This window comes from Streptomyces sp. AK010 (genome assembly GCF_014207295.1).
In the GTDB taxonomy this organism is placed as follows: Bacteria; Actinomycetota; Actinomycetes; order Streptomycetales; family Streptomycetaceae; genus Streptomyces; species Streptomyces massasporeus.
This window is the reverse complement of record NZ_JACHCX010000013.1, coordinates 148,349-240,988: the sequence shown is the minus strand read 5'-3', so window position 1 is coordinate 240,988 and position 92,640 is coordinate 148,349. Positions and strand designations below refer to the sequence as shown.

The window sequence follows — 92,640 nt, the reverse complement described above, 5'->3', positions numbered from 1 at the left end:
AAGACACAGCACCCCTGACGGCCGAAAGGAAGCGACAGGGAGATTCTGCCCAACTCCAGCAACCAGAACGACACTTAGCCGCGACGATCTACTAGCGGGGTGCTTTGCGGAGGGCATGGGACCCATGGTCGCCCACCGGGGCCTTGCCGGGGCGGCGGCCGTCGGGCAGGAACAGGACGGAGTTGACGTAGCGCGGGCCGCGCAGGAGCGGGGAGGGCAGGACGCGGCGGAGCAGGCCGTGGGAGACGACGTGGGACGCGCGGGCCTGGTGGTTTTCCAGCGGGAACTTCGCCAGCGGCACCCAGGTGTCGCCGGGCAGCACCCAGCCGTCGTAGCCCAGCAGCGACAGGTAGGTCACCACCGGCGCGATCGGCTGGATCCTCGACTCCAGTTCCACGAACAGGGCCGGCCGGTCACGGGCCAGCAGGCCCGTCGCGCCGCGCAGCACCGCGGGCTCGTTGCCGTCCACGTCGATCTTGACGAAGCCGACGTCGCGCAGGCCCAGCTCGTCCAGCGTGACGCAGGGGACGTCCAGCGCGCGGGCGTGGATGTCGCGCCGCACCAGCGAGGACACGCCCCGGTCGCCCGAGTCGTCCGACGGCAGCCACAGGCGGGCGATGCCCGGCCGGTCCGAGGCCGCCGCCCGGACCACCCGGACGTTCGGCGGGGCGGCGGCGCTCAGCAGCCGCGCCAGATGGGGCACCGGCTCCACCGTCACGACCTGCTCGGCGAGGGCGGACAGGCGGTGCGTCCAGGGCCCGTACCAGCCCCCGACGTCCACCGCCGTACCGCAGCCCGGCGGGCACAGTTCGGCGAGCCGGGCCAGCTCCGGTTCGAACCGGGGGTACAGCGCCCGGGCCGTCGCGGCCACCAGCCGGGTGGGCAGCAGAGGGGCGACCCGGGCCGCCAGGCTGGTCACGGCGCCATCCTCCTCAGGAGTTCCTCGTGTTCGTCGTCCGGCACCTGCTCGCCCGAGGACGGCAGCAGCTGCGGAATGCCGTCGGTGATCGGGTAACGGCGCTGCAGACGCGGGTTGTACAGCGCCTCCTCCCGCCCGGCCTCCTCGACGAGCAGATGCAGCGGCCCCTTGTCGAGCGGGCACGCCAGGATCTTCAGCAGCGGGTCGTCGGGCTTCATGGGGATGCCAGCTCCTTGGCGGGTGGGGAGGGTTGGGGAGCGGTGTCGTGCTTGGGCATGGTCAGCAGCACGGCCACCGCCAGGGCCGTGCCCGCCACCCTCAGCGCGAGCCGCAGCGGCTCGTCCGGCAGGGCCTCGCCGAACGACAGCGTGCCGAGCACCGCCGTGAACAGGCTCGTCACGGTCGTGCACACCGGCACGATCAGCGAGGCCCGGCAGCGCTGCAGCGCCGCCTGCGACATCACCAGGCCGAACACACCGGTGAACAGCAGCAGATACGGATAGGGGGAGCTCAGCAGGGCCGGCGCCGCGCCGCCGGTCCCGTGGGTCGTCAGCCGGCTGGAGACGCCCTTGATGGCCAGCGAGCTGACCCCGTAGAGCAGGCCCACGGCCACGCCGTACTCGACGCCGGTCGTCGGCCGGCGGTGCCGGTTGCGGGTGCGCCGCTCGGCCGAGGCGTACAGCCACACCCCGGCCGCCAGCGACGGCACGCACACCAGCAGGATCAGCGGGTAGGGCGCGTCCTGGCCGACGGTGTCCGACCCTTCCCGCAGCGACAGCACCACCATCAGCAGCGCCAGCAGGATCGCGCCCAGCGCGTACCGCTCCCGGCCGGAGGTCTCCTCCCCGAGCAGCCGCGCCGACAGCAGCACCAGCAGCACCAGGCCGGAGACGAAGATGCCCTGGGCGGCGGCGATCGGCAGGGTGCGGTAGACGACGAGCTGCGCGGCGAAACCGGCCGCGAGGGCGAGGGACCCGCCGATCCACAGGGGGCTGCCGAGGACCAGGCGCAGCAGTCGGGCCGGCTGCCGGATCGTCACCTCGGGCAGGGAGGTGAGGGCACGTTTCTCCAGCACGAAGCCCAGGCTGTAGAGGGTGTTCGCCAGCAGGGCCGCGGCCACTCCCCACCACATGGGCTACGTCCTCCTGGCGTGCAGCAGCAGGATCGACGCGAGCTGCGGCCGGGCGCAGGCCAGCCGGTCCAGCGGGCGCAGCGGGCGCGGCACGCCGTGGAAGGGAGCCCCTTCGAGTCGTACGACGTCGAATCCGGACGCGGCGACGAACTCCTTCAGCGCGCGGGCGGTGTAGAGCCGCAGATGTCCCACGACCTCCTTGCCCGGGCGGCCGTGGATGCCGCGCAGGCTGACCTCCGAGAACACCGGCTGCACACCGGCCAGCAGCAGGCCGCGGTTGTACCAGGCGGCCAGGTTCGGCGTGGACAGCATCAGATGGCCGCCGGGGCGCAGGATGCGCCGGATCTCGTCGAGCGCGGCGTCCGGGTCGACGAGGTGCTCGACGACCTCGCCGAACAGCACGGCGTCGGCCGACCCGGAGGCGAACGGCAGCCCGCCGCCGGTGAGTTCGCCGCGCACCGCGTACGGGATGCGGGTGCGGGCGCGGCGCAGGGCGTCCTGGGACCAGTCGACGCCGATGACGCGGTGGCCGGGCAGGAGTGGGGCGGCGGTGGCGGCGGCTGTGCCGTCCCCGCAGCCGATGTCGATGATCGTCCGCGGGCTCGTGGTCGCCGGGCCGCTCAGGGCCCGGGCCAGCATGCGGGCCTGGCGGAGGCTGCGCGGGGTGCCGGAGGCGACCGGCACGGCGGGGTTCTCGTAGAAGTCGCGCAGGTCGCGGGGCGGGGGCCCGGTGGCGGCCGGTGCGGTCACGGGGTCACCTCCGTGGTGTGCAGGTAGTGCTCGAAGAGGTCGCGGAGGTGGGCGCCGTCGCCGTGGCTGAGCAGGGCCTTCGACCAGCGCAGGGCCAGATGGAGACGGCCGGCCGTGGAGGCGGTGGTGACGGTCAGGCCGCGTGGCATCCGGGCCGGTGCCGAGAACCAGACCGCGTGCGCGCGGCCCGCCTCCTCGCCGAAGTCCAGGGGGTAGGGGATGCGGCCGATGTTGCTGAGCAGGGTCGTCGACGTCCAGGGCGCGGCGGCCCGGCGCAGGGTGCGGGTGAGGGCGGCGCGGGCGGCGACGGGCGCCCAGGGGGCGGTCAGGAGGGCCGCGCCGTGGCCGAGTTGGGGGCGCGGGAGGGACTTCAGGGCGCGGGTCCGCTCCGCGGTCCGGCGCAGCAGGGCAGGCATGTCGGTGACGTCCAGCTCCCGCGGCGCGTACGGGACTTCCACCAGGCGGGTGCCGTTGCCGATGGGCATCGTGGTGTCGCGGGGGCGGTCGTCCACGGGCATGGTGATGCGCAGGGGGCGGGGGCGGGCGCCGTGCTCCCTGTTCCAGTGGGCGATGGTCAGGGCGGTGGTGACCATGAGCTGGTCGTTGACGGTGTACGGGGAACCCTCGGGGCGGTGCGGGAGGGGGAGCTCGGTGACGAGCAGGCCGTTGCCGGGGGAGGGCTCGGGGGTGCCGTGCGCCACCCGCGCGGGGGGTGACCAGGGGCCCGGGGTGTCCGGAACCTCCTGCCGGGGTTCGGCGGGGCGGGCCGGGGGCGCCGCCGGGGCGTTGTCCCGGCCCCCGTACAGCTCGGCGGCCGTGGCGAGCACGCGCAGGCACGCCGGGCCGTCCAGGGCGGTGTGGTTGATGGTGAGCAGCAGGACCGAGTCCACCACCTCCAGCCGGATCGGCGGGGACGTCGACAGCGGCGGGGCGTTGGTGAGGGCCCGGGTCCGGGCGTCGTGCAGGGCGCGTGGGCCCGGCGGGGCGAAGGTCACCACCTCCACGTCGGGCTCCGGCGTCAGCTCCCACTCGTAACTCCGCCGGTACCAGGGCCCCCGCGCCTCCCGCATCAGGATCCGCGGATGCCGGTGCAGGGCCTCCACGAACGCCTTGCGCAGCCGCGCGTGGTCGAGGGGGCCCGGGAGGTGGACCTCGATGTGGACCGTCTCCGGTTCCGCCTCCTGGAGGCAGTGCCGGGACACCTCGTCCACCACCGGGAACGGGATGCGTACCGGTGCCGTCATACGGGTTCGTCCTCCCCGGTCTTGGTTCTCGGCAGCTGTTGCGTCGGCGCCTCCGGGGGCGGCTCCTCGCGCAGGCTCACCAGTCCCGCGAACAGGAGGCAGTGCCGGGACATGTCGTCCACCACCGGGAACGGGATGCGTACCGGTGCCGTCATACGGGTTCGTCCTCCCCGGTCTTGGTCCTCGGCAGCTGTTGCGTCGGCGCCTCCGGGGGCGGCTCCTCGCGCAGGCTCACCAGTCCCGCGAACAGGCCGATCAGCGCCAGAAGTTGGGCCAGGTGCCCGAACGCCCCCTCGCCCGCGCCCACCGGCTCCCCGGCCCCGGACGCCGCGACGATCCCGGCTCCGGCCAGGGCGGCGAAGGCGATCGGCACCAGCAGGGTGTGCCGCCGCGCGGCGAGCAGCGCCAGCGCCGGGACCAGCAGCGCGAACCAGCCCGCGATCACCACCCCGACCAGCGTCAGCGCCACCGTGCCGAGCCACAGCCCGGGCAGCGGCGGGACCGGCTGCGGAGCGTCGGGGTTGGGGGCGCGGCGGCGCCACAGCGCCAGGCCCAGCAGGACCGCGATCCCGGCGCCACTGCCGATCAGGGCGGCGTCGTACGTCGTGGCCGGCTCGTAGGACAGCGTCACGTCGCCGCCCGACCCTGCCGGGACCCGCCAGCCCTGCTGCCAGCCGTCCAGCCGCACCGGGGTCAGCTCCTTGCCGTTCAGGGTGGCCTTCCAGCCGTCGTTGAAGTTCTCGTACGTCGTGAGGTACGAGGCCGCGCCCGAACCGACCGTCACCGCGCGCCGGTCGCCCAGCCAGTCCCGGATCCGCAGGTCGCGCCCGGCCGCGGAGGCCTCGGACACCGTGCCGCGGGTCAGGGTCACGTCGGTCAGCGCGAGCGGGCCGGCGTCCGCGCCCTCCAGCCGGTGGTCGCCGGAGGAGAGCCGCACCTCGGTGTCGTCCCGGCCGTCCTGGCAGAGGGTCACCTCCACGCCCCGGCGCTCCACCAGGTCCCGGACGGTGCCCTTCGCGCTCGTCTGGTACAGCCCGCCGTCCAGCGCCACGTCCGGGCCCTTGCCGCACGGGAGGGAGAACTTCCGGGTGCCGTCCGGCTGCGGGGTGCGGTACTGGTCGAGGGAGGGCAGGTAGGCCTCCGTGAGGCCCACCGGGAGGCGCAGGTCCTCGTCGGCGACCGGGTTGTGCAGGGTCAGCGGGGCCGTCTCGGTGATCGTGATGTCGAGCCGGTCGGTGGTGATCGGAGGGAAGCGGACCCAGCCGTTCTCGTCGACGCCGGCGATGGCCGCGCCGTCCGGGGAGCTGATGTGCACCTCGGAGGCCCGGGCGGACAGGCCGCCCGCGGGGGCCAGGACCAGTTCGCCGACCGGCTGCTTGCCCTCCCAGCGCAGGTGGATGGTCGGCCGGTCGCCCGCGACCCACGCCGTCGTCAGGTCGCCGTCGGTGAGATTGCGTGCCGTGAGGCCCGCGCCGAGGCTCGCCGTGGAGTCGGCGGTGGCGACGATCCGGGCCTGCTGTTCGGGCGCGACCTCGTAGAGCAGCTCGTCGAATTCCTCGCCCGGCACCGGCACCGCGCTCGCCTTCACCTCGTACGTCCCGGCGGCCGGGGTCGTGAAGCGGCGGTGCAGTCCGGCCTCGGTGCCGGTCGCGGACAGACCCGTCGGGTCGGAGGCGCGGTGCAGGGAGACGACGGTCGCGGCCGGTGTGGCGTCCTCGGCGTCGGCCGGGAGCCGCAGCAGGCGCGTCACCTGCACGTCCGGCAGATCGATCTCGGAGAAGCCGGCGCCGGTCAGACCGGCCCGGCGCTCCACGGAGTCCACGATCGTCAGCTTCATCCAGCCCGTCGCGCCCTCGGGAGCCTTGATCCGCTGGGTCATGCCGTTCGGCCGGAGGAAGCTGGTCCGCTCGCCCTTCTCGGTCTCCACCCGGACCTTGGTCGCGGCGGCGCGCACGCTCTCCTGCGGCAGCGGCGTGACCTTGAACGAGGACGGCATGTCGTAGGAGCCGGTGAAGCCGATGCGCAGCCACTGCCCGTCCGGTGTGTCCGGCGCGCCCTCCGCCCACGCGGTGTCCGGGTCGCCGTCGAAGGCGTTCACCGGGTCGTACTGCGGCAGGTGGAACAGCCAGTTGCCGTACGAGGACGCCGACACCGAGCGGGCGCCGCGCAGTTCGGCCACCGTCTGGTGACCGGTGCCCTCAGCGGGCAGGATCTGGCGCGGTTTCTCGCCCGGGTCCTGGAGCGCGTCCGGCGCGTTGCGCTCGTCGCGCGTGTACGTGTACGAGGTGCCGGCGTTGACCAGCCCGAACCGGGTGTCCGCCCGCCGCAGCCCGTCGCCCACCACCTGGAGAGCAGGGGTGCCGAGCCCCGGGTGGTTGTCGCCGGTCAGGACGGCCGCCCGCCCGCGCAGCCGCTCCGCCAGCGGCAGCAGCGCCTCCGGTCCGCCGGACACCACGGCCGTGTCGGCGACCGGGGCGAGCCCGGCCTGCCCGGGCCGGAGCACATCCTGACCCGTGGGCCGGTAGATCTCCACGGCCCGCTGCCGCGGGTAGAGCCCCTCCACCTGGAGCGGCGCGTCCTGCGCGATCCGGCCGCCGGTCATCACCGGCCCGAGTCCCGTCACCCGCTCGTACCCCGACTGTTCGAGGGTGCGCTTGACGGTCGTGGTGGGCACGTAACCGATCTGGTCGGGGTCGAGGTCGTTGCGGACGACGACGTAGTACAGCCCGGCCCGGCTCAAGTAGTCGGCGAGGCCCGGTACGTGGGCGCCGGACAGCAGCGCCTGCTCGACGGCGTCCATCGCGCGCCGGTTGCCGGGCGTGCCGAACGGCACGTAGTCGCGCTGCGCCCACCGCGACTCGGCGAGCACGTCGAGCGGCTGGTCGATGGGGGAGCCCCAGGAGTAGACGCCGTGCGCGGTCGCCGGGACGACCAGGGCACGCGAGTCGGGCGAGTACTTCTCCAGCCAGTCGGCCGTGGCCTGCCAGTAGGCGGGGAGCTTCTGGAACGAACCCGGGTTGAGGATCGAGCCGTTGAGGTAGGGCCACAGCAGTCCGGGCACGATCAGCACGGCCGCGATCAGCGGGGCGAAGCGCCGGCCGCGCACCCGCCGGGCCCCGTGCGGTTCGGCGGCCACACCGACCAGATGGGCCAGACCCAGTGCGAGCGCCAGCGCCACACCGGTCTGGAACTTGTAGATGTTCCGGAACGGCGACAGCCACCCGTCCAGCCAGCCCTGCACGACCCCGTGGAACGGCGCCCCGAACGCGCCGCCGTACCCGGCGAGCAGCACCAGCGCCGCCACGAGCACCGTCAGCACCAGCCACCGCCGCTCGGGCATGTCCCGCCGGGCGAGTCCGGCGAGTCCGAGTCCGGCCGCGAGGGCCGAGCAGAGGATGACGACCACGGAGGAGGCCACGGCCCAGCCGGCCGGCAGCCACGCCTCACCGAGGTGCAGATAGGCGACCCAGTTCCCGGCGCCGCGCAGTGCCTCGGTCGCCGACATGGTGTCCGTGGTCGTCTGCGCCGTCTCTATATAGGGGAGGAAGTTCTCGCCGTAGACCCCGAGCAGCAGCAGCGGCACCCACCACCAGGCGGTCACCACGATCACGGCCGGGGCCCACCAGGCGATCAGCTTGCGCTGCCGGGGCCCGGGCGGCCGGGACAGCAGATACAGCCCGGCCGGCAGCAGGGAGGCCAGGGTCGCCGACGCGTTGACCCCGCCCATGAACGGCACGAGCAGCGCCGACCGCAGGGCCGCGACCCGGGCCGCGTACCGCTCGTTCGTCAGCGGCAGCAGCACCCACGGCAGGATGGCGCCGGGCAGCGCCGCGGCGGACGTCGACCCGATGACGGTGGTGAACACCGGCCAGAGCGCGTAGGCCACCGCGCCCAGCAGCCGGGACGCCCCGCTGCCCACCCGCAGCCGTTCCGCCAGCCGCAACGCCCCCCAGTAGGCGACGGACACGATCAGTGACAGCCACAGCCGCTCCGCCAGCCACACCGGCAGCCGCAGCAGGTCGCACAGCCAGTAGAACGGCAGCATCGGCCACAGATAGCCGACGTACTGGTCCTGGATCCCGCCGAACCCGGCCCGGTCGTGCCACAACTGGCCGAGATCGGCGAGGAACTGCCCCGGATCGACCGTGACACCGAGCTTGGTGTCGAAGGTCTGCCGCCCCGGCCGCACCGCGACGAACAGCACGAACGCCACGGCCCAGAAGGCCGCCAGCCAGCGTCGCGACCGCGGGCCGTCGGGCGGGCCCGCGGTGGTCGCGGTGGTGGGGACGGCTGCCGGGGGAGGAGCCTGGACCGTGGTCGTCATGGGGGACACCGCCGCAGTATGAGGAGGAGGTTCCAGGTGGCGAACTCGCGGATGCCGGGCGCCTTGACGACGGTCTCCGCGAGGAAGGGCCAGTAGCGGGAGCGCGCCGAGACGACCGTGACGTCGTCCCGGGCGCGCACCTGCCGCAGGGTGGAGCCGATGTGCACCGCGAACAGGTTCTCGCCGAGCGTGTGCTTGGCGGGCGTGCCGGTGCGCCGCAGGTAGCGGGCCCGGGCCCGCTCCGCACCGAAGTAGTGCCAGGGGGCCCATTCGTGCCCGCCCCACGGCGACAGCCAGTTGGTGAACGACACGTAGATCAGCCCGCCGGGCCGCGTCACCCGGGCGAGCTCGCTGAGGAACGTCTCCGGATCGGCCACGTGTTCCAGCACGTTGGAGGAGAAGGTGACGTCCGCGACGCCGTCCCGCAGGGGCAGCAGGTACCCGTCGGCGACGACCGTGCCGTCGGGTGGCTTCTCGCCCAGTTCGGCCATGTCCGGTTCGAGCAGATGGGCATGGGCACCGCGGCGCCGGAACTCCTCGGTGAAGTAGCCGCTGCCGCCGCCGATGTCCAGGACGGTACGCCCGGCGACAGGACCGTCGTAGGCCTCGACCTGGTCCACGGCGTCGCGCGCCAGCAACGCGTAACAGCTCTCGGGATCGTCCTGTTCGTGGAGGAAGGCACGGAACAGGGCCAGAGATCTCCGGAACGAGGGGTCGCGATGAGAGGGGCGCGGGGCTGCACCGTGCGCGGCTGCGCCCCGTGGGCGCGGCAGGCCTCGGACCAGCGCACGCCGCCTCAAGGCCCCCAGCCCCTCACCGCCTCCGCGGCGACGACCCGAAACGCCCGCACAGTCCGGTCCCACCGGAACTGCGCCGCGCGCTCGCGCGCCGCCTTCCCCATCAACTCCCTCTCCCGCCCGGCCAGGGCAAGCGCACACCAGGCCGCGGCGAACGACGACTCGCCGCGGGCCAGAACGCCGGTCTCGCCGTCCACCACGGAGTCCTTCAGACCCGGCACGTCGAAGGCCACGCTCGGCGTCTCGCGGGCCGCGGCCTCCGTCACGACCAGGCCCCACCCCTCCACGGCGGAGGGGTGCAGCAACAGCCAGGCCGCGCACAGCAGCCGGTGCTTCTCGGCTTCCGTCACATACCCGGTGAACTCCACACCGGGACCGGCGAGCCGTTCGAGACGGTCCCGTTCGGGCCCGTCTCCGACGATCACCAGCCGGCCGCCGGTCACCGGCCGCACCCGCTCCCAGAGCCGCAGCAGCAGATCGATGCGCTTGTACTCGACCAGCCGCCCGACGGCGACGAACAGCGGCTCGGCCGAGCGGTCGGCCCGCGGGCCCGGCTCCTCGACCCCGTTGTGCACGACTCTGATCCGGTCCCGCTCGACCCCGATCGCGCGCAGCGCGTGGGCGGTCGAGGAGGACACGGCGACGAGCAGGTTCCGCTGCTGCGCCCCGGCCAGGGCCCAGTGCTCGAGTCTCCGGCCGATCCGTGCCGCCGGTGCCAGCGGCCCGCCGAAGCGCATCTTCCACAGGTCCGTGTGGACGTGGTTGACCAGGGTCAGCGTGGGCCCCTGGTGCCACAACGGCGCCAGGTACGGCATGCCGTTGCACACCTCGACCAGCAGGTCGCAGTCGCCGACCCGGCGGGTGAAGGCCGACCGTGCGCGCAGGTAGTGCCCGTACGGGCCGCCCGCCGACACGACCCGGTAGTCGCGGAAGGCCGCGGGCCCCCCGCACAGCAGGGTCACCTGGTGGCCCAGGCGGGTCAGGCCGTCGGCGAGCTTGTCGACCAGCAGCTCGGAGCCGCCGGCGGACGGGTTGTCCAGATCACGATGGGCGAGGAAGACGATCCGGCGCGGGTGTGGGGGGAGCGCCGGGGGGTGCTGCGCGTTGGGGGACGCGGCGCGTTGGGGGACCCCCCGCTCGAGCGCAGCCGAGAGTGGGGGAGTGGACGGTACGTGCTGGGGCATGGGTGCTCCAACTCGTCTCGGGGTGCGGAACTCAGCGTGGGGAAAACGTGGGGGTGTGGTCGTCACGGAGGGGTCGGCTCGTGGGGAGCCCGAGTTCTTCCTGGGAGCGGAGTGTGGACGGGATGTGCTGGGGTGGGGTTGGACAGTTTTCGCCCGGACGTTCGCCACGGCTACTCACCGACGTGACAATTTCGGGCTTTGTTGGAGCTGACGTCACATCACTTCGTGAGAGTGGGCTGGGGCGTTCCGGACGTATCGGCCGGAACGGGGTTCTCCGGCTCCTTCCGCCCGCGCGCCACGAGAACGCCACCCACCACCGCGAGCACGAGGCCGCCCACCGCCGCCCCGACCGGCAGTGTCGTGCCCACCATCCGAAGCTGCCCGCCGTCCCGCTTCGCCTGCCGCACGGCCTCCTTCTGGGTCGCGGTCGTGAACGAGACCTTCGGGCTGTCCAGCAGCACCGCCGCGTCCTTCTTGCCGCCCGGCGCCCGCAGGGTCCGCCTCGGGCCGGTCTGCGCGTAGATCACCCGGCCCGTCGCCTGGTCCACGACCAGCTCGAAGCCGTGGTTGGAGTACCACTCCTCGGCCAGCACCTGCGGCCGCTTCGGCTGGTCGACGAGGCTGCCGGGGACCATGCGCGTGCCGGTCCTGGTCGGCGGCACGGAGCCGGTGAACTTGTAGCCGGTGTGGCCCTGGACCTTCGCGGTGCCTCGGTAGCGCAGCACCACCGTGTCGCCGAGGGTGTTGTCCCACCACTGGTACGAGCGTTTCTGCACGTCGAAGGGGAACTTCAGATACGCCTCGCCCTCGATGTACGGCTTCTCCTCGCAGCAGTGCACCGGCCGCGTGGTCTTCCGGTCCATCACCCAGCGGTGCGGCACGAAGTCCAGCGCGTCGTGCGGATCGGCGGCCGGCAGCGACTTGTCGGTGTCGACCGTGGTCGTCACGTCCCAGATCGCGTTGCCGCTGCGTTCGCTGTCCTCGACGTTGCCCCGCACCCGCTGGGTCACGGTGATCGTCCGGTCGGGCACCGTCTCGATCCGGTCAGTGTCGAAGACGCTGCCCCGGCCGGTGTAGACGGCGGTGGTGTCGATGTCGATCGGGTTCACCGCGGCACGCGGCTCCACGTACCAGGCGAGCAGGGGCGCCAGTACCAGCAGGAACGTGCCGAGACCCAGCAGGACCAGCGAAAAGGGAGAGGTTGTACGGCGCATCCGGGCACTCCAGTGGCTTGGGACGGCTCGACGTACGAGAGGGCCGACACGGCGGAGGAAACAGCGCGTGCGGTTGGGCCGGGAACCGTAGGCCGCTCTTGACGGGGTGTCAATGCTTGTCGAGACTGGGCGCGACAGGCAGGGACGGGATGCCGGGGTGGGGAAACCGCCGGATGTTCTCCGGACGAATCCGGACAGAGAGGCTGACCCTGCGATGTCCAGACTGCTCGCTGCCGCGCTGACCGTCGCGCTCGGCGCCGCCCTCGCCGTGGGCGCCGCCCTCGGCGTGGTCGCGCTGCTCGAAGCCACACCCGACCAGCCGAACACCCCCCTGATCACGTACGAGCAAGACGGTCAGGGGAGTTGACGGTGACGGCCGCCCGCACCGCAGCCGTCACGACCCGCTCGGCCTGGCACGACGTGCCGCGCTTCCAGGTGCGCCGGTTCGCCGCGATCGCCATGGCCGAGGCACCCGCGCTCGCCGAGGAGATCCTCTGCGAGATCCAGCGCGAGTACCCGCATCTGCCCGTCGTCCTCGACGACTCCGGCGAGCCGATGGCCCTGGTCGGCATCCGCCGCGCCATCGAGGTGTTCGTGCAGCACCTGGAGCACTCGGAGGGCCGCCCGACCGTCCCGCCCGGCGTCTTCCAGGACTTCGGCCGCGGCGAGGGCAGAGACGGCCGCTCCCTCGACTCCCTCCAGGCCATCTACCGCATGGGCGTACGCCTGGCCTGGCGCCGCTTCGCCGACATCGGCCAGCGCGTGGAGATCCCGCCCCCGGCGATGTACGAACTCGTCGACGCGGGCTACGAGTACCTGGACGGACTGGTCGACCAGTCCGTACGCGGCTACGCCGAGGCCGCGGCCCGCCAGGCCGGCGAACGCCTGCGTCTGCAACGCCGCCTGATGGAGCTGCTGCTCGCCGAGCACCATCGCGGCGACCCGGCCGAGGCCCTCACCGAACGCGCCGCCCGCATCGGCTGGCCCTTACCGGCGAAGGTCGCGGTGGGCGTGCTGCTCCGCCCGGCCCGTGAGGCGATGGCCCCCGCGGTCGGCCAGGGCGTCCTGCTCGACATGGAGTACGAGCAGCCCCGCATGGTCGTGCCCGAGCCGGACGCGGCGGGCCGCCCCGAGCTCGTCTACCGGGCCCTGGCCGGCTGGTCCGGCGCGATCGGCCCGCCGGTCCCGCTCACCGACGCGGCGAAGTCCCTGCGCTGGGCGGAGGCGGCGGTCCGCCTGATGGAACGCGGCCTCCTCCCCTCCGGCGAGGTCCTCTACTGCACCGAGCACACCGAGGCCCTGGTCCTCCTCCAGCCCGAGGAACTGATCGACGACCTGGCCCTCAGGTGCCTGGCCCCCCTGACCCACTGCGGCCCCACTCACGGCCGCCGCCTCGCCGAAACCCTCCTGGCCTGGCTGGAGACCCGCGGCGGCGCCCCCGAGGTCGCCACCCGCCTCGGCGTCCACCCCCAGACCGTCCGCTACCGCCTGCGCCAGATCCGCGAACTGTGGGGCGACGAGATCGACGACCCCGACCGCCGCTTCGAACTGGAACTGGTGCTGCGGGCCCAGCGGTTACGCGGCGAGCTGGGATTGACGCGGGAGCGGCGTGCCGGCGTCGCCCTCCCCGGTCAGGTCGGACCAGCCCAGACTCACGATCGCGGAGCCGATGTTCTCGCTCAGGGCAGCTGAGGACACGTTCGAGCCCATGGTCATGTCACGCACAGAAATCCCCCCGCCTCTGCGACACCTGTGACGTGTCGCACACACGGCACTTTGATGTGCACACCACGCGCACGTGGCGTGCTCGGGGGTTTCCGCCCACGGGGCTCTGCCCATTGCCCGGGCATTCCTCTGTGGCTAGCCTGTGTTCGTCATGCCGATCGCCTGTTGAAATCTCGAACACAGGCGCCTGAGACATTTAGGGAGGGTGCCGGTCGTGGGACGCCTCGTACCAGCTGTGACCCGGGCTCTCGACATTCTCGAGCTCTTTCTCGACGGGGACGGGACGCTCTCCGCCCCCGACATCGTGCGCCGGCTCCAGCTGCCGCGCACCACCGTGCACGAGCTGGTGACCACGCTCGCCGCCCGGAAGTACATCGTTCCGATGCCCGGCCAGCCCGGACGCTACCGGCTCGGCGTGCGCCCGTACCAGCTCGGTGCGCGCTACTCCGAGCAGCTCGACCTCGCGGCCGAGGGCCAGCAGGTCGCCCGGGCCGTCGCCGAGACCTGCGACGAGACCGTGCACGTGGCGATCCTCGAGGACACGGACGTCATCTACATCGCCAAGGTCGACTCCACGCACGCCGTGCGGATGGTGTCGGCGGCCGGCCGCAGGCTGCCCGCCCACTGCACGTCCGTCGGCAAGATGCTGCTGGCCTCCCTTCCCGAGCCGGAGCTCACCGCGCGCATCCCCGACGGCGCCGAGCTGGTCGCGATGACCCCCAACAGCATCACCGACCCGGCCGCCCTGCGCGAGGCCCTGGCCGAGATCCGTGAGCGGGGCCTCGCCGTGGAGAACCGCGAGTCCAACCCGGACGTGTCCTGCGTGGCCGCGCCGGTCCGCGACCGCACCGGGCAGGTCGTCGCCGCCCTGTCGATCTCGGTGCCCATGATCCGCTGGAGCGAGGAGCGCCGGGCCGAGCTGGAGCAGCTCGCCGCCAAGGGGGCCGCCGAGCTCTCCGAGCGCCTCGGGCACCGGGGCGTGGCATGACGACGTCGTACGAGGTCGCGGTGCGTGCCGAGGCCGAGCTCGGCGAGGGACCCACCTGGGACGCGGCGACCGGCCGTCTCCTGTGGATCGACATCCTGGGCTCCCGCCTGCACACCTACGACCCGGCCACCGGTCGCCGCTCCGTGCGCCGCACGGAACAGCACATCGGCGCCGTCAAGCCGCGCGCCGGCGGCGGGCTGGTGCTGAACCTGCGCGACGGGATCGGCCTCCTCGACCCCGACGGCGGCTTTCGCTGGCTCCACCACGAGCCGGTCCCCGGCCGCCGCGCCAACGACGCCGCCGTCGCACCCGACGGCACGCTGTGGACGGGCACGATGCGCTACGACGAGGCACCGGGGGGCGGGACGCTGTCCCGCGTCACCGGGGACGGCTCGGTCGACGTGGTGCTCGACGACGTGGCCGTCAGCAACGGCACGGGGTGGAGCCCCGACGGGCGCCTCATGTACTACGTCGACTCCCCGACCCGGCGGGTCGACGTCTTCGACCACGAGGACGGGCGGATCACCGGGCGGCGGACCCTCGCCGAGGTCGAGGAGAGCGCGGGCTTCCCGGACGGGCTGACCGTGGACGCCGAGGGGTGCGTGTGGGTCTCCCTGTGGCAGGGGTCGGCGGTGCGGCGGTACACCCCCGACGGTGTGCTGGACCGGGTGGTCGAGCTGCCGGTGCCCCTGGTCACGGCCTGCGCCTTCGGCGGGGCCGACCTGAGCGATCTGTACATCACCACGGCGCGCGTGGGGCTCACCGAGCCGTCCGCGCTCGCGGGATCCCTGTTCGTGGTGCCCGGGGCGGGGAGGGGACTGGCGCACCCGCCGTTCGCGGGCTGATGTGAGGCGGGCGGGGGCGGCCGGGTCCCCGGGGCGCCCGCAGGCGCGTACGCCGACGGAGCGCGGACCCCGGACGGACCCGCCGGCCCCAGCCCCGGTCCCGGCCTCAGCGTCCCGTGTGGTCCAGCCGCCGCAGGACCGTCCGCTCGTCCTCCGTCAGCGGCGCCCCCACCGCCGCCGGCAGCGGCGGCCCGCTCAGCGTCGCCAGCACGGTCGAGGGCCGTAGCAGCCGCGTCGGCCCCGTCGTCATGCTCATCACGTCCCAGAGCGCCGACGCCGCCGGGTACGAGCCGGTCGCCGTGCGGATCATGCGGCGGGTGTAGGCGGTGACCAGGCGGTCGGCGACCCCGGGCGAGCCCCCGCGCGTCCCGGGGTACCAGACGTCCTGGCTCACCGCCATCGTCCACGCGGCCTCCACCGGTCCGGCCGCCCGCCGCTGCACACGCCTTGCGAGCCCGGGCTCGCCGAGTCCGGACCGCCGCAGCTCGCGGTCCAGTTCCAGGGCGCCCAGCGCGGCCACCGACATGCCCTGTCCGTAGGCGGGGTTGAACGTGGCCAGCGCGTCACCGAGGACGACGAGGCGGTCGGGCCAGGAGCGGACCTTCTCCAGGTACCGGCGGTGATTGCTGGTGCTGCGGCTGACGTGGACCTCGGTGAGCGGTTCCGCGCCGGAGATCAGACGGCCCACGATGGGGTCGGGCAGCTCCAGCGTGTACCGCAGGAACGCGTCCGGGTCGGACGGCGGTTCGCCGCCGCCCCGCGTGCCGGCGAGGCTGACCATCCAGCGGTCCCCCTCGATCGGCAGCACCATGCCGCTGCGGCCGGGCCGTCCCCGATACGGATCGGCCTGCACCATGGTCAGCGGGAAGCGCCCGGCCCCCTCGGGAGTGCGGTAGAGACGGGTGGCGTTCACCAGGCCGGCGTCCACCGTCCTCTCGCGCACGTCGTCGACGCCCAGCCGCGCCAGCCAGTGCACGATCCGGGAGCCGCGTCCGCTCGCGTCCACCACGAAGTCGGCGGCGAGGTCCTCCTCCCCCGCGGCGGTCGACAGGCGCACTCCGGTCACCCGCTGCCGCGACCCCGTCAGCTCCAGCACCCGCGCCTTGCGGATCACCACCGCCGTGCTGTCCAGCACAGCCCCCCGCACCGCCCAGTCGAGCAGGGCCCGGGTGCAGGTCAGCATCCGAGGCCCGGGGTGACGCCAGCGCCGCAACCAGCCCTCGGGCGTGAGGGCGACCATGCCCGAGCCGAGCGGTATCTCGTGCGCACCCGCGGCGAGCAGATGCTTGCGCATGCTCACGCCCGGCACCAGCTCCTCCATGGGGGCCAGTCCGCCCGCCATGAGGAGATGCGCGTGACGTCCCTGCGGCAGGCCCTTGCGGTGCTCCGGCCCCTCGGGCAGATCGTCGCGGTCGAGCACGATCACCTCGTCCGCGACGGCGGACAGGGCCGCCGAGGCCAGCATTCCGGCCAGACCCGCACCGATGACGACTGCTCTACGCGACATGCGACTCCTCGCACTCAGCCATGAAGGCTCCTTGTGCCCTGCGGGCATTCCCCGTCGTCCGGCCACAGCCGCGCAGCGCACAACACCCTCCGCCGGCAACGGTTTCGAGCCATGCGGGGCCCCGCCCCGGACGGCTCTCACCGTACCTTCACGTACCGTGCCCGCGGCCCCCCTGTGCGGTTCAGCCGGTGAGCGACCTGCCGTCCGTGGTGTCACGCGCCAGGACGCGGATCGCCCGGAGGTCCTCCGGGCGGCGCAGCACCCGGGACACGGCGCCGATCTCGCGCAGCAGGTCCGTGGTGTCGCGGGCACCGGTGCCGTCGTCCTCCCCGGTCCGGTTCCTGGTGTCGATCGCGTCCAGGATCGCCGCGGTGGCGGCGAGTGCCTTCGCCAGGTCGGGCGGGTGGCCGAGGGCGAGGGCGGCGTTGTGGAACCGTTCGCGCCGGTCCTCGTCGATGTGCCGGGCGAGCGGCAGCAGCACGTCGCGGATGAACGTCTCCCGGCGCACCAGCCGCAGCTCCGGCGTCGCGCGCAGCAGGAACGGGACCCCTGCGCCGTTGACCGTCTTCATCAGCAGGTACAGCGGCCGCAGTTCGTGCAGGGCGAGCCGGACGTGCCAGCGGCCGTGCAGGTACTGCCCGGCGTGCGGGAGGATGAAGCCGACCGCGATGAGCACGGCGGACAGGCAGGCGAGCGGCGGGGCGACGGCCGTGCTCAGCCAGTCCACGTTCCGCCCGGCCCAACGGGCCACCACCGCACTGATCTTGGCGGCGTCGAAGAACAGCTGCGCCGCGTAGCCCACGCCGAGGAACTTCAGCCCCCAGCGCAGCAGCGAGTCGAGCCCGTCCGTGCGGACCCAGTTCCAGATCAGCCCGTTGGTGACCAGTGCGGCCAGGGTGTGCGCGAGCAGGTAGAGCACGATCATCTCGCGCATGTACGGGGTGTTCGCGTAGTACGTGTCGAGATCCCGCAGCCGCTCCTCCGGTACGTCCGCGAGGGCGAACAGCACCCACATCGCGACGATCACACTCGCATAGACCACCACGACCCCCCGCATCGCGCGCCGGGTGTGGTCCGAGCGGTCGGACAGGCCGTTGCGCCAGGAGAGGATCAGCAGCAGGCAGGAGGCGCAGAACGCGGTGAGCAGCGAGTAGACCCAGGGGCCGGAGAAGTTCGCGACCCCGGTGAGCCGGTTGACCCGGGCGATCGTCGACGGCGCCACGAAGACGAACACCGCGCAGGCGAGCAGCAGCAGCCCGCCGACCGCGCGCAGCAGCGGGTCCCTCCAGAGCCGGATGATGCTCGGGAGCTTGATGGCCAGGGCGGCGGCGAGGACCCCCGCGGGGATCCACCAGAAGTTCGGATAGAACTGGTTGACGAACTCGGCCGGGGTGAGCGCCACCGTCGTCACGGGGCCGCACCTCCTCGCGGTCCCCGGTAGCCCAGCGACCGCTGCAGGGGTTCGAGGGGTACGTCCGGTCCGCGCCCGCCCGGCAGCAGTGCCCGGCAGCGCGCCGCCAGTTGATGTCCGAAGGCGTCGGCCTCGGACTCGTCCCGTTCCCGGGAGCCGTTGCGGGCGGCCACGGTCAGCGCGAAGTCCTTCCACCCCGGCCGGTCGGAGAACGCGTCGGCCGCCGCCGCACCCGCCCCCGGGTGATGGCGGTGCCCCGCGTGCAGATGCCACAGCTCGTGCCCGAGGATGACCAGTTGCTGCACGGCCTCGGCCCGTTCCTCGACGATGACGAGGTCGAAATCCTGGAACTCCACCCACAGGCCGGTCACTTCGATCTCGTCCGGGAAGCGCTCGAAGCGGAGCTCGACGGGCCGTCCACCGCGCCGGGTGCTCATCTCCTCGCACAGTGCCCGGCACAGCGACCGTACGTCGGCGGGGTAGTGGGGTCTCGCCCCCACCGCGGTGGCGAGTTCGGCGGCCAGGCCGCGCATGGCTGAGCCACTGCGTGGGCGCCTGAGCGCGGCGGTGACTCGGGCGGCCCTGATCCGCGCGCCCGCGATGTCCATCGCTCCCCCTTCTCACCGCCGGCCCGTCGACCGACGACGGCCCTGCCGGCGCGTCCGAGACTACGCGCCCGGAAGTGTGCGCGTCATGCGATCCGACGTCCGATGTTCAACGGAGAACGACCGTTCCTGCCCGGAACGTCCTGTCCGAAATCCGGCCGGACCATTGACGCGCAAGCGCTTCGAATTTACGGTCCCGTTCGAAGTAGCGAGCGCTATCCGAAATACCGAACGGTTTCTGATCATCGATCGTAAGGGCAGGGCATGGGACGACCTGACCTGAACCGCAGGCGGCTTCTCGGCGGGCTCGGCCGCCGTCGGCGTCTTCACCTTCATCGCCTCGTGGAACAACTTCCTCTGGCCGTACATGGTGACCGACAACCCCGACCTGATGACCATGCCGAACGGCATCGCGACGGTCATGAACTCCTACGCCATCCCATGGGCCCAGCTCATGGCCGGTGGCCTGATGGCGGGCCTGCCGCTGATCATCGTCTTCGTCCTCTTCCAGAGGCAGATCGTGGCGCGTAGCGCACACAGGCCTGGCAGGCCAGTAATCAGACGAAACTGAACCCCGAAAGGCAAAGCATGCACACCGCCCGCTTCACCCTCGACCCCGCATTCACCGTCGGCGAGGTCAACCCCCGCCTCTTCGGCAGCTTCGTGGAACACCTCGGCCGCTGCGTCTACACCGGCATCTTCGAACCCGGTCACCCCTCCGCGGACGCGGATGGCCTTCGCCAGGACGTCCTGGACCTCGTGAGGGAACTCGGCGTCACCGCCATCCGCTACCCCGGCGGCAACTTCGTCTCCGGCTACAAGTGGGAGGACTCGGTCGGCCCGGTCGAGGACCGCCCCCGCCGACTCGACCTCGCCTGGCGCTCCACCGAGACCAACCGCTTCGGCCTTTCCGAGTACATCGCCTTCCTGAAGAAGATCGGCCCCCAGGCCGAGCCCATGATGGCCCTCAACCTCGGCACCCGGGGTGTCGCCGAGGCCCTCGAACTCCAGGAGTACGCCAACCACCCGGCCGGCACGGCCCTGTCCGACCTCCGTGCCGCGCACGGCGACAAGGACCCCTTCGGCATCACCCTCTGGTGCCTGGGCAACGAGATGGACGGCCCCTGGCAGACCGGCCACAAGACCGCCCAGGAGTACGGCCGGACCGCCGCCGAGACCGCCCGCGCGATGCGCCAGATCGATCCGGGCGTCGAACTCGTCGCCTGCGGCTCCTCCAGCCAGTCCATGCCGACGTTCGCCGCGTGGGAGGCGACGGTCCTGGAGGAGACGTACGACCTCGTCGACCACATCTCCCTGCACGCCTACTACCAGCCCGAGGACGGCGACCTCGACTCCTTCCTGGCCTCCGCCGTCGACATGGAGTCCTTCATCGAGAACGTGGTCGCCACCGCCGACCACATCGGGGCGAAGCTGAAGTCGAAGAAGAAGATCAGCCTCTCCTTCGACGAGTGGAACGTCTGGTACATGTCGGAGTGGCACGAGATCGAGAACTCCGGCGCGCGGGACTGGGCCGAGGCCCCGCGCCTCCTGGAGGACAACTACAGCGTCATGGACGCGGTCGTCTGCGGCTCGCTCCTCATCGCCCTGCTCCGGCACGCCGACCGCGTCACGATCGCCTGCCTCGCCCAGCTCGTCAACGTCATCGCGCCGATCATGACCGAGCCGGGCGGCCCCGCCTGGCGCCAGACCACGTTCTTCCCGTTCGCGCAGGCGAGCAGGTACGGCCGCGGCCAAGTCCTCGACGTCCGCGTGGACTCGCCGAAGCACGAGACGAAGAAGTACGGCGAGACCGACCTGCTGCACGCCACCGCCGTGCGCGCCGAGGACGGCACCGTCACCGTCTTCGCCGTCAACCGCAGCCGCACCGACGCCCTGCCCCTCGACGTCGCCCTGAGCGGCCTCGACCTCACACGGGTCGTCGAGCACAGCGCCCTCGCGGACGCCGACCCCGACGCCCGCAACACCCTCGACGCCCCCGAGCGGGTCGCCCCGCACACGGTCGACGGCACGGCCCTGAAGGACGGCACGCTCAGCGCCGTCCTGGAGCCGCTGTCCTGGAACGTGATCCGGCTGGCGTGACGGGCCCGGTCAGCGTTCGATGTGCGGCAGGGCGGTCGAGGACGCCGAGGCCGGGGTCGTCCCGGCCGCCCGGTAGCCGTCCGAGCCCGGCACCTTCGCCAGGGCGTTCATGACGACGGGGGTCGTGGCCACCGGCCCCCGCTCGCTCACCCAGGCCGTGCCGTCCCAGCGCAGGTGGTGGGCCCGGGGCTGGTCCCAGAAGTCCCAGCCGGCGATCCGGCCGGGCCGTCCCCGCGCGTCGGCGACGATCCCGTTGAGCATGCCGGCACCGAACGGCTCCGTCACGCCCTGCCAGGTGCTGCCGTGGCCGTGCAGGAGCAGCACTCCCGGCGGCTTGCCGATCGGCCGCCGTCCCACACCAGAGCCAGGGGCGAGCCGAGGGTGCTTCCGCTGCGGCCCTCCTCGCCCACGGCCCCCGCCAGGCCGGCCCCCCGCGCCGGTGACGTCCCGCAGCTGGGCGGCCGGTGCGCCGTCCGGTACCGGCACGGCCTGCCACACCCGGGGCGCCCCGGTTGCCCGTGCGGGCGCCGCCGCGGCCCGCCCTCCGGCCACCGGGGCGAGTCCCAGACCCGCCCCGGCACCGGCTATTCCGCTGATGAACCGCCGTCTTCGCGCAGAAGTCCGCTCCCTGTCGCAGCCCGAAGGCACAACACGGTGAACCAGCGTGCCGGAGAAGGCAATGCACGCGGACGGCCCGATCCGGTCACACCGGATTCACGGGCACTCCTCCGGCCGCCGCGCCCAGCAGGGTCAGCCGCGCCTCTCCGGGCCCGGCCGGTGTGGTCCCGTCGGACAACACCGCCAGCGCCAGTGTGTTGGCACCCCGTGTGCGCAGGATCCCGTTGGGCAGCACGAAGGTGTGCTGCGGGCCCACGTCGTTGATGTACTGGCCCATGTTCCAGCCGTTGAGGAAGATCTGGACGCGGTAGGCCCGGCCCGGGTCGTCGTCGAGGACGAGCCCGATCGAGGCGTCGACACCCGGGGCGACGTCCAGCCGGAAGTCCGTCCGGTACCAGGTGACGCCCTGCCGCCGCTCGGCCCGGGGGAGTTCGGCGTCCTTCCAGTCCCCGTCGTCGTACTCGGGCAGATGCCAGCCCTCGCGCTCCCCGTGCAGCCCGCCGGTGTTCATCGGCCCGCGCACGGGATCGGGCGTGGAAGCGCCCTGGATCCGCCACGTCACCTCGGGGGAGCCGCCCTCGAAGGTGACGGCGGTCAGACCCCGCGCGGCCTTGTGCGTGTCGAGGGCCTTGCCGTCCATGTCGTGCTGCATCCGCCGCACGAGCACGGAGAGCACATGCCGGTCACGCTTCCCGTCCCGCGCCTCACGCAACCTCTCCCGCAGCTTCTCCGGCAGGTCGAAGCCCGCCTTCGCGGTCCACGTCCCCTGCCGCGCCCGCTCCTTGTCGGGGACCGGCATGCGGTGCGTGCCCAGCGGCTCGCCGTCCAGCCAGGCCATGAGCAGGCCCTGGGTGCCCGTGCTGTAGGCGAGGGACACGGACTCGATGCCGTTCTCGTCGTTCCACTCGCCCCGGTACCAGACGTCGCCGTAGTGGAAGCCGTAGTCGTCCGCGAACAGGACGGGCTGCCCGTCGGGCACGGGCGTGGTGCTGAAGGTCGTCTCCTTGTCGGCCGTCGTCCAGTCCGAGTCGTCGAAGTCCGGCTCGGACTCCGGGTTCCCGGCCCGGCGCCGCCAGCCGTCGAGGGCGGGCAGGGACGGCCGGGCCACCCCGGGCAGCGGCCGCAGCGCCAGCAGGCTGCCGGAGGCGCTGATCCGGGTCGCGACCGGGCGCCCGTTCCAGGTGACGTGGGTGATCCCGCGCGGCCCCCACACCTCCAGGCCGGTCTGCCCGGTGGTGTCGCCGGTGAGGTGGACCGTGGAGTCGCGCAGCTCGGCCGAGCGCAGCAGGGCGGGGCCGTAGACGAGGAGCGGGCCGGACGGGGTCTCGTAGGGCCACAGCCGCAGGGCGGTGGCGTCGTCGGCGAACAGCACCAGCATCGGGGTGTCCACCCCGTCGCCCTCGACCCGCACCCGGCTCAGCCCGCCCGCGCCGAGCGGGGCCGTGATGTTCAGCTTGCCGAGGTTGTACGCCCAGGCGGGCTCCGCGTCCAGCCGCATGGGCGTCGGCTCGTCCGCGCACTCCAGGACGACCTGCGCCATCTCGCCCCGTCGGCCCGCGAACACGGCGATGTCCTGCCGCCCGGCGGTCAGGCTCAGCATGGGCTGCACGGTGGAGTGCACCAGCGTCCGGTGCCCGAGCCGCAGACCGGCGGCGATCAGCTTGGCGTCCCGGGCCGGGACGGTGACCGGCACGTCGATCCCGGCCTCCGGCAGCGTCGAGGAGACCGCCTCGCCGGTGTCGTTGCGCAGGACGTAGAAGTGGGCCCCGGTGTCGGGGTTGGTCAGGTGGTAGACCTTGATCCGCTCGTCACTCGCGCGCACCGACTTCGCCCGGTGCAGCTTGGCGAGGTCGGGCACGAACCGCAGCAACTGCCCGGTCTGGTGCATCGGCGCGAGCTTCGGGGTGGCGTTGCGGGCCTCGTCGAACGCGGCGCCGTAGTCGTACGAGGTGTACACGGCCGGCGCGGGCAGCCAGCCCCAGGAGGTGCCGCCGAAGGTCATGTAGACGTTGTGCAGGGTGATGCCGTTGGCGAGGTTGGTGAGGTGGAAGCGCCGCTCGTACGCAGCGTCCCGGGTCCGGCGCGCCTCGGCGTACCCCTTGCCGTCGAACGCCGACCCGCCCCACGGATCGAACCAGCCCCCGCCGAACTCGGGCACGAACCCGGGCGTCTTGGGACTGGCCGTGGCCCCGCCCGTCGCGCCGCCGCTCCCGAAGAGCCCCCAGTCGGGCGGCACCCGGTCCGGCTCCGGGTATCCGTCGAACCCGTACAGCCAGCGCCCCTTCTCCCCGCCGGTGCCGAACGACCCCGGGGTCCAGTGGCCGCCCGGCCCCTTGTCGTTGTGGAACAGCGGTACGTCGATGCCGTCGGCGCGGACCTTCTCGTACAGGTACGACATGTAGGCGCGCCCGGACGGCTCGTCGACGTGCGCGTCGTACTCGTTCTCGATCTGGTAGAGCAGGACCGTGCCCGTGCCCCGCGTGAACAGGCGTTTGGCGACGACGGCGTTGACGGCGGTCAGCCACTCGTCGACATAGCGCAGATACGTCGGGTCGGAGGTCCGGGCCCGGCCCTCGGTGGCGGTCAGCCAGCCCGGGAAGCCGCCGGCGTCGACCTCGGCGTTGATGTACGGCCCGGGCCGCAGGATCACGTACAGCCCCGCCTCGGCGGCCGTCCGCAGGAACAGGTCCAGGTCGCGCACGCCGGTGAAGTCGTAGCGGCCGGGGGCGGGGGAGTGGTGATTCCAGGCGACGTACACGCTGACGGCGTTGTAGCCGTGGGCCCGCATCTTCTCCAGCACGTCCCGCCACAGCGACGGGCTCGGCAGCCGGAAGGGGTGCATCTCGCCCGACCAGAGCACCAGGCGGCGGCCGTCGACCAGCAGCGAGTAGTGGTCGAAGCCGATCTCGTGCGGCCGGCCGTCCGCGCTCGGCACCGGTGGCGGCGGGCCGGTGGGCGCGGTGCGTGCCGGGTTGGCGGAGGTGGGCGACCCGCTGCCGGTCAGCGCGAAGCCGAGCGCCGCCGTGCCGGCCAGAGCGTGGAAGGTACGCCTGCTGAGCTCCAAGGGAGCGCCTCCTGTTGTGCCTTGCGATACGTGGTGCGTGGTGCGTGTGGTCGTCGTGCGGGGGTGCGTGTGCTCGCTGTGGTGCGCGGTGCGTGTGCTCAATGTCTACAGGGTCACGGGGACAATGGTCCTATGGGGATCTCGGCACGAGCGGACTACGCGGTACGAGCGGTCGTGGAGCTGGCCGTCCGGCAGGGGGAGGGGCCGGTCAAGGCGGAGGCCGTCGCCACAGCGCAGGACATCCCCCACAAGTTCCTGGAGGGGATCCTCGGGGATCTGCGGCGTGGCGGGGTCGTCGACAGCCGGCGTGGCGGGGGCGGCGGCTACCGGCCGGCCCGGGAGGCCGCGGAGATCACGGTCGCGGACGTGATCCGGGCCGTCGACGGGCCGATCGTCTCGGTGCGCGGCGAACGGCCGACCGGTCTCGTCTACTCCGGCACCGCCGAGCCGCTGCTGCCGCTGTGGATCGCCCTGCGGGCCAATGTGCGCAGGATCCTGGAGGGCGTGACGATCGCCGACCTCGCGGCCGGGGCGCTGCCAAAGCCGGTGGAGCGGCTGGCGGCGGAACCGGCGGCCTGGGAGAACCCCTGAGGGGCTGCGGCCGTGCGCGGCGCTGTGCGTGATCCTCATTCCGTCCTCGGGATGTCCTCGGTCTGACGCACTGGTGCAACGCACCCTATGTGCCTGCCGGTATCCCAGTGAATTCCCGCCAGTGTGAATGGCCGGAGAGCGACCTGGCCCGCTCCCGTCGCGCTGCGTACGATGCGACCGCTCCCGCTCTTCACATCACCTTCATGGAATGGTCACAGGTCGGGGGTGCGTGCGGCTGTCGCTTTGACATGCCCATGCTCTGTTCCTGTCACGATCCACCCCCCACGTACGGATGGGAGAACCATGGCCGGTGGCCTGCTCCTGAGCGGTGCGGTAGCCGCGCTCCTCACCAGCGCACTTCCCGCACAAAGCCCGTCCTCCGGGTTCGACGACCCGCCCCCGGACAAGATCATCATCCAGGTCGCCACGGTGAACGGCTCCGGCTGCCCGCAGGGCACGGCAGCGGTCGCCGTCTCCGAGGACAACACCGCCTTCACGGTGACCTACAGCGACTACCTCGCCCAGGCCGGCGGAAGCTCCGACCCGACCGCGTTCCGCAGGAACTGCCAGCTCAACCTGAGGGTCCACGTCCCCGGCGGCTTCACCTACGCCATCGCGAGCGCGGACTACCGGGGATTCGCCTCACTCCAGCGGGGCGCGAGCGCCACCCAGCGGGCCTCGTACTACTTCCAGGGCTCGCCCAGCACGGTGTACAGGAACCACCCCTTCAGCGGCCCCCTCAACGACAACTGGCAGGCCACCGACGAGACCGACTGGGCCCAGCTGGTCTACGCACCCTGCGGAGTCCAGCGCAACTTCAACATCAACACCGAGATCCGCGTCAACGCCGGCACCCAGTCGGCCGACAAGGTCAGCTTCATGACGATGGACTCCACGGACGGGGACATCAGCACGGTGTACCACCTGGCGTGGAAGGAGTGCCCGAAGAAGTCGTGACGGTGTGAACGGGGGCGGCCCTCACCGGGCCGGTGGTCCGGTGAGGGCCGCCCCTCGTGTTCCCGCGTGGACGCTGCGGCGAGGGCCGGTCAGCCCCGGGGTGTCAGCGCCGCCGCGGTGGCCTGCGCGAAGGCCTCCGCGTTGTCCAGCATGATGTTGTGACCGCAGTCGGGGATCGCGACGACGGACACGCCCGCCTCGCCGAGGGCGTCGGAGCCCGGGAGCGGCCCGTCCGCCTCGGGAAGCAGGAAGGTGCGGGGAATCCTCAGATCCAGCAACAGCTCCCGCATCGTGGGGTCCGTGCCGCGCGTCAGATGGAACGCGCTGCGGTGCAGGGCCTCGCGGCCGGCCAGGCGCATCGTGGACCACCAGTGGGCGCCGACCCGGTCGCGGACCTCCTCCCAGCCGCCGCCCGTCACGAACTCCTCCTCGGAGTAGGCGGCGATGCCGCTGCTGCCCGAGGAGCCGCGCGTGCGCGGGATCGGGTCGAGGTTGGCGTCGACGAGCACCAGCCGGGAGACCAGGTGGGGATGGCGGGCCGCCAGGACGATCGCCACCGAGCCGCCCATGCTGTGCGCGATCACCTCGGCACCCGAAACCCCCGCTGCGGTCAGGGCGTCGGCGAGCGCGTCGGCGTGCGATTCGAGCGTGTAGTCGAAGGCCGTCGGACGGTCGCTGATCCCGTGGCCCAGCAGGTCGATCAGCAGCGACCGGCGCCCGGCCAGCAGCGGATGGACCGCGGCCCGGGTGAAGTAGGCGGGCGATGTGGCGCCCAGTCCGTGCACGTAGACGCGCGGCGGCTCCTGCCCCGGCAGTTCGACCCAGCGGATCCGGTCGCCCTCGGGTGTTACGGCGGCGCTGCGCACGGTCTGCTCTCCTGTGGTCACGACGACGGGAGACACGAGAGTAGCCACTGAGGTTGGATGAGCCATGGAATTCTTCTGCCACCACCGTGACCGGCCCGGCTCCCTGCCGCTGCGGGAGGAGCTGGGGGAGGCGCACTGGGCCTATATGGACCGGTACGAGGCGGAGTTGATCGCCCGGGGGCCGACCTTCGCCGAGGACGGGGAGACCCCCACCGGCAGTGTGCACATAGTCGACCTGCCGGATCCCGCCGCCGCGCGGGCGTTCGCCTTCGACGAGCCCAACTACCAAGCCGGGGTGTACCGGGACGTCCTGCTGCGGCGCTGGCGCAATCTGCTGGGGCGGACGATGTGGGAGTTTCCGGGCGGGCGGACGGGCGGAGAGCGCCATCTGGTCCTCGGACTCGGGCCCTTGAGCGGAACCGCCCTCGATGTGCCGTCCGACCGCGACGAGCTGATCGCCTACGGGCCCCTGCTGTCCGACGACGGTGAGGGCTGGGTGGGCACGGCCGCACTGGTCCGGGCCACGGACCCGGAGGCGGCGCGTGCCGTGCTGCCCCCGGGGCGGTACGCGGGCGTCGAGGTGCACGCGTGGGAGTTCGGCGGGCGACGGTGACGCGAGCTCCCGGAGCCCACCGCGGCGCGTGGGCTCCGGGCCGTGGGCCGTGTCAGCCCTGCTCCACACCCAGGGTCAGCGCACCCGCGTAGCCCGCCGACGTCGTGCTGCCGAGGGGCGTGAGGGTGAGGAGGCCCGAGGCCGCGCCGCCCTCGTCGTAGATGGAGTCCTGGGCGAGTGTGGTGCGCGGGACCGTGTTGACCTTGTACGCCGGGAGTGCGGCGACCCTGGTCGTGATCGCCTCGGCGAAGAAGAGCTGGCCGGTGTGGAGTTCCTCGCCGCCGGTGAAGGATCCGTCGGGGGTCAGGGTCACGTCCGTGTGGACCTTGATGTGGATGTGCACGCAGCGACCCCGGTACCAGCCCGGGTAGACCGTCGTGATCGCCGCGACGCCGCGCGCGTCGGTGAGGACGCCACCGCGCAGGAACGTGCCGTTGTCGGGTTCGTCGTGGCCGTTGTTGCCGACGAAGCCGGAGTACTCGCCGAGGGCGTCACAGTGCCAGATCTCCACCAGGGCGTTGTTCAGGGGAGCGCAGGTGTCGTCGTCGACGACCGTGAGCGTCAGCTTCAGCGGGATGCCGGTCTTGTCCTCCCGGATGTCGGAGCGGACGTACTGCCCGTCGAGGTAGTAGGGGCCTTCGGTCATCTCCTTGGTCAGGGTGCACACGGCTGCGGCGGCGACCGGGGCGGTCGCGGCACGGCCGGCAGGGGTCTCGGTGCCGGGGGCCGCCGCGCCCACGGCCAGGGCGGCCGCGGTGGCGCCGGTGGCCAGCAGGACGGTGCGGCGGCCGAGGGACGTGTCGGGGCGGTCCTTCGAGGTGTCTGTCATGAACACGGCACTCTAGGGAGGCTTTCTGTCGGGGAGCTGTGGATCCGGCAAAGTGACGGTGCGTCAAGTAGATTGTGAGACGGTCGTGAAATGCCTTGGCGGGCACGGGTGTTGAGCTTGGCATGACGCAGAATCCGGGGCCCCGTCCCCTGTCCGACGCAGCCCTCTGCGACCTGCTCGGCAAGCAGCAGTTCGGCACGTTCGCCACCGTCAAGCGCAGTGGCCACCCGCATCTCACCACCATGCTGTACAGCTGGGACGCCGAGTCCCGCACGGTGCGCTTCTCGACCACCGCCGACCGTGTCAAGGTCAAGCACCTGCGCCGTGAACCGCGTGCGGCGCTGCACGTGCAGGGCGGGGACGTCTGGTCGTTCGCCGTCGCCGAGGGCGACGCCGAGGTCTCCGAAGTCACCACGGTCCCCGGCGACACGGTCGGCCGGGAACTGCTCGCGATGATCCCGGCGGGCGCCCGACCGGACGACGAGGGCGCCTTCCTCCGGCAACTGGTCGACGAGCGGCGCCTCGTCATCCGGCTGAGGGTGGACCGGCTGTACGGGACCGCGCTCGACATCGCGTAAGGGGAATGCGGCACGACGAGCACCGCGAGCCCAGGGGCCGCGCCCTCGCGGAGATGCTCGTGGCGACGGCCAGGGCGGCGGGGTGACCGAGCCGGCCGGTCTGATCGTCGGCGGTGAGGCCGAGTGCGTGGACGTCTACCACGTCAGGTACTACGGCCTGGGCCTGCCCACCGGCTGACCTTCAGCGGCCCCAGCCGGTTCCTCGGCTCATCACCCATCCCTCATCCCCATCCCCCATCCCCCGTCTCCCGTCTCCCAATGGTCCGCGCAGCTGTTGCTGCGCGGACCATTGACGCGCAAGGGGTTCGATTCTACGGTCCGTTCGAACTTGCGATCATCTTTCGAAATATCGAGCAGCTCTTCACCCTCACCGCGAGGAGAGGACCCGCATGAGCCGCAGTCCCCGCACCCTCCGCAGGCGAACCGCCCTGTTCGCCCTCCCCGCCGTCGCGCTGCTGGCCCTGGTCCCGGGCCCCGCGTCCGCGTACCCCGGCCCCGGCCGGGTCACCGGCGACGTCGTCACCCACGACCCTTCGATGATCCGCACCTTGTCCGGGCAGTACCTGCTGTACGCCACCGGCGGCGGCATCGCGAGCAAGACCTCCGGCGACCGCACCGCCTTCCGCAACAGAAGCGACGCCTTCACCAGCAGGCCGAGCTGGTGGAAGAACTACTCGTCCGTCCCGGAGGCCTGGGCGCCGGACATCTCGTACCACGGCGGCAAGTACCTGATGTACTACTCCGTCTCGAAGTTCGGCTCGAACACCTCCGCCATCGGCCTCGCCACCTCCAGCACCGGCCAACCGGGCAGCTGGACCGACCAGGGCACGGTCCACACCTCGAACTCCGCCGCCGACTTCAACGCCATCGACCCGAACCTCTTCGTGAACGACGACGGCACGTGGTGGCTGTCGTTCGGAAGTTGGTGGACCGGGATCAAGATGATCCGGATCGATCCGTCCTCCGGGAAGCAGCTCTCCTCCCACACCACCCGCTACTCGCTGGCCTCCCGCCCCACCGGGACCAAGGCCGTCGAGGCGCCCTTCATCGTCAAGCGGGGCGGCTCCTACTACCTCTTCGCCTCGTACGACACCTGCTGCGCGGGCACCGGCTCGACGTACAAGGTGAAGGTCGGGCGCGCCTCCAGCGTCATCGGGCCGTACCGCGACAAGAACGGCGTCGACCTGGTGAACAACGGCGGCACACCCGTCCTGGAGTCGCACGGCAGCGTCATCGGCCCCGGCGGCCAGTCGATCCTGAACGACGCCGACGGCGACCTGATCGTCTACCACTACTACGACGGCAACGCGAACGGCACACCCAAGCTCGGCATCAACCTCCTGAACTGGAGCAGCGGTTGGCCCGTCGCCTACTGACGCCCCAGGGGCGCGGGGCCGTGCTCGATGTGCGGCTCCGCCGCGTGGGCGCCCACAGCCACGAAGGGCCCGCACCCGCACGGTCGCAGCAACCACCTACGGCGGGAGGGCGCTACCCGGCCTGCCCCATCCCCGCCGCGTTCGGCCAGCTCTGCGCGGCGGGCCACCCCGTGGCCGGCGCCGGAGTCAGCCCGTTCGTCCCCCGCACCTGCGCCGCCGTCAGGCCCCCACGGGCCGGAACACCGGGCGGCGTGGGCCCGGTGAACGGAGCGGCCATGGGTGACGGCGCCGGAGCCGGGGCCGGAGCAGGGACCGGCGCCGGAGCGGGCATGGGGGCCTGAGCCACGGGCGCCAGGGGCGGCGCCGGGGCGGCCACCGGCTGGGGAGCGGGCTGCGGCACCGCCTGCGGCATCTGCGGCTGCGGCATCTGCGCCGCGGCCGGCATCGGCATCCCGCCGCCCGTATCCGCCGGCACGGCGGACGCGGCGGCGGGGAGCGGCATGCCGATGCCGGTGGCCGGAGCGGGAGCCGGGGCGGTGGCCGCCGCGGCGGGAGCGAACCCCACCCCACCCGTGCTCGCGGCCGCCGGGGCGAGCCCCGGCCCCCCGACCCCCGTGGTCGCGGCGGCCGGCGCGGCGGCCATCCCCACCGCCTGCGCTGCGAGCCCCCGCATGCCCGACCCGTTCGTCTCGCTCACCAGACGGTCCACGGCCGCCGTACCCGAGCTGTAGCTGGTCCCATTGCCCAGCTCGGGTACGGCGGCTCCCCTCCTGGACGTCCCGTAGAGCACCTGTTCCAGGCCGGACACCAGGCGACGCACGTCCACCTGGGGGCGCACCACGAGACGCAGGAAGCGACTGGACGAACCGATCTTGTTGCCGCACTCGCGGACCAGGATCCGGTGCTCGGTGAGCATCCGGTCCCGGACCACGGTGCCCTCGGCGCCCACGGGGAGGCGCACGAAGAGGAAGTTGCCCTGCGAGGGGTAGACCGTGAGCCCGGGCAGGGAGGAGAGCTGGCCGGCCATGTCGAGACGGTCGCGGCGCACCTGCTGGAGGCTCTGCATGTACTCGGCGCCGTGCTCCTTCAGCATGAAGACGACGTGCTCGGCGAAGGAGTTGAGGTTCCACTTCGGCAGCATCGAGCGGACCCGGCCCGCGAGCGCCGGGTTGGCGACGAGGTAGCCGAAGCGGATGCCGTGCAGGCCGAAGTTCTTGCCGAGGCTGCGCAGTACGACGACGTTGGGCCGCAGCATGGCCTCCTGGACGACCGACGGCTCGGCCTCGGCGTCCGCGAACTCCAGGAACGACTCGTCGATGACGATCAGGTCGAGGTCGGCCATGGCGTCCATGAACTGCACGATGGCGTGCTTGTGCAGGAAGCCGCCGTCGGGGTTGTTGGGGTTGCAGATCACCGCGACGCGGGTGCCGCGGGCCCGGATGAACTCGGCGTACTGCGCGAGGTCGAGGGCGAAGCCGCTGGACTCCTGGAGCGGGAACATGTCGACCCGCTTGCCGGTCTCCATGGGCTGGTCGGTCCAGCGGCCGAAGGTGGGGACGGGGACCGCGAGCGACTCACGGACCAGCAGGTGGTCGATCCAGGTGATGAGCTCGGTCGAGCCGTTGCCCATGGCCACGCACTGCGGGGGCAGCTGGAGCAGGCTGCACAGCTCGGCGGTGATCGTGTCGGCGCTGCTCGGGTAGTACGTGATGATGTCGCGCAGCCGGCCCGCCATGTCCTCGAACATGGCCGGGGTCGGGAAGTACGGGTTGCAGGGGATACAGAAGTCCACGGGGCCGGCTCCCTCGCCGCCCTCACGTGTCAGAGCCGCCATCGACGGGCTGTGTGCCGCGGTACTGCGGAACAGCGACGTGACGTTGTCGGCCATGGAACCTCCGTATGGGGCGGGTCCGTTGGGGACGGACGGACCCGACGTTTGAGGGCGGCCCGCGCGGGGGAGCGCGGGCCGCCCTTTCATACGGAGGTCACGGGGACACTGTTCAACCGTCATGAAAACGGTCGGAACATGTGCCCATCGTGTGAAGGCCTGTCAGTGGCCTCAGCAGCCGAACGTGTGGATCGTGGTCGTGCGGTACGTCTGCCCCGGTCGCAGCACCGTGGAGGGGAACTTCGGCTTGTTCGGCGAGTCCGGGAAGTGCTGCGTCTCCAGGCAGAGCGCGTCGCCCTGCCGGTAGGTGCGGCCGGACGGGCCCGTCAGCGTGCCGTCGAGGAAGTTGCCGGAGTAGAACTGCAGGCCCGGCTCGTTCGTGGCGATCTTCAAGGACCGGCCGGAGGCCGGGTCGCGCAGGGTCGCGACGTGCTCGGGCCGGGCGGTGATGCCCTTGTCGAGGACCCAGTTGTGGTCGAAGCCCTTGGCGGTGACCAGCTGCGGGTGCGAGGTGCGGATGTCCCGGCCGATCGGCTTGGCACGGCTGAAGTCGAAGGGCGTGCCCGCGACCTTGGCCAGCTCGCCCGTGGGGATCAGGCCCGCGTCGGTGGGCGTGTAACGGGACGCGGCGATGTGCAGCTCGTGGTCCTCGATGGTGCCGCTGCCCTCGCCGGCCAGGTTCCAGTAGACGTGGCTGGTGAGGTTGACGACGGTGGCCTTGTCGGTGGTGGCCTCGTAGTCGATGCGCCAGTCGCCGTGCCGGGTGAGCGTGTACGTCACCTTCGTCTTGAGCGTGCCCGGGTAGCCCATCTCGCCGTCGACGCTCGTGTAGTACAGGTGCAGGCCGACGTCGGAGCCCTTCACGAACGGCTCGACGTCCCACACGCGCTTGTCGAAGCCCTGGGAGCCGCCGTGCAGGCTCTGCTCGCCGTCGTTCACGGACAGCTGGTGGTTCTTGCCGTCGAGGGTGAACCTGCCCTTGCCGATGCGGTTGCCGTACCGGCCGATCAGGGCGCCGAAGTACGGGGTCTTCGCGACGTAGTCCTCGAGGTTGTCGAAGCCCGCGGAGACGTTGGCGTAGCGGCCACGACGGTCGGGGATCTCCAGGGACTGGACGACACCGCCCCAGGAGAGGACCTTCAGGCGGGTGCCGCCGTTCTCCAGCGACCAGCTGTAGACCTTGGTGCCGTCGGCCAGCTTGCCGAAGAGCGTCTTCACCGGCTTCCTGCCTCCCGTGGCGTGTGCCGTGCCGCCGAGCGTGGTGGCGGCTATGCCCGCCGCCGCTGCTCCGGCGATGACCGTGCGTCTGTTCAGTTCCATGTGTGCGGCTCCCGATAAGGAGAGGGCCCCGCCTTCCGGCGGGGCCCCGATCTGACTTACGAACCGACCTTGCGCTTGTTCCACACGTCGAACCCGACCGCCGCCAGCAGCACCATGCCCTTGATGACCTGCTGCCAGTCGGTGCCGATGCCGACGAGGTTCATACCGTTGTTCAGCACGCCCAGGACCAGGCCACCGATGATCGCGCCGAGCACGGTGCCGACACCGCCGCTCATCGACGCACCGCCGATGAACGAGGCGGCGATCGCCTCCAGCTCGAAGTTGAGGCCGGCCTTGGGAGAGGCCGCGTTGAAGCGGGCGGCGAAGACCAGACCCGCCAGGGCCGCGAGCATGCCCATGTTCAGGAAGACCAGGAAGGTGACCTTCTTGTCCTTCACACCCGACAGCTTGGCCGCCGGGAGGTTGCCGCCGATCGCGTAGATGTGACGGCCGATGATCGCGTTGCGCATGACGTAGCCGAAGCCGACGAGCAGCACGCCCAGGATGAGCAGCACGATCGGGGCGCCCTTGTAGCTGGCCAGCAGCATGGTGAGCGTCAGCACCGCGGCACCGATCGCGACCAGCTTCAGCAGGAACAGCTTGGCGGGCGGGACGTCCAGGTCGAACTCCTGCTGCCGCTTGCGGTCACGGACCTCCTGGAAGATCACGAAGGCGATCATCGCGAAGCCCAGCAGCAGGGTGAGGTTGTGGTAGTTCGTGTTCGGGCCGACCTCGGGCAGGAAGCCGTTGGCGACCTTCTGCAGACCGTCCGGGAACGGACCGAGGGTCTGGCCCTCCAGGAAGATCTCCGTCAGTCCGCGGAAGATCAGCATGCCCGCCAGGGTCACGATGAACGACGGTATCCCGCCGTACGCGATGAAGAAGCCCTGCACGGCACCGGCGACCGCGCCCACGGCCAGGCAGAGGACCACGGCGAGGGGCCACGGCAGGTCCTGTTTGACCATGAACACGGCGGCCATCGACCCGACGAACGCCGTCAGCGAGCCGACCGAGAGGTCGATGTGGCCGGCGATGATGACCAGCATCATGCCGATCGCGAGGATCAGGATGTAGCTGTTCTGCAGCACCAGGTTGGAGACGTTGCGCGGCAGCAGCAGGTCGCCGTCGGTCCAGACGGCGAACAGGGCCACGATCAGGCCCAGCGCGATCAGCATGCCGTACTGCCGCATGTTGCGGCGCATACCGTCCATCACCAGCTGCAACAGGCCGTCGCCCGCGGCCCCTCCGCTCTTGCCCGGCGGCGCGGGGGCCGGGCTCTTGGCGGTCACGTCCGTGCTCATCGGGATACCTCTTTGTCCTTCGTCATCTGACGCATCAGCGATTCCTGGGAGGCCTCGGCCCGCGAGAACTCACCCGTCAGCCGCCCCGCGGCCATCGTGTAGATGCGGTCGCACATGCCGAGCAGCTCGGGCAGCTCGGAGGAGATGAAGACGACCGCCTTGCCCTGGGCGGCCAGCTGGTCGATGACCGTGTAGATCTCGTACTTGGCGCCGACGTCGATACCGCGCGTCGGCTCGTCCAGGATCAGCACGTCCGGACCCGAGAAGATCCACTTGCTGAGGACGACCTTCTGCTGGTTGCCGCCGGACAGCTTGCCCACCGGCTCGAACACCGTCGGCGCCTTGATGTTCATGGACTTGCGGAAGCCCTCGGCGACCTGCCGCTCCTCGTGCTCGTCGATCACACCGCGCCTCGCGACCTTGCCCAGGGCGCTCAGCGAGATGTTCCGGTTGATGGTGTCGATGAGGTTGAGGCCGTAGTGCTTGCGGTCCTCGGTCACGTAGGCGATGCCGTGCTTGACCGCCTCCGGGACGGTCTTCGTGCGGATCTCCTTGCCGTCCTTGAGAACCGTCCCGTCCGCGTACCGGCCGTAGGTCCGGCCGAAGACGCTCATCGCGAGTTCGGTGCGGCCGGCGCCCATCAGGCCCGCGATGCCGACGATCTCCCCGCGCCGCACGTGGAGCGAGACGTCGTCGCACACCTTGCGCTGCTGGTCGATCGGGTGGTGCACGGTCCAGCCGCGGATCTCCAGGGCCGGCGCCGCGCCCTCCTCGGGCTCGTGCGGCGACCGCTCCGGGAAGCGGTTCTCCAGGTCGCGGCCGACCATCCCGCTGATGATCCGGTCCTCGGAGGTCTCCGCGGCCTTCACGTCGAGGGTCTCGATGGTCTTGCCGTCGCGCAGGATCGTCACCGAGTCGGCGACCTTGCGGATCTCGTTGAGCTTGTGGGAGATGATGATCGAGGTGATGCCCTGCTTCTTCAACTCCAGGATGAGATCCAGGAGTTTGCCGCTGTCCTCGTCGTTCAGCGCGGCGGTCGGCTCATCCAGGATGAGCAGCTTGACCTTCTTCGACAGGGCCTTCGCGATCTCCACGAGCTGCTGCTTGCCCACGCCGATGTCGGCGACGCGGGTGTCCGGGTGGTCGGACAGGCCGACCCGGCGCAGCAGTTCGGTGGCGTGCCGGAGGGTCTCGGTCCAGCTGATGATCCCCCGGGTGGCGTGCTCGTTGCCGAGGAAGATGTTCTCCGCGAGGGAGAGATAGGGCACCAGGGCCAGTTCCTGGTGGATGATCACGATGCCGCGTTCCTCGCTGGCCCGGATGTCCTTGAACTGGCAGACCTCTCCCTCGAAGAGGATGTCGCCCTCGTACGTGCCGTGCGGGTGGACGCCGGAGAGGACCTTCATCAAGGTCGACTTGCCGGCGCCGTTCTCCCCGCAGATGGCGTGGACCTCGCCCTGGCGGACGGTCAGCGTGACGTCCGACAGCGCCTTGACGCCGGGAAAGGTCTTGACGATCGAGCGCATTTCCAGGACGGGTCCCGCCATGGTCGTGCCTTCCAATCAGTGGTGGAGCGTCGGTGGGTGGCGGGGACTACTTGAGGTCGCTCTCCTTGATGTAGCCGGAGTCGACGACCTCCTTCTGGTAGTTCGCCTTGTCCACCGCGACCGGCTCCAGCAGGTACGCCGGGACGACCTTCGCGCCGTTGTCGTAGGTCTTGGTGTCGTTGACCTCGGGCTTCTTCTTGTTGAGCAGCGCGTCGACCATGTTCGAGGACACCTTGGCGAGCTGGCGGGTGTCCTTGTAGACGGTCATCGACTGCTGGCCGGCGATGATCGACTTCACCGAGGCGACCTCGGCGTCCTGGCCCGTGACGACCGGCAGCGGCTTGTTCTTGGAGCCGTAGTCGTCGGACTTCAGCGCCGAGAGGATGCCGATGGAGATGCCGTCGTAGGGGGAGAGGACGGCGTCGACCCGCTGGCTCTTGTAGGCCGAGGTCAGGATGTCGTCCATGCGCTTCTGGGCGGTGCCGCCGTCCCAGCGCAGGGTGGTGACCTGGTTGAGCTTGGTCTGGCCGGAGCGGACGACGAGCTGCTTCTTGTCGATGTAGGGCTGCAGGACGTTCATCGCGCCCTGGAAGAAGTAGCGGGTGTTGTTGTCGTCGTTGGAGCCGGCGAACAGCTCGATGTTGAAGGGGCCCTTCTTGGAGCCGTCCTTCAGGCCGAGCTTCTCGACGATGTAGGTGCCCTGGAGCTCGCCGACCTTCTCGTTGTCGAACGAGGCGTAGTAGTCGACGTTCTTCGTGCCGAGGATCAGACGGTCGTAGGAGATGACCGGGATGTTCGCGTCCTTGGCCTGCTGGAGCACGTTGTTCATCGACTTGTTGTCGATCGCGGCGATGATCAGCGCCTTGACGCCCTGCGTGATCAGGTTCTCGACCTGCGAGACCTGCTGGTCGGGGTCGTCCTCGCCGTAGACCAGCTTGGTCTTGTAGCCCTTGGACTCCAGGTCCGTGACGACGTTCTTGCCGTCGGCTATCCAGCGCTCGGAGGACTTGGTCGGCATCGCGATGCCGATGGTGGCGCCCTTGGTGTCGCCTTCGCCCTCCTTGCTGCCCCCCTCGCCGCTCTGTCCGCAGGCGGACAGGGTGAGGGCGAGGGACGCGGCTCCGGCGACGGCGGTGAGAGCGGCTCTGCGGTTACGCATGATCATCATCCTTGATGTGTGTGCAGGGCTCGGTCTGGAGGGCGCGAAGTCGCTCCGGGTGGTCGTGCCGGAAAGACCGAGAAGATGTGTGGGATTGTGCGCGGCTGTGTCGTCTTTTGTAAGGTGAGTTTCCGGAACGTTATGACGAGATTTCGAAACGCTGGAGATCGCCCGGCAGGCGCGAGCCGAGCGGCGCCATGTCGCCGTCCGCCCCGTGGCGGGCCAGGAGGTCCAGGGCGAGCCTGCCGCGCCGCACGCGTTCCTTGGCGGTGGCCAGGGTCTGCTCCCGCATGTGGTGCCCGTACGGGTAGATACCGGGCGCCTTGGAGAGGCCGAACTTCAGGTACAACGGGGCGCCGCGACGGATGAGTTCGGCGACCTCGTACATCCGCACATAGCCGCCGAGGTCGTCCGGGGCCTCGATGTACATGTCCATCGGGGCGCCCGACACCCGCCGGATCTCGGTGAGGTGATCGAGCGTCAGGTCGCTGGGCACGTTGACCGAGTCCGCGCCCAGGCGCTCGTAGACCGCGTACGCCGCCGGGTTGACCGGGCCGATGAGCGCGGAGACCTTGAGTGTCGTGTCGGCCGGGATGATCCCGGCGGCCCGTGCCCGGTGCAGCGTCCACAGCACGCCCTCGTCGGCGACGAGCAGGCACTTCACGCCCAACTCCGTCGCTCTGACGGCGTCTTCGACACAGCCGGCGACGGCGTCGTGGCCGCGGGCGCGCAGGCCGGCCCCCCGCGAGTCGGTGCGCGTGGACCCGCCGATGTCCCAGGTGCCGCGCGGGCCGGTGAACAGGCAGAGCTCGATGTCGCGTTCACCGGTCGACTCGACCATCTCGGTGATCTCGGCGTCGGTCAGCATCCACACACCGCTGCCCTGGCTGATCCGGTGGATCGGGACGTCCAGCCGCGAGGCCTCCTTCAGCACCACCGCGAGCGCCTCGGGGCCCTCGCAGGAGGGGATCTCGGTGCGCCAGCGGCCACCGCCGGGGAAGGAATGCGCGGAGGCGTCGGCGGGATCGGGGGCGGGCGCGCTCAGGCCCAGTGCGGTGAGCGCCTGCTCACCGGGCCTGCGGGCTGCCGTGGTGGAAGCGTCGGTCACAGGAATGTCCTTCGGTTCGATATTTCGGACAAGGTTCGCGGCTCTGGGTGGGGCGAGGCTGGGGTACGCCGGTACGGGAGCCGTCAGGTTGCCCCCGTACCGGCGTACGTCTAGGGGCGGAGCAGCACCTTGCCCACCTTCGGATCACCGGCTCCGACCAGCTCGATGGCCTGCGAGAACTCGGTGAGCGGCAGCTCGTGCGTCACCAGCGGCAGCGGATCGAGCAGACCGGCGGCGAACACCCGCACCGTGTGCGCCCAGGCGTCCGGCGGCGCACCGAAGACGGTGTGCACCTCCAGCTGCCGCACGACGAGGTCGGTCGGGTCGAGACCGTCGGCGTCCGGCGCCGGGATGCCGGTCAGGACCAGCCGGCCGCCCCGCCTGAGCAGTCCGGCCGAGATCCGGGCGGCGTCCGCGGACCCGGCCGTCTCGATCACCACGTCGAAGTCGTCCGGGAGTTGCTGGTCCTTCGTCCGGAAGTCGCTCGCGCCGTACTGCCGCGAGAGCGCCTCACGGTCCCGGCGGGTGCCGACGACCAGCAGCTCGGACGGCGAGTTCGCCTTGAGGAACTGCACGGCGAACATGCCGAGGGTGCCGGTGCCGACCACGGCGACGCGCTCGCCGGGCTGTGCGTTGCCCTTCAGCGCGGCGGCCGCGACGCACGCGGCGGGTTCCAGAAGGGCCGCGGCCGTGAGGTCGCAGTCGTCCGGGAGGGCGTGCAGGAGACGGGCCGGGAGGGTCAGCGTGGCCGCCATCGCGCCCGGCTGGGTGAACCCGGTCTCCTCGTAGCCGGCCGTGCACAGCGTCGTGTCGCCCGCGTGGCAGCGGTCGCAGACCTGACAGTTTCGAAAGCCCTCACCGACCACCTTGCGGCCCAGGAGGGACTCCGGGACACCGGCGCCCACGGCCTGAACCGTCCCGGACCACTCGTGGCCCGGGGTCAGCGGGTAGCGCACATAGCCTTCGGGGCGATTGCCCTGGTAGACCTCGCGGTCGCTGCCGCAGATCCCGGAGGCGTGCACCCGGACCAGCGCCTCGCCGGCCTCGGGCCGCCGGGGCTCGTGCGGCACGAGACGATGCTCGCCCGGGGCGTCGATGACGACCGCGGTGCTCACCGCGCGCCCTTCGGCCTGCGCTGTTCCCAGCCCTCCGCCCAGAGGTCGAAACGGGCCTGCTGCTGGGGGAACTCGGCGGCGGCGTCGACGTCCAGCTCCACCCCGAGGCCCGGGGCGTCGGAGAGGTGGAAGCAGCCGTCCTCCGGGTTCACCTGCGGGGCGCCCTTGACCACCTTCTTGATCTCCGCGTCGGCGAAGTCGTTGAAGTGCTCCAGGATCTTGAAGTTCGGGGAGGTGAAGCCGACCTGGAGGGACGCGGCGGTCAGGACCGAGCCGCCCACGTTGTGCGGGGCCACCAGCATGTAGTGCGTCTCGGCGGTCGCGGCGAGCTTCCTGGTCTCCCAGATTCCACCGATATGGCCGACGTCCGGCTGGATGATGTCGACGGCCTGGCTCTCGAACAGCTCCCGGAACTCGATCCGGTCGTGGATGCGCTCACCGGTGGCCACCGGCATGTCGACCTTGGCGGCGACCTTCTCCAGCGCCTTGAGGTTCTCCGGCGGGACCGGCTCCTCCAGCCACGCCGGCTTGAACGGCGCCAGCTCCCTGGCCAGGCGCACGGCCGTGGCGGGGGAGAAGCGGCCGTGCATCTCCAGCATCAGCTCGGCCTCGGGGCCGATGGCGTCCCGGACCGCCTCGATCAGGGAGACGGCGTACAGGGTCTGCTGGTGGTCCAGCTCGAAGTGGCCGGTGCCGAAGGGGTCGATCTTGAGCGCCCGGTAGCCGCGCTCCATCACGCCCTGGGCGGCCTTGTGGTAGGCCTCCGGGGTCCGCTCGGTGGTGTACCAGCCGTTGGCGTACGCCTTGACCTTGTCGGTGACCTTGCCGCCCAGCAGCTGCCAGACGGGGACGCCCAGGGCCTTGCCCTTGATGTCCCAGCAGGCCATCTCGATCACGGCGATACCGGACATGACGATCTCGCCCGCGCGGCCGTAGTCGCCGTACTTCATGCGCTTGACGAGGTCCTCGACAGCGAAGGGGTCGGAGCCGAGAATGTGATTGGCCTCGGCCTCCTTCAGATATCCGAGAAGGGCGTCGGTGTGTCCCAGCATCCGGGTCTCGCCGACTCCGGTGATCCCCTCGTCGGTGTGCACCTGGACGTACGTCAGGTTGCGCCAAGGCGTCCCGACCACGTGTGTGCTGATTCCGGTGATGCGCACGGCGGTTGTCCCTCGCAGCTTCGTCGGCTCAGTTCCGTCAGTGTGTTCCGTCAGCGTCCCGCTCGTGCCCCGGCGACTCGGTCTGTTCGAGATTTCGGCACACGTTCGAAATGCTGGCGTGACAGTAAGGATCGGGCGGCGGGGGTGTCAATGGGTCGCGCGCATAACGGTTTCGACAGTTTCGAAACCTTGGGTGGACCGGGTCCCTACAGAACTTTCACCAGCTGAACCTAGGAACGCGACCTGCGCGGAACTTAATCTTCCCGCGTCATGGACTACTGCGACCCGTGCCGACGGCACCTCAACGGCGCCCTTGCCTGCCCGGGGTGCGGCACCTCGGCCGAAACGCCGCGCGGGCGCGGGCAGGAGTACGGCGCGTACGGCGCCCCCGCGGCCGGGTACTCCGGCGCCGGGCCGGGACGGCCGACAGGAGGGGACGGGCCGCAGGGGTCGGATGCGCCGGGCTCCTCCGCCTACGGGCACGACGGACACGAGCACGACGGATTCGACGAGCGTGACGGATTCGACGGGCGCGACGGATTCGACGGGCGCGACGACACCTTCGACGGCTCCCATGCCGACGACGACAGCGACGACCACGGTGGCGACCACGCCGACGACGACACCGATGACGGCGGCGAGCACCTCGGGCGCGCCGCCCGGCGGCGTGGCCGCGGGCGTGGGCACGGTCCGGCCGCCGACGGCCCGGGCGGGTCGAGCCGGCGGGACCGCAAGGCCGCGGCACACCGCCGGCGGCGGCGCCGGACCCTGTTCGTGGCGGCCGGGTTCGTGCTGGCCGCCGGTGGCCTGAGCCTCGCGGAACTCGGTCTGGACGCCCCCCGTTCGTCGCCCAAGCCGACCGCTGCCGGGGCCGAGTCGGCGGACGGCGACGCCTCGGTGGAGGCGGGGGAGACGGGCCGAGGCCCGGACGGAAAGGTGCCGGGCGCTGACGGCGCGTCAACATCCGCCTCACCCAGCGCATCCGACACGCCGTCCGCTTCGAAATCCCCGAAGGACGAGACGTCGCAGTCCCCCAAGGGCGACGAACTCACGAAGGACCCCGAGTCGGCGACGGCGGGAGGCGCCCCCAGCCGCCCGGCGTCCGGTCCCACGGCCGCCCGGCCCGCCCCGACCTCGGCCCCGACCACGCAGGCCCCGGAACCGGAACCGTCCGCGTCGGAGCCGTGCAAACGGTTCCTGTGGTGGTGCGCGTAGGGCCGACCCGGCCGGCTTCGCCGGTGCCGCGGGATCGGAACCGCTGTTTCCTGCCCTCGGGATTCTCCCCCGCAAACGTGGAGTTCGCGGCACTCGGAATGTGCCGGGGCTTCGAGCTGATGCTCGTGGAGGAGGACGGAACCGGACACGTTCCGCAGAACCCCGGTGGGCGGCCCGGAGGCACGGACCCGTTCGCGGCGCGCCGCGCACGATCCTGAGCCACCGCCCCGACCGCGGGTTTCCTTCGGGGCGGCCGAAGGCCGGTGACCGGTGACCGGTAGCCGGTGACCGATCCGGCCGCCGATCAGCCCAGCATCCGCCGCAGCGTGTCCCGCAGTGCCACCCGTTCCCCCTCGGAGAGCCCCGCCAGGGGCTCCCGGGCGAATCGGAGCGACTCCCGCAGGCTCCGGGCCACCCGGCGTCCCTCCTCCGTCGCCGCCGCCACCTTCACCCGGCGGTCGGTGGGGTCCGGGCGGCGCTCGACCAGCCCTCGCGCCTCCAGCCGGTCCACGATTCCCGTCACATTGGACGGCTCGCACTTCAGCTGCTGGGCCAGCCTGCGCATCGGCAGCGGTTCGAGGCACAGCAGGCTGAGCAGCCGCGCCTGCGCGCCGGTCAGGGCGTGCTCCGCCGCCCCCGACTCGTAGTCCTCGTGGAACCGCGCCACGACCTCCCCGATCAGCTCGACGACCTCGAGGGTCAACGGATCAGGGCGGTTGGTCGTCTCTTGGGGCGTCGGTGTGGTGGAGGCCATGCGATCGAGGGTACCCGGTTATTTGACAACCTGAAATTTTCAGGAGCATGGTTGTTTCAGGTACTGAAACATCCGCATCGAGCCAGTGAGGTAAGGCGCCCCATGACCGACACCCCCACCCTCCCCGCCGTCAGCCGCGAGTGGCACCTGGCGAGCCGTCCCGTCGGCTGGCCGAAGCCCGAGGACTTCGCCTTCGTCGAGGCGGACGTACCGCAGCCGGGCGAGGGGGAGGTCCTCGTCCGGAACACGTACCTCTCCGTGGACCCGTACATGCGTGGCCGTATGAGCGACGCCAAGTCCTACGTCGCCCCGTTCGAGCTCGGCAAGGTCATGCAGGGCGGCGCCGTCGGCGAGGTCGTGGCCTCGAACGCCGAGGGACTGTCCGTCGGGGACCATGTGCTGCACTTCTTCGGATGGCGCGAGTACGCGGTCGTCGGCGCGAAGAACGCCGTCAAGGTGGACCCGGACGCCGCGCCGCTGTCGACGTACCTCGGTGTGCTGGGCATGACCGGCCTCACCGCCTACGCGGGTCTGCTGCGCACCGCCGCCTTCGAGGAGGGTGACACCGTCTTCGTGTCCGGTGCCGCCGGCGCCGTGGGCGGCCAGGTCGGCCAGATCGCCAAGCTGAAGGGCGCCTCGCGGGTCATCGGCTCCGCCGGGTCGGACGAGAAGGTCAAGCTCCTCACGGAGGAGTACGGCTTCGACGCCGCCTTCAACTACAAGGACGGGCCCGTCGCCAAGCAGCTGCGCGCCGCCGCACCCGACGGGATCGACGTCTACTTCGACAACGTCGGCGGTGACCACCTGGAGGCGGCCATCGGCTCCCTCAACGAGGGCGGCCGGATCGCCGTCTGCGGCATGATCTCCGTCTACAACAACACCGAGCCCGCCCCGGGCCCGAAGAACCTCGCCCGCCTGATCGCGACCCGCGGCCGCATCGAGGGCTTCCTGGTCGGCGACCACTACGACCTGCAGCCGCAGTTCGTGCAGGAGGTCGCCCCCTGGGTCGCCTCCGGCGAGCTGAAGTACCGGGAGACCGTCGTCGAGGGCATCGAGAACAACCTGGAGGCGTTCCTGGGCGTTCTGCGCGGCGACAACACCGGGAAGATGATCGTCAAGCTCTGACGCCTTCCTTCGGGATTCCGGCATGCGGTAACTTGTTTCCGAATCCGTCCCGGCCTGGGCGCGAGCCGCGGCGGACGGCCTAAGGAACACAACCGCATGCCGATCCAGCAGTCCGACGTCCTGTACACCGCCGTCGCCACCGCAGAGAACGGGCGCGACGGCCGGGTCGCCACCCACGACGGCACGCTCGACGTCGTCGTCAACCCGCCGAAGGAGATGGGCGGGAGTGGCGCCGGCACCAACCCGGAGCAGCTCTTCGCCGCCGGGTACAGCGCCTGCTTCCAGGGCGCTCTCGGTGTCGTCGCCCGCCAGGAGGGGGCCGACCTCACCGGTTCGACCGTGACCGCGAAGGTCGGCCTCGGCAAGAACGGAGACGGCTTCGGGATCATCGTCGAGATCTCGGCCGACATCCCCAAGGTCGACCGGGGCACCTCGCGGTCGCTGATCGAGAAGGCGCACGAGGTCTGCCCGTACTCGAAGGCGACCCGCGGCAACATCACGGTGACGCTGGTCTGACCTCAGTCGTCGCGTACGCGGAGGCCGCACCCTTGGACGTGGGGTGCGGCCTCCGCCCCTGCTCAGGCCTGTCCGCTCCTGCTCCTTCGCCGTGCTCGGGCCTCTCCGCCCGTGCCCGGCCTCAGTGGGCGAGCGCAGCCGTGTGCACCGCCCGCGCCAGCCGGTCGTTCTCCGGGGCCGCCCCGCCCGGGAAGGCGAACCGGCGGCGCGTGTAGCCGTAGGCGAGGCCGCTCCACGGGTCCGCGAAGGCCTGGGAGCCGCCCGCGCCGCTGTGCCCGATCGTCCCGGCACCGAGGAACGGGTGCCACGTGTCAGCCGTCATCTGGAAGCCGAGCCCGAACGACTTGTGGGCCCGGGCCACCAGGTCGTAGCCGGCCGAGTGGAACTGGCCGAACTCCGCCACCGTGTCCGGCTTCAGCAGCGCCGGCTGCTCGCCCACCTCGCTGATCGCCGCCGCGTACATCCCCGCCAGGCCCCGCGCGGACGCCACCCCGCCCACCGACGCCGGGCCCTTGGCGCGGATCAGCGGCATGTTCGGCAGGGAGACGAGGTCGGTCGGCTCCGCCGCGTTGCGGTTGAACGCGATCGAGGCCAGCGCGTGCGGACCCGTGGGTGCGGCGTCGAGGACGGCCTGCTGCTCGGGCGTCGGGTCCATCGGCTGGGTGGTGCGGAAGCGCGGTTCCCCGGGCGCGGGCAGCCCCAGGTGGACGTCCAGTCCGTACGGAGTCCTGATGCGCTCCTGGTAGACGTCCTGGAGCGTGCGGCCCGTCGCGCGGCGTACGACCTCGCCGGCCAGGGCGCCGGCGACCAGCGCGTGATAGCCGAACGCCGTGCCCGGACGCCAGAACGGCCGCTGGTCGGCGAGGCGTTCGGCGAGCTGGCGGTCGTCGGCCAGCTCCGCGAGCGTGAAGCCGGTGTCCGTGCCGACCACGCCCGCCCGGTGCGCCAGCAGATCCCGCAGGGTCAGGGCGCCCTTGCCCTCGGCCGCGAACTCCGGCCAGTAGTACGTCACCTTGCGGTCCAGTTCGAGCGTGCCGTCCTGGACGAGCAGAGCCACGACCAGGTAGGCGGCGCCCTTGGTGGACGAGAACACACCGTAGAGGGCGTCCGCGCCGGTCCCCGCCCACAGGTCGACGACCTTCCGGCCGCGGACGTAGGCGCACAGCTGCCCCTCGTAGTCGGCTCGCTCCCCGGCCACGAACGCGGTGAACTCCTCGCGCACCGCCTCGAAGCCGTCCGCCACGGTGCCGTGGATCTCTTGCGTCATCCGCTCTCCTTGACTGAAGCGCTGTGTGCCACTGTGAACAATGCCCTCGCCACCTGCGGGAATTCCCCCTTGGGGTGGTCCCGGAAGAGTGGTTCGGTGCCGAAGAGGACCGTGCGGCCCCCGCTGACGACCGAGGCCTGCCCGGCGGCAGCGGTGGGACCGCCGCTGCCGCCGGGCAGCGGCCGCCAGTGCCCGGCCACCAGCGGATTCCCGGTCGCGTACGACTGCTCCACGCGGACGCCCGGGCCCGGGTCGGTGAACCAGAGCGGGGCGTAGACGAAGCCGTGGTCCGGTGCGTCGCGCGTGATGCCGCCCGTGTTGGTCACCTTCACCACGCCGTTCGCGTCCGCGTTGCCCTCCACCGGCTTGACGGCAAGCCGGCCCGCATCCGCGTTCAGGGCCGCCCCCGTCGCGCCCCGGCCGACCAGGCCGTGCCCGTCCAGGAAGGTGTCCAGGGCCTGCCGGGCGGGGGCGGTCAGGTCCGCGCGCTCCAGACCGGCGGACACGAACAGCACGTCCGTGCCGGACCAGGTGAAACCCGCGTTCAGGACCGCCGTCGAGACCGGTGTGACGTCGAAGTCCATCTCCCGCAGGGCGAACAGCTCACCCGGCGTGACGGCGGCGGCGACACGGAGGCGGCGCAGCGGTGCCGTGCCGGTCTGCCGCGTGGCCGAGAAGGAGACGTCGTGGTCGCGGGCGGCCGTGCGCGCCGCACGGCGGGCCGACGCCGGGACGACCACGCTGCCGCCGTCCGCCCGCCGGACCGGGACGCCCTGCCGGAGCAGGGAGTTGAGGGCGGCGACCTCGCGCGGGTCGGTCAGGGCCAGCCGGAGGTTGCCGTGCGCGGGCACGTGGGCGACCGGTGCGGCCTCACCGATCGCGCGCAGCGGAGCACCCCGCAGGCTGCCCGACGGCACCCGCTCGACCATGGCGCCCCACAGACGGCCCAGGCTCCAGCCGGAGATGTCGTACATCACCGAGACCTTGCCGCTGATGTCCCGGCCGTCGGACAGCAGCACATTCGCCATGCCGCGCTTGGGCTGGTGCATGTCGACGACGTACGAGCCCTGGGGGTAGGTCCGTCCGGCGAGCCGGAAGGGGCGGGTGGCGCGCGTGACGCGGACGTCGTTGGCGATGAGGTGGTCGACCAGACGGGCGGCGGCGGGCCCCGAGCGCCGGCTGCGGGCGCCGCCGGGCGGGATGACGTAGGCGCGCGGGAACCTGGTCGTGTAGACGTCCTCCGGGCCGATGCCGGGGACGCCGGGAACCGTCTGCGCCGACACCGGCACCTGCGCGGCGCCCGTCGCGCCGCGGCGGAAGACCTCGATCTGGTCGGCGATCAGGGTGCCGCGGTGCTCGCGGACATGGGCCAGGGTCGCGCCGATCGCCGCGCCCGCCACGGCCGTGTTGATCGCCGAGCGGCGGCGCAGCTCCGGGACGGGCAGCTCGTCGTACTCCTCGTTGTTCACCGCGAGCGGGATCTCCACCGTGTGGGCGGCCACCGTGCCGTGGAAGGCGGCGTACTGCGGGGTGAAGATCGGCGGCCAGTCGTCCCAGCCCTCCTCCTGGTCGCGGAACGGGATCTGGGCCGCCTCCACACCGTCCTTCGCCGGCGTGTAGCCGAGAGCGTTGACCGCGGACTCCATGCCGAGGGCGTTGGCGTAGGTGTTCTTCAGGAAGAGGTCGTACTCGTAGTTCTCGCCGTGCGGGGGAGTGGTGGGCTCGATGAGGGTGCCGTTGACGTAGCCGTGCAGGTCGAGCAGGACGGCCGGCTGCGTGCCGAGTTCGATCTGCCGCATCGCGCGTGTCTCGGGCTGGGAGGCGGTGACGAAGTCCCGGTTCAGATCGAAACCGTTCGCGTTGGCGCGGGTCCCGGCGATCCGGCCGTCCGGGTTGGCCGTGATGTTGAAGTACAGGCGGCTGTGCGCGAGAAGGTCCCTGGTCTTCGCGTCCTTCGCCGTCGCGAGCCGTTCGATGGTCTTCAGGGAGGCGTCCGTGCCCTCCCACTCGTTGCCGTGGATGTTGTTGTTGACGAAGACCGGCGTCTTGTAGTCGCGCTTGATCTCCCGGGACTTGGCCGCCGCGGCGGGCGCGTCCCGGATCAGCTCGCGCATCCGCTCCTGGGCGCGGGCCTCCCGGGTGGTCTCCGGGGCGGTGACGGTGACGAGGTAGAGGCGGTGGCCGCCGGCCGAGCGGCCCGTGACCTCCACGCTCACCCGGTCGCCCAGACGCTGTAACGCGTTCAGCTTCGGCGCGATCGCGTGGTACGGCGTGAGGCCCAGCTTCAGGGACGTGTCGCCGGGGTTCTCCCGGTCGGGGGAGAGGACCAGGCGGCGGGGGTAGGCGCGGGTGGTGGTGCCGGTGGGGACGTCCTCGGTCAACGCGCGTCGCGTCGCGCTCGCGGGAGCCTGCGCCGCGCGGTCGTCCACGGCGGAGCCCTCACGGGTGACGGGCTTGGGGTCCGCGCCCGCGGCGCCGGGGGTGAGCAGGAGTGAACCCGCCGTGGCCAGGGCCAGGGCGGTGATCTGTACAGGTCTCGCAGGAACGCTTCTCGTGGTGCGCACGCGTGCCTCCTCCGGGGCTTCCTGAGATCGGTACGGCGAGGTGTACCGCTTCGACTCAACGGCAACAAGAGCGCCTCGGTGTCACCGGAGCCCCGAACGGCCCTGACAGGGAGTGGCCGGGCCTGCCCGGATAGGGTTTCCCCATGCGCGATCTAGGGGCGGGTTTCCGGTACCTCCTGAAGGGCCAGCGATGGGTGGCCCGGCACGGCAGGCAGTACGGCTTCGGGCTGCTCCCGGGCCTGATCACCCTGGTCCTGTACGCGGCGGCGCTCGTCGCGCTGGCGCTGTGGGGCGAGGACTTCGTGGGCTGGGCGACGCCCTTCGCGGACGACTGGTCCAGCCCGTGGCTCGGGCTCTTCCGCGGCTTTCTGACCGCCGTGCTGTTCGCCCTCGGCCTGCTCCTGTCCGTCGTGACCTTCACCGCCGTGACCCTGCTGATCGGCCAGCCCTTCTACGAGAACCTCTCCGAGAAGGTCGACCGGGACGTGTCCCCGGGCGGGCACGCCCCCGAGTCGGGGCTGCCGCTCTGGCGCGAGCTGTGGATCTCCGCCCGGGACAGCCTGCGGATCGTGGCGCGGGCCGCCCTGTGGGGTGTGCTCCTGTTCGGATGCGGCTTCATCCCGGTGGTCGGGCAGACGGTCGTCCCGGTGATCGGGTTCTTCGTCACCGGGTTCTTCCTCACCGAGGAACTGACCGCCGTCGCCCTCCAGCGCCGCAGCGTCGAACTGCGCACCCGCCTCACCCTGCTGCGCTCCCGCAGGACCCTCGTCTGGGGCTTCGGCACACCGCTCGCCGTGGCCTTCCTGGTGCCGTTCGTCGCGGTGTTCCTGATGCCGGGCGCGGTCGCGGGCGCCACCCTCATGGCGCGTGACCTGCTGGGTGAGGAGATCGACGAGGGTGGCGAGACGGGCGGCCAGGCCGCTACGACGTTTCCGCAGCCACCTTCAGGATCGCCCGCACCTGGGCGATGATGTCCAGCCGGTTCCGCACGAACTCCGGGTCGGTGATCTCGGTGGTGTTCCCGGGGGCGAACTGCAGCACGGGCGTGTGCACATGCCCGCCCGGCAGCGTGCCGTGCAGCCCCAGCCGGTCCCGCAGCAGCGTCGCCCGGTAGGCGATCTCGTTGGACAGGTAGTCCCCGCCCCCGCCCGCGCGGGCGGTCGAACCGGGCGTCGGCCCGTTCGGGCGCACGACGGACTCGGTGCCGCCGGCCGGGATCTCGGTGACGGTCGTGTTGTCGTACACCGGGAAACGGCCGGTCTGCGCGGCGGTGATCGCCGCGTACGGCAGCGTGGTCGTCGTCCACTGCGGCTGCGAGGCCGGGTCGCTCACCGGCACGGTCTCGGTGCGGCCGATGTTCTCGTTGTCCCCGAAGCCGCCCCGCCAGGCCCCGTTGGTCCGCTCGATGTCGAACCGCCCGACCCGGCCCTGGCTCACCGTCGTGAACAGGTCGACCTTCGGCAGGTGCGGCCGCAAGGTCCGCTCCACCGTGCCTCCCCCAGTGCCGAAAGCCTGGGAGGTGCCCCCAGTGAAGTCCCGCCAGCGCACCGGGAACACGGCCGTCTCGACCCGGGCCGGGCCGTCCGACGTCTCGATCACCGTGCCGTCGAGGGCCAGCGCGGTGGCGCCGGACGGGTTGGAGATGCGGATGTCCCGGTCCAGGGTGAACGGGTCGAAGCCGGTGAGCAGGATCCGCTTCAGGCCCTTGCCGTGCGGATAGCTGATGGCGTCCTGGCCGCGTGAGGTGCGCTCCAGCTCGTCCAGCAGCGCGGCCCGCTGCCCGTCCGTCAGGCCGAACTCCGGCTCCCAGATACGCACGTCACGCGTCATGCCGAGCCGCGCCCAGTACAGCGGCCGGTCGTCGTCCCGGCTCAAGTCCCCGCCTGCCGGCCCGCGCCCCTGCGCCCGGTCGACCGCACGCTGCCACAACCGCGCGCCCTCGCGCGTGACCGCCCGGCGTGCCTCCCCGTAGGAGCGGGCCCCCTCCAGCGCCCGGGCCAGCCGCGGGGCCGCGGTGTCGAATCCGGAGCGGCGCAGGATCTCCTGGGGGGCGGCTCTGCTGAGCCGCTGCTCCTCGACGGTGGGGGAGGGGGCCGCCTGGGCGGCGCTCGCCGCCGTCGGGGTGGTGAAGCCGGTCAGCAGGGCGAGGCCGAGGACGCCGAGGCGAACGCGTATGGAGTTCAAGGGTGTTCAGGCCTTCCGTCGCGGTGGGGGTCGGTGCCGGACGGCCGAAGTATCGCGTGACGGGTGTGGTCCACGCCATGGGCGGGGCTCAGGTGGGGATCTTCGCCGTCGCCTCCCGCACCGCGTCCAGCAACGCCGAGGCCGCGGCGGTCAGGGACCGGCCCGCCAGTCGGTGCTCCCACCCAGCAGCGTCGGGAAGTCCCGGAACGCCGACGCCATGTCGTGATGTGAAGGGTTCGTACGAGATCCAGGTCGGACGCTCGATCACGGACCGCAGGATCACCGCGACGATTAACGTCTGATCCGGGACAAGTTCCCCACCAAGCAGCCCCGGTCCGGGACCTGACCTCCGGACCGGGGCTCGTGGTTCGTCAGGAGGCCGCCCTTCAGCGGACGCCGAACCCGTACACCGTCTCCGAGCGGAACACCTCACCCGGCCGCAACACGGTCGTCGGGAACTCCGGACGGTTCGGCGAGTCCGGGAAGTGCTGGGTCTCCAGCGCGATGCCGTCGCCGGGCGCGAAGGGGCCGGACAGGTGGTCGGCGGTGTACAGCTGGAGGCCGGGCTCGGTGGTCGCCACCGTCAGCAGCCGCCCGGACGCCGGATCGTGCAGCTGGGCGACCTCCACCGGAGTGTCCGTCACACCCTTGTCGAGCACGAAGTTGTGGTCGTAGCCGGAGCCGGTCTTGCGGGCCTCCCGGAAGTCGAAGCGCGTGCCGGTCACGTCCTGCGGGGAACCGGCCGGGATCAGGTCGGCGTCGACCGGCGTGTACCGGGAGGCGGCCAGCCGCAGCTCATGACCGCCGGCGTCACCGGAACCGGCCAGGTTGAAATAGCTGTGGTTCGTCAGGTTCACCACGGTCGGCGCGTCCGTCACCGCCTCGTAGGCGATCCGCAGCGCGCCGGACTCGTCGAGCGTGTACGTCGCCGACACCTCGAGCCGGCCCGGGAACCCCTCCTCGCCGTGCGCACTGATCCGCGTCAGCCGTACCCCGTGCCCGACCGGCTCCGCGTCCCACAGTCGTTTGTCGAAACCGCGCTCCCCGCCGTGCAGCGAGTTCGGCCCGTTGTTCGGCTCCAGTGCGTACGTCCGGCCGTCCAGGGTGAACCGGCCGCCGGCGATCCGGTTGGCGTACCGCCCGACCAGGGCACCGAGGTACGGCTCCGGATGGGCGAGATACCCCTCGAGATCCAGGAACCCCAGCACCACGTCCCCGGCCCGGCCCTCCCGGTCCGGCACCTCCACGGACTGCACGATCCCGCCGTACGGCAGGACCCGCACCCGCACTCCCGCCCGCTCCAGGGTCCAGCGGTGCACCGGGGTCCCGTCGGAAAGTGTTCCGAAGAGTTCGTTCATGTGCGGAACTCTAAGTCAGGGGCTTCTTCGCGGTGACGGTGCGGTACGCGATCTCCGCCAACCGGGCCTGTCCGTTCACGCTGGGGTGGAAGTAGTCCCAGCGGCTCAACTGGGTGGTGCCGAAGCGGTAGTCGTACACCGCGCCCCCGTCGTGGCGGCACCGCTTGTCCGCGGCGCAGACCTCCTTCAGGACCTTGTTGTAGTCCTCGACCCGCTTCTGCACCGTGTCCCGCCGCAGGGTCGCCGCCGAGTCCAGGGCGTCCGCGTCGCCCAGCATCGACGGGCAGATGCCCAGCTTCCACACCTGTTTGCCCATCGGGCTGCTCCGGCCCTGCGACCACAGCCGCTTCAGATTGGGCACGCTCGCCACGAACACCTGCGCCTTGGGCAGGGCCTTGCGCAGGGAGCGCAGGGAATCCTCGAAGTCGGCGCGGAAGGCGGAGACCGGAGTCATCGCCGAAGGCGTCCGCCGGCAGGCGTCGTTCGCCCCCACCATCACCGTCACCAACTGCGGCTTGCGCCGCACCGCCTGCGCCATCTGCCCGGGCAGGTCGGCCATCCGCGCCCCGGTCACCGCGTAGTTCCAGCTGCGCCGCGCGGCCCCCGTCCTGCCCAGCAGCCGCACCGCGAGCGAGTCGACCTCGGGGCTGGCACCGGTCGCCCAGGACGCCTCCGGACAGTCCGACAGCACGTCACAGGCGTCGAACCCCCGTGTGATGGAGTCCCCGACGGCCGCGACGGAATCCGGGCTGCGGTCCCACAGGGGCGTGGGCTTCGGCGACGGCTTCGCCTTCTCGGACGGGGCCGCGGAATCACCCCCCACGGCATCACACCCCGCGACACCCAGCACGGCCGCCGCGGCCACGGCCAGAACGCCCCGTGTACGACGGCCTCGCTTCCGCATCCCTGTCCATCCCCTCGCCACGCCGTGCCTGTCCTCCCAACCAATAACAACGCACGAGGGTTCCCGACCGATCAGGTGCAACGGCTCACACCCGTACAAGCGTCCCCCTGGGTGAATGGCAGGCGTTTCCCGGCACCTGGACCGACCGTACGTCACACTCCTTGCGCCCCCGCACGGTAGCCTCGCCATCAACGTGACCCGCCCGGTCACAGCCGTTCCGCCCGTTTGCACCATGTCCCGCTCAGCCCGGAGGTTCCGGTGACGACACGTGGAGTTCTGTACGTGCACTCCGCGCCGCGCGCGCTGTGCCCGCACGTCGAGTGGGCCGTCGCCGGGGTGCTCGGCACACGCGTCAGCCTGGACTGGATCCGGCAGCCGGCCGCCCCGGGCACCTGGCGCTCGGAGTTCTCCTGGCAGGGCCAGGTCGGCACGGCGTCCAAACTCGCCTCCGCGCTCCGCGGCTGGCACCTCCTCCGCTTCGAGGTCACCGCCGAACCCTGCGCGACCGCCGAGGGCGAGCGCTACAGCTGCACCCCCGACCTGGGCATCTACCACGCCGTCACCGGCATCCACGGCGACATCCTCATCCCCGAGGACCGGCTCAGAGCGGCCCTCCAGCGCAGCCGGCAGGGGGAGACCGACCTGGAGGCCGAACTCAACAAGCTGCTCGGCAAGCCCTGGGACGACGAACTGGAACCCTTCCGCTACGCCGGCGAAGGCGCCCCCGTCCGCTGGTTGCACCAGGTGGTGTGAACGCACGTGAGGGGCGCGCCCCACAGGGGCGCGGGGAACTGCGCGACAAGCCCCCACCGACCCGCACTCGGTACACGACCTCACCGAAACGGCGAATGGCCCGAACCCCCACCAGGGAGTTCGGGCCATTCAGCGCTCAGCGATCAAACCGTCCGGAACGCCAGCACCACGTTGTGCCCACCGAACCCGAACGAGTCGTTCAGCGCGGCGATGCGGCCTTCGACGGGCAGCTTCCGAGCCTCACCCCGGACGACATCGGCGTTCGCCTCGGCCTCGGGGTCGAGGTTCTCCACGTTGATCGTCGGCGGAGCCACCCGGTGGTACAGCGCCAGCACCGTCGCCACCGTCTCGACACCACCCGCACCACCGAGCAGATGCCCGGTCATCGACTTCGTCGCGGACACCGCGAAGTGGTCGGCGTCGTCGCCGAACACCTTCCGCAGCGCCTTCAGCTCGGCGATGTCACCCGCCGGCGTGGACGTGGCGTGCGCGTTGACGTGCACGATCTCCGCCGGGTCCAGGTCGTTGCGGTCCAGCAGGTTCTGCAGAGCGTGCGAGATGCCCCGCCCCTCCGGCTCCGGCTGCACGATGTCGTGCGCGTCGGCGGAGATGCCCTGCCCGACCGCCTCCGCGTACACCCGGGCACCGCGCTTCGCGGCGTGCTCGGCGGACTCCAGGACCACGACACCGGCGCCCTCACCGAGGACGAAGCCGTCGCGGGCGGTGTCGTAGGGACGCGACGCGCCCTGCGGGTCGTCGTTGTTCTTGGACATCGCCATCATGTTGCCGAACGCGGCGATGGGCAGCGGGTGGATCGCCGCCTCCGTGCCACCCGCGACGACGACGTCGGCGCGGCCGGTGCGGATCATCTCGATGGCGTAGCCGATGGCCTCGGCGCCCGAGGCGCAGGCGGAGACCGGCGTGTGCACGCCCGCACGGGCGCCCACGGCCAGGCCCACGTTGGCCGAGGGGCTGTTGGGCATCAGCATGGGCACGGTGTGCGGGGAGACGCGGCGGACGCCCTTCTCCTTCAGCACGTCGTACTGGTCGAGCAGCGTCGTCACGCCGCCGATACCGGAGGCGATGACCGCGCCGAGCCGGTCGGGGTCGATGTCCGGGTCCTCGCCGGCCTTCGCTTCGAAACCGGCGTCGGCCCAGGCCTCCTTGGCCGCGACCAGCGCGAACTGCGCCGAGCGGTCCAGTCGGCGGGCCTGCGGCCGCGGGATGACCTCGGTCGGCTCCACGGCGACCGGGGCCGCGATCTTGACGGCCTGGTCGGCCGCCCAGTCCTGCTCCAAGGGCTTGACGCCGGACTTGCCGGCGATCAGGCCCTCCCAGGTAGAGGCTGCGTCGCCACCCAGCGGTGTGGTTGCGCCGATACCGGTGACGACCACGGTGCGATTGGTCGGGCTCACGGGAATTCTCTCTCCAACGGTTACGAGGATTAAGCGGCGCCACCGCCGGGTGGCGGGGCAGTCAGCCCAAAGGCCGGATCGGCTGATCAGCCCTGGTGCTTGAGGATGTAGTCGGTCGCGTCGCCGACGGTCTTGAGGTTCTTGACGTCCTCGTCGGGGATCTTGACGTCGAAGCGCTCTTCGGCGGCGACGACGACCTCGACCATGGACAGCGAGTCGACGTCCAGGTCGTCGGTGAAGGACTTGTCCAGCTGGACGTCCTCAACCGGGATGCCGGCGATCTCGTTCACGATCTCGGCGAGACCGGCGACGATCTCTTCCTGAGTGGCGGCCATGTTGGCGCTCCTTCGTAGATATCCAGAGGGTGTGGCAGGTGTTTCCTCGCGTGCCGGATCGCATGATCCGGCACGGAGTGCCTAGGGGAGGGTAACGACAGTCGCGGCGTAGACGAGACCCGCCCCGAAGCCGATGACGAGCGCGGTGTCGCCGCTCTTCGCCTCGCCGGTCGCCAGGAGCCGCTCCATCGCGAGCGGGATCGAGGCGGCCGAGGTGTTGCCGGTGGTGCGTACGTCACGGGCGACCGTGACGGACTCCGGCAGCTTGAGTGTCTTCACCATCGAGTCGATGATCCGCTCGTTGGCCTGGTGCGGAATGAAGACGTCCAGGTCGTCAGCGGTGATGCCGGCGGCGTCCAGCGCCTCCTTGGCGACCTTCGCCATCTCGAAGACGGCCCAGCGGAACACCGCCTGGCCCTCCTGCGTGATGGCCGGGAACTTCGCGACCTCGCCGGAACGGTAGTCCGTCCACGGCACGGTCTGCTTGATGGTCTCGGACTTGTCGCCCTCGGAGCCCCACACGGTGGGGCCGATCGCGGGCTCCTGGGCCGGGCCGACCACGACCGCGCCGGCACCGTCACCGAACAGGAAGGCCGTCGCGCGGTCCTCCAGGTCGGTCAGGTCGCTCAGCCGCTCGACACCGATCACCAGGACGTACTCCGCCGAGCCCTCGACGATCATGCCCTTGGCGAGCGTGAGGCCGTAGCCGAAGCCCGCGCAGCCCGCCGAGATGTCGAAGGCGGCGGCCTTGTTCGTGCCGAGCTTGTCGGCGATCTCGGTGGCGACGGCTGGGGTCTGCTTGAAGTGCGAGACGGTCGAGACGATCACGCCGCCGATCTGCTCGGCGGAGATGCCCGCGTCGGCGATCGCCTTGCCGGACGCCTCGATCGACATCGCGGCGACGGTCTCCTCGTCGTTCGCCCAGTGCCGCGTCTGGATGCCGGAGCGCGAGCGGATCCACTCGTCGGACGAGTCGATCGTCTCGAGGATCACCTCGTTCGGCACGACCCGGGTCGGGCGGTAGCCGCCGACGCCGAGGATGCGCGCGTACGGGGCGCCCTTGCTGGGCTTGATCTTCGCCATGCGGACGGCTCCTTGGGGGCGGCGGTCAGGCGTGCTCGGCGATGAGCTCGCGAGCCGCGTCGAGGTCGGCGGGGGACTTCAGGGCCAGCGTCTTCACGCCGGGCAGGGCCCGCTTGGCGAGGCCGGTGAGGGTGCCGCCGGGGCACACCTCGATCAGGGCCGTGACGCCGAGCTCCTTGAAGGTCTCCATGCACAGGTCCCAGCGGACCGGGTTGGCGACCTGGCCGACCAGACGCTCCAGCACCTCGGCGCCGCCGTCGACGGTCCGGCCGTCCTTGTTCGAGACGCAACGGACCTTCGGGTCGCCGGGCGCCAGGGCCTCGGCGGCCTTGGCCAGCGTGTCGACCGCCGGTGCCATGTGGTGCGTGTGGAACGCGCCGGCGACCTTCAGCGCGACGACCTTGCGCACGCCCTCGGGCTTGTCCGCCTCCAGCGCGGCGAGCTGCTCCTTCGTGCCGGCCGCGACGATCTGGCCCGCGCCGTTGATGTTCGCCGGGGTCAGACCGAGCTTCTCCAGGTGCGCAACCGTCACCGCCGGGTCGCCGCCCAGCAGCGCGGCCATGCCCGTCTCGGTGACGGCCGCGGCCTCGGCCATGCCGAGTCCGCGGGTGCGGACCAGGCGGAGCGCCTCCTCGTGAGGGAGCACTCCGGCGAGCGAGGCGGCGGTGAACTCACCGACGCTGTGCCCGGCGATCGCGCCGACCTTCTGCGGCAGCTCGGCCGGGTCGTCGAACAGCAGAGCGGCGGACGCCAGTCCGGCCGCGACCAGCAGCGGCTGCGCCACCGCGGTGTCGCGGATCTCCTCCGCGTCGGCCTCGGTGCCGTAACGGATCAGGTCGAGTCCCGCGGCGTCGGACCAGGCCTCGAGGGCACCGCGAACACCGGGGAAGTCGAGCCATTCGGTCAGGAAGCCGGGCGTCTGAGCGCCCTGGCCGGGAGCGACGAGTACGAGCACTCTCACACTCTCTCTTGGGTACGGGCACGGCCGCCCGTGGGGACAGGGACGAAGAACACGGAGGGGTTTTGTCGGGCCCCGACAAAACCTTAGGGCTGGAGATCTCCATCGACCAGACGCCCCAGGATCAGCGCGATCCGCAGTGTGAACGCAGAGCGTACATCGGAGGGTGACCAACCGGTGACGTCAGTCACACGTCGAAGCCGGTAGCGGACGGTGTTGGGATGGACGAACAACATCCGTGCGGCGCCCTCGAGACTGCTCGCCTGTTCGAGATAGACGCTGAGGGTCTCCAGGAGTGCGGCCCCGGCCTCCTCCAGCGGTCTGTAGATCTCCTCCACCAGCTGCTCACGGGCAGAGGGGTCTCCGGCCATCGCACGCTCCGGGAGCAGATCGTCCGCCAGGACCGGGCGCGGGGCGTCCTGCCAGGCGGAACACGCCTTCAGCCCCGCCGCGGCGGCCTGCGCGGACCGCGTCGCGGCCAGCAGGTCCGGCACCACCGGGCCCGCCACGACCGGCCCGGCCGCGAACGGGCCGATGAGCGACTTGGCGACCGCCAGGGGGTTGTCGCTGCCACCGGCGATGACGACCAGCCGGTCGCCGAGCACTCCGGTGAGCACCTGGAGCTTGGCGTGCCGGGCGGCCCGCCGGATCGCCTCAACGGTCAGTTCGGAGTCGCCGTCGGGCGCCGTGCCGAGCACCACGCACACGTGCTCGGGCGAGTTCCAGCCCAGGGCGGCGGCCCGGGACACGGCCCCCTCGTCGGCCTCGCCGCTGAGCACGGCGTTCACCACCAGGGACTCCAGCCGGGCGTCCCAGGCGCCGCGTGCCTCGGCGGCCTGCGCGTACACCTGGGCCGTGGCGAAGGCGATCTCCCGGGCGTAGACGAGCAGCGCCTCGCGCAGCACCCGCTCGTCGCCCGGGGCCGCGACCTCGTCGATCGCGCTCTCCATGACCTCGATGGTGGTGCGCACCATCTCCACGGTCTGGCGCAGGGTGATCGCCCGGGTCAGCTCGCGCGGCGCGGTGCCGAACACGTCGGTGGAGATGGCCTGCGGGGCGTCCGGATGCCGGAACCACTCGGTGAACGCGGCGATGCCCGCCTGCGCGACCAGACCGATCCAGGAACGGTTCTCCGGGGGCATGGCCCGGTACCAGGGCAGCGTCTCGTCCATCCGCGCGATGGCCTGCGCGGCGAGCGATCCGGACGACTTCTCCAGTCGCTTCAGCGTCGCGGCATGGGCATGGACGTCGTGGGCTGCGGCTTCGTTCTTGCTGGTTTCGGGTTCGGGCACGGGGACAAGACTGCCTTATCCGGACGGGAGGGTGGGCCGCCGGGTCTACGGTGGACCGCGTGATGGACGTCAGGCGCGCGGACGGGCGCTACCCAGGAGGGGATCCGGCCGCAGGGATCGAGTCGTGGCACGCTTTCTCCTTCGGGTCCCACTACGACCCGGACAACCTCCGGTTCGGCGCGGTGCTCGCGTGCAACGAGGAGCGGCTGGCGCCCGGGGCCGGATTCGACGAACACCCGCACAGCCACACCGAGATCGTGACGTGGGTGGTGGAGGGCGAGCTGACCCACCGGGACTCCACCGGGCACGAGTCGGTGGTACGCCACGGGGACGTGCAGCGGCTCAGCTCGGCGGGCGGGGTGCGGCACGTGGAGCGCAACGACGGCCCGGAGCCCCTGACCTTCATCCAGATGTGGCTGGCCCCCCTCCGGCCGGGCGGCGACCCGTTCTACGAGGTCGTCCACGGCATCGCCGACTCCACGCCGTACGCCGTCCCGGAGGCCGGCGCGATGCTGCATGTGCGGCGCCTGGGGGCGGGGGAGCGGACGGCGGTGCCGGACGGGCCGTACGCGTACGTGCACGTCGTACGCGGTGACATCCGTCTCGACGGCGAGGAACTGGGCGCCGGTGACGCCGCCCGGATCACGGACGCCAAGGGCCTTCAGGCCGAGGGCGTGACGGAGGCGGAGCTGCTGGTCTGGGAGATGACCTAGTGCCGCGGCAGGCAACGTTTGCCCGTCAAGGAGCGGCGTCCGGTGCGTGCTCTCGGCGTGCCGGGTGCATGCCCTCGTACTGGATGTACTTGGGTTTGTGCCCGGTGCGGCGAGAGTGCGTGCCGGGCGTCGCGACGGGGCGAACGTTGCCTGCCGCGGCACTAGCAGCCGGAGCCCCGTCTACAGCTCCGCGAGCACCGCGTCCGTGAACGCCGGCCACGCCTCGGTCGCCCAGGGCCCGAACGCCCGGTCCGCCAGGGCCACGCAGGCCGCGCCCGCGTCCGGGTCGATCCACAGAAACGTACCGGACTGCCCGAAATGCCCGAACGTGCGCGGTGAGGACGAGGAGCCCGTCCAGTGCGGCGACTTGGAGTCGCGGATCTCGAAGCCGAGCCCCCAGTCGTTGGGGTTCTGGTGGCCGTACCCCGGCAGGACGCCCTTGGTGCCCGGGTAGTGCACGGTCATCGCCGAGGCGACCGTGCGGGGGTCCAGCAGCCGCGGCGCCTGCACCTCGGCCGCGAACCGCAGCAGGTCCTCCACCGTCGACACCCCGTCCTTGGCCGGGGAGCCCTCCAGGACCGTCGAGGTCATGCCCAGCGGCTCCAGCACGCCCTGCCGCAGGTACTCCCCGAACGGGATGTCGGTGGCCTTCGCCACATGGTCGCCCAGCTGCTCGAACCCGGCGTTGGAGTACAGCCGCCGCTCCCCGGGCGGGGCCGTGACCTTGTGCTCGTCGAAGGCCAGGCCCGAGGTGTGGGCGAGCAGGTGCCGGACCGTCGACCCGGTGGGACCCGCCGGCTCGTCGAGCTCGACGGCCCCCTCCTCGTACGCCACGAGCACCGCGTAGGCGGCCAGCGGCTTGGTCACCGACGCGAGCCGGAACCGCTGTGCGGCCGGCCCGTGGGTGCCGAGGACGGTGCCGTCCGCCCGTACGACACCCGCCGCAGCGGTGGGAACCGGCCAGTTATCGATCAACGCGAGGCTCTTCAGCGACATGCGTTCGAGCCTATGCGCTCAGAGCGCGAGCTCCAGCAAAGGGTCGGGCTTGGGGCGGAACCCGAGGGAGACGTACAGCGGCTCCGCCTCCGGTGACGCGGTGAGCTGCACGCGCCGCGCACCGCGCTCGCGGAACCACTCCAGCAGCGTGGTCATGCAGGCCCGCGCATACCCGCGGCGCCTGGCGTCCGGGTCGGTGGCGACGCTGAACACGAAACCCACCATGCCCTGCGGGTCGCCGGCCTTGCCGATGCGGTAGTCGATCGTCCCGGCCACCAGGCAGGCCAGCGCCCCGGGCCGCTCCGGGTGGTCCACGACGAACGCCGTGAAGTCCCCGTCCGGGTCGCCCAGTTTGGCCCGCAGGGTGGGCAGGGACTCCCCGTGCCAGGCGATGGAGGGGTCGGCGGCGAACATCGAGTCGATCATGACCTGGCGCAGTCGCAGGACTTCTTCCGCGTCCCCGGGCAGGGCGCGACGAACAGCACTCATGAGTCCGTACGCTAACCAGCCGGATCAGGAAACGTCCTGCCGATTTCTTACCGTCCGCGCTTGCTTGGAGTGCACTCCAGGGTTCTAGCGTTGGGGCCATGACGGTGATGGAGACCACGGGGACCAGGACCGACACCTGCGCCGGCCCGACGCAGCAGCAGAACCGGCGCCCGGACGGCGACGACCACTACACGATCAGCGAGGTCGTCGCCTTCACCGGCCTGACGGCACACACCCTGCGCTGGTACGAGCGCATCGGCCTGATGCCGCACATCGACCGGTCCCACACCGGCCAGCGCCGCTACACCAACCGCGACCTCGACTGGCTCGACCTCGTCGGCAAGCTCCGCCTGACGGGCATGCCGGTCGCGGACATGGTCCGGTACGCGGAACTGGTGCGCGAGGGCGACCACACCTACGGCGAGCGCTTCGAGCTGCTCCAGACGACCCGCGAGGACGTCCTGGCCAGGATCGACGAACTCCGGGGCACGCTCGCCGTGCTCGACCGGAAGATCAGCTTCTACGCGGACGCCGGGCGTGCCCTGGCGTCGGAGAGGTCCCGATGACGGACGGCAGGATCACGGCGGCGAAGCTCGGCGACCACGGCCTTGAGGTGAGCGTCCAGGGCCTGGGCTGCATGGGCATGAGCTTCGGCTACGGCCTCTCGGACGCGGACACGTCCCGGGCCACGCTGGAGCGGGCGCTCGAACTGGGCGTCACCTTCTACGACACGGCCGACGCGTACGGCGCCGGCGAGAACGAGCGGTTCCTGGCGCCCTTCTTCAAGGCCCACCGCGACGAGGTCGTCATCGCGACCAAGTTCGCCCTGTCTATACCCCCGGACGACCCGACGCGCCGTGTCATCCGCAACGACCCGCCCTACATCCGCCAGGCCGTCGAGGCGAGCCTGAAGCGGCTGGACGTCGACGCCATCGACCTCTACTACATGCACCGGCGCGATGTGAACGTGCCGATCGAGGAGAGCGTCGGCACCATGGCCGACCTGGTCCGCGAGGGCAAGGTCAAGCACCTCGGCCTGAGCGAGGTCACGGCCGGTGAACTGCGCGCCGCCCACGCCGTCCACCCCATCGCCGCCGTGCAGTCGGAGTGGTCGCTGTTCAGCCGTGACATCGAGACGCACGTCGTCCCCGCGGCCCGCGAGCTGGGCGTGGCCCTCGTCGCGTACTCACCCCTCGGCCGCGGGTTCCTCACCGGCTCCTTCACCAACGCCGACCAGGACCTGAGCGACGGTGACTTCCGCCGCCAGCAGCCCCGCTTCACCGGCGACAACGCCACGGCGAACGCGACCCTGCTGGAGCTGATCCGCTCGGTGGCCAAGGCCCATGACGCGACCCTCGGCCAGACGGCCCTGGCCTGGGCCCAGCAGCAGGCGACGATCCACGACCTCCCGGTCATTCCGATCCCGGGCACCCGCAAGCCCTCCCGGGTCGAGGAGAACACGGCGGCGACCAGGATCGTCCTGACCGACGAGCAACTGGACCTGCTGGACGGCATAGCGGCCCAGGTGGCGGGCAACCGCTACGCGGACATGACCTTCACGTCGGCGGGCCGGGAGTAGGGGTTTCAGGGGCGCGGGGCTGTGTCGATGTGCGGCTCCTGGGCGCGATCAACCACGCACGAACCCGCGCCCGCCCACGGCGAGATCCCGGCAGACGCTAAAGCTGCGCCAACAACTCGGCCTTCTTGACCGAAAACTCCTCATCCGTCACCAGCCCGGCCTGATGCAGCTCACCCAGGTGACGAATCCGCTCCGCGATGTCCGCGGGATCGCGCCGCGGTGCCGGCACGGCGGCCACCGGACTCGACGTCCGCACCGCCGCCAACACCGCGGCGGCGAACGGCAGCGACTCGTGCACGGGGCCGTACCCCAGCCCGAACACCACCGCCGCGGGATCCTGATCGGCCTGGATCCCCGACACTCCCGCATCCCGGGGCAAAAGCCGCAAATGCCCCTCGAAGACCTCCGGCGACCGCCATTCCACGCCGTTCAGTTCCCCGACGGAGAAGCTCTGGTCGCCGGCCTTCCACTTCGCCGACGACGCCCCCGTCCAGAACCACCGGAAGTTCACGGTGCGTCCGTCGAAGGTCGCCTTCCCGTCGTACGCCTTGAACGACAGCGGCCCCTCGGGCGGCTTCACGAGGAAGCGATCGGCGGGCCCGGACTCCGTCAGCAGACCCCGCAGTTCGTCGGCGTAGTACTCCGCGAGGACCTCCCGGTCGGCGGGCAGCACCAGCCGGTAAGGGTCGACGTTCTCCTTCAACTGACCGGCGGCCGCCTCCAGCAACGGGTCCGCCCCGGGGCGCGGTTCCACGCGCAGGACGACCCTGCCGCGTTTCCCGCGGGTCAGCGTCACCCCGGCGATCGCCTCCAGGGGCACACGGCGTTCCCCGAGGGCCTGGAAGAGCTTGGGTGCTCGAATCCCCCGTTCGTAGCGGATGCACACGGAGTCGGACTCGAACTCCCAGGCGGCATGAATTCCGGCCAGCACGTCACCCATGCGGCTCATCGTATGCGGCACGAGCTCCTCCGTCCCCCTTCCGAGCAGACCGCAGTTTCTTCGCCTCTACGCGCGTCAGGCCGCCGCCGTGCCGGACAAACCGGTACGGCAGACGCCGTCTTCGTGCGCGCAGTGCACCGAGCGGTATGCGCCAACGCCGATCTCTGCGAAATTGAACAGACTTGCCGTGCCCGGCGCGAAGTAGCCCGCGTGGCCCTTCGCGCCCTCGGCCGACAGCACCCGCGCCCCGAAGCCGGTGGACACCGGATCGGCGCCGTGGCCCAGCCCGCCGACCTCCAGGTAGGGCACGTCCTGGATCCAGTCGTCGGAGTCCCGCATCGCCCACACCCGGGCACCGGTGTGCAGCTGGGCGGCCTTCTCGACCCGCATGCCGGGGCTGCCCGCCACCGCGATGTCGGACACCCGGCCCGGAAGTGAGTGCGCGGCGACCCCGCACACCACGGAGCCGTAGCTGTGGCAGAACAGCGAGACGGACGAGTCGCCCGGCAGGGCCCGCACGAGCGCGTTCAGCCGTACGGCACCGTCCTCGGCGCGCATCGCCGTGGCCGAGTCGATGCCGAGTCCGCTGGGCGCCGTGTAGTCGGCCCAGGCGATCACGGCCGTACGGGTCGAGGGGCTCACCTTCCGCTCGGCCGCGTACAGGGACTTGGCCATGCCGACGGGCGCGGAGTACTTGCGGTCGGTGCGCTGGAAGGTGAGCAGGTCGGTGTCGACGCCGGGGACGACGACCGAGACGCGCTCGGCCCTGCGCAGGTTGCCGAACACCTCCGCCACCCGGCCCGAGCCCTCCGGGTCGAACGCCAGGATGTGACGGCCCGGCTCCATGAGGTCCTCGAAGCGGTGCATCCTGCGGCCCGCCTCATGCTGACCGGCGGAGGTGAGGCGCTCGTCGTGCATGCGTTCCCGCTCGACCTCGCGCGCCTTGGCGAGCGCGAGGTGGTTGGCGCGGTAGCGCACCTCGACCGGCGCGCCGTTCATGTTGCCCACCGCGAGCGAGTACTTACGGATCAGGGTCGAAAGGTCCTGCTCGGACAGCGAGGAGAAGAAGCGGGCGAGCTTCGTCGGCCCGGACTGCGGGTCCGGCAGCTCGTGCCCGCCGATCCGGCCGTGCTCCCAGGCGGAGAGCGAGGCTTGGAGCGGCGTGGCGCCCCGCTGGTTGCGCAGGGCCGTCCAGCCGGTGGTCGCCAGCATCACGAACACCACGGCCAGAGCGAGCAGTGCGCGCCAGACGTTCAGTTGCGGGGAGGTGTCGAAGGAAGTCACTGAAAGGACACACTAGGAGAACGAGAGGGTCTCGCGTTAACCAAGTGACCGGGATCACGTTTCGGTGGAGGGGTTAAGGGGACTGCTCCGCGCGCCAGTTCCCGGCCAGTGCGGGACCCACCTGATCCAGGTATGTCGTGGTGAGTTCGCGCATCCCGTCGAGGGTGACGTCGTCCCCCGCGGACCACAACCGTTCGGTGACACGAATCACCCCGCCGAAGAGGGCCACGACGATCCTCGGCCGGGGGTCCGCGTCCACGTCGAGACCCTCACGCTCGGCGATGATGCCGGCGAGCTGCTCCTCCAGCTCCGCCGACCGACGCAGATGGGCGGCGAGCAGTGCGGGCGTGGACTCGATCACCCGGTAGACGCGCATGTGGAGGTCGATCGGCACGAGCTCCTCGACGGCCTCGTTGATCGCGTCCCAGCTCTCCAGCACGGCCCGGCGCAGCGCCTCCAGCGGCGTCTCGCCCGGCGGGCGGGTGCGCAGCGCCTCGACGACGAGCGTCTCCGCCAGGCGCGGCACGAAGAAGGCCGTCTCCTCCTTGCCGGCGAAGTAGCGGAAGAAGGTGCGCTGTGAGACGTCCACGGCGGCTGCGATGTCGTCGACGGTCGTTTCCTCGTACCCGCGCGTGGCGAACAGTTCCAGCGCGGCCCGCAGCAGTGCGTCCCGGGTGCGCCGTTTCTTGCGTTCGCGCAGGTTCAAGACGTGCCTCTCATCCGAAGTGTTCTCGCAGTTCAGGCTATACGGGGATGTTGTGTCAGTTACCGACTAGTGAATTGGTTTGTCAATTGTCAGTGGCTGTCATTAGCCTCGCGGTATGACTAGTCAGACCACCATCGACACGACGGGGTCGGGGGGCAAGGTGCCGGCCTCACCCTCGGACGCGACGCCGGGCAAGGGGCTGCGCGGGCACCCCTGGCTCACCCTCATCACCGTCGCTGTGGGGGTCATGATGGTGGCCCTCGACGGCACCATCGTGGCCATCGCCAACCCGGCCATCCAGAAGGACCTCGGCGCCACCTTCGCCGAGGTGCAGTGGATCACCAACGGATACTTCCTCGCCCTCGCGGTCTCCCTGATCACCGCGGGCAAGCTCGGCGACCGCTTCGGCCACCGCCAGACCTTCCTCATCGGCGTCGTCGGCTTCGCCGCCGCCTCGGGCGCGATCGGCCTGTCCGACAGCATCGCGTTCGTCGTCGTCTTCCGCGTCCTTCAGGGCCTGTTCGGCGCGCTGCTGATGCCGGCCGCGCTCGGCCTGCTGCGGGCCACGTTCCCGGCCGAGAAGCTGAACATGGCCATCGGCATCTGGGGCATGGTCATCGGCGCGTCCACCGCGGGTGGCCCGATCCTCGGTGGTGTGCTCGTCGAGCACGTCAACTGGCAGTCGGTGTTCTTCATCAACGTGCCGGTCGGTGTCCTCGCCGTCGTCCTCGGGGTGCTGATCCTGCTCGACCACCGCGCCGAGAACGCCCCGCGCTCCTTCGACCCGCTGGGCATCGCCCTGCTGTCGACCGCCGTGTTCTGCCTGGTGTGGGCGCTCATCAAGGCTCCGCCGTCCGAGTGGGGCTGGGGCGACGTCAAGACGCTGTCGTTCCTGGGCGCTTCGGTGCTGTGCTTCGCTCTCTTCGCCCTCTGGGAGACGAAGGTGAGGGAGCCGCTGATCCCGCTCGCGCTCTTCCGTTCCGTGGCGCTGTCCGCCGGTGTCGTGCTGATGGTGCTGATGGCCATCGCGTTCATGGGCGGACTGTTCTTCGTGACGTTCTACCTCCAGAACGTGCACGGCATGAGCCCGATCGACGCGGGCCTGCACCTGCTGCCGCTCACCGGCATGATGATCGTCGGCTCGCCGCTCGCCGGCGCGATGATCACCAAGCTCGGCCCCCGGGTCCCGCTCGCCGGCGGCATGGCGCTCACCGCGATCGCCATGTACGGGATGTCGACGCTGGAGACGGACACCGGCAGCGGCGTCATGTCGCTCTGGTTCGCCCTGCTGGGCCTCGGCCTCGCGCCGGTCATGGTCGGTGCGACCGAAGTCATCGTCGGCAACGCCCCGATGGAGCTCTCGGGCGTCGCGGGCGGTCTTCAGCAGGCCGCCATGCAGATCGGCGGCAGCCTCGGCACGGCCGTACTGGGTGCCGTCATGGCCTCCAAGGTCAACAGCGACCTCGCCGGCAACTGGGCGAAGGCGGGCCTGCCACCGCTCACCCCGGAGCAGGGGCACCAGGCCTCCGAGGCGGTCCAGGTCGGCGTCCCGCCGGTGGCACCGGGCACGCCGGACGCCATCGCCGCGAAGATCACGGGCGTCGCGCACGACACGTTCATCTCGGGCATGAGCGCGGCCTCGCTCGTGGCGGCCGGAGTCGCCGTGGTGGCGGTGCTGGTCGCGTTCCTCACCAAGCGCGGCGAGAACGCGGAAGCCGGCGCGGGCGCGGCGCACATCTGACGGTTCCCGGCGGCTCGTTCCCTCATCAGGGTGAACGCAGCTGCCGAACCCTCCCCTCCGGCACGCACCGCAGGTCACAGTGGGTCAAGTCCTCCGCAGGGCATGGAGGGCGGACGCTGCGGCGCGCTGCCGGAGGGGGGTGGCGCGCAGGCAGCGGGATGAAGGCGCACCGACGGGGTACCCGTCATGTCATACCCGAAGAGAACCCCAACCGATCAAGGGTTTACGGGAGTTGATGATGGCGAGCTTCGGACACGGTACGCGCGGGCACCCCCGCTCACGTGGCCGGACGTGGTCACGATGGGGGTCCCCCCCTGTTCGAGCGGAGCCGAGAACTTGGGGGAGGGACGAATCGCGCGACGCTCGGGCTCATCGGAGTCATCTGCGCCGTTGCAGGCTTCTTCGTGCTGGGGATCGTGCTCGGTCCCGCCGCGATGGTCTGCGGCTGGCTCGCCATGGGCCGCGTCTGGTCGGGCTCCCGCCCCACCGCGGCCGTCGTCGCCCTGGTCCTGGGCGCCATCGACACGCTCCTGGCCGTCATCTGGCTGTCCGGAGCGGCCACACCGGGCGTGGGCATGTTCTGACCCGGGTGAAAGGTTGGGAAGAGCCCCCGGCCGCCTGGCCGGGGCCCTCTCATTGCTCCACCGGAATCACTGCTCCACCTGGGTCCCCTTCAGCTTCGCCAACTCCCCCCGCAGCGCCCGCACCTCCTCGGACAGTTCCCGAATCGCCTCGGTCTGTCGCCGCTCCTCGACATCGTCCTTCTCGAACCGGGCGATGAACCAGGCCGCGATGTTCGCCGTCACCACACCCAGCAGCGCGATCCCGGAGAGCATCAGCCCGACCGCGAGCATCCGGCCCAGCCCGGTGGTCGGCGCCATGTCCCCGTACCCCACGGTGGTCATCGTGGTGAACGCCCACCAGACCGCGTCCCCCAAGGTGTGGATGGAGGCGCCGGGCTCGTCCCGTTCCACCTCCAGCACGGCCAGCGCCCCGAAGACGAGCAATCCCAGGCACGACCCCGCGACGTACGTGGTGACCCTTACCTGCGACGCCATCCGGGCCCGCTGCCCGGCGAGGAACAGCATCGACACCAGCTTCAACAGCCGCAGCGGCTGCGCCAGGGGCACCACCACGGCCAGCAGCGCCAGCGGGTTGCCCCGTACGAACCGCAGCCGGTCCTCGGCCAGCCACAGGCGGACCAGGTAGTCGGCGGCGAAAGCGGCCCACACCACCCAGTTGGTGACGTGACACGTGGTGAGCAGGTCCTGCGGAGCCCGCGGGGCCACGATCGGTATGGCATAGGCGATCGCGAACAGCACGGCAAGCGCCAGCAGCGGGCCCTGGGTGCGCCGCTCCCAGCGGGCCGGCGTGGTCGATGCGGTCATCGGGAGCGTCATGGAAGCATGGTAGGAAACGCGTGGGGCGGCACCGGTCAGGTGCCGCCCCACGAAACCGCCTCGGCGCCCTACGCGTCGCCGCCCGCGGCCCCCGGGTCGGCCGCCGACACGTCGAGCAGCTGGTACCGGTCGATGGCCTGCTTGAGCACGGAACGGTCGACCTTGCCCTCACGGGCCAGCTCGGTCAGCACCCCCACCACGATCGACTGCGCGTCGATGTGGAAGAACCGCCGGGCGGCGCCGCGTGTGTCCGCGAAGCCGAAGCCGTCGGCGCCCAGCGACTGGTACGTCTGCGGCACCCAGCGCGCGATCTGGTCCGGGACGGACCGCATCCAGTCGGACACGGCCACGACCGGCCCCTGCGCGTCCGCCAGCTTCCGCGTCACGTACGGCACCCGCTGCTCCTCCTCGGGGTGCAGCAGGTTGTGCTCCTCGCAGTCCACGGCCTCGCGCCGCAGCTCGTTCCAGGAGGTCGCCGACCAGACGTCCGCCTTGACGTTCCACTCCTCGGCAAGGATCTTCTGCGCCTCGACGGCCCAGGGGACCGCGACACCGGACGCCAGGATCTGCGCCGGGATCGAGCCGGCCGTGCCCTCGCTGAACCGGTGGAGCCCCTTGAGGATGCCGTCGACGTCCACGTTCTCCGGCTCGGCGGGGTGCTGGATGGGCTCGTTGTAGACGGTCAGGTAGTAGAAGACGTCCTCGCCGTGCGGGTGCTCCTCGGAGCCGCCGTACATCCGGCGCAGGCCGTCCTGCACGATGTGCGCGATCTCGAAGCCGAACGCCGGGTCGTAGGAGACGCAGCCCGGGTTCGTGGAGGCCAGCAGCTGCGAGTGGCCGTCCGCGTGCTGGAGGCCCTCGCCGGTCAGCGTCGTACGGCCGGCGGTCGCGCCCAGGACGAAGCCGCGCGCCAGCTGGTCGGACATCTGCCAGAACTGGTCGCCGGTGCGCTGGAAGCCGAACATCGAGTAGAAGACGTAGACCGGGATGAGCGGCTCGCCGTGGGTCGCGTACGCCGAGCCGGCCGCGATCAGCGACGCCGTGCAGCCCGCCTCCGAGATGCCGTCGTGCAGCATCTGGCCGTTGGGCGCTTCCTTGTAGGCGAGCAGCAGGTCGCGGTCGACCGACTCGTACTGCTGGCCGAGCGGGTTGTAGATCTTCGCACTCGGGAAGAACGAGTCCATGCCGAACGTGCGGTACTCGTCCGGCGCGATCAGCACGAACCGCTTGCCGATCTCCTTGTCCCGCATGAGGTCCTTCAGGAGCCGCACGAAGGCCATCGTCGTCGCGATGGACTGCTGGCCCGAGCCCTTCTTCACGGTCGCGTACGTCTTGTCCTCGGGCAGTGCCAGGGGCTTGGAGCGGACCACGCGCGTGGGGACGTAACCGCCGAGAGACTTGCGGCGGTCGTGCATGTACTGGATCTCCTCCGAGTCCCGGCCCGGGTGGTAGTACGGCGGCACGCCGGACTCCAGCTCCTTGTCCGGGATCGGCAGGTGCAGACGGTCGCGGAAGCGCTTGAGGTCGTCGACCGTCAGCTTCTTCATCTGGTGCGTGGCGTTGCGGCCCTCGAAGTTCGGGCCGAGCGTCCAGCCCTTGATCGTCTTGGCGAGGATCACCGTCGGCTGGCCCTTGTGCTCCACGGCCGCCTTGTACGCCGCGAAGATCTTCTTGTGGTCGTGACCGCCGCGCCCCAGGTGCAGGATCTGGTCGTCGCTCATGCCCTCGACCATCGCCCGCAGCCGGTGGTCGTCACCGAAGAAGTGGTCGCGGATGTACGCGCCGGTCTCCGTGGCGTACGTCTGGAACTGCCCGTCCGGCGTGGTGTTCATCTTGTTGACCAGCACGCCGTCGCGGTCCTGGGCGAGCAGCGGGTCCCAGCTGCGGTCCCAGACCAGCTTGATCACGTTCCAGCCGGCGCCGCGGAAGATCGACTCCAGCTCCTGGATGATCTTGCCGTTGCCGCGCACCGGGCCGTCCAGGCGCTGCAGGTTGCAGTTGACGACGAAGGTGAGGTTGTCCAGGCCCTCGCGCGCCGCGATGGACAGCTGGCCCAGCGACTCCGGCTCGTCCATCTCGCCGTCGCCGAGGAACGCCCAGACCTGCGACTTCGAGGTGTCGGCGATCCCGCGCGCGTGCATGTAGCGGTTCATCCGCGCCTGGTAGATCGCGCCGATCGGGCCGAGGCCCATCGACACCGTCGGGAACTCCCAGAAGTCCGGCATCAGCCGCGGGTGCGGGTACGACGACAGGCCGTGCGGCGCCTTCGACTTCTCCTGGCGGAAGCCGTCCAGGTTTCCCTCGTTCAGCCGGTCCAGCAGGAACGCGCGGGCGTAGATGCCCGGCGAGGCGTGCCCCTGGAAGAAGACCTGGTCCCCGCCGAGGCCGTCGTCCTTGCCGCGGAAGAAGTGGTTGAAGCCGACGTCGTAGAGGGAGGCGGAGGACGCGAACGTGGCGATGTGGCCGCCGACGCCGATGCCGGGGCGCTGGGCCCGGGAGACCATCACCGCCGCGTTCCAGCGGGTGGCGTTGAGGACCCTGCGCTCGATCTCCTCGTTGCCCGGGAAGAACGGCTCGCTCTTGGTGGGGATGGTGTTGACGTAGTCCGTGCTGCGCATCTCCGGCACGGCCACGCGCTTCTCACGGGCCCGCTCGATCAGCCGCAGCATCAGATAGCGGGCCCGCTCCCGGCCGCGCTCGTCGACGGCGGCGTCGAGGGAGTCGAGCCACTCCTGCGTCTCTTCGGGATCGAAGTCAGGAACCTGACTCGGAAGGCCGCCAATGATGATCGGGTTGCGATCGGATGCGGAAGCCACGCTGTTCCTTACCTGTCAGAGGGCCTGCGAGGGCCGCTGTTTCGCTGTCGTCGCCGGGGCGTCGTCGCTGGGGGGCGCGCCGCTCCCATGGTCCACCTCGGGGCCGGGAAACGTCATCTCTACCCAGCGGTAACCCAGACGTGAGATCGACTCCGTGACGTATGGGGCGAATACCTTCGAGTCTCGTACCCGTAGACGATTCCCAAACGCCCAAACAGGGCAGAAAGGTGTGGTGTGCGTCACCTCGGACCATGATGGTGTGCCTGGAGTTGCGGTGACACCGCCAGGATCGTCACCGTTTCGGCGGTCTGAACGGCCGGGTACTTGCGCGATCCGTCCCGCCCGTGTGGACTACGGCCAATGCTTCGCGCACGCGCGTGGCTGAGTTATTCCCAAGACATGATCAGGAGGCAACCCGTGAGCGCGACCGCGGACCACGCGGAGGAGCGGACGAACCCTGCCGCCAGGCTGGGGTTCCAGCCCGGGCAGGTGGTCCAGGAGATCGGCTACGACGACGACGTGGACCAGGAGCTCCGCAAGGCCATCGAGGGCATCATCGAGGCCGACCTGGTGGACGAGGACTACGACGACGTGGCCGATGCCGTTGTGCTGTGGTTCCGTGACGACGACGGCGACCTGACGGACTCGCTGGTCGATGCCACCACGTACATCGAAGAGGGCGGCGCGATCCTGCTCCTCACGCCGAAGACCGGCCGTTCGGGGTACGTGGAGCCGAGTGACATCTCGGAAGCCGCCACCACGGCGGGTCTGACGGCGTCCAAGAGCGTCAGCGTCGGCAAGGACTGGAGTGGCAGCCGGCTGGCGACGCCGAAGGCCGCCAAGTCCAAGCGCTAGTCGTACGGCGGGGCGGGTCGGCGTTGTCGGCCCGCCGGTCGGCCTGTGCCGGTGTCTGCGTAGGGTGGGCTCACCCGAAAAGCCCCACGAAGGGACACCCACAGCGATGGCGATCCAGGTCGGCGAGAAGGCCCCCGACTTCGAGCTCAAGGACAACCACGGCCGGGCCGTGCGGCTGTCCGACTTCCGGGGCCGGAAGAACGTGGTGCTGCTCTTCTACCCCTTCGCCTTCACCGGCGTGTGCACCGGCGAGCTGTGCGAGCTGCGCGACAACCTGCCGCAGTTCTCGGACCGCGACACCGAGCTGCTCGCCGTCTCCAACGACTCCATCCACACCCTGCGCGTCTTCGGCGAGCAGGAGGGCCTGGAGTACCCGCTGCTGTCGGACTTCTGGCCGCACGGCAACGTCTCGCGCGCCTACGGCGTCTTCGACGAGGACAAGGGCTGCGCCGTGCGCGGCACCTTCGTCATCGACAAGGAGGGCGTCGTGCGGTGGACCGTCGTCAACGGCCTGCCGGACGCGCGCGACCTGAACGACTACGTGAAGGCGCTCGACTCCCTGTGACGCCGGTCGGGCGGCATGCGCCCGACACCCGCTGAAATGTGGGCTCCAGGGCCTGCGAGGGGCGGGAACCCGTCACTAGGATCGACTCGTTGATCCGACATCCGAGCACAACGGGGCATCCGCCCCTGGACACCAATGGAGGACTCGTGGGAGTCAGCCTCAGCAAGGGCGGCAACGTATCGCTGAGCAAGGAGGCGCCGGGCCTGACCGCGGTCATCATCGGTCTGGGGTGGGACGTCCGCACCACGACCGGCACGGACTTCGACCTGGACGCCAGCGCGCTGCTGCTGAACAACTCCGGCAAGGTCGGCAACGACCAGCACTTCATCTTCTTCAACAACCTCAAGAGCCCGGACGGCTCCGTCGAGCACACCGGTGACAACATCACCGGTGAGGGCGAGGGCGACGACGAGCAGATCAAGGTCAACCTCGCGACCGTCCCGCCGGAGATCGAGAAGATCGTCTTCCCGGTCTCCATCTACGACGCCGAGACCCGCCAGCAGTCCTTCGGCCAGGTCCGCAACGCGTTCATCCGCGTCGTGAACCAGGCGGGCGGCGCCGAGATCGCTCGGTACGACCTGAGCGAGGACGCCTCCACCGAGACCGCCATGGTCTTCGGTGAGCTCTACCGGCACGGCGCGGAGTGGAAGTTCCGCGCCATCGGCCAGGGCTACGCCTCGGGCCTGCGCGGCATCGCGCAGGACTTCGGCGTGAACGTCTGAACCACCTGAAGGGCCCCGGCGACGGGGCCCGAGAGGTCTTCCTCGTCCGGCGCCGCACGGTTTACGTGCGGCGCCGGACGTGCAGGACCACCTCAGTGACACCACCGGGCCTGTGGCCCCAAGGGGAGGGACAACAACATGGGCGTCACGCTCGCCAAAGGGGGCAATGTCTCCCTGTCCAAGGCCGCACCCGACCTCACTCAGGTGCTGGTCGGGCTCGGCTGGGACGCGCGCTCCACCACCGGAGCGCCCTTCGACCTCGACGCCAGCGCCCTGATGTGCAGCAGCGGGCGCGTGCTCGGGGACGAGTGGTTCGTCTTCTACAACCAGCTCAAGAGCCCGGACGGCTCGGTCGAGCACACCGGTGACAACCTCACCGGCGAGGGCGACGGCGACGACGAGTCGCTCCTGATCGACCTCCCGAAGGTTCCGCCGCAGTGCGACAAGATCGTCTTCCCGGTCTCGATCCATATGGCCGACGAGCGCGGCCAGACGTTCGGCCAGGTCAGCAACGCCTTCATCCGCGTGGTGAACCAGGCCGACGGCCAGGAGCTCGCTCGCTACGACCTCAGCGAGGACGCCTCCACGGAGACCGCGATGATCTTCGGCGAGCTCTATCGCTACCAGGGCGAGTGGAAGTTCAGGGCCGTGGGGCAGGGGTACGCGTCGGGGCTGCGGGGCATCGCGCTGGACTTCGGGGTCAACGTCTCATAACGCGTTATGAGCAAAATCCGGGGCCCAGTGGGGTGTCACAGGGGGACGACTAGACTTCGGCTTCAAAAGTTCGTAAAGCCGGGTACGGCGCGGGGGAGCCCCGTACACACACGATTGGGTAGCCAGTGGTTCTGAAAACCTTCGGGTGGTCGTTCGCGGTCACCGCGCTCGGCCTGGTCGCGGCGGTCCTGTTCGGCGGGTGGACCGCGCTCGGCGTCGTCGCGATCCTGTCCGTCCTCGAGATCTCGCTGTCCTTCGACAACGCGGTGGTCAACGCCGGCATCCTGAAGAAGATGAATGCCTTCTGGCAGAAGATCTTCCTCACGATCGGCATTCTGATCGCCGTCTTCGGCATGCGGCTGGTCTTCCCGGTCGTGATCGTCGCGGTCAGCGCCCAGCTGGGCCCGATCGAGGCCGTCAACCTCGCCCTGAACGACAAGGACCAGTACCAGCAGCTGGTGACCGACGCCCACCCGTCGATCGCCGCCTTCGGTGGCATGTTCCTGCTGATGATCTTCCTGGACTTCATCTTCGAGGACCGGGACATCAAGTGGCTCGGCTGGCTGGAGCGCCCGCTGTCCAAGCTCGGCAAGGTCGACATGCTGTCGGTCTGCATCGCGCTGATCGTCCTGCTGATCTCGGCGATGACCTTCGCCACCCACGCCCACCAGCACGGCGGCACCCACGTCGACAAGGCGGAGACGGTCCTGCTCGCCGGTATCGGCGGTCTGATCACCTACATGATCGTCGGCGGGCTCTCCGGCTACTTCGAGGACAAGCTCGAAGAGGAGGAGGAGCGCGAGCACGAGGCGGAGGAAGCAGCCGAGCGCAGCGGCAAGCCCCGCTCGGCGGTGCAGCTGGCCGGCAAGGCCGCGTTCTTCATGTTCCTCTACCTCGAGGTCCTGGACGCGTCGTTCTCCTTCGACGGCGTGATCGGCGCCTTCGCCATCACCAACGACATCGTCCTGATGGCTCTCGGTCTCGGCATCGGCGCCATGTACGTCCGGTCGCTGACGGTCTACCTGGTCCGCCAGGGCACCCTGGACGACTACGTCTACCTGGAGCACGGCGCGCACTACGCCATCGGCGCCCTCGCCATGATCCTGCTCGTCACCATCCAGTACCAGATCAACGAGATCATCACCGGCCTCATCGGCGTCGTCCTGATCGCCGCCTCCTTCTGGTCCTCCGTCCGCCGCAACAAGGCGCTGGCGGCGGCCGAGGGAAAAGCCGGCTCGGACGAGAAGACTGAGGTCTCGTCCGGGGTGTGACACCCCTCCGAGCGAGGAACGCTCTGTGCGGGGCGGTTACCGAGGACTCCTCGGTCGGCCGCCCCGTTCGGTCGTCATGGGCCGTGGGTACGGGCGATGACCTGCGGTCTCCAAGTGAACGTGGGGGGCTGGATGGGACTGTTCGACGGACTCCGGCGCGGTGATGTGCAGTTCGACTCGGGCGACGCGTCGACCAACGCGATCGAACTGACCAAGCGGCGGGCGCAGATATCACTCACCAAGCAGGGCGCGGCCACCGGCCACCTGCGCGTCAACCTCAGCTGGCGGATGCGCACGTCCGACATCGGCGGCACCCAGCGCGAGAGCCTGCTGCGCCATCCCTTCCGGGCGCTCAAGCCCCCCGAGGTCGTCGGCCACAGCCAGAGCATGGTCAACGTCGACCTCGACCTCGGCTGCCTCTACGAACTCCAGGACGGCAGCAAGGGCGTCGTCCAGCCCCTCGGCGGCTACTACGGCGACGTCAACGCCGCGCCGTACGTCAAGCTCAGCGGCGACGACCGGTTCGGCTCCGGTTCCGGCGAGACGATGTACATCAACCTCGACCACCGCGACAGCATCAAGCGGCTGCTGGTGTTCGTCTACATCTACGACCAGACGCCCGCCTTCGACCGCACGCACGCCAGCGTCACCCTCTACCCGAGCAGCGGCCCCCGCATCGAGGTCCACCTCGACGAACGCCAGCCGCAGGCCCGCTCCTGCGCCGTCGTCATGATCGAGAAGGTGAAGGACGAGATGGTCGTCCGCCGCGAGGCGAAGTTCGTCTACGGCTTCCAGGCCGAGCTCGACCGGTTGTACGGGTGGGGGCTGCAGTGGGGGCGCGGCTACAAGTCCAAGGTCGACCGCTGACCCGGCGGTCAGGTGCGAACCGCTCCGGGGCCGTGCGCGGGGACGGCCGGGCCCCGCGTCCGCGACCGGATCCGACGACAGGCCCTAGTGCCGCGGCAGGCAACGTTTGCCCGTCAAGGAGCGGCGTCCGGTGCGTGCTCTCGGCGTGCCGGGTGCATGCCCTCGTACTGGATGTACTTGGGTTTGTGCCCGGTGCGGCGAGAGTGCGTGCCGGGCGTCGCGACGGGGCGAACGTTGCCTGCCGCGGCACTAGAACTGGAAGACCGATGAAGATCTTGCTCCGGCCGCCGGGATCGCCCCGGATTGCCGGTAAATGTCAATCGCCGCGAACCGGTGCAAGCCGGGCGCAATTCCAAGATCTTCAGGACACTCCTAGCGCCCGATGAACTGCGGCCCCTGCGGGGGCAGCCGGAAGTCGGGGTCGGGGGCCGCCGTGACCGGCTGCGGGTAGCCGTAGCCGGTCTGCGCCCCCGCGGCGCCCGCCGCGGCCGGTGCCTGGGGGTAGCCGTACGCGGGCCGGCCGGTGGGCTGCGGGTAGCCGTAGGCCGGCTGCGTCGTCGGCGGCTGCTGCGGGTAGCCGTACCCGGGCTGCGCGGGCGCCGCGGTCGGCTGCTCCGGGGGCAGCGGCACGGAGACCTCGGGGGACTGCTGTGCGGGGCCGCCGGTCGTCGGCTGCGCGGGCGTGTTCGTGGTGGGAGGAGCGGGGACCGTGGTGGTCGCCTCCTCCAGCCCCTCCGACTCGTCGACCGAGATGCCGAAGTCGGTCGCGAGCCCCTTCAGCCCGTTCGAATAGCCCTCGCCGAGCGCCCTGAACTTCCAGCCCTCCCCGCGCCGGTACAGCTCGCCGCAGATCAGCGCGGTCTCCTCGCCCGTCTCCGGCTTGACGTCGAAGTACGCCAGCGCCTCCGCGCCGGTGTCCGCGGCGTCGTACAGCAGGATGCGCAGGGCCTGCACCCGGTCGAACGTCACGCCGTCGGCCGATGCGACGAGCAGAATCCGGCCGACCTCCGACTCGACACCGGTGAGCTCTGTCTGGATCGTGTCGGTCAGGCCCTCGGCGACCCGCTTCTTGCCGAGCCGCCACACCTTTCCGGCCGGGTGCCGGGGCTGGTTGTAGAAGACGAAGTCCTCGTCGGAGCGCACACGGCCGTCGGGGCCGAGGAGCAGCGCGGAGGCGTCGACGTCCGGAACCCCCTGCCCGGGCGTCCAGCGCAGCACGGCGCGCACCGTGGTGGCTTCCAGCGGGACGTTCGACCCCTTCAGCATCGCGTGCGTCATGCGGTCATCCTGCCCTCTCGGTCCTGCTCACGACAACGCGGGGGCCGCGGTCACGAGCGGCGCCGACGGCCGTCGGGGACTACCGTCGTCATGACGGGGTACTGGCTGTGATTGCCCGCGTTACCTGAAGTTCATGCCTGATGGGAACCTCTGACACGGACTTCTACGTACTATTACCGGCCACCTTTCGTCGATTCGCAGGTCGCACCACCACCACGGGGAGATTCATGCGTCATTTCGGGCACGTCGCCCCTGAGGTGCGGAAGCGTCTCTTCTTCCGCGAGCCGGGCGTGTTCACCCCGGACTCCCCGGCCCGGCTGCTCGCGGCCGCCCTGGGCGCCACGCTGTACAGCCCGGCCACCAGACCACGCCTCGCCGACGACGTCCTCAAGCAGGCCGGGCGCGGTGTGGTGTCGATGGTGCTGTGCCTGGAGGACTCGATCGACGACGCGGACGTCGGGCCCGGCGAGGAGAACCTCGTCCGCCAGCTGACGGCCCTGGACGACCTCCCGGACGCCGATCTGCCGCTGCTGTTCATCCGGGTCCGCACCCCCGAGCAGATACCCGACCTGGTGCGCCGCCTCGGCCCCGCCGTCCGGCAGCTGTCCGGATTCGTCCTGCCCAAGTTCACCGAGGAACGCGGCATCCCCTTCCTGGAGGCCCTGGCCACCGCCGAGGCCGAAAGCGGCCGTCGCCTTTTCGCCATGCCCGTGCTGGAGTCCCCGGAGCTGCTCTACCGGGAGTCGCGCGTGGAGACCCTGGAGGGCATCTCCCGGACGATCGACAAGTACCGCGAGCGGGTCCTCGCCCTGCGCCTCGGCGTGACGGACTTCTGCTCCTCCTACGGGCTGCGCCGGGGCCCCGACATGACGGCCTACGACGTGCAGATCGTCGCCTCCGTGATCGCCGACGTGGTGAACATGCTGGGCCGCGCCGACGGGACCGGCTTCACCGTGACCGGGCCCGTGTGGGAGTACTTCCGGGTCCAGGAGCGCATGTTCAAGCCGCAGCTGCGGCAGAGCCCCTTCCTTGAGGTGCAGGCCGCGGAACTGCGCGAGAAGCTGATTGAGCACGCCATGGACGGCCTGCTGAGGGAGATCTCCCTGGATCATGCCAACGGCCTGCTGGGCAAGACCTGCATCCACCCCTCGCACGTGCTGCCGGTGCACGCCCTGTCGGTCGTCAGTCACGAGGAGTTCTCGGACGCCCAGGACATCCTGCGGCCCGAGCGCGGTGGCGGGGGTGTGCTGAGATCGGCGTACACGAACAAGATGAACGAGGTGAAGCCGCACCGGGCCTGGGCCGAGCGGACCCTGCTGCGGGCCGAGGCTTTCGGCGTGGCGAACCAGGACATCGGCTTCGTGGAACTGCTGGCGGCGGGTCTGCCGGGCTGACGGCACGACGCAAGGGATCCATGGAGAAGGCTGAGAAGGCAGTGAACAAGGGGGAGCATCAGGTGTGCGACGAGGGCGACCGCGTCTGGTCCGGCAGCTGGGTCGCCGAGCGGCTCGGCGTCGAGCTCGTCGGCGACGACCCGCTGACCGGCCTGCTGGGGCTGGCGCTGCGCCGCAACCCCAAGCGGGCCCATCTGCTGGTGTCGAACGTGCTCGGCAAGCATGTGCCGCAGTCGCCGTCCGTCGTCTACGGCTACGGCGTCGAGCTCGGCCGCCGGGTGCGGGAGCTGCTGGGCGCGGAGGAGGCGGGCAGGGCCGTCGTCCTCGGCTACGCGGAGACCGCGACGGGTCTCGGCCACTCCGTCGCCGACGGGCTGGGCCTGGCCCCCTACCTGCACTCCACCCGCCGCCCGGTCGCCGGTGTCGCGACGGCAGGCGGCTTCGAGGAGGCCCACTCCCACGCGACCTCGCACCTGCTCCTGCCGGAGGATCCCGCGCTGCTCGGCGGTGACGGCCCGCTGGTCCTGGTCGACGACGAGTTCTCCACGGGGAACACGGTGCTGAACACCGTCCGCGATCTTCATCAGCGGTATCCGCGGCGGCGGTATGTCGTGGTGGCGCTGGTGGACATGCGGTCCGCGGCCGATGCGGGGCGGCTGGAGGAGTTCGCCCGTGAGATCGGAGCGCGGGTGGATCTCGTGGCTGCGGCTTCGGGTCGGGTGCGGCTGCCGGAGGGGGTGCTGGAGAGGGGGCAGGAGCTGGTGGCGCGGTACGAGGCCGAGAGTGCGGCGGAAGGTCGTACGGCGGGTGCGGCGCCGTCGTGGCCGGTCGCGCAGTTCCCCGCGCCCCTTGAGGGCGTTGCCGACACGCCCCTTTCAGGGGCGCGGGGAACTGCGCGAACAACCCCCACCGGCCCGCAGTCGGACGACAAGCTCACGGAAATCGACCTGCACTGGCCTGCCGACCTGCCGGACGGCGGTCGGCATGGGTTCACGCCCTCTCATCGGGAGCGCTTGGAGGAGGCCCTGCCCGGCATGGCCGCCAGGATCGCCGACGCCCTGCCCCCGAATGCCCGCCGCGTGCACGTCCTCGGCTTCGAAGAGCTGATGTACGCGCCGCTCAGGCTGGCCCGGGAGCTGGAACGGGTGACGGACATCGAGGTCCGCTACTCCACCACCACCCGCTCACCCGTCCTGGCCGTCGACGACCCCGGCTACGCGATACGCACCCGCCTCGCCTTCCCCGCCCACGACGACCCCGCCGACGGCCCCGGCGAGCGGTACGCCTACAACGTCGCCGGCGCCGGATTCGACGCCGTCGTCGCGGTGGTCGACTCGGCCGGGGACACCCCCGCGCTGCACGCGCCCGACGGTCTGCTCGCCCGCCTCGCCGCGCACACGCCGCGGGTCCTGCTCGCCGTCATCCCGTCGTACGCCCCCGAAAGGCCCTCCATGCTGCCCGAGCCCCTCCGCGGCCCCGCCTTCTCCTCGTACGCGCCCGAGGAGGTCGGCTGGCTGCTCCAGGACCTCTCGGACGTGACGTTGGAGGCGCCGACCGAGGAGCGCGAGGAGGCGATCCAGAGCGGCGGCGCGCACTACGCGGAGTCGCTGCCCGTGGAGTACCAGCCGAGCGAGCAGTACCAGGAGCTGTTCCACGCCGCGCTGGAGGACTCGGCGGCCCGGATCGCCCAGGCGGTCGGCGTCGTCACCGAGACGGTCCTCGCCGAGCGGTCCCCGCGCCCCGTGCTGGTCTCCCTGGCCCGCGCCGGCACCCCCGTCGGCATCCTGATGCGCCGCTGGGCCCAGCACCGGCACGGCCTCGACCTGCCGCACTACGCCGTGTCGATCGTCCGCGGCCGGGGCATCGACGCCAACGCGCTGCGCTGGCTCGCCCGGCACCACGACCCCCGGGACGTCGTCTTCGTCGACGGCTGGACCGGCAAGGGCGCCATCACCCGCGAACTCGCCCAGGCCCTGGAGGAGTTCGAGAAGTCCGACGGCATCACCGGCTTCGACCCCGAGATCGCCGTCCTGGCCGACCCGGGCTCCTGCGTCCGGACCTACGGCACCCGCGAGGACTTCCTCATCCCCTCCGCCTGCCTCAACTCCACCGTCTCCGGCCTGATCTCGCGGACCGTGCTGCGCGCGGACCTGGTCGGCCCGGACGACTTCCACGGCGCGAAGTTCTACCGCGAACTCGCCGGCACCGACGTCTCGGTGGCCTTCCTGGACGCCGTGTCCGCCCGCTTCCCCGAGGTCGCCGACGCCGCCTGCGCCCAGGCCAAGGAGCTGCTCGCGACCGACCGCTCACCCACCTGGGAGGGCTGGGCCGCCGTCGAGCGGATCAGCGAGGAGTACGCCATCCACGACGTGAACCTCGTCAAGCCCGGCGTCGGCGAGACGACCCGGGTCATGCTGCGCCGCGTGCCCTGGAAGGTCCTGGCGCGCGCCGGGGCGGGCAGCGACCTCGACCACGTGCGCCTGCTGGCCGGGCAACGCGGGGTGCCCGTGGAGGAGGTCGACGCACTGCCCTACACCTGCGTCGGCCTGATCCACCCCAAGTACACCCGGGGCGCGACCGGCTCCGACGGCAAGGCGGTGTCGGTCTGATGCCCGTCCTCGTCGCGAGCGACCTCGATCGCACCCTGATCTACTCCGCCGCCGCCCTGGCACTCACCATGCCGGACGCGCGGGCGCCCCGGCTGCTGTGCGTGGAGGTGCACGAAAGCAGGCCGCTGTCGTACATGACGGAGACGGCGGCGCAGCTCCTCACCGACCTGGGCGACGCGGCCGTGTTCGTGCCGACGACGACCCGGACGCGCAAGCAGTACCAGCGCATCAACCTGCCGGGCCCGGAGCCCACGTACGCGATCTGCGCGAACGGCGGTCATCTCCTGGTCGACGGTGTCTGCGACCCCGACTGGCACGCGCAGGTCACCGCGCGGCTGGCCGACGAGTGCGCGCCGCTGGCCGAGGTGCAGGAGCACCTGCTGAGGGCCGCCGACCCGGTCTGGGTGCGCAAGCAGCGCGTCGCCGACGACCTCTTCGCCTATCTCGTCGTCGAGCGCGAGCTGCTCGACGACGACTGGGTGAAGGAACTCGCGGTGTGGGCGGAGAACCGCGGCTGGACCGTGTCCCTCCAGGGCCGCAAGATCTACGCCGTTCCCAAGCCGCTCACGAAGAGCGCGGCGATGCGGGAGATCGCACGGCGGACCGGTGCCGATCTCACGCTCGCCGCGGGTGACTCCCTGCTCGACGCGGACCTGCTCCTCGCGGCCGACCGGGGCTGGCGGCCGGGGCACGGAGAGCTGGCCGACACCGGGTTCACGGCTCCCTCGCTCAGGGGGCTTCCCGACCGGGGCGTCCTCGCCGGGGAGCGGATCCTGAGGGAGTTTCTGGGGGCAGTACGGGGCGCCGGCGCTGTGCCTGGGCCGGGCGCCTGAGAACTCGGGTGTCCTGGTCGCCGTGCGGGTGCGGCCTATCGGTGGCTTGTCGCGCAGTCCCCCGCGCCCCTTGGGGGCGCCGCAGCAGCCGTAGGCCGATGAAGGCCACCACCGCCAGGGCCGCCACGGCCAGGACCACCTTCGAGTACGTGGAGACGATGTCCGAGACCTGGTGCCAGTTCGCGCCGAGGAAGTAGCCCGCGAGAACGAACACCGTGTTCCAGACGGCGCTGCCCAGGGTGGTCAGTCCCAGGAACACGGGCAGGCGCATGCGCTCGACGCCCGCGGGCACCGAGATCAGGCTGCGGAAGATCGGGATCATCCGGCCGAAGAACACGGCCTTGGTGCCGTGCTTCAGGAACCAGGTCTCGGTCTTCTCGATGTCCGAGACCTTCACCAGCGGCAGCCGGGCCGCGATCGCCACCGTCCGGTCACGGCCCAGCAGCGCGCCGGACCCGTACAGCGCGAGCGCGCCGATCACCGAGCCGGCCGTCGTCCACAGCAGGACGGCGAGCAGGCTCATCCGGCCGCTGCTCGCGGCGAACCCGGCCAGCGGCAGGATCACCTCGCTGGGCAGCGGGGGGAACAGGTTCTCCAGGGCGATGGCGAGACCGGCTCCCGGCGCGCCCAGCGCGTCCATCAGGTCGTTGACCCACTGCGGCCCGGCGTCCGCTGCGATGGCTGTCATGCCCCCACGCTAGGAAACCGAAGCTGAAGGGTTCCTGAGGAGGCCCGGGCAGGGCGTCAGCCGCAGCAGCCGCCTCCGCAGCAGCCGCCCCCACCGCCGCCGCTCGCGCGGGGCACGGACGCCGGGGCGGAGGCGGAGCCGCCGACGGCGACCGTGGAGAGGAGTTTCACCGTGTCGTCGTGGCCCGAGGGGCAGGCCGCGGGGTCGGACGACTCGGCCATCGGACGGCTGAGTTCGAAGGTGTCGCCGCAGGTCCGGCAGCGGTACTCGTAGCGAGGCATGGGGACAGACTAATCCGGACCGGAGGAAGTACCGCCTTTCTGCATTCCTTTTGACCGCTCTGGCCGTCCCCGGTGTGGAGGATCTGTAAAAGCCGCTGATAGCTTTCGATGGCCGCGAGGAGCCGTAAGGGCGGGGGAACGTGAGGGCTCGCTGCCGTCGACCACGGCAGCCCTGTCCTTCCGCGCGAGCACCACCGTGAGCGGGAGGGAGACGCAGCCGTGTCCAAGGGTGGGCGGGAATCGGACGAGACCATGCAGTTGAAGGTCCCCGATGCCATGAACGCGGACGAGACCGTGCTGTTGCGCATCGTCGACGTGGCCGCGACCGACAAGACGAATCCCTCCTCCGGTACGACCCCGGAGGGGAACGGCCCCGGCCGGCCGCGCCGCCGGCGCAGAGCTCCCCGGCCCTCCCCCCTGTCCCGTCTGAGCGCCGTGGCCCCGGGGGCGGCCCGACTCGTCGCCCGCGTCGCCTCCGGCGCCCGCCGCCTGCGGCTTCGTTACCCCCGCGCCGACCGCACCGGCTGGCGGCGCTGGGCGCCCTCCTGGCGGCAATGGCTCGGTGCCGCGCTGACGTTCACCGGCCTGACCGTCGTCCTCCTGGGCTCCGCCTACGCCGCCACCGACATCCCGGAGAACCTCAACTCGTACGCCACCCAGCAGGACAACGTCTACTTCTGGTCCGACGGGACGCCCATGGCCCGCACCGGCTGGGTGCGGCGGCAGGAGATGCCCCTGAAGGGCATACCCGAGGACGTCCGCGGGGCCGTGCTGGCGGCGGAGAACGCGAGCTTCTACAGCGATCCCGGCATATCCCTCAGCGGCCTCACCCGGGCCGTGTGGCGCACCCTCGGCAAGGGGGAGACCCAGGGCGGCTCCACCATCACCCAGCAGTACGTCAAGAACGTCTACCTCAACCAGGACCGCTCGGTCGGCCGCAAGTTCACCGAGGCGATGCTCGCCCTGAAGCTCGACAACGAGATGAGCAAGGACGACATCCTCGAGGGCTACCTCAACACGAGCTGGTTCGGCCGTGGCACGTACGGCATCCAGCGCGCTGCCCAGGCCTACTACGGCAAGGACGTCCGCGAACTCGACGCGGGCGAGGCCGCCTTCCTCGCCTCCCTGCTCAAGGGCGCGGGCCTCTACGACCCGTCACTGAGCGAGGCCAACCACGCCCGGGCCGTGGAGCGCTGGTCCTGGATACTGGACCGCATGGTCGAGACAGGCACCCTGTCGAAGGCCGAGCGTGCCGAGTACAGGAAGTTCCCCGAGCCGCTGAAGCGGGCGCCGGGGTTCGACACCGGCAAGCAGAGCGACTACCTCGTGGAACTGGCCGCCCAGTACGCCAAGAAGGCGGCGAACATATCGCCCAAGGAGTACGACCTCGGCGGCTACCAGATCTACACGACCTTCGACCGCAAGCAGGAGACCGCGCTCACCGACGCCGTGGACAAGGCCCGCAAGAAGGCGCGCAAGGACGACCCGGACAAGGCGAAGTCCCTGCACTTCGGCGCCTCCTCGGTGGCCACCGACGGGCGCATCCTCGCCGTCCACGGCGGCCCCGACCACCGTGAGCAGGGCTACAACGAGTCGAACGCGACCACCGTCCCCGCCGGTTCGGCCTTCCTGCCGTTCGTCTACGCCGCCGCCCTGGAGCACGGTGTGCACACGACACGCGACGGCGCCGCGGTCCAGGTCACCCCCCAGACGCGGTACGACGGGGACGACGGCATCGCCGTCAGGACACCCGAGGGCCCCTACTGGGACCGCGGCGGCAAACAGGTCACCTCCCACAACGACGGCGGGAAGTCCTACGGGCGGATCGGCCTCGGCCGGGCGCTCGCCCTGTCGGTGAACACACCGTTCATGCAACTCGGCTTGGACACCGGCCTGGACACGGTGCGGGAGACCGCCCAGCGGGCGGGCCTGCTCCCCTCCAGCTTCGGCCCGCAGGTGCCCGCGATGTCCCTGGGCAGTGCCACACCCAGCGCGATCCGCATGGCGAGCGGATACGCCACCTTCGCCGCCGCGGGCAAGCACGTCGAGCCGTACTCGGTGGCCCGGATCACCCGCAACGGCTCCGGGGTCCCCCTCACCAAGCCCGGGTCCCGCCGTGCGGTGAAGGCGAGCGTGGCCGGGGCGGTCCAGTCCGCCCTCACGGACGCCTTCCGCACCGCCCGCCCGGGGGCGGTCACGACCGCCACGGTGGCAGGGAAGGCCGGCACCACGCAGAACGACACCGCCGCCTGGTACGTCGGCACGGCCAACTCCGTGTCGACGGCCGTCGTGGCCTACCGCATCGACCTCACCAAGAGCCTCGAACCCCTGCCGCTGGACGGGATCGCGGGCTCTGCCGGCGACAGCGTCCCGTACCGCATCTGGTCCGGTGCCCGCGGCATCGGCTGACCCCGAGCCCGATACCGCACTCCCCCCACTCTCCCCCTCGCAGAATGAGCCGCGCATGAAACAGCCGTCCGGCCGCCGCCGTCGAGCCCGCGCACCCCGCCGCACCGCGCCCCCGGGGATACTGACCCTCGCGGCGCTCCTCGTCGTCGCGTCCCTGGTCGCGGGCTATCTGGCCCTGACCGGCTCGGACACCACCACCCCGACCGCCTCCTCCGGAGCCCGCAAGGGGCCCTCCCCGAAGCCGCACCAGGAGCCCCGGTGGGACGGCAGGACGAAGGTCCTCGGGGACGGCTCCACCTCCTACACCGGCCCGCAGAAGGGCCAGTTGAAGCCGGTGCCGCTCAAGCCGGGGGAGAAGCCGCCCCAGTTCGTGGTCTTCTCCTGGGACGGCGCGCTGCAGGGCGACGACGCGCTCTTCTCGCACTACCGGGAGCTGGCCGAGGAGTACGACGCCCACATGACCTTCTTCCTCACCGGCATCTACCTGCTGCCCAAGGCCAGGAAGGAGCTGTACTCCCCGCCCCAGCACGCCAAGGGCTCGGCGGCGATCAGCTTCGCCACCGACGAGCACATCCGCACCACACTGGAGCAACTCGGCAAGGCGTGGCAGGGCGGCAACGAGATCGGCACCCACTTCAACGGCCACTTCTGCGGCAAGAAGGGCGGCGGCGACTGGAGCGTCGCGGAGTGGAAGAGCGAGATCGACCAGTTCTACGCGTTCACCGAGAAGTGGAAGACCAACACCGGCTTCCAGGACGTCGCCCCGCTGCCGTTCGACATCAGGAAGGAGGTCACCGGCGGCCGCGCGCCCTGCCTGGAGGGCCAGAAGAACCTGCTGAAGGCCGCCAAGGACTACAAGTGGCGCTACGACGCCAGCTCCGCCGGCGACTTCCAGATATGGCCCGTCAAGAAGGACGGCATCTGGGACTTCCCGCTGCAGATGCTCCCGTACGAGGGCGGCAAGTACCAGGGCCTCTCGATGGACTTCAACTTCCTCTACAACCAGTCCGAGGGCGAGACCGAGGGCGACCCGGCGAAGTACCCCGAGTGGGAACGGGAGACCGTCGCCTCCTACATGTCCGGCTTCAACCGCGTGTACTACGGCAGCCGGGCCCCGCTGTTCATCGGCAACCACTTCGAGGACTGGAACGGCGGCATCTACATGCGGGCCGTCGACCAGGTCGTCAAGGACATCTGCACCAAGAAGGACGTCAAGTGCGTGTCCTTCCGGGAACTGGCCGACTGGCTCGACGTGCAGAAGCCCGGGACCCTCCAGCGGCTGCGCGGCCTGGACCCGGCGCAGTCCCCCGACTGGTCGACGGTCGTGAAGTGATCACGCCAAAGTAACGGCGGCAACACCCTTCACAGCGGCCATACGCTCCATGCAAAGATCTCCTACCCCGGCAACCCTCTGGCCGGGGCAAGAGGGGAAACACCAGTGAAATCACGGAAATTGAGCGGGACGCGACGGCGCGTCACGATACTCGGGGCCGCGGCGACCTCGGTCGTCGCCGGAGTGGCCCTGCTGCCCAACTGGAGCGCGGGCGCGGCGGTCGTCGACGATCCGACGGTGGACGCGCGGACCAAGGACACCTTCCAGCGGCTGGCGGACGCGGTCTTCACCGACCGCACCAACGCCCTGGTCGACGGCGGGCGGGCCGGCGCGGACAAGCAGCTGACCGACGGCTTCTCCGGCGACGTCGCCCTGTCCTCCGGCACGGCCCGCGCCGAGGACGCCACCCTGTCCGAACTGGGGCAGCGCAAGGAGAGGCTGGCGAAGGCCGGCGAGACCTACGGCAAGGCCAGCACCACCGTCACCCTGAACGCCACGCGGGTGACCGGCCGTACGGCCAAGGCGGACGTCACCGAGACCACGACCCTGACCTACGCCGGGGCCCGCGGCAACGCGCCGAAGACCACCGGATTCCAGGCCCGGCACGAGCTGACCTTCAAGGCCGACCGGCAGGGCGACTGGCGGCTGACCGGCATCCGCGACACCGAGCAGGGCGGTCTCGCGGTGAACACGCTCTCCAAGCCGGCCCCCGTCAAGGCGACCACCGCCGCCGACAACACCACGCCGAACGCCCCGCGCGCGGCGATCACCCCCAACCCGGCCGCCGCCCCGAAGACCGGCACGACGTACGACTACAAGGCCATGGCGGCCTACGCCGAGAAGTACTGGAACGTCTACAACAAGGACTACCCGGACTTCAGCGGCCGCGGCGCCGGCGGCGACTGCACCAACTTCGTCAGCCAGTCCCTGAAGGCGGGCGGCTGGAAGCACGCCCCCGGCTACGTGTACGACTACACCAAGTGGTTCGGCAACGCCGAGATCCAGTCGCACTCGTTCATCGGCGTCAACGAGTGGTCCTGGTTCGCCCAGAACTCCAAGCGCACCAAGCCGCTCGCCAACGTCTTCCAGCTCGAGGTCGGCGATGTCCTCCAGATGGACTTCGACCGGGACGGGTCCAAGGACCACACGATGATCGTCACGTACAAGAGCGGCGGTGTGCCGTACGTGACCTACCACTCCAACAACACCCTCCGCAGGTCGGTGGCGAGCCTCGTCGCGTCGTACCCGAACGCGTACTACTACGCCTACCGCACCTGAGAACGGGCCGGGGCCGGGCTCAGTGTCCGGCCCCTCGCTCCTCGCGGATCCCGGAGACCACGTGGGCCACTGCCCGGCGGACCGCTTCGGTCTCCGTGAGGAAGTGCCAGTAGTCGGGGTGGCGGCCCTCCAGGGTGGCCACGGCACGGTCCAGGCGGGCCACGGCGTCGTCCAGGGGGCGGGCGTGGCGCGGGTCGGGGGTGTTGCGGCCGGCCATGGCGAGGCGCTGGGCGTCGCGGATGGCGAAGCGCGTGCGGTCGATCTCCTGCTGGGGGTCCTTCTGCACCGCGTTCAGCCGTCGCAGACGGTCACCGGCGGCCGAGACGGCCTCGTCGGTGCTGTTCAGCAGGGCCCGCACGGTCGACAGCAGGGCCGTGGCGTCGGCCCAGCGCTGTGCGCCGCGTGCGGTGTGGGCCTCGGCCAGTCTCTCCTCGGCCTGGCGGACGTTGTCTGCGGCGGCGTCGGGGACGTGCTGCAGGTCCTGCCAGCAGGCCGCGGTGAAGCGGCGGCGCAGTTCGCTCAGCGTCGGTTCGACCTGCTCGGAGCGGGTGGTGAGGGCCTGGGCGCGGGTGCGCAGGGAGACGAGACGGCGGTCGATCTCGGCGGCGCGGTCCGGCAGCCGCTCGGCCTCCACGCGGACCGCCTCCGCCTCGCGGGCGACCCGCTCGGCCCGCTCCAGGGTCTGCGGGACGCCGTGCTGTCCGGCGCCCTGGTTCAGCTTGGTGAGCTCCGGGGAGAGGGCGGCGAGCCGGGCGGCGAGGTCGTCCGCCTTCAGACCGGACGCACGGACGGCGTCGAGGGCGTTGGAGGCGGCGAGCAGGGCCTGGCGGGCGCGCTCGACGGCGGGGGCCAGGCGGGCCAGCTGGGTCTCGGCCTTGCCGAGGAGGGGGCCGAGGCCGTCGGTGAACCGGTCGAGCTCCTGCTTGACCCGGTCGAGTTCCTCCCTGGCGGCGGTCAGCTCGCCGCGGGCGCGGGAGGCGACGGAGGCCTCCAGGTCGTCACGGTCGAGGTCGTGGGCGTCGACGGCGTTGATGTAGCGGTGGCTGGCCTCGTCGATGCGGTTGCCGAGGGCGGCGAAGTCGGCGACGGCGCGCCGGGCGGCGGGGGAGTCGTCGACGGCGGTGATCGTCTCGATCGAGATGCGCAGGTCGCGCTGGGCGGTGTCCAGCTCGTAGAAGGCCGCGGCGGCGGCGTCCTTCGCGGCCTGGGCCTCGGCCCGCTGGTTCTCGGCCCGGCCGCCGAACCAGCGCCGGGTGCCCCCGCCGGCGAAGGCGGCGGGCAGGGCCAGCGCGGCCAGCAGCGGGAGCCCCACCAGGGTGAGTGTGTCGCGCAGCGGGCCGGGGGTGCGGAGCGGGCCGGTGATGCCGGGGATGCGGGTGACGCCGGGGATACGGCGGCGCGCACGATGTGCGCGCGGCACCGACGGCGAATCCGGCTCTCCTGGTGTCGCCGTCACATCCCTCTCCCGTGCTGTGGTCCGCCCTGCCCGGTGTCATTCTCCCACCCGTGGAGGACGAACACACGGGCCGGTCAGTTCGCTGTTCGGACCGTCACTTTGCCGTCGACGGTGTGGGCGGACACCACATGGGGGCTGGTCTCGTCGCGGGGCACGGACACGTCGACGCCGCCGTCGCCGGTCTCGGTGGTCACGCGGTAGGCGGACCGGGGCACCGCGATGGTCACGGAGCCAGGGCGGAGTCGTCGGAGTCGACGGTGAGGGTGCGGCCCTGGAGGCCGAAGGACCGGTGGCCGGGGTCCGTGTCGTCCCCGGCGGACGCCCCGCAGGCGCTGAGCCCGGCGACGAGCACCACGACGGCACCGGCGAGGGCGACGCTGCGGGCGGTAATGCGGCCGGTGGCGGTGCGTGTGGTCATGACGATCTCCCCCTGGACGGACGACGAGCGCCCTGGGGCGCTCTACGACCGTATGGACCGGGGCCCGCCGGGGGATCCGGGTCACTCCCGGATGTGGGGTGGGGTCAACCCCAGGCGCGGGACCCGCCACGGCCCCGCGAAACGGGTTTGCGGGACCGTGCCCCGGGCCATGTAGGCTGTCGACTCGTCCTGGGCGTGAGGCCCGGGAGCCGGGTGCGTAGCTCAGGGGTAGAGCGCCTGCCTTACAAGCAGGATGTCGGCGGTTCGAAACCGTCCGCGCCCACCACAGCGAGTTTTCACGGCGGAGGCCCTCCAGGGATGTTCCTGGAGGGCCTTTGCCGTTGGTGCCCGCCGGCCGGAATCAGTAGTTCGCGTTGGCGAGGAGCTCCCCGTCCTTGTCGTACACCGTGACGAGGCCGTTCTTGGACTCGTAGCAGGAGGTGAACGCGGAGGCGATGAGCTTGCCCTCGCCCTGGTGGGGGCCCATCAGGCCGCCGCTGAAGTCGGTGAAGACCTCCGCCGCGTCGAGGATGTCGTTGCGCTTGTCCGCGCCGGTCACCTTCGTGACGTGCTCGACCGCGGCCTTCTCCGTCGCCGTGCCGTTCTCGGCGACGCAGTCCCTGAACTGCTCGGCCTGGGGCTTCTCCTCGGCCGCCCCGGCCTTCTTGGCGCTGTCGCCCCCGCGCTTGCCGTCGGTGGCGACGGCCTTGTCCTTGTTGGAGGTGTCGCCGCCGTCGTCGCCTCCACCGCCCGTGGCGACGGCGGCGATGACGAAGAGCGCGATGATGCCCGCGCAGCCGAGGCCCGCGATCTTGCCCACGCCGCGCTTCTTGGGCGGCTGGGGTGCCGGTGCGCCGTAACCGGGCTGCGGCGGGTGGGGCTGGGTCGGCTGCTGCGGGTACTGCTGGCTCATGTGTCCCCCTCGGGTTCATGCGTGTCGTGGGTACGACCTGACGGGGAGCCGCGCGGTTGTAGAAGGCTGAACGAGTTCACCTGATGGGGGTACGGCCGGTCGCACGCCCTGCTGTCGTCCGTACGCGCGTGCGCCCCGGGTCGATGCCGGCCCCGGGCCCTTCTCTACGATGAGCGCGTGAACAGTCCCGGGCAGCGTGCTCAGCGAACCGTCGTGCGGCGGTGGCATGTGCTGTGTGTGCTGGGGCTGTTGGTCGGGTTGCTCGGGATGCACGGGCTGGCGCCCGGTGGCGGTCTGCCCGGGCAGACGCACGGGGAGCAGGCGCACGCCTCGCAGGCGGCCGCGCCCCGGAGTCATGTGCTCGAGACCCACGCGCCCCGGACCCAGGCCATGCCGTACGGGCACTGCGGTGACTGCGGGCATGTTCAGCACGCCGACGCGACCTGTGCGTCGGGTGCCGTGGGCGGGGGGCCGGTGGTGCCGCCGCTCGTTCCCGACCAGGTCCCCGTGGGGGAGGGGGAGAGCGCCGTTCGGGCCTATGCCGTCGTGGATACGGAGGGTGCCCGGGCCCCGCCTTCCCTCTCCGAGCTCCAGCTTCTGCGGATCTAGACACGTCGTGTCCGAGATCCCCAGTTCCTCCCAGAAGCAGGAGTTCACGCATGAGCAGCAGCATTCGTACCCTGGCGCGCCGTGCCGCCCTGGTGGCGGCCGGGGGCGCCGCGGCCCTCGTCCTCGCCGCGTGTGGCGGTGACGGCGCCGACCGTGCCGGGCACGGCGACGCGGGCGGCCACGCCCCCGCCGGTACCCCGTCGCCCGCAGGCGCACACAACCCCCAGGACGTCGCCTTCGCGCAGGGCATGATCCCGCACCACCGGCAGGCGCTGGAGATGGCGCGGCTGGCCGCGGACCGGGCCTCCTCCGGGACGGTCAAGGACCTCGCGGGGCGGATCGAGAAGGCGCAGGACCCGGAGATCCGGACCATGACCGGCTGGCTGAAGTCCTGGGGCGAGAAGGTCCCCCAAGGGAGCGGAGGCGGCGGCATGGACCACTCCGCGTCGGGTCACTCCGGCATGCCCGGCATGATGGGCGCCGAGGACATGGCCGCCCTGGAGAGGCTGACGGGCAAGGCGTTCGACGTCCAGTTCCTGACCCTGATGGTCGAGCACCACGAAGGGGCCGTGGAGATGGCCAGGACCGAGCAGGACAAGGGTCGCCACGCCCCGGCCAAGGCCATGGCCGGCGACATCGTCACCGCCCAGAACGCCGAGATCGGCGAGATGAACAAGATCCTCGGCAAGAACGAGAACAGCAGCGAGAACAGCAGCGAGAGCGACAGCAACGGCTGACCTGACGGCCGGGCGTCACGGGGTTCCGCCGGTCTCCTTTGGCGGAACCCCGTGCGTGTGCCGCGTGTGCTTCAGCTGCGAGCGGGCCGCCACCCGCTCGGAGCCGGCGAGCTCGGACCAGTAGCGGTGCGTGCTCACGAACACCGCGAGCTCGTGCTCCCGCTGCCGGAGCTTCTCCACCTCGGCCT

Annotated in this window: 85 protein-coding genes, 1 tRNA gene and 2 pseudogenes (1 of these 88 running past the window's edge); 36 read left to right on the top strand and 52 right to left on the bottom strand. The window is 71.1% G+C overall.

Features of this window, described 5'->3' with window-relative positions; translation table 11 throughout:
- Nucleotides 1-91: 91 nt before the first annotated feature.
- The 10 genes from HDC93_RS24825 to HDC93_RS24780 all read right to left on the bottom strand — a co-directional run bounded on the left by HDC93_RS24825 (nt 92) and on the right by HDC93_RS24780 (nt 11,564).
- A complete protein-coding gene (locus tag HDC93_RS24825) occupies nt 92-919 on the bottom strand; it encodes an FkbM family methyltransferase (RefSeq protein ID WP_185013047.1) in 828 nt (275 codons plus the stop codon).
- Nucleotides 916-1,137 (bottom strand): Trm112 family protein, encoded by a 222-nt coding sequence (locus tag HDC93_RS24820; RefSeq protein ID WP_185013046.1) that lies wholly within the window; start codon nt 1,135-1,137, stop codon nt 916-918. Before HDC93_RS24820 ends, HDC93_RS24825 begins: the two co-directional genes overlap by 4 nt.
- Nucleotides 1,134-2,039, bottom strand: a complete 906-nt coding sequence (locus tag HDC93_RS24815) for a hypothetical protein (protein ID WP_185013061.1) — start codon at nt 2,037-2,039, stop codon at nt 1,134-1,136. Before HDC93_RS24815 ends, HDC93_RS24820 begins: the two co-directional genes overlap by 4 nt.
- Nucleotides 2,040-2,054: 15 nt before the next feature.
- Nucleotides 2,055-2,801: a bifunctional 2-polyprenyl-6-hydroxyphenol methylase/3-demethylubiquinol 3-O-methyltransferase UbiG gene (locus HDC93_RS24810; RefSeq protein ID WP_185013045.1), complete on the bottom strand. Its 747-nt coding sequence runs from the start codon at nt 2,799-2,801 to the stop codon at nt 2,055-2,057.
- Entirely contained in the window at nt 2,798-4,045 is a 1,248-nt protein-coding gene (locus HDC93_RS24805) for a condensation protein (RefSeq protein WP_185013044.1), read from the bottom strand. The genes HDC93_RS24810 and HDC93_RS24805 overlap by 4 nt, the downstream gene beginning before the upstream one ends.
- Nucleotides 4,042-4,200, bottom strand: coding sequence for a hypothetical protein (locus tag HDC93_RS24800; protein ID WP_185013043.1), 159 nt, complete (start codon nt 4,198-4,200; stop codon nt 4,042-4,044). The genes HDC93_RS24805 and HDC93_RS24800 overlap by 4 nt, the downstream gene beginning before the upstream one ends.
- On the bottom strand, nt 4,197-8,369 hold the full coding sequence (locus tag HDC93_RS24795; RefSeq protein WP_185013042.1) for an alpha-(1->3)-arabinofuranosyltransferase: 4,173 nt from the start codon (nt 8,367-8,369) through the stop codon (nt 4,197-4,199). Before HDC93_RS24795 ends, HDC93_RS24800 begins: the two co-directional genes overlap by 4 nt.
- Nucleotides 8,366-9,142, bottom strand: a complete 777-nt coding sequence (locus HDC93_RS24790; protein ID WP_185013060.1) for a bifunctional 2-polyprenyl-6-hydroxyphenol methylase/3-demethylubiquinol 3-O-methyltransferase UbiG — start codon at nt 9,140-9,142, stop codon at nt 8,366-8,368. Before HDC93_RS24790 ends, HDC93_RS24795 begins: the two co-directional genes overlap by 4 nt.
- Nucleotides 9,143-9,165: 23 nt before the next feature.
- The gene (locus HDC93_RS24785) at nt 9,166-10,350 is read right to left on the bottom strand and encodes a glycosyltransferase family 4 protein (protein WP_185013041.1); all 1,185 of its coding nucleotides are present in this window, start codon (nt 10,348-10,350) and stop codon (nt 9,166-9,168) included.
- 218 nt (nt 10,351-10,568) lie between these two features.
- A complete protein-coding gene (locus HDC93_RS24780) occupies nt 10,569-11,564 on the bottom strand; it encodes a DUF3068 domain-containing protein (protein WP_185013040.1) in 996 nt (331 codons plus the stop codon).
- A gap of 214 nt (nt 11,565-11,778) precedes the next feature.
- Between HDC93_RS24780 and HDC93_RS24775 the strand changes: the two genes are divergently transcribed.
- The 4 genes from HDC93_RS24775 to HDC93_RS24760 all read left to right on the top strand — a co-directional run bounded on the left by HDC93_RS24775 (nt 11,779) and on the right by HDC93_RS24760 (nt 15,122).
- Nucleotides 11,779-11,931: a hypothetical protein gene (locus HDC93_RS24775; RefSeq protein WP_185013039.1), complete on the top strand. Its 153-nt coding sequence runs from the start codon at nt 11,779-11,781 to the stop codon at nt 11,929-11,931.
- A 2-nt stretch (nt 11,932-11,933) separates the two neighbouring features.
- Entirely contained in the window at nt 11,934-13,256 is a 1,323-nt protein-coding gene (locus HDC93_RS24770) for a helix-turn-helix domain-containing protein (RefSeq protein ID WP_311774615.1), read from the top strand.
- A gap of 247 nt (nt 13,257-13,503) precedes the next feature.
- On the top strand, nt 13,504-14,277 hold the full coding sequence (locus HDC93_RS24765) for an IclR family transcriptional regulator (RefSeq protein WP_185013038.1): 774 nt from the start codon (nt 13,504-13,506) through the stop codon (nt 14,275-14,277).
- Nucleotides 14,274-15,122, top strand: a complete 849-nt coding sequence (locus tag HDC93_RS24760; protein ID WP_185013037.1) for an SMP-30/gluconolactonase/LRE family protein — start codon at nt 14,274-14,276, stop codon at nt 15,120-15,122. Before HDC93_RS24765 ends, HDC93_RS24760 begins: the two co-directional genes overlap by 4 nt.
- 106 nt (nt 15,123-15,228) lie before the next feature.
- On the opposite strand, the gene HDC93_RS24755 is transcribed toward HDC93_RS24760, so the two are convergent.
- From HDC93_RS24755 to HDC93_RS24745, 3 genes are all read right to left on the bottom strand, one after another.
- The gene (locus HDC93_RS24755; RefSeq protein WP_185013036.1) at nt 15,229-16,629 is read right to left on the bottom strand and encodes an NAD(P)/FAD-dependent oxidoreductase; all 1,401 of its coding nucleotides are present in this window, start codon (nt 16,627-16,629) and stop codon (nt 15,229-15,231) included.
- Nucleotides 16,630-16,810: 181 nt separating this feature from the next.
- A complete protein-coding gene (locus HDC93_RS24750; RefSeq protein WP_185013035.1) occupies nt 16,811-18,040 on the bottom strand; it encodes a DUF6545 domain-containing protein in 1,230 nt (409 codons plus the stop codon).
- Nucleotides 18,037-18,648: a toxin-antitoxin system, toxin component family protein gene (locus HDC93_RS24745; RefSeq protein ID WP_185013034.1), complete on the bottom strand. Its 612-nt coding sequence runs from the start codon at nt 18,646-18,648 to the stop codon at nt 18,037-18,039. The genes HDC93_RS24750 and HDC93_RS24745 overlap by 4 nt, the downstream gene beginning before the upstream one ends.
- Before the next feature lie 307 nt (nt 18,649-18,955).
- On the opposite strand from HDC93_RS24745, the pseudogene HDC93_RS24740 reads away from it, so the two are divergent.
- Both HDC93_RS24740 and HDC93_RS24735 read left to right on the top strand, forming a co-directional pair.
- Nucleotides 18,956-19,202: pseudogene (locus HDC93_RS24740) on the top strand (carbohydrate ABC transporter permease); the annotation flags it as partial.
- Between the two features lie 31 nt (nt 19,203-19,233).
- On the top strand, nt 19,234-20,745 hold the full coding sequence (locus HDC93_RS24735; protein WP_185013033.1) for an alpha-N-arabinofuranosidase: 1,512 nt from the start codon (nt 19,234-19,236) through the stop codon (nt 20,743-20,745).
- A 9-nt stretch (nt 20,746-20,754) separates the two neighbouring features.
- On the opposite strand, the gene HDC93_RS38710 is transcribed toward HDC93_RS24735, so the two are convergent.
- Nucleotides 20,755-21,102, bottom strand: coding sequence for a hypothetical protein (locus HDC93_RS38710; RefSeq protein WP_260419735.1), 348 nt, complete (start codon nt 21,100-21,102; stop codon nt 20,755-20,757).
- A 346-nt stretch (nt 21,103-21,448) separates the two neighbouring features.
- The gene (locus HDC93_RS24725) at nt 21,449-24,427 is read right to left on the bottom strand and encodes a beta-galactosidase (protein WP_185013032.1); all 2,979 of its coding nucleotides are present in this window, start codon (nt 24,425-24,427) and stop codon (nt 21,449-21,451) included.
- A gap of 132 nt (nt 24,428-24,559) precedes the next feature.
- Between HDC93_RS24725 and HDC93_RS24720 the strand changes: the two genes are divergently transcribed.
- Together HDC93_RS24720 and HDC93_RS24715 are read left to right on the top strand one after the other, a co-directional pair.
- Nucleotides 24,560-25,018, top strand: coding sequence for an Rrf2 family transcriptional regulator (locus HDC93_RS24720; RefSeq protein ID WP_185013031.1), 459 nt, complete (start codon nt 24,560-24,562; stop codon nt 25,016-25,018).
- A 303-nt stretch (nt 25,019-25,321) separates the two neighbouring features.
- Nucleotides 25,322-25,975: a DUF4360 domain-containing protein gene (locus HDC93_RS24715; RefSeq protein WP_185013030.1), complete on the top strand. Its 654-nt coding sequence runs from the start codon at nt 25,322-25,324 to the stop codon at nt 25,973-25,975.
- Between the two features lie 89 nt (nt 25,976-26,064).
- Here the strand turns inward: HDC93_RS24715 and HDC93_RS24710 are convergent, their stop codons facing one another.
- Nucleotides 26,065-26,841, bottom strand: coding sequence for an alpha/beta fold hydrolase (locus HDC93_RS24710; protein WP_185013029.1), 777 nt, complete (start codon nt 26,839-26,841; stop codon nt 26,065-26,067).
- A 64-nt stretch (nt 26,842-26,905) separates the two neighbouring features.
- Between HDC93_RS24710 and HDC93_RS24705 the strand changes: the two genes are divergently transcribed.
- The gene (locus HDC93_RS24705) at nt 26,906-27,454 is read left to right on the top strand and encodes a YciI family protein (protein WP_185013028.1); all 549 of its coding nucleotides are present in this window, start codon (nt 26,906-26,908) and stop codon (nt 27,452-27,454) included.
- Nucleotides 27,455-27,506: 52 nt separating this feature from the next.
- Here the strand turns inward: HDC93_RS24705 and HDC93_RS24700 are convergent, their stop codons facing one another.
- Complete coding sequence (locus tag HDC93_RS24700) at nt 27,507-28,283, bottom strand: intradiol ring-cleavage dioxygenase (protein ID WP_185013027.1); 777 nt, start codon at nt 28,281-28,283, stop codon at nt 27,507-27,509.
- Between the two features lie 122 nt (nt 28,284-28,405).
- Here HDC93_RS24700 and HDC93_RS24695 point away from each other — a divergent pair, with 122 nt between their 5' ends.
- Nucleotides 28,406-28,861, top strand: a complete 456-nt coding sequence (locus HDC93_RS24695) for a TIGR03618 family F420-dependent PPOX class oxidoreductase (protein ID WP_185013026.1) — start codon at nt 28,406-28,408, stop codon at nt 28,859-28,861.
- A gap of 389 nt (nt 28,862-29,250) precedes the next feature.
- The gene (locus HDC93_RS24690; RefSeq protein ID WP_185013025.1) at nt 29,251-30,237 is read left to right on the top strand and encodes an arabinan endo-1,5-alpha-L-arabinosidase; all 987 of its coding nucleotides are present in this window, start codon (nt 29,251-29,253) and stop codon (nt 30,235-30,237) included.
- A 112-nt stretch (nt 30,238-30,349) separates the two neighbouring features.
- Here HDC93_RS24690 and HDC93_RS24685 read toward each other — a convergent pair whose 3' ends face one another.
- The 8 genes from HDC93_RS24685 to HDC93_RS24650 all read right to left on the bottom strand — a co-directional run bounded on the left by HDC93_RS24685 (nt 30,350) and on the right by HDC93_RS24650 (nt 40,835).
- Entirely contained in the window at nt 30,350-32,125 is a 1,776-nt protein-coding gene (locus HDC93_RS24685) for a histidinol-phosphate transaminase (RefSeq protein ID WP_185013024.1), read from the bottom strand.
- A 171-nt stretch (nt 32,126-32,296) separates the two neighbouring features.
- The gene (locus HDC93_RS24680) at nt 32,297-33,445 is read right to left on the bottom strand and encodes an aldose epimerase family protein (protein ID WP_185013023.1); all 1,149 of its coding nucleotides are present in this window, start codon (nt 33,443-33,445) and stop codon (nt 32,297-32,299) included.
- A gap of 56 nt (nt 33,446-33,501) precedes the next feature.
- The gene (gene mmsB / locus HDC93_RS24675) at nt 33,502-34,746 is read right to left on the bottom strand and encodes a multiple monosaccharide ABC transporter permease (RefSeq protein ID WP_185013022.1); all 1,245 of its coding nucleotides are present in this window, start codon (nt 34,744-34,746) and stop codon (nt 33,502-33,504) included.
- Nucleotides 34,743-36,293: a multiple monosaccharide ABC transporter ATP-binding protein gene (mmsA, locus tag HDC93_RS24670; RefSeq protein WP_185013021.1), complete on the bottom strand. Its 1,551-nt coding sequence runs from the start codon at nt 36,291-36,293 to the stop codon at nt 34,743-34,745. Before mmsA ends, mmsB begins: the two co-directional genes overlap by 4 nt.
- Nucleotides 36,294-36,339: 46 nt before the next feature.
- A complete protein-coding gene (gene chvE / locus HDC93_RS24665) occupies nt 36,340-37,452 on the bottom strand; it encodes a multiple monosaccharide ABC transporter substrate-binding protein (protein ID WP_398986276.1) in 1,113 nt (370 codons plus the stop codon).
- 139 nt (nt 37,453-37,591) lie between these two features.
- Entirely contained in the window at nt 37,592-38,560 is a 969-nt protein-coding gene (locus HDC93_RS24660) for a hypothetical protein (protein ID WP_185013019.1), read from the bottom strand.
- Between the two features lie 110 nt (nt 38,561-38,670).
- Entirely contained in the window at nt 38,671-39,675 is a 1,005-nt protein-coding gene (locus tag HDC93_RS24655) for an alcohol dehydrogenase catalytic domain-containing protein (RefSeq protein ID WP_185013018.1), read from the bottom strand.
- Nucleotides 39,672-40,835 carry a mandelate racemase/muconate lactonizing enzyme family protein gene (locus HDC93_RS24650; RefSeq protein WP_185013017.1) on the bottom strand — a complete coding sequence of 388 codons (1,164 nt, stop codon included), beginning with the start codon at nt 40,833-40,835 and terminating at the stop codon, nt 39,672-39,674. The genes HDC93_RS24655 and HDC93_RS24650 overlap by 4 nt, the downstream gene beginning before the upstream one ends.
- A 270-nt stretch (nt 40,836-41,105) precedes the next feature.
- Here HDC93_RS24650 and HDC93_RS24645 point away from each other — a divergent pair, with 270 nt between their 5' ends.
- Nucleotides 41,106-42,050 carry a hypothetical protein gene (locus HDC93_RS24645; protein WP_185013016.1) on the top strand — a complete coding sequence of 315 codons (945 nt, stop codon included), beginning with the start codon at nt 41,106-41,108 and terminating at the stop codon, nt 42,048-42,050.
- Between the two features lie 304 nt (nt 42,051-42,354).
- On the opposite strand, the gene HDC93_RS24640 is transcribed toward HDC93_RS24645, so the two are convergent.
- Entirely contained in the window at nt 42,355-42,804 is a 450-nt protein-coding gene (locus tag HDC93_RS24640) for a MarR family winged helix-turn-helix transcriptional regulator (protein WP_185013015.1), read from the bottom strand.
- A gap of 102 nt (nt 42,805-42,906) precedes the next feature.
- Here HDC93_RS24640 and HDC93_RS24635 point away from each other — a divergent pair, with 102 nt between their 5' ends.
- On the top strand, nt 42,907-43,929 hold the full coding sequence (locus HDC93_RS24635; RefSeq protein ID WP_185013014.1) for an NADP-dependent oxidoreductase: 1,023 nt from the start codon (nt 42,907-42,909) through the stop codon (nt 43,927-43,929).
- A gap of 96 nt (nt 43,930-44,025) precedes the next feature.
- Nucleotides 44,026-44,445 (top strand): organic hydroperoxide resistance protein, encoded by a 420-nt coding sequence (locus tag HDC93_RS24630; protein ID WP_185013013.1) that lies wholly within the window; start codon nt 44,026-44,028, stop codon nt 44,443-44,445.
- Nucleotides 44,446-44,566: 121 nt separating this feature from the next.
- On the opposite strand, the gene HDC93_RS24625 is transcribed toward HDC93_RS24630, so the two are convergent.
- Together HDC93_RS24625 and HDC93_RS24620 are read right to left on the bottom strand one after the other, a co-directional pair.
- The gene (locus tag HDC93_RS24625; RefSeq protein WP_185013012.1) at nt 44,567-45,712 is read right to left on the bottom strand and encodes a serine hydrolase domain-containing protein; all 1,146 of its coding nucleotides are present in this window, start codon (nt 45,710-45,712) and stop codon (nt 44,567-44,569) included.
- Nucleotides 45,709-48,276, bottom strand: a complete 2,568-nt coding sequence (locus tag HDC93_RS24620; RefSeq protein ID WP_185013011.1) for a M14 family zinc carboxypeptidase — start codon at nt 48,274-48,276, stop codon at nt 45,709-45,711. The genes HDC93_RS24625 and HDC93_RS24620 overlap by 4 nt, the downstream gene beginning before the upstream one ends.
- Before the next feature lie 143 nt (nt 48,277-48,419).
- Between HDC93_RS24620 and HDC93_RS24615 the strand changes: the two genes are divergently transcribed.
- Nucleotides 48,420-49,247 (top strand): EI24 domain-containing protein, encoded by an 828-nt coding sequence (locus HDC93_RS24615; RefSeq protein ID WP_185013010.1) that lies wholly within the window; start codon nt 48,420-48,422, stop codon nt 49,245-49,247.
- Here HDC93_RS24615 and HDC93_RS24610 read toward each other — a convergent pair.
- The 4 genes from HDC93_RS24610 to HDC93_RS24595 all read right to left on the bottom strand — a co-directional run bounded on the left by HDC93_RS24610 (nt 49,198) and on the right by HDC93_RS24595 (nt 52,722).
- Nucleotides 49,198-50,460: a pyroglutamyl peptidase gene (locus tag HDC93_RS24610; protein ID WP_185013009.1), complete on the bottom strand. Its 1,263-nt coding sequence runs from the start codon at nt 50,458-50,460 to the stop codon at nt 49,198-49,200. The genes HDC93_RS24615 and HDC93_RS24610 overlap by 50 nt on opposite strands.
- An 88-nt stretch (nt 50,461-50,548) precedes the next feature.
- On the bottom strand, nt 50,549-50,728 hold the full coding sequence (locus HDC93_RS24605) for a hypothetical protein (protein WP_185013008.1): 180 nt from the start codon (nt 50,726-50,728) through the stop codon (nt 50,549-50,551).
- Between the two features lie 118 nt (nt 50,729-50,846).
- Nucleotides 50,847-51,818, bottom strand: a complete 972-nt coding sequence (locus tag HDC93_RS24600) for an aldose epimerase family protein (RefSeq protein WP_185013007.1) — start codon at nt 51,816-51,818, stop codon at nt 50,847-50,849.
- A gap of 10 nt (nt 51,819-51,828) precedes the next feature.
- Complete coding sequence (locus HDC93_RS24595; RefSeq protein ID WP_185013006.1) at nt 51,829-52,722, bottom strand: SGNH/GDSL hydrolase family protein; 894 nt, start codon at nt 52,720-52,722, stop codon at nt 51,829-51,831.
- A 258-nt stretch (nt 52,723-52,980) separates the two neighbouring features.
- On the opposite strand from HDC93_RS24595, the gene HDC93_RS24590 reads away from it, so the two are divergent.
- Nucleotides 52,981-53,475 (top strand): DUF3145 domain-containing protein, encoded by a 495-nt coding sequence (locus tag HDC93_RS24590; protein WP_031104082.1) that lies wholly within the window; start codon nt 52,981-52,983, stop codon nt 53,473-53,475.
- A gap of 143 nt (nt 53,476-53,618) precedes the next feature.
- Here the strand turns inward: HDC93_RS24590 and fabF are convergent, their stop codons facing one another.
- From fabF to fasR, 5 genes are all read right to left on the bottom strand, one after another.
- Nucleotides 53,619-54,890: a beta-ketoacyl-ACP synthase II gene (gene fabF, locus HDC93_RS24585; RefSeq protein ID WP_185013005.1), complete on the bottom strand. Its 1,272-nt coding sequence runs from the start codon at nt 54,888-54,890 to the stop codon at nt 53,619-53,621.
- 86 nt (nt 54,891-54,976) lie between these two features.
- Nucleotides 54,977-55,225, bottom strand: coding sequence for an acyl carrier protein (locus HDC93_RS24580; protein ID WP_003989952.1), 249 nt, complete (start codon nt 55,223-55,225; stop codon nt 54,977-54,979).
- Nucleotides 55,226-55,306: 81 nt separating this feature from the next.
- Entirely contained in the window at nt 55,307-56,308 is a 1,002-nt protein-coding gene (locus HDC93_RS24575) for a ketoacyl-ACP synthase III (RefSeq protein ID WP_184911774.1), read from the bottom strand.
- Nucleotides 56,309-56,333: 25 nt separating this feature from the next.
- Nucleotides 56,334-57,263: an ACP S-malonyltransferase gene (locus HDC93_RS24570; protein ID WP_185013004.1), complete on the bottom strand. Its 930-nt coding sequence runs from the start codon at nt 57,261-57,263 to the stop codon at nt 56,334-56,336.
- Nucleotides 57,264-57,352: 89 nt separating this feature from the next.
- Entirely contained in the window at nt 57,353-58,558 is a 1,206-nt protein-coding gene (gene fasR, locus HDC93_RS24565) for a fatty acid biosynthesis transcriptional regulator FasR (RefSeq protein ID WP_185013003.1), read from the bottom strand.
- A gap of 62 nt (nt 58,559-58,620) precedes the next feature.
- Between fasR and HDC93_RS24560 the strand changes: the two genes are divergently transcribed.
- Nucleotides 58,621-59,271 carry a pirin family protein gene (locus HDC93_RS24560; protein ID WP_185013059.1) on the top strand — a complete coding sequence of 217 codons (651 nt, stop codon included), beginning with the start codon at nt 58,621-58,623 and terminating at the stop codon, nt 59,269-59,271.
- Between the two features lie 180 nt (nt 59,272-59,451).
- Here the strand turns inward: HDC93_RS24560 and HDC93_RS24555 are convergent, their stop codons facing one another.
- Both HDC93_RS24555 and HDC93_RS24550 read right to left on the bottom strand, forming a co-directional pair.
- Nucleotides 59,452-60,267 carry a serine hydrolase gene (locus tag HDC93_RS24555; protein ID WP_185013002.1) on the bottom strand — a complete coding sequence of 272 codons (816 nt, stop codon included), beginning with the start codon at nt 60,265-60,267 and terminating at the stop codon, nt 59,452-59,454.
- Between the two features lie 18 nt (nt 60,268-60,285).
- The gene (locus HDC93_RS24550; RefSeq protein WP_185013001.1) at nt 60,286-60,756 is read right to left on the bottom strand and encodes a GNAT family N-acetyltransferase; all 471 of its coding nucleotides are present in this window, start codon (nt 60,754-60,756) and stop codon (nt 60,286-60,288) included.
- 98 nt (nt 60,757-60,854) lie between these two features.
- Here HDC93_RS24550 and HDC93_RS24545 point away from each other — a divergent pair, with 98 nt between their 5' ends.
- A complete protein-coding gene (locus HDC93_RS24545) occupies nt 60,855-61,322 on the top strand; it encodes a MerR family transcriptional regulator (RefSeq protein ID WP_031104091.1) in 468 nt (155 codons plus the stop codon).
- Nucleotides 61,319-62,335: an aldo/keto reductase gene (locus HDC93_RS24540; RefSeq protein WP_185013000.1), complete on the top strand. Its 1,017-nt coding sequence runs from the start codon at nt 61,319-61,321 to the stop codon at nt 62,333-62,335. The genes HDC93_RS24545 and HDC93_RS24540 overlap by 4 nt, the downstream gene beginning before the upstream one ends.
- A 97-nt stretch (nt 62,336-62,432) precedes the next feature.
- Here HDC93_RS24540 and HDC93_RS24535 read toward each other — a convergent pair whose 3' ends face one another.
- The 3 genes from HDC93_RS24535 to HDC93_RS24525 form a co-directional block, all read right to left on the bottom strand.
- The gene (locus HDC93_RS24535) at nt 62,433-63,284 is read right to left on the bottom strand and encodes a DUF4429 domain-containing protein (RefSeq protein ID WP_185013058.1); all 852 of its coding nucleotides are present in this window, start codon (nt 63,282-63,284) and stop codon (nt 62,433-62,435) included.
- A 66-nt stretch (nt 63,285-63,350) separates the two neighbouring features.
- Nucleotides 63,351-64,559: an alpha/beta hydrolase gene (locus tag HDC93_RS24530; protein WP_185012999.1), complete on the bottom strand. Its 1,209-nt coding sequence runs from the start codon at nt 64,557-64,559 to the stop codon at nt 63,351-63,353.
- Nucleotides 64,560-64,632: 73 nt separating this feature from the next.
- The gene (locus HDC93_RS24525; protein ID WP_260419734.1) at nt 64,633-65,265 is read right to left on the bottom strand and encodes a TetR family transcriptional regulator; all 633 of its coding nucleotides are present in this window, start codon (nt 65,263-65,265) and stop codon (nt 64,633-64,635) included.
- A 115-nt stretch (nt 65,266-65,380) separates the two neighbouring features.
- On the opposite strand from HDC93_RS24525, the gene HDC93_RS24520 reads away from it, so the two are divergent.
- Together HDC93_RS24520 and HDC93_RS24515 are read left to right on the top strand one after the other, a co-directional pair.
- Nucleotides 65,381-67,006 carry an MFS transporter gene (locus HDC93_RS24520; protein ID WP_185012998.1) on the top strand — a complete coding sequence of 542 codons (1,626 nt, stop codon included), beginning with the start codon at nt 65,381-65,383 and terminating at the stop codon, nt 67,004-67,006.
- A gap of 235 nt (nt 67,007-67,241) precedes the next feature.
- Nucleotides 67,242-67,590 (top strand): annotated as a pseudogene (locus HDC93_RS24515) (small hydrophobic protein).
- Nucleotides 67,591-67,656: 66 nt separating this feature from the next.
- Here the strand turns inward: HDC93_RS24515 and HDC93_RS24510 are convergent.
- Nucleotides 67,657-68,406 (bottom strand): potassium channel family protein, encoded by a 750-nt coding sequence (locus HDC93_RS24510; protein WP_260419733.1) that lies wholly within the window; start codon nt 68,404-68,406, stop codon nt 67,657-67,659.
- Nucleotides 68,407-68,474: 68 nt separating this feature from the next.
- A complete protein-coding gene (gene aceE / locus HDC93_RS24505; RefSeq protein ID WP_185012997.1) occupies nt 68,475-71,222 on the bottom strand; it encodes a pyruvate dehydrogenase (acetyl-transferring), homodimeric type in 2,748 nt (915 codons plus the stop codon).
- Nucleotides 71,223-71,639: 417 nt separating this feature from the next.
- Between aceE and HDC93_RS24500 the strand changes: the two genes are divergently transcribed.
- The 6 genes from HDC93_RS24500 to HDC93_RS24475 all read left to right on the top strand — a co-directional run bounded on the left by HDC93_RS24500 (nt 71,640) and on the right by HDC93_RS24475 (nt 76,216).
- Nucleotides 71,640-72,077, top strand: coding sequence for a DUF3052 domain-containing protein (locus tag HDC93_RS24500; protein ID WP_031104104.1), 438 nt, complete (start codon nt 71,640-71,642; stop codon nt 72,075-72,077).
- 106 nt (nt 72,078-72,183) lie between these two features.
- Nucleotides 72,184-72,642, top strand: a complete 459-nt coding sequence (locus HDC93_RS24495) for a peroxiredoxin (protein ID WP_185012996.1) — start codon at nt 72,184-72,186, stop codon at nt 72,640-72,642.
- 146 nt (nt 72,643-72,788) lie between these two features.
- Nucleotides 72,789-73,364 (top strand): TerD family protein, encoded by a 576-nt coding sequence (locus HDC93_RS24490; protein ID WP_185012995.1) that lies wholly within the window; start codon nt 72,789-72,791, stop codon nt 73,362-73,364.
- Nucleotides 73,365-73,502: 138 nt separating this feature from the next.
- Nucleotides 73,503-74,078 carry a TerD family protein gene (locus HDC93_RS24485; RefSeq protein ID WP_031131331.1) on the top strand — a complete coding sequence of 192 codons (576 nt, stop codon included), beginning with the start codon at nt 73,503-73,505 and terminating at the stop codon, nt 74,076-74,078.
- A 125-nt stretch (nt 74,079-74,203) separates the two neighbouring features.
- A complete protein-coding gene (locus HDC93_RS24480; protein ID WP_185012994.1) occupies nt 74,204-75,349 on the top strand; it encodes a DUF475 domain-containing protein in 1,146 nt (381 codons plus the stop codon).
- A 132-nt stretch (nt 75,350-75,481) separates the two neighbouring features.
- The gene (locus HDC93_RS24475) at nt 75,482-76,216 is read left to right on the top strand and encodes a Tellurium resistance (RefSeq protein WP_185012993.1); all 735 of its coding nucleotides are present in this window, start codon (nt 75,482-75,484) and stop codon (nt 76,214-76,216) included.
- A 372-nt stretch (nt 76,217-76,588) separates the two neighbouring features.
- On the opposite strand, the gene HDC93_RS24470 is transcribed toward HDC93_RS24475, so the two are convergent.
- The gene (locus tag HDC93_RS24470) at nt 76,589-77,494 is read right to left on the bottom strand and encodes a TerD family protein (protein WP_185012992.1); all 906 of its coding nucleotides are present in this window, start codon (nt 77,492-77,494) and stop codon (nt 76,589-76,591) included.
- A 227-nt stretch (nt 77,495-77,721) separates the two neighbouring features.
- Here HDC93_RS24470 and HDC93_RS24465 point away from each other — a divergent pair, with 227 nt between their 5' ends.
- From HDC93_RS24465 to HDC93_RS24455, 3 genes are read left to right on the top strand one after another with little or no spacing between them, the layout of a single operon-like run.
- Entirely contained in the window at nt 77,722-78,888 is a 1,167-nt protein-coding gene (locus HDC93_RS24465) for an HpcH/HpaI aldolase/citrate lyase family protein (RefSeq protein ID WP_185012991.1), read from the top strand.
- Nucleotides 78,889-78,908: 20 nt separating this feature from the next.
- Nucleotides 78,909-81,497, top strand: a complete 2,589-nt coding sequence (locus tag HDC93_RS24460; RefSeq protein ID WP_260419732.1) for a phosphoribosyltransferase — start codon at nt 78,909-78,911, stop codon at nt 81,495-81,497.
- A complete protein-coding gene (locus HDC93_RS24455; RefSeq protein WP_185012990.1) occupies nt 81,497-82,330 on the top strand; it encodes an HAD family hydrolase in 834 nt (277 codons plus the stop codon). The genes HDC93_RS24460 and HDC93_RS24455 overlap by 1 nt, the downstream gene beginning before the upstream one ends.
- Here HDC93_RS24455 and HDC93_RS24450 read toward each other — a convergent pair.
- Together HDC93_RS24450 and HDC93_RS24445 are read right to left on the bottom strand one after the other, a co-directional pair.
- The gene (locus tag HDC93_RS24450) at nt 82,227-83,018 is read right to left on the bottom strand and encodes a DedA family protein (RefSeq protein WP_185012989.1); all 792 of its coding nucleotides are present in this window, start codon (nt 83,016-83,018) and stop codon (nt 82,227-82,229) included. The genes HDC93_RS24455 and HDC93_RS24450 overlap by 104 nt on opposite strands.
- A 56-nt stretch (nt 83,019-83,074) precedes the next feature.
- A complete protein-coding gene (locus tag HDC93_RS24445) occupies nt 83,075-83,299 on the bottom strand; it encodes a zinc ribbon domain-containing protein (RefSeq protein WP_185012988.1) in 225 nt (74 codons plus the stop codon).
- 252 nt (nt 83,300-83,551) lie between these two features.
- Here HDC93_RS24445 and HDC93_RS24440 point away from each other — a divergent pair, with 252 nt between their 5' ends.
- The 3 genes from HDC93_RS24440 (at nt 83,552) to HDC93_RS24430 (ending at nt 88,319) form a co-directional block, all read left to right on the top strand.
- A complete protein-coding gene (locus HDC93_RS24440) occupies nt 83,552-85,708 on the top strand; it encodes a transglycosylase domain-containing protein (protein ID WP_185013054.1) in 2,157 nt (718 codons plus the stop codon).
- Nucleotides 85,709-85,763: 55 nt separating this feature from the next.
- Nucleotides 85,764-87,041, top strand: a complete 1,278-nt coding sequence (locus HDC93_RS24435; RefSeq protein WP_185012987.1) for a hypothetical protein — start codon at nt 85,764-85,766, stop codon at nt 87,039-87,041.
- Between the two features lie 120 nt (nt 87,042-87,161).
- Nucleotides 87,162-88,319 carry an amidase domain-containing protein gene (locus HDC93_RS24430; RefSeq protein ID WP_221517082.1) on the top strand — a complete coding sequence of 386 codons (1,158 nt, stop codon included), beginning with the start codon at nt 87,162-87,164 and terminating at the stop codon, nt 88,317-88,319.
- A 19-nt stretch (nt 88,320-88,338) separates the two neighbouring features.
- On the opposite strand, the gene HDC93_RS24425 is transcribed toward HDC93_RS24430, so the two are convergent.
- The 3 genes from HDC93_RS24425 to HDC93_RS39745 form a co-directional block, all read right to left on the bottom strand.
- Nucleotides 88,339-89,775: a hypothetical protein gene (locus tag HDC93_RS24425; RefSeq protein ID WP_185012985.1), complete on the bottom strand. Its 1,437-nt coding sequence runs from the start codon at nt 89,773-89,775 to the stop codon at nt 88,339-88,341.
- A gap of 74 nt (nt 89,776-89,849) precedes the next feature.
- On the bottom strand, nt 89,850-90,002 hold the full coding sequence (locus tag HDC93_RS39750) for a hypothetical protein (protein WP_398765843.1): 153 nt from the start codon (nt 90,000-90,002) through the stop codon (nt 89,850-89,852).
- Nucleotides 89,999-90,193, bottom strand: coding sequence for a hypothetical protein (locus HDC93_RS39745; protein ID WP_398986243.1), 195 nt, complete (start codon nt 90,191-90,193; stop codon nt 89,999-90,001). The genes HDC93_RS39750 and HDC93_RS39745 overlap by 4 nt, the downstream gene beginning before the upstream one ends.
- A 211-nt stretch (nt 90,194-90,404) precedes the next feature.
- Between HDC93_RS39745 and HDC93_RS24415 the strand changes: the two genes are divergently transcribed.
- Nucleotides 90,405-90,479, top strand: a tRNA-Val gene (locus tag HDC93_RS24415).
- 75 nt (nt 90,480-90,554) lie between these two features.
- On the opposite strand, the gene HDC93_RS24410 is transcribed toward HDC93_RS24415, so the two are convergent.
- Entirely contained in the window at nt 90,555-91,106 is a 552-nt protein-coding gene (locus HDC93_RS24410; protein ID WP_185012984.1) for a hypothetical protein, read from the bottom strand.
- A gap of 177 nt (nt 91,107-91,283) precedes the next feature.
- Between HDC93_RS24410 and HDC93_RS24405 the strand changes: the two genes are divergently transcribed.
- Nucleotides 91,284-91,715, top strand: coding sequence for a DUF6153 family protein (locus HDC93_RS24405; RefSeq protein ID WP_311774614.1), 432 nt, complete (start codon nt 91,284-91,286; stop codon nt 91,713-91,715).
- Between the two features lie 50 nt (nt 91,716-91,765).
- The gene (locus HDC93_RS24400) at nt 91,766-92,452 is read left to right on the top strand and encodes a DUF305 domain-containing protein (RefSeq protein WP_185012983.1); all 687 of its coding nucleotides are present in this window, start codon (nt 91,766-91,768) and stop codon (nt 92,450-92,452) included.
- 15 nt (nt 92,453-92,467) lie between these two features.
- On the opposite strand, the gene HDC93_RS24395 is transcribed toward HDC93_RS24400, so the two are convergent.
- Nucleotides 92,468-92,640, bottom strand: partial view of a hypothetical protein gene (locus HDC93_RS24395; RefSeq protein WP_185012982.1) — the 3' end only. The gene runs 190 nt beyond the window's last position; only the last 173 of its 363 coding nucleotides appear in the window; its start codon lies beyond the right edge, outside the window — the gene reads right to left on this strand; the stop codon is at nt 92,468-92,470.

Bases quoted from the DNA above. Each gene is read 5' to 3' on its own strand.
- HDC93_RS24745 (WP_185013034.1), bottom strand. From the start codon at position 18,648: ATGGACATCGCGGGCGCGCGGATCAGGGCCGCCCGAGTCACCGCCGCG.
- HDC93_RS24755 (WP_185013036.1), bottom strand. From the start codon at position 16,629: ATGTCGCGTAGAGCAGTCGTCATCGGTGCGGGTCTGGCCGGAATGCTG.
- HDC93_RS24720 (WP_185013031.1), top strand. From the start codon at position 24,560: ATGGGGATCTCGGCACGAGCGGACTACGCGGTACGAGCGGTCGTGGAG.
- HDC93_RS24560 (WP_185013059.1), top strand. From the start codon at position 58,621: ATGGACGTCAGGCGCGCGGACGGGCGCTACCCAGGAGGGGATCCGGCC.
- HDC93_RS24545 (WP_031104091.1), top strand. From the start codon at position 60,855: ATGACGGTGATGGAGACCACGGGGACCAGGACCGACACCTGCGCCGGC.
- HDC93_RS24580 (WP_003989952.1), bottom strand. From the start codon at position 55,225: ATGGCCGCCACTCAGGAAGAGATCGTCGCCGGTCTCGCCGAGATCGTG.
- HDC93_RS24465 (WP_185012991.1), top strand. From the start codon at position 77,722: ATGCGTCATTTCGGGCACGTCGCCCCTGAGGTGCGGAAGCGTCTCTTC.
- HDC93_RS24625 (WP_185013012.1), bottom strand. From the start codon at position 45,712: ATGACGCAAGAGATCCACGGCACCGTGGCGGACGGCTTCGAGGCGGTG.
- HDC93_RS24445 (WP_185012988.1), bottom strand. From the start codon at position 83,299: ATGCCTCGCTACGAGTACCGCTGCCGGACCTGCGGCGACACCTTCGAA.
- HDC93_RS24820 (WP_185013046.1), bottom strand. From the start codon at position 1,137: ATGAAGCCCGACGACCCGCTGCTGAAGATCCTGGCGTGCCCGCTCGAC.
- HDC93_RS24785 (WP_185013041.1), bottom strand. From the start codon at position 10,350: ATGCCCCAGCACGTACCGTCCACTCCCCCACTCTCGGCTGCGCTCGAG.
- HDC93_RS24645 (WP_185013016.1), top strand. From the start codon at position 41,106: ATGGACTACTGCGACCCGTGCCGACGGCACCTCAACGGCGCCCTTGCC.
- HDC93_RS24435 (WP_185012987.1), top strand. From the start codon at position 85,764: ATGAAACAGCCGTCCGGCCGCCGCCGTCGAGCCCGCGCACCCCGCCGC.
- HDC93_RS24690 (WP_185013025.1), top strand. From the start codon at position 29,251: ATGAGCCGCAGTCCCCGCACCCTCCGCAGGCGAACCGCCCTGTTCGCC.
- HDC93_RS24400 (WP_185012983.1), top strand. From the start codon at position 91,766: ATGAGCAGCAGCATTCGTACCCTGGCGCGCCGTGCCGCCCTGGTGGCG.
- mmsA (WP_185013021.1), bottom strand. From the start codon at position 36,293: ATGGCGGGACCCGTCCTGGAAATGCGCTCGATCGTCAAGACCTTTCCC.
- HDC93_RS24780 (WP_185013040.1), bottom strand. From the start codon at position 11,564: ATGCGCCGTACAACCTCTCCCTTTTCGCTGGTCCTGCTGGGTCTCGGC.
- HDC93_RS24540 (WP_185013000.1), top strand. From the start codon at position 61,319: ATGACGGACGGCAGGATCACGGCGGCGAAGCTCGGCGACCACGGCCTT.
- HDC93_RS24495 (WP_185012996.1), top strand. From the start codon at position 72,184: ATGGCGATCCAGGTCGGCGAGAAGGCCCCCGACTTCGAGCTCAAGGAC.
- HDC93_RS24485 (WP_031131331.1), top strand. From the start codon at position 73,503: ATGGGCGTCACGCTCGCCAAAGGGGGCAATGTCTCCCTGTCCAAGGCC.
- HDC93_RS24705 (WP_185013028.1), top strand. From the start codon at position 26,906: ATGGAATTCTTCTGCCACCACCGTGACCGGCCCGGCTCCCTGCCGCTG.
- HDC93_RS24440 (WP_185013054.1), top strand. From the start codon at position 83,552: ATGCAGTTGAAGGTCCCCGATGCCATGAACGCGGACGAGACCGTGCTG.
- HDC93_RS24735 (WP_185013033.1), top strand. From the start codon at position 19,234: ATGCACACCGCCCGCTTCACCCTCGACCCCGCATTCACCGTCGGCGAG.
- HDC93_RS24520 (WP_185012998.1), top strand. From the start codon at position 65,381: ATGACTAGTCAGACCACCATCGACACGACGGGGTCGGGGGGCAAGGTG.
- HDC93_RS24630 (WP_185013013.1), top strand. From the start codon at position 44,026: ATGCCGATCCAGCAGTCCGACGTCCTGTACACCGCCGTCGCCACCGCA.
- HDC93_RS24555 (WP_185013002.1), bottom strand. From the start codon at position 60,267: ATGTCGCTGAAGAGCCTCGCGTTGATCGATAACTGGCCGGTTCCCACC.
- HDC93_RS24475 (WP_185012993.1), top strand. From the start codon at position 75,482: ATGGGACTGTTCGACGGACTCCGGCGCGGTGATGTGCAGTTCGACTCG.
- HDC93_RS24460 (WP_260419732.1), top strand. From the start codon at position 78,909: ATGGAGAAGGCTGAGAAGGCAGTGAACAAGGGGGAGCATCAGGTGTGC.
- HDC93_RS24535 (WP_185013058.1), bottom strand. From the start codon at position 63,284: ATGAGCCGCATGGGTGACGTGCTGGCCGGAATTCATGCCGCCTGGGAG.
- HDC93_RS24410 (WP_185012984.1), bottom strand. From the start codon at position 91,106: ATGAGCCAGCAGTACCCGCAGCAGCCGACCCAGCCCCACCCGCCGCAG.
- HDC93_RS24685 (WP_185013024.1), bottom strand. From the start codon at position 32,125: ATGGCCGACAACGTCACGTCGCTGTTCCGCAGTACCGCGGCACACAGC.
- HDC93_RS24455 (WP_185012990.1), top strand. From the start codon at position 81,497: ATGCCCGTCCTCGTCGCGAGCGACCTCGATCGCACCCTGATCTACTCC.
- HDC93_RS24680 (WP_185013023.1), bottom strand. From the start codon at position 33,445: ATGGAACTGAACAGACGCACGGTCATCGCCGGAGCAGCGGCGGCGGGC.
- HDC93_RS24550 (WP_185013001.1), bottom strand. From the start codon at position 60,756: ATGAGTGCTGTTCGTCGCGCCCTGCCCGGGGACGCGGAAGAAGTCCTG.
- HDC93_RS39745 (WP_398986243.1), bottom strand. From the start codon at position 90,193: ATGACCACACGCACCGCCACCGGCCGCATTACCGCCCGCAGCGTCGCC.
- HDC93_RS24775 (WP_185013039.1), top strand. From the start codon at position 11,779: ATGTCCAGACTGCTCGCTGCCGCGCTGACCGTCGCGCTCGGCGCCGCC.
- HDC93_RS24695 (WP_185013026.1), top strand. From the start codon at position 28,406: ATGACGCAGAATCCGGGGCCCCGTCCCCTGTCCGACGCAGCCCTCTGC.
- HDC93_RS24700 (WP_185013027.1), bottom strand. From the start codon at position 28,283: ATGACAGACACCTCGAAGGACCGCCCCGACACGTCCCTCGGCCGCCGC.
- HDC93_RS24715 (WP_185013030.1), top strand. From the start codon at position 25,322: ATGGCCGGTGGCCTGCTCCTGAGCGGTGCGGTAGCCGCGCTCCTCACC.
- HDC93_RS24615 (WP_185013010.1), top strand. From the start codon at position 48,420: ATGCGCGATCTAGGGGCGGGTTTCCGGTACCTCCTGAAGGGCCAGCGA.
- HDC93_RS24795 (WP_185013042.1), bottom strand. From the start codon at position 8,369: ATGACGACCACGGTCCAGGCTCCTCCCCCGGCAGCCGTCCCCACCACC.
- HDC93_RS24805 (WP_185013044.1), bottom strand. From the start codon at position 4,045: ATGACGGCACCGGTACGCATCCCGTTCCCGGTGGTGGACGAGGTGTCC.
- HDC93_RS24510 (WP_260419733.1), bottom strand. From the start codon at position 68,406: ATGACGCTCCCGATGACCGCATCGACCACGCCGGCCCGCTGGGAGCGG.
- HDC93_RS24450 (WP_185012989.1), bottom strand. From the start codon at position 83,018: ATGACAGCCATCGCAGCGGACGCCGGGCCGCAGTGGGTCAACGACCTG.
- HDC93_RS24640 (WP_185013015.1), bottom strand. From the start codon at position 42,804: ATGGCCTCCACCACACCGACGCCCCAAGAGACGACCAACCGCCCTGAT.
- HDC93_RS24800 (WP_185013043.1), bottom strand. From the start codon at position 4,200: ATGACGGCACCGGTACGCATCCCGTTCCCGGTGGTGGACGACATGTCC.
- HDC93_RS24635 (WP_185013014.1), top strand. From the start codon at position 42,907: ATGACCGACACCCCCACCCTCCCCGCCGTCAGCCGCGAGTGGCACCTG.
- chvE (WP_398986276.1), bottom strand. From the start codon at position 37,452: ATGCGTAACCGCAGAGCCGCTCTCACCGCCGTCGCCGGAGCCGCGTCC.
- HDC93_RS24600 (WP_185013007.1), bottom strand. From the start codon at position 51,818: ATGAACGAACTCTTCGGAACACTTTCCGACGGGACCCCGGTGCACCGC.
- HDC93_RS24575 (WP_184911774.1), bottom strand. From the start codon at position 56,308: ATGGCGAAGATCAAGCCCAGCAAGGGCGCCCCGTACGCGCGCATCCTC.
- HDC93_RS24760 (WP_185013037.1), top strand. From the start codon at position 14,274: ATGACGACGTCGTACGAGGTCGCGGTGCGTGCCGAGGCCGAGCTCGGC.
- HDC93_RS24595 (WP_185013006.1), bottom strand. From the start codon at position 52,722: ATGCGGAAGCGAGGCCGTCGTACACGGGGCGTTCTGGCCGTGGCCGCG.
- mmsB (WP_185013022.1), bottom strand. From the start codon at position 34,746: ATGAGCACGGACGTGACCGCCAAGAGCCCGGCCCCCGCGCCGCCGGGC.
- HDC93_RS24470 (WP_185012992.1), bottom strand. From the start codon at position 77,494: ATGACGCACGCGATGCTGAAGGGGTCGAACGTCCCGCTGGAAGCCACC.